Origin of the sequence: Carnobacterium sp. (genome assembly GCF_040274945.1) — a bacterium.
Lineage (GTDB): Bacteria > Bacillota > Bacilli > Lactobacillales > Carnobacteriaceae > Carnobacterium_B.
The window spans coordinates 115,343-225,186 of record NZ_JBEMAR010000005.1; the positions used below are offsets into that span (position 1 = coordinate 115,343).

Sequence of the window (109,844 nt, forward strand, 5' to 3'; positions counted from 1 at the left end):
TAAACATTATAATGTTATATTCTTTTTGTAAGAAATAAAAGCAATTAGGAGGCTATTATGAATAATTTTGTTGATTTTTTAGATTCAAAAGTTTTACCTGTAGCTACAAAGATCAGTTCACAGCGGCATATGGCAGCTATTCGTAAAGGAATCATTGCAACTTTGCCCTTAACCATTATCGGATCCTTTTTTACTATTCTTTTGAATATCCCTATCGAATCAATTGCTGCAATTATAGAACCGTATAAAGCTATACTTGATATTCCGTTTCGTTTTACTGTAGGGATATTATCATTGTATGCTACTTTTGGTATCGCTTCGTCACTCGCTGATAGTTATGATTTAGATGGTATGACATCTGGAATGCTTGCAATACTAGGGTTCTTGATTTCTACAATTGTACCGACACAAGTTATTGAGCCCGTCGAAGGAGTTATTGAATCAGGCAGATACATCAATATTGCAGCACTTAGTTCCTCTTCTCTTTTTGGAGCTATCATCGCAGCTATTTTATCTGTTGAGATCTACCGCTTTATGAAAGAGAAAAACTTTACGATTAAAATGCCCGAGGGTGTTCCTCCTGAAGTGGCTAATTCTTTTATTGCGTTGATACCAACAGCCGTTATTATTTTATTTTTTTGGATTACTAGACACGTGTTGGGTTTTGATATCAACAGTGTATTGAGTTCGTTGTTATTGCCGTTTAAAGATATCTTAGCAGGAAATAGTTTATTTGGAGGACTCCTTACAGTGTTCTTGATTACATTCTTCTGGGTTTTAGGAGTACATGGTCCAGCTATTATGGGTCCTGTCATTCGTCCTTTTTGGGATATTTCAATTGCTGAAAACATGACTGCTTTTCAAGAAGGTACAGCTGCTACGGACCTACCAAATATTTTCACAGAACAATTTTTACAATGGTTCGTTTGGATCGGTGGAGCCGGTGGAACCTTGACATTAGTTGTATTGTTCCTTTTTTCAAAATCTAAATACCTTAAAAGTTTAGGAAAATTATCTATTTTACCAGGGCTGTTTAACATCAATGAACCGATGATTTTTGGAGCTCCAATAGTAATGAATCCTATTCTAGGCATACCGTTTATTGTAGCACCACTTGTTACGACAACCTTATCTTATTTCTTGACCATAACAGATGTCGTACCAATGATGATGGCCCGTTTACCATTCACCGTCATTTCACCAATTGCAGCGTGGATCAGTACGGACTGGAGTATCATGGCAGGGTTATTGGTGGTTATCAACTTTTGTATCACTATAGCAATCTACTACCCGTTCTTTAAAGTGTTTGAAAGACAACAAATTGAAAAAGAATTGGAAGCAGAACAAGAGAGTGTAGCACAAGCAGCAACAATGACTGAAGAGTCTGTTTAAATAATATATATAAAAATTAAGAGATAAGTCCGATGAATTATCTCTTTGGAGGTCTATATGACAATACTAGTATTTTTGGTCTTTACCGTTTATTTTATACTTTGTCAGTACGTAATAGAAAAAAAGGTGCTTCCAGAAAAAATCATTGCAATGAATATGTTCTATTTGATTGTATTGGCAATTTTAATGATTGCTTTAAGTATAGTGATAGGACTGATTTTCCATATTGAATGGTTCCTAGTACCCGCAGTCACACTATTTTGTGCGAGTGTCCTTGGAGCAAAATTTCGCAAATCTTTTATCTAAACAGAAAAGAGGAATAAATGATGAAACGCAGATTAGGTATCTCAGTTTATCCGGATCATAGTGATTCAGAACAAGATCAAGCATATATTACTTTGGCATCACATTATAAATTTTCGAGGATCTTCATGAGCATGTTGGAAGTGACTGAAGGCAAAGAAAAAATTAGTGAAAAATACAGCAGCATCATAACCTTTGCTAAAAAATTAGGTTTTGAAGTCATATTGGATATTGCACCAAATATATTTGAAGAGTTGGAAATTTCGTATGATGACCTTTCTTTTTTTCATGCTTTAGGAGCAGATGGCATTCGTTTAGATGTAGGTTTCGATGGCAACAAAGAAGCTATGATCTCTTTTAATCCTTACCATCTAATTGTTGAATTGAATATGAGCAATGACGTAGCGTATTTAGATAATATCTTATCCTACCAAGCTAATCGACCTTATTTATATGGTTGCCATAATTTTTACCCACAAAAAGGGACTGCCTTGCCATTTGATTTTTTTGTGAAATGTAGCGAGCGTTTTAAAAAGCAAGGTTTAAGAACAGCGGCATTTGTCAGTTCTCAAAGTGGAACAATTGGACCGTGGGATGTCAATGACGGATTGCCTACGTTGGAAATGCATAGGGATCTTCCAATTGAGATACAAGCAAAACATCTTTTTAGTACCAATCTAATTGATGACGTCATCATCGGTAATGCTTATGCATCAGAACAAGAATTGAAGGCTTTATCTCTGATAGATCCTTATCAAGTCATGTTTTCGATTGATTATGTATCTAATGCAAATGAAGTAGAAAAAGAAATCGTTACTCGGCCTCAACATTTTAGACGGGGAGATATAACCAGTCAAGTGATTCGGTCAACAGAAGTTCGCAAAAAATATTCGAAAGAAACAAATGTCCCACATGATAATCAATTAATTTTTGAACGTGGCGATATAGTCATTGGGAATAATGAATTTGGCAAATACAAAAATGAGCTTCAAGTCGTTTTGGAGCCCCACACGGATGAGCGAAAAAATTTGGTAGGGAAAATAAAAAAAGAAGAACATGTCTTGTTAGATTTCATCTACCCATGGAGCAAATTCAGATTTGAAGATAAGTAAGGGTGGGAGAATATGTTTGATCTGTATATTAAAAATGCAAAAACAGCAACCGAAGAACCAATCGAAATCGGTATCACAAATGGAAAAATCGTTGCTATAGAAAAGAAATTACAAGTGAAAGACGCTAAAAAAACAATTGATTTAAATCATCAATCCTATCTTTCTGCTGGGTGGATCGATGGGCACACCCATTGTTACGAAGAAATGAATCTTTATTATGATTCGCCTGACACGATTGGCTATACAAAAGGAGTCACAAGTGTGATTGATGCCGGTTCAACGGGCGCGGATAATATTGCTGAATTTTATTCTTTAGCAAGTCAAGCTAAGACTAATGTGTTCGCATTAGTGAATATTTCTAAAACAGGGATTGTTCATCAAAATGAATTAGCCGACTTAACGAATATTCAAGAGAAAAAAGTTTCTGAAGTGATAAAAAACTACCCAGATTTTATAGTAGGAATCAAAGCCAGAATGAGCAAAACCGTTATCGGAGACAATGGCATACGGCCATTAGAATTGGCAAAATTGATTCAAGAAAAGAATCAAGCGATTCCATTAATGGTTCATGTTGGATCAGCTCCTCCAGATTTAAAAACCATCTTATCTATTATGGATAAGGGCGATGTGTTAACACACTGTTACAATGGAAAATTAAATGGTATTTTAAATGAAACTGGTCAGATTCATGATTTTGTATGGGATGCGTATCAAAAAGGTATTCGATTCGATATTGGACATGGAACAGATAGTTTTAATTTTGCTGTTGCAGAGCAAGCTAAAAGAGAAAAGTTGATTTGTCATATCGTTAGTACAGATATCTACCACCGAAATAGAGAAGATGGTCCAGTGTATAATTTTTCCACAGTGATAGAGAAGATGCTCTTTTTAGGTTATGCTTTAAGCGATATTATCCCAATGGTAACGACAAATCCAGCAAAAGCGTTTCAGTTAAAGTCAAAAGGTACATTAGAGATTGGTTATGATGCTGATATTACGATTTTTGATGTGGAAAATAAAGAGAAAACATTGGTTGATTCCAATGGAAATACCAGAAAAACAACACAAGTGATTACGCCTATCTATACAATAATCGGGGGTAATGATTATAGAGTAGGAGTTGAGGAAGATGGATTATTACAAGAAATATAATTTAAAAGAAGTCATTAATGCAAGCGGTAAAATGAGTATATTAGGTGTATCAAAGTATAGTGAAAACGTGATTAAAGCTCAGAAATTTGGCGGACAGCACTTTTTTGAAATGGAAGACCTAGTTCAAAAAACAGGACAGTATATTGCGAAATTGGTCAATGCAGAAGACTGTACGATTGTGTCTTCTGCATCCGCGGGTATTGCTCAATCAGTTGCAGCGATTATTGGCAAAGGGAGCCACTATCATTTGTACCATCCTTATACAGATAAAGTAACCAAGCGTGAAATCATTCTTCCAAAAGGACACAATGTGGATTATGGAACACCTATAGAAACAATGATTGAATTGGGAGGCGGAAAAGTTGTCGAGGCTGGATACGCCAATATGTGCAGCAGTCAGCATATCGCATCTATGATCACTCCGGAAACTGCGGCGATTCTTTACGTGAAGAGCCATCATACCGTTCAAAAGAGTATGCTTTCAATCAAAGAGGCACTACAAGTTGCTCATGAGCATCAGTTGCCATTGATTTTGGATGCAGCAGCAGAAGAAGATTTAGTTGCTTATGTTTCTATGGGAATCGATTTAGTCATTTATAGCGGAGCAAAAGCCTTTGAAGGAACGAGTTCGGGCATTGTTTTTGGAAAGACTGAGTTGATAGAATGGGTTCGTTTGCAAAGTAAAGGAATAGGTCGAGCAATGAAAATAGGCAAAGAAAATATTCTTGGCTTAGCTACTGCAATTGAAGATTATATTGAACAAGACAATGAGTCAGCAGAGCAGATGAAAAAAAGACTTGCGCCACTAGTTGAGGAACTGAACAGTATCAAAGGAATAACGTGTTCAGTTGCACAAGATAAAGCTGGCAGAACTATTTTTAGAGCTAAACTTATGGTTAATGATGAAGCACCATTAAATGCTAGTCAACTGGTTGAAGAGCTTAAAACTGGAAATCCAGCCATTTATACGCGAGAGTATGAAATGAATAATGGCATCATTGAATTCGATATTCGTGCTGTAACTAAAGATGAGATGTTAAAAATAGGAACAAGAGTGAAAGAAATAGTAGCCTTATATGAGAAAGAAGGAAAAATAGATGAGTAAATCACCTAATTACTTAGAAAACCGAATTTGTCTAAACGTACTGGCTAACTCAATTGAAAATGCAAAAGATTGTTATGAAGCTGCAGAAGGAAATATTCTTTTAGGTGTTCTTTCAAAAAACTACGAAACGGATCAAACAGCGATTGAAGATATGAAAAAATACCAAGATGCGATCCATAATGCTTTATCCGTTGGTCTTGGAGCTGGGGATCCAAATCAAAGTAAAATGGTTAGCCGAATTTCTGGAAAACTTCAACCTCAACATGTGAACCAAGTATTTACAGGTGTAGGAGCGTCTAGAGCTTTGTTAAAGCAAGAACAAACAATTGTTAACGGTTTGATTTCTCCTACAAACAAAGTAGGCTATGTAACGATTTCTACAGGTCCATTAAGCAGCCAGATGCCTAAAGCAGAAGTACCTATTGAAACAGCTATAGCGATGTTGAAAGATATGGGCGGAAGCTCAGTGAAGTTTTTCCCGATGAAAGGGTTGACGCACAAGGATGAATATATTGCTGTAGCACAAGCCTGCGCTAAACATAATTTCATTCTTGAACCAACTGGTGGAATCGATTTAGAAAATTTTGAAGAAATACTCCAAATCGCGATAGATGTAGGAGTGGAAAAAGTTATTCCTCATGTGTATAGTTCAATTATCGATCAAGAAACGGGTGACACTAAACCAGAAGACATTAAAGAATTGTATCGGATAATGAAAAAAGTCTTATCATAAAAGAAGTAGGGGATTGTAATGAAAATTATCGCTTTTGGAGAAGTCATGATGCGTTTGACGCCTCCTCATTATAAGTTTATCGAGCAAACTGATTCAGTTGATTTAAGTTTTAGCGGGACAGGTTTAAATATTTTAAGCAATTTATCGCGTTTTAGTTACGATACATCACTAGTAACGAGTCTGCCAGATAATCAAGTGGGAAGAGCAGCTTCAAGCTATATCCGAAAACTAGGCGTAAACGATACAAGTGTGGCTTACAAAGGAAACCATATTGGAATATATTTTTTAGAAATGGGCTTTGGGGCTCGGCCTTCTGAAGTTACTTATCTAAATCGATCTGAAAGTTCCTTTTCTCAAAGTCACTTAGATGATTTCGACATAGATGAAGCTATTAAAGAGGCTGATATTGTGCATATATGTGGTATTTCATTGATGGTCAGTGAAACGGTAAGACAAACGACAATGTACATTGCGAAAAAAGCAAAGGAATTAAAGAAAACCGTTTGTTTTGATTTTAATTACCGCTCAAGTATCAACTTAGATAAAAGTCATGAATGGGTAAAAGAACAGTATGAAGAGATTCTCCCTTACTGTGATATTGTTTTTGGAGGAATACGTGACTTAACAGAATTATTGGATTTTCCTTTAGATGAAAATTTAAAGAATATTGCGGATCGTTTAAACGTTGTCAGTAAACCTTTTGTAGAAAAATATGGGATTTCTTTATTTGCAGGAACATTGCGTGAAAATAAAGGGGAGAAACAATTTTTAAAAGGATTTCTTAGAAACAATCAACAGTTTTCGGTTAGTACAGAGTATGAATTGACTATTTTAGACAGAATAGGAACAGGAGATGCTTTTGCTGCAGGAATCATTACGGGATACATTGAAGAATGGTCAGAGGAAAAATCGATAGCATTCGCCGTTTCCAATGCTGTATTTGCGCATACGACTTATGGCGACACTCCTTTAGTGAATAAAAAAATTGTTGAAGAATATATGAATGGAAATCGAACGAATCTTTTGCGATAAACAACTCAAGACAATAGTAAAATAAAAAAAACACATCTTTTTAAGATGTGTTTTTTTGTTTCTAGTTTAGTCATTAGAATGTATGTAAGTTATTCTAATGTTGAAGAACTTATCATTTGTTGTTTGGATGTTTGAACGTAAACATCATATAATTTAGACAATACCGTAATATCACCACTTGCAATTTTTGATAATTTCAAAAATACAGGTTTCATAATCTCAGCATCATCATTTTCGTTAACAATAGCTAAGGCTTCACGATTCAGTATAAACAAATCATCTAATACTGTATGGTATTTTTTTACGAATTCTTGGAGACCTTCTTTATCTTCTAGTAAAACATTTTTTAAACTTTGATTTTTTTCATGAAGATTTTCTAAGTATTCTCCAACAGTCATATCTAGTAAAGTTGAAACCTCTTCTAATTCATTAAAAAAATTATCATCAACATCGATTAACACCAGTTCCACCTCCAACAATCACAATCACAATAACTGATTATATAATATTCTAAACCAAATGCATATAGCATACAGAAATCGAATTAAATAATAGGCGTTTTTATAGACGAAATATGTCTAGGACACTAAAAATTAGTTAAATTAGTTTTGAAAACGAATAGAGCTGATAAAGAACAATATGAGAGAAACAAAGAGAATCCTTCAAAATAGTTGGGTTCTATTTGATTCAGCGTTACAATGATCCTATAGGATAAAAAAAGAAGATATAAAAATGGAGGGTATGAACAATGAAAATCGGGATACCAAGAGAAATAAAAAATAATGAAAGTCGAGTAGCTATTTCTCCTGCTGGTGTAAATAGCCTTGTGGAAAATGGACACGAAGTCATCATAGAAGTGAACGCAGGAAAGACGGCCGGATTTACGGATGAAGACTATCAACTGTCAGGAGCCACATTGCTTGAAGATGCTGAGCAAATTTGGGATGCTGAAATGATCATTAAAGTAAAAGAACCTATTCCAAGCGAATACAAGTATTTCAAAAAAGGGATGATAGTGTTCACGTACTTGCATTTAGCGCCAGCTTTAGAATTAACTAAAGAGCTGATGAAAGCTGAAGTTACAGCTATTGGCTATGAAACAATGGTCGGAACCGACGGAACATTACCTTTATTGACGCCAATGAGCCAAATTGCCGGAAGAATGGCTGCCCAAGTCGGTGCTGAATTTCTTGAGAGTGTCAATCAAGGAAAAGGGATCTTGTTAAGCGGAGTGCCTGGCGTTCAAAAAGGAAAAGTAACCATCATAGGTGGTGGTGTTTCCGGAACAAATGCAGCCAAAATCGCAATCGGTCTAGGAGCAGAAGTGACAATTTTGGACGTTAATCCTAAGCGATTAGAAGAATTGGATGATCTATTTGAAAATAGAATCAACACACTTATGTCAAATGAATACAACATTGCAAAATCAGTTAAAGAAGCAGACTTAGTAATTGGAGCTGTATTGATCCCGGGATCTAAAGCACCAACCTTAGTAACAGAAGAAATGGTTAAACAAATGGAACCAGGTTCGGTTGTTGTTGATATAGCGGTTGACCAAGGGGGTATTTTTGAAACAGCTTCAGAAGTGACCACCCATGATGATCCTGTTTACATCAAACATGGCGTTGTCCATTACGCAGTTGCCAACATGCCCGGAGCTGTTCCAAAAACATCTACTTTAGCCTTAACCAATGTAACCATTCCTTATGCAGTTGAAATTGCAAATAAAGGGCTGATTAAAGCAGCTAAAGAAAATGCAACGATTTATACGGGCATCAATGTTATGGCTGGAAAATTGACTAAAAAAGAAGTTGGAGAGTCATTAAATCTTCCGTATCATGAAGCCTTAAGTTCTTTTATGTAATCTAATGAGTGTGTTTTGAAACAGAAGTTGCATTAAATGCATAAATAAATGAATTTCTTTCCGAAATGCAGTATACTAATGAAGAAACTAACTGCAAAAAGGAGCATTCGCATGTCAAAAGGAAATAAAAAAATTCAAGTAGAAGTAAAAGAAACCCCTAATAATAGAGAAGGTTTTGTTGAGTTAGAGCTTTATGTGAATGACGAAAAAATTGGTCAATTGCAACAAGAAGAAGGCCAAACTGTTACCGTAAAAACCAATTCAGGAACAGAGTCTAAAGTAAGAACTGTCGATGAAGGCATAAATAAATTAATTATGGATTATAATTTACACCAAATGTAAATTTGAATGAGCAATAAACTGAATCTAAAAGATCAATCCTACTTTAGGGTTGATCTTTTTTTTTACTACATTGTTATTAAGAGCATCCTAAAAGCTTTTTGAACCCATCTATGCTATGCTTTTTCTATACATAACTTAACGTAAAGGATGTGATTGTTTTGTCAACGAATGCAAAGTCAGCTTCTTTTAAAGATAGATTTAAGCATTTTTTAGAAGTACTAAAACCCAATTGGGCAAGAGCTGAAGTTTCATCAAATGCAGCTGAACTAGCTTACTTCACTCTATTATCCTTGTTTCCGATTTTATTGGTCGTAGCGAACGTTATTCCTCTCTTTCCAATAGATGCAGCAGATATATTGCCAATGGTAGAAACAGCTGTTCCACCAGATATATACAATGTTTTAGCTCCAATTCTAGAAAGTTATTTGAATAGTTCAAGCGGAGGCGCTATCTCTATTGGTTTGATTACGTCATTGTGGTCGGCCAGTAAAGCTTTTAATGCATTGCAAAATGTTTTAAATGACGTCTATGGAGTAGAAAAAAGGAATAATTTTATTATTGTTCGATTAGTTTCTTTCTTAGTACAATTAGCCATCGTGGCGATTGTAGGAGTTCTGATCTTCGTCTTTGTATTTGGTGAATTTATCTTATTATTCATCGAAGATTTTGTAGGAATCGAACTAGATTTTATTTTACAAATATTTAGTTTAAAATGGTTGGTTTTATTTATTGTCTTGATTCTAATCATTACAATGGTTTACTTCTTAGTACCAAATCACCGTATGCACATCAAGTATGCTCTTCCAGGAGCAGTATTTGCTACGATAGGTTGGATGGTTTTATCACAAGCCTTCACACTTTATGTGCAATTCGCTGGAGGGGAAGCAGCTGCTAGTGCGACGTTTGGAGTCTTCATTGTTTTGATGCTGTGGCTCTATTTATCGGCCATCATTTTACTGTTAGGTGCTCTGATCAATGCCGTTTACTTTGAAATTAAAACAGGTAAATCGGTTCAAGAAGTTAAGATTGAAAAAGATAATGAAGAGAAAGATGATAAGGAAAAAGAATATCCAGATGATTCAGAATCAATTCAACATAAAAAATTAGTGAAATTAAAAACAGTAGAAAAACATAAAGAAGACTGAGTGAAGACTCAGTTTTCTTTTTCTTTAGTCGTAGTTAATATAGAAGAGCTCTGTAAGATTTTTCTAAGAAAAGAGACAGCCCTTTTTTTTAGCTTGTTTTTCTTATATAATGGATGAAGTTTGAGGAAGACATTTTTTAATAGATAGGACACAAGGAGAATTTTAAAAAATGACAGAAAATAAAGAAACAAAAATAGATTATGGGATTATCTTATCCGTATTGTTGCTAGCAATCATTAGTATTGCGACTATCTATTCAACCACTCATTTAACTGCGAACGCTGGAATCGGTGCTACAGTGATGCAAATCATCTGGTACGTAGTTGGTGCAGTTGCCATCGTAGTGATCATGCAGTTTGATTCTGAGCAGTTATGGAAACTTGCCCCGATAGCGTATGGATTTGGGCTTTTTCTATTAGTGTTGGTATTATTCTTTTATGACCGGCCTACTGAGTTAAGTACCGGAGCAAAAAGCTGGTTTAAGATAGGTCCATTAACCTTTCAGCCCTCGGAGATCATGAAAATAGCTTTTATTCTAATGCTGGCTCGTGTCGTTACAAAACACAACGGCGATTATCCAACTCATTACCCTAAAGCCGATTTTTTATTGATAGGTAAAATCATATTAACCTCTATTCCACCACTTGTACTTGTTATGTTACAAAATGACTTAGGTTCAACATTAGTCTTTATTGCCATTATTATTGGTTTAATGTTGATTTCAGGAGTTACTTGGAAAATTATTCTGCCACTATTTTCAGGAGTTGCCGCTCTTGGTGGAACCTTACTGGTATTAGTTGTATACAATCGTGACTTTTTATTGCGATTGGGTTTTAAACCGTATCAATTTTCTCGGATAGATTCCTGGTTGAATCCTTACGGAGATTCAGGTGATACTTCTTATCAACTGATCCAAAGTATTAAAGCGATCGGGTCAGGTAAAATGTTTGGTAAAGGATTTGGGACATCAGAAGTGTATGTGCCGGTTCGAGAGTCTGATATGATTTTTTCAACAATCGGAGAAAATTTTGGTTTTCTTGGCAGTTGTATTTTAATTTTTATCTACTTCTTACTGATCTATCAAATGATCCGCATTTGTTTTGATACGAAAAACGAATTTTATGCGTATATTGCAACCGGCGTTATCATGATGATTCTGTTCCATGTTTTTGAAAATGTTGGGATGAGTATTGGATTGCTTCCGTTAACTGGAATACCATTGCCATTTATTTCTCAAGGTGGAACGGCATTGTTAGGGAATATGATGGGTGTCGGACTCATTATGTCTATGAGGTACCATTACCGCAGTTACATGTTCTCTGAAGAAGATGAAGATTTCAAATAAAATGAGTACTGTATTGGAGTGAGTTTCAATGCTTGAATTGTATCAACACCCGACGTGTTCAACCTGTAAGGCAGCAAGGAAATGGTTGGATGACCATTTAATCGAGTACCGTGCAATAAACATGATTGAGAATCCACCAACACAGGAAACCTTGATTAACTTGATGAGCCAAACAGATCTACCAGTGCTTCGCTTTTTTAACACAAGTGGGAATCGCTACCGAGAGTTAGGATTGAAAAATAGAGTGCCAAACATGAACATAACCGAATGCGCAGCCGTTTTGGCTTCAGATGGGATGCTGATCAAAAGACCTTTGTTGACTGATGGCAAGAGAACAACTCTTGGTTTTAAAGAAGATATCTATGAACAGACTTGGATAAAATAAAGAACCAGAATGGAGCGATCGAATTGGAAAAGCAAATGAAATATAGTGAAAACGGCTTATGGGTATTAAAAGAAGGCGACAATTACCGTATTGGATTATCTGAAAAAGGGCAAGATGATTTAGGCGAAGTTATGTTTGTTGAACTTCCAAATACGCTAGATGAAGTAAGAGAAAATGATGTCTTATTAGGAGTCGAAGGGGCAAAAGCTGTTACTGAACTGTTGTCTCCATTAACGGGTGTAGTGGTTCGATTCCATGCAGAACTAACAGACAATCCTGAAAAACTAAATAGCATGGACAAAAACGACAATTGGATTCTTGAATTAAAAGACGTAGAACCGGATGCTTTTGAAAAATTGTCGGCTGAAGTCTAGAAATTAAAGTTGACAGAAAAAATATGCTCTGTTAAAATATGTTAAATATCAATAACGCGATGATAAGAAGAGTACGTTCGTAATAACCATTTATAGAGAGCCTTGTTTGCTGGAAAAAGGTAATGGGAATTGAGCCGAAGATGGTCTTTGAGCAGAATAAGTGAATGCTTTGCATAAGCCTATTCCGGGTGCACCCGATAACGTGCCACAGTATAAAAAAGTTGAAAAATACTTGAGTACTGTATGAGGTTGATTTAGTGATGAATCAGCAAATTAAGGTGGTAACACGAAAAGTCAGAACTTTCGTCCTTATAGTAAGCAGTGCGCTTAGTATAAGGGCGAAAGTTTTTTTATTTGAATGAATTAGGAGGTGGATCAAAAGTGATTGAACTAACAAATATAAAAAAAGTATTTCAAACAAAACAAGGCAGTTTAACGGCTGTCAAAGATATCAATGTTTCCATCAAAGATGGTGAAATTTATGGAATCGTTGGGTATTCTGGAGCTGGAAAGAGTACATTGGTCCGAATGTTCAATGGACTAGAAACACCAACAGACGGTACAGTAGCTATTGAAGGAAACATTATTTCACAATTAAAAGGAAAAAAGCTCAGAAAAGAACGCCAGAAAATCGGGATGATCTTTCAACATTTCAACCTGTTATGGTCTAGGACAGTTGAAGAAAATATTCTTTTTCCGCTTGAATTGGCAAAAATTCCTAAAAAAGAACGTGAAGCTAAAGCCAAAGAACTTATTGGTTTAGTAGGGTTAGAAGGAAGAGAAAAAGCTTATCCGTCGCAACTTTCAGGTGGTCAAAAACAGCGGGTTGGAATTGCGCGAGCACTCGCTAACGATCCAACATTATTGCTTTGTGACGAGGCAACAAGTGCACTGGATCCACAGACTACAGATGAAGTACTCGATTTACTATTGGATATCAACAAGCGTTTAAACCTAACGATTGTCTTGATCACACATGAGATGCACGTGATTCGTAAAATTTGTGACAAGGTTGCAGTTATGGATGATGGGAAAATTGTTGAAGAAGGTTCTGTCATTGATGTATTCAAAAAACCACAACAAGACATTACTAAACGCTTTATTCGCCAAGATGCAAATCCAGACAGTGAAGATACCGATATGATTTTTGAAGAATTGTTGGCAGAATATCCTGAAGGAAAAATTGTTCACTTAACGTTCCATGGGCAACAAGCCAAGATGCCGATTATGTCAAAAATCGTTCGAGAAGATGGCGTCGATTTAAGTATCATTCAAGGAAGTATTCAACAAACACAAGATGGCACAATTGGATCGCTTTATGTTCAACTAACGGGTGAAAGTCAAAGAATCGAAGTGGCTATTGAAGAATTAAGAAAACTTGAGGTAGAAGTAGAGGTGGTAGAACATGTTGTCGAAACTTAATTTAGGAACGAGTGTTTTATCACAATACTTTGATTTTTCAGAAGTTGATTGGGAAAAAATGCAAGAGGCAACGATAGAGACGATCGGTATGACGATTGGTTCAGTAGTCATTATCTTTTTTGCAGGTTTGCTGCTAGGTTTACTATTGTATGAAACAAATGGGAAAGATACATTGGCAGCTAAAACACTTTACAGAGTCGTCGCTATTTTAGTCAATGTCTTCCGTTCTATTCCTTTTATTATTTTAATTGTGTTATTGCTTCCAGTTACCAAAACACTTGTAGGCTCAATTACTGGTCCAACAGCAGCATTACCAGCATTAATCATTGCTTCATCTCCATTTTTTGCACGATTGGTTGAAATTGGGTTTCGAGAAATCGATAAAGGTGTTGTTGAAGCCGCTGAAGCAATGGGGGCCAATAAATGGCAAATTATTTATAAAGTCTTGATTCCAGAAAGTTTGCCAGCTATTGTATCAGGAATTACAGTCACAACCATTTCTTTAGTGGGGTATACGGCAATGGCTGGTGTGATTGGAGCAGGCGGTTTAGGAAACCTCGCTTATCTTGATGGGTTCCAGCGAAATCAAAGTACAGTAGTTTTAGTCGCAACGTTAATCATTTTAGTCATCGTCTTTATTATACAAGCTATTGGAGATGTGATCGTTAAGAAAGTGGATAAACGTTAAACAGCTAAGTGAAAAACGAACAACCATCACTAGCTGATTAAAAAGCACTACCGCAGTTTAAATAGGGGATTTAAAAAGCATTAAAAAAATTAGAAAAAATAGGGGGATTTAAAGATGAAAAAGAAAACAATCTTATCAGCATTAGTAACAACAGGAGTAGTATTAACATTAGCTGCTTGTGGCAACGAAGAAAGCAGTACTGAATCAAGTGGTTCAGGAGCAGAAGAAACAACAATCAAAATTGGGGCTAGCAACGTGCCGCATGCTGAAATCTTAGAATTCGCTGCGCCAATTCTTGAAGAAGAAGGTATTACATTAGATATCACTACTTACAATGATTATGTTATACCAAACGTGGCATTAGATGAAGGCGAAATTGATGCCAACTACTTCCAACATATTCCATTTTTTGATGCAGCTGTAGAAGAAAACGGTTATGATTTTGTGAATGCTGGAAGCATTCATATCGAACCGTTAGCAATCTTTTCTCAACGTTATGAAAGTTTAGAAGATGTAGAAGATGGCGCAACTGTCTTAGTCAGCAACAACCAAGCAGACTGGGGCCGAGTGATCGGAATCTTCCAAGAAGCAGGTCTAGTAACCGTGAAAGATGGCGTAGACCTTACAACAGCTACGTTTGATGACATTGAAGAAAACCCTAAGAACTTGGAATTTGAATATGAAAATGATCCAGCATTGATGACAACATTGTACCAACAAGATGAAGCAGAACTAATTGCCATCAACTCAAACTTTGCTGTAGATCAAGATATCAGCCCGCTTGACGATTCAGTTGCTATTGAAAGTTCGTCTTCTCCTTATGCAAATATTATTGCTGTACGTTCAGAAGATGCTGAAGATCCAGCTATTTTGAAATTGATAGAAGTATTGAAATCTGAAGAAGTACAAGATTTCATCTTAGAAGAATGGGATGGAGCAGTTGTTCCCGTAGAAGAATAAGCTAAATAAAAGTAAGAAGCAGATAAAATAGCTTCTTACTTTTTTTGTGCTGGAAAATGTACTGAATTTCTGGAGGAATAGGGATTGTTTGTAGAAAGCCATGAGGACGTTGTTGCTGTTTTATTTTGTTGTTTTACGTACGATTAAAGTAAAGGCTAGTTCTTCGGGTGTTAACTTTTGTAAAGACAGATCATTGTTGATCATCTTAAACGCATTTTCGGCTTGCTTATGTATGGAGTAATCAATCGTTGTGATGTCTAACAAATGTGAGATTTCAATATTATCAAAACCAATCACTGAAAAATCTTCAGGCAACGAGTACCCTAAACGTTTTGCTTGCGAAACTAAACCAGCTGCAACAGCGTCAGAGCTTGTCATGAAGGCATCGGGCTTGATTTTTTGTTCGGCTAACCAATGAGCAATGTGCTCACCATCTTGGATGCTGTTGATATTATTGAACAATTCGGGTGAATGTGGGGTCAAGTCGTACTTTTTACAAAAATATTCATAAGCTTTGATTCGGCTTTTAGTATTCAATCGTCGAATATCGCTGTATAGATTAATAATAGTGCGGCACCCGTTAGCGTAAAGATGTTCAAGACCCAAAAGATAACCATCATATTGGTCAATAAAAACAGACGAAATACAAGGAGATTTGACTCTCTGCCAAGTAACGATAGGTCCATATTTTGTATACGATTCAATGGTTGACCAATCATTCGAGCGAATAATCAAAAAAATACCATCTAATTGTTTACTGCGCATCAGCTCTAAAGCATTTAATTCTTTTTTAGGATCATTTTCAGTTAAGTAGAGAATGACCGTATACCCTTTTTTTTGGGCAGCTAATGTAAAATTTTTGACTAAGACAGTAATGGTCTCAGTAATATTCGGTGCAATGATGCCAATGGTTTTGGTCGCTCCTTTTTTCAACGAAATCGCTTGACTGTTCGGAACGTAATCTAATTTTTCGACAGCGCTTTCGACTTTTTGGCGAGTAATATGGCTGACATAACCATTATTGTTAATGACCCTTGAAACGGTAGCAGAAGATACACCAGCAATTTTTGCAATATCTTTCATATTCGTCATTTCGAAAACCTCTTTCTGTAACCGGTTGTATAGTAATCAGTATACCAAATGATGGGTAGAAAAAATACGCAGAACACAGCGAAGAAAAATCCTGAATTTTTTTTGACAAATAAAAAGTTTGTGCTTGACATGTAATGCATTACATAAACTATAGTAAATGTAGGAAGTGAAAACGTTTTAATAAGGAGGAAGAATAAATGTCAAAAACAGCATTAAAAATCGTTACAATTGGTGGAGGATCAAGCTACACTCCGGAATTAATTGAGGGGTATATCAAGCGTAAGGACCAACTACCAATCAAAGAAATCGTTTTAGTAGATATTGAAGCTGGAAAAGAGAAACTTGAAATTGTAGGTGCAATGGCTAGGCGTCAAATTGAGGCTGCCGGATTAGATTGGACCGTTGAACTGACGTTAGATCGAAAAACCGCGTTGAAAGATGCTGATTTCGTTACGACGCAATTTCGTGTTGGGTTGTTGGATGCACGAATTAAGGATGAGAGAATTCCTTTATCCCATGGTGTATTAGGTCAAGAAACAAATGGAGCCGGTGGGATGTTAAAAGCTTTCAGAACCATTCCAATCATTTTAGATATTATTAAAGATATGAAAGAAGTTTGTCCGGATGCTTGGTTAGTCAACTTCACAAATCCAGCGGGTATGGTAACTGAAGCAGCCATAAAACATGGAGGATGGAAAAAGACAGTTGGCTTATGCAATGTTCCAATTGGACACTGTTCAACAGCTTCACAAAAATTAGGCATACCAGAAGATGAACTTTTCTTTAAATTTGCTGGAATCAATCATTTCCATTGGCACCGTGTTTGGGATAAAACTGGAAAAGAAAGAACTGCTGAATTGATCGATATGATTTATGGACCTCATAAAGAAGGCGAAAACACAGACTTTAAAAATATCCATGACGCTGAATTCCACTATGAACAAATCAAAGATTTGGGTATGCTGCCATGCGGATACCACCGTTACTATTACATTGAAGATGAAATGTTGAAGCATTCTATTGAAGAGTTTGAAAACGGTGAAACAAGAGCACAAGTTGTAAAAGCTACTGAAACACGATTATTCGAATTGTATAAAGACCCTGCACTAAATTATAAACCAGAAGAGTTGTCACAACGCGGTGGCACACATTACAGTGATGCAGCTTGTGAAATCATTGCTTCCATTCAAAATGACAAGCGGACAGATATGGTCGTTTCAACGGAAAATAATGGTACGATCGATGATTTGCCATATGATAGCATCGTTGAAGTATCGGGATCCGTTACTGCACATGGAGTAGAGCCTTACAACTGGGGAACGTTTACTCCAGCAGCACGCGGCATCATTCAAAACATGAAAGCGATGGAAGAAACGGTGATTCGAGCAGCTATTGATGGGAATTATGGAGCAGCTTTACAAGCCTTTACAATCAATCCTTTAGTACCAGGCGGCACGCTTGCAAAAACCATTCTTGATGAAATGTTGTATGCGCATAAAGATCACCTGCCACAATTTGCAGAGAAGATCAAAGAAATCGAAGCTGACCAACCTGAAACAACTAGCTATGTTGATCAGTTGATGGAAAGTAATTATAAAGAAATTCCAGCTCAAATGGTTTAATAAACTAATGTGACCAAATATCGATTAAATTGCTTACCTATGTCTGCTTCTCTTTTAGCAACATAGGTAAGGAATTTTAAAATATAAATGTAAACGTTTTTTAAACTGGAGGGAGAATGGATAATGGATAAATTTATGGAGTTTCTTCAAGATAAGATGGGACCTATTGCCTATAAATTGGATTCAAATCGCTATTTATCTGCTATAAAGACAGGTTTTTTTGGCGCTATGCCTATTTTGATTTTAGGTTCGATATTTCTTTTGTTCGCTAACTTACCTATAGCTGGTTATCCAGATTTTATGGCTTCGATATTAGGTGATAATTGGACTACTTACTTTATGGTACCGTATGACATGACCATGAACATCATGACGATTTTCGTTATATTTGGTATCGCAAAATCATTAGCTGACTATTATGATCTAGATGATTTAGCAGCAATTGTTATTTCAGTTGTAGCTTTCCTAGTTTTAACACCAACTATTTCTACAGAAGATGGGTTAATTGGAATTCCGATGAACAATTTAGGAGCCAGTGGATTATTTGTAGGAATGATCACAGCTATTATTGCTGTTGAAATCACTCGTTGGGTAGTTGCAAGAGGTTGGACCATCAAAATGCCTGAATCTGTTCCACCAAATGTAGCCAAATCTTTTACAGCGTTAATACCGGCATTATTCGTTATCTTATTCTTTAACTTTATCCGTATCGGATTTAGCTTTACCTCATATGAAACAGCTCAAACGTTTATTTTCCAATTTTTACAAACACCACTGACTGCTTTAGGCAGTTCATTGCCAGCGACATTGGTTATTGTAATTTTTGAAATTTTATTATGGTCATTTGGTATCCATGGTTCTAATATCGTTGGTGCAGTGATGCAGCCAATTTGGTTATCACTAACAGCAGAAAATGCTGCTGCTTTCAGTCTGGGAGAAACACTTCCGCATATTGTAAACTATCAATTTTATCAAAACTTCATAAAGGTAGGGGGCGCTGGTGGAACGATCGGATTAGCCTTACTTTGTTTAGTTATGGCTAAATCAGCACAGTTTAAAACATTGGGTAAATTAGCATTTGGTCCAGCCTTGTTTAATATCAATGAGCCGTTGATTTTTGGATTACCAATCGTGTTGAATCCAATCATGCTGATTCCATTTTTGATTACTCCGATTCTTATGGCTGTATCAACTTACTTTGTTATGTCGATCGGACTCGTTCCAATAACGAATGGTGCCAATATACCATGGACAACACCACCAGTCATTGCAGGTTTCTTGGTTAGTGGTTGGCGAGGCGCCGTTTTCCAAATCATTCAAATTGCTGCCAGTACAATTATCTACTATCCGTTCTTTAAACTGGTCGATAATAAGGCCTACAAAATCGAAACGGAAGGTCAAGATGCAATAAATACTGAAATGGAAGAAACGATTTCTACGACACAAACAAAAGCTGTTTAAAATAATCAGTGCAAAAAAAACGAGTGGGTCTCTCACTCGTTTTTTTTATATCTTTAAAACCAAGTTTAAGATAGTACTCTTTTCAAGATAATGATACACTCAAAGAAAGGATAATGGTTGGGAGTGATTAATATGTATAAAGAAATGCCAGCGAAAAAATTAGACAAACGTGCCATTCGCTATGAACGAACAAAAGATATTATTGAAAGTTTTTTTACCTTAGCTGTTTTTGTCCTTTTAATGTTTTTGACTATAAGATTTAATTGGCCAATCTGGTTGATGGCAATCTGGATTGTTTTGCCAATCACTGACTTTTTATTGAGTCTATTCTTATTGCCTTATTTAAAGCTAAAGGCTGTACGCTACGAAATGCATGCGCTTCATCTTGAAGTTATGAATGGTCTCTTTTTTAAAAAGAGAACGTTGATCCCAATTGAGCGAATCCAACACGTGGTCATCAAAGAAGGACCGCTGACTAGGAAATATGGGATCCAAATAGTCGAAGTCTTTACGGCAGGAACAGGCCATGAGATTCCACTGTTGTTGAAAAAAGATGCAGAAGAGTTAAGAATTCAATTGCTCGAACAGATAAAGGCGGTGAACTCAGATGTATAATGAAAAAAAATTGCATCCATTGACTCTTATTACTGAGGCCTATAAACGGTTGATTTCTTTTATCTTGCCGATTCTTTTCTTTGCTTTTACAGGCCCAGACATGGAAGGTTTTGGCTTTATTTTGCCACTGCTTTTCTTTACGATTTTTGGATTGTCGTACCTAGTGGACGTTTTAAGATACATACGGACATCTTTTTGGATCGTAGGAAATCGATTTGTGGTAAAAAGTGGATTATTTATTCAAAAAGAAAAAGATGTTCAAATTAGTCGGATTCAAAGTATTGATTACAGTGAAAACTTGATTCACCGTATTTTTAATGTCACAAAGTTGGAGATCAAGACTCCTGGAAAAGGGATAACGTTAGATGCATTGTCTAAAGAAGATGCATTGAAATTGGCAAACCAACTGCATTACCTTAAAGAGACATCACTTGAAGCTGACAGTGATAGCAATGCTGAACGTGAAGAGAAGCAGATTGACCGACACAGTGGATTCTCTTTGCAAAAAGCAGGAGTCACAAAAAAATTGTATTCCATGAGTTTAGTAGATATCCTCAAGATGAATTTTATGGGAGGGACTGTTTTAAAAGGGCTGATTATAATGGTGGGTGCAGTAAACATTTTTGGAGAGTTTATTCCTGATTCAATTTTTAATCAAGCAGGGACGATCTTCAGTCAAACAGCGATTGCCTCTTTTATTTTCATAGGTATCCTGCTATTTATCCTATTGTATGTTGTAGCTACAGTGCTTTCGATTATTAAGAATTTTGAATACAAAGTCGAATTAACAAAAAATCACGTGACTATTGAAAAAGGACTACTCGAAGTTAAAAGCCAGACGATTGCTTTAACCAATATTCAAAGCGTATGGGAGAAACAGAATTGGCTGCAAAAACTAACGGGCTATACAACCTTTTGGGTAGGGATCACAAGTGATGATGAAGTGGATAAGAAAGATTCTGTGAGTGAAATTACTGAAGAAGGAAAAATTTTGTTGCTGCCGTTGATAAAAAAAGATCAACTTGCAGCGTTAAGAGCTGAGATCATTCCGCAGTTTAACTTTCAGCCTGCTCAAACGATTATTCCAATTCGATCGTTTAGACGGTTTGTACAATTCCCATTGCTATTCTGGATCATTGCAGCCGCTTTAGCTTCTTACTTTTTATGGCCTTATGCATGGACGATCGGTTTAGTGGGTAGCTTGCTGTCACTTTTTTATGGCTACCGGAGTTACAAAAAATCGGGGTATGCTTTATCCACAGATGAAGTGACTTTTCAGTTGATAACATTCCTAGGTACCGAGATTATGTACTTACGTAAAGACCGTATTTTAAATTTAACAGTCAAACAAAATCCTTTTTTAAGAAGAAGTCGATTAGGAAAAGTAGAAATCTATAGTGCCTTAGGAGATACATCCCAAAGCAAAGAACTGTCTTTTATTGAAGAAGCCGACTGTGAGCGGTTATTTGACTGGTTCATGGCAAAAGAGAGGAGTGAAAAGCATGGAGCCTGAAAATGAGCTGGATCCTCTAGTTTTAAAATTATGGCGGATACGTGGGTTTATGAACAGCATTCCAATGGTTATTGTTGCACTGGTGTATAATTTTTTTTACCAAATCATGCCCCATACTCCATTGCCAGAAGAAGGTATCTATATTACCATTGCTTTGGCTCTGTTTGGAGGATTTATCTCTATTTATGTACTGCCAACGTGGCATTATCGGTCTTGGAAAGTAAATTATCGAATGGATGAGATTGATTTCATCTCAGGTATTTTTATTAAAAAACGAATCACGATTCCAATCATTCGCATCCAAAATATCGAATCCAATGTTGGACCGTTAGCAAAAAAAATAGGCGTCATGTCTTTAACCATCTCAACAGCTGCTACAAGTCATAAGTTGCCGGAGATGCCTGAAGAAGAGGCTTTGGAATTGAAAAAAAGGATTCAGCGATTGATCCGCAACAGTTTATAATATAAAAAAGCTCGTTCATGATCTGACCCACAAGAGTAGAAGGACTACTGCTGTGAAGGAAAGAAACTGAACGAGCTTTTTTTGCTCTCTGTCAATGAATGTGTTTGTTAAAAAAATTCTTCTGGAATGAACGGTTTTGCTTGTAAAAGCTATGGCATCGCCAGAAGCCTGTAGTCTTCTGGCTTTCAAGCCTCAAAAGGAGCGTTAACGCTTCCTTAATTCGCATTGAATGCTTTACATAGCTACAAGCATTCCTTATTCCTCCAGAAATTTTAAGATAGCTTATTTAGTAGTCGCTATTACTAAAATAGAAACCTGTTCTTAATTCATTTTTTTGATGGTGCGTTTGACGAAGTCTGTAAATAAACGCTGCATCATCAAATCGTACGGAATCATTAATTCTGGGTGCCATTGCACAGCTACGATACTTTGGTTGGGAGATTTTGCTTCGAAGGCTTCAATCAAGCCGTCTTTACTCCAAGCCACAGCTTTAAAGGGTTCAGCTAATTCTTTGATGGCTTGATGGTGATAGGTATTGACTACATATTGGTCGCCAAAAATCTTTCCGATTTTACTTTCAGGATCAATGTTGATCGTGTGAGCACCGGTTTCAAAGTGTGTCAGTTGAATGTGTTGAACGGTCAAGTCCGGGTAATCTGAAACATCTTGATACAGCGTTCCGCCATAAGCAACGTTCACGAGTTGCAAGCCACGGCAAACAGCAAAAATTGGTTTTGCTTGATGAATCGCTTCTTTTACAAGTGCAATCTCAAATGCATCACGTGCTGGATTGGTCGCACCTAATTTTAAGCTGGGTTCTTCGCCAAATAACAACGGCGACACATCTTGTCCACCAGCTAATAGCAGGCCGTCTACTTTTGACAGGTAATCTTTCGCTTCAGTCGGGTCGCTGATGGGGAAAACAACAGGGATAGCGCCAGCTTGGCGAACGCCGTTAACAAATCCTTGTGGTGTGTAAGTGATCGGTAAGCCGTTCAGGTCGGCATTGTTCAACAAAATATTTCCGGCTATTCCAATTAATGGTTTCATAAACGATCCGTCCTTTCATCAATAAAAGCAGTACAACTAAAACCCAGCACACTTAAGGAACAGGTCTGGTTCTGCCAGCTTCTTTTTTCATTATTAGTTTACCTGATTATAGCAGAAAAGTAACTTCAGAGCATTCGTTAATAAGATTGCGAAAGCAAGAGGGTTAGTCTAAAATATAAAGTAAGAAAGACAGTAACTCCAAAGAAGGATCATTTGTGAAAAAATTCTAAAGCATAGGAGCGAATCCAAGCTATGTCCGTATTAGAAGTGAAAAACTTACATGTATCGATTGAAGACAAAGAAATTTTAAAAGGTGTCAACTTAACAATGAAAACAGGGGAGATCCATGCCATCATGGGACCAAATGGAACGGGTAAATCAACTTTATCCGCTGCTATCATGGGCCATCCGAGCTATACCGTTACAGAAGGCGAGATTTTATTAGATGGCCAAGATGTTTTAGAAATGGCCGTTGATGAACGTGCTCGAGCAGGATTATTTTTAGCCGTGCAATACCCAAGCGAGATCGCGGGTATCACGAATGCTGAATTTATGCGTGCAGCAATCAATGCTAGAAGACCAGATGACGACAAAATATCCGTTATGAATTTTATCAAAAAGTTAGACGACAAAATGGCAGTATTGGATATGCCAGAAGAAATGGCTGAGCGTTATTTAAACGAAGGTTTTTCTGGTGGCGAAAAAAAACGCAATGAGATTTTACAATTGATAATGATCGAGCCAATATTTGCTATTCTGGATGAAATTGATTCAGGCCTAGACATTGATGCATTAAAAGTCGTTTCAAAAGGAGTCAATGCGATGCGCGGTGAAAACTTCGGGGCATTGATCATTACCCATTACCAACGTTTATTGAATTATGTCACACCAGATGTGGTCCACGTAATGATGAACGGCATTGTAGTTAAAACAGGCGGAGCCGAATTAGCTAAACGTTTGGAAGTGGAAGGCTACAAAGGTATTCGTGATGAACTAGGCTTAGATATTGTGTTAGAAGACGATTAAGGAGGATCAAGATGAAAGAGACCAATTATATAGATTATCTTGACTCTGTTCAGCAATTTTCATTGATGCATGAAGAACCGTTGTGGATGATGGAATTTAGAAAATCAGCGTTAACTAAAATCAACTCTTTAGAGCTGCCGTCTTTTGAAAGAGTCAAGTACCAATGCTGGCCATTGCTACAAGTCCCAGACCTCTTCAGCTATGAAGAAGGCATCATGCTGGCAGAAGATTTTTTAACCGGAGATAGCGATGCACCGCGAGTAATCCAAGTTGGCAACCAAACGGTTATGGAGCAGTTGCCGATGAAGTACATTGAACAAGGGGTGATTTTTACCGATATTTTTACAGCCTTGGAAGAGCATTCGGATCTAGTGAAAAAAGTCTACATGAAGTTGGCTGTTGAACACGATGAAGACAAACTGACCGCTTTTCATGCGGCCTTTATGACCAGCGGCTTGTTTTTATATGTTCCTAAAAATGTTGTGATCGATGAACCGCTTGAAGCGTTATTTGTCCAAAACAGTCAAGTCCAAAACAGCTGGATCAAGCACGTCTTGATTTTTGCGGATACTAATAGTGAATTTACGTATGTCGAAAAATACGAAACGATAGGAACTGAAAAAAATGCGGCCAATATTATTGTGGAAGTGATTGCCAACCCCGGAGCGAAAGTGAAATTCTCAGCAGTTGATCAAATCGGAGAAACAACTACTACGTACATCAATCGCCGTGGACATGCACTTAAAGATGCAACGATTGAGTGGGCGATTGGCGTTATGAACGCTGGGAATGTGATTGCTGACTTTGATACCGATCTGATTGGGGAAGGGGCGCACAGCGAAGTCAAAGTTGTGGCCATCAGTATGGGCAAACAGATTCAAGGCATTGATACCCGTGTCACCAATTATGGGCGCAATACGATTGGGCATATTCTACAACACGGTGTAATTTTAGAGAAATCGACCTTAACCTTTAACGGTATTGGGCACATCATCAATGGGGCTAAAGGGGCAGATGCTCAGCAAGAAAGCCGCATCTTGATGTTGTCTGAACACGCTAGAGGAGATGCAAACCCGATTTTGTTGATCGATGAAAATGATGTGACGGCTGGACACGCAGCTAGTGTAGGCAGAGTAGACCCAGAAAATCTGTATTACTTAATGAGTCGAGGCATTCCGAAACAAGAAGCCGAACGCTTAGTCATTCGAGGATTTTTAGGTTCTGTTATTGCAGCGATACCGTTAAAAGTCATGCGTGACGGATTAGTGGATACGATTGAAAGGAAGTTAAGCAAATGAGTTTTTCAGCCGAACAATTGAAAAACGATTTTCCAATTCTCACTCAAATTGTGAACGATGAACCGTTAGTGTATTTAGATAATGCGGCAACCACTCAAAAACCAACAGTCGTATTGGCTGCTCTTGAAACCTATTACCGTGAAGCCAATGCCAACGTCCATCGCGGCGTGCATATGTTGGCTGAACGAGCAACAACGCAATACGAAGCAGCGCGTGAAAAAGTAAAACACTTTATCAACGCCAATGAATCAGCTGAAGTGTTGTTTACTCGCGGCACCACAACTAGTTTGAACTGGGTAGCTAAAAGCTATGGTGAAGCGAACGTAAAGTCAGGAGATGAGATCCTAGTTTCAGTGATGGAACATCATTCCAACTTGATTCCGTGGCAGCAGTTAGCCAAGAAAACCGGAGCTGCATTAAAATATATCGAGCTGACGGAAGAAGGCTTATTGGACATGGAGAGTTTTCGCGCTCAATTAAGTGAGAAGACCAAAATCGTGGCGTTGGCGCATGTCTCCAATGTACTTGGAGTCATTAACCCTATTCAAGAGATTGCGCGACTAGCTCATGCAATAGGAGCCGTATTAGTGGTCGACGGAGCACAAGCTGTTCCACATATGCCTGTGGATGTCCAAGAGTTGGATGCTGATTTTTATGCCTTTAGTGGACATAAAATGGTCGGACCGACTGGCATTGGCGTATTGTATGGCAAACGGTACTTATTGAATCAAATGGACCCCGTTGAATTTGGCGGGGAAATGATCGCCATGGTGGACGAACAAGACAGCACATGGAAAGAATTGCCTTGGAAGTTTGAAGCAGGCACCCCTAATATTGCGGGAGCCATCGGACTAGGTGCAGCCATCGATTATTTATCGATGATTGGACTGTCAGCGATTCATGAACATGAAAAAGGATTGATGGCTTATTTGTGGCCGAAACTAATGGCAATCCCAGCATTAACAATCTATGGACCAAAAGATTTAGCGAAACGGACCGGTATCGTAACGTTCAACCTAGATGGGCTTCATCCACATGATGTAGCAACAGCCATGGATATGGAAGGGGTAGCGATTCGAGCCGGGCATCATTGTGCTCAACCCTTGATGCGCAGATTCTCAGCCGATTCAACCGCTCGAGCGAGTTTTTATCTGTACAATACGACAGCAGATGTGGATAAATTTATTGAAGCATTGCTGGCAACAAAGGAGTTTTTTGCTCATGGCTTTAACTAAACTGGATCAATTGTATCGCCAAGTCATCTTGGATCATTCTAGCCACCCGCATCACCATGGGAAATTGGAGCAGTCAACGACTCAAATCGAGTTGCTTAACCCGACTTGCGGGGACGTGATGCAGCTGCAATTGGTAGTCGAAGACCAATGGATCAAAGACATTCGTTTTGATGGAAGCGGTTGTACCATTAGCCAAGCCAGCGCCAGTATGATGACCGATGTCGTGATGGGGAAAACCGTTTCTGAAGCGTTAGCCTTAGCAGATCAATTCTCCTTGCTTGTACAAGGCAAAGACGTTCCAAAGCTGGAAGAGCTAGGGGACGCTGCTTTATTGAATAGTGTCGCGAAATTTCCTGCCCGTATTAAGTGCGCCACTTTATCGTGGAAAGCACTTGAAAAAGCATTGAGTGAAAAAAATCCTGATGAAGGAAAAGCAAGGAGTGAAGCATAATGGGAGAAGTACCAGAACGCGAGAATTACCAATTCGGCTTTCATGATGACGTGGAATCTGTTTATACAACAGGTAAAGGACTAACTGAGTCAACCGTTCGAGAAATTTCAAAACGCAAACAAGAACCAGACTGGATGTTGGATTACCGTTTGAGAGCCTACGATCATTTCAATAAACGACCGATGCCTGAATGGGGAGCGGATCTATCAGAAATTGACTTCGATAACATTACCTACTACAAGGCCGTCAGTAATCAACCCGAACGCGACTGGGAAGATGTGCCGGATAAAGTCAAAGAAACTTTTGAACGCATTGGGATCCCAGAAGCTGAACGCAAATATCTAGCTGGGGCTGGGGCGCAATACGAATCTGAAGTGGTTTACCACAATATGAAAGAAGAATTTGAAAAAATGGGCATCGTCTTTACCGATACCGATACAGCGCTAAAAGAATACCCAGAAATCTTTAAAGAACACTTTGGAACAGTCGTGCCCGCAACAGACAACAAACTAGCAGCACTCAATTCTGCTGTCTGGTCTGGTGGAACGTTTATTTATGTTCCCAAAGGCGTACGCTGTGACGTGCCACTACAAATGTACTTTCGCATCAACGATGAAGCAATGGGCCAATTCGAACGGACATTGATCGTTGTGGATGAAGGCGCTAGTGTGCATTATGTCGAAGGTTGTACTGCACCAACCTTTTCATCTAGTAGTCTGCATGCAGCCATCGTTGAGATCGTGGTCAAAAAAGACGCTTACTGCCGTTACACGACGATTCAAAACTGGTCTAACAATGTATACAACTTGGTAACCAAACGCGCTGTAGCCGAAGAAGGAGCCACTATGGAGTGGGTCGATGGCAACCTTGGAGCCAAAACAACGATGAAATACCCAAGTATCCAGTTAAATGGACGCGGAGCCAGAGGAACCATGCTATCGATCGCGATGGCAGGAGCTGGGCAAAACCAAGATACCGGAGCAAAAATGATTCATAACGCACCAAATACCTCCAGTTCAATCGTCTCAAAATCGATCGCTAAAGATGGTGGAGAAGTCAATTACCGCGGACAAGTCACTTTTGGAAAAAATTCAGGCGGATCGATCTCGCATATCGAATGCGACACGATTATCATGGATGACTTATCCAAGTCAGATACTATTCCATTCAATGAGATCCACAACGGCAATGTCTCGCTCGAACATGAAGCCAAAGTTTCTAAAATTTCAGAAGAACAACTCTATTACCTCATGAGCCGCGGCTTGACCGAACTACAAGCCACCGAAATGATCGTCATGGGCTTCGTCGAACCCTTCTCAAAAGAACTCCCAATGGAATACGCAGTGGAGTTGAACCGATTGATTGCTTATGAGATGGAAGGGTCTGTTGGTTAGTATAATGACAGCTTTTAAAATTTTGAATGTATTAATGGAACAAAATTATTCCGAATTCAGTTGGTTCTCTAATAGGTCATTAGCTTAAGGGATTTAACAATGATAAAGATCGAGGGTTCATGCAATGAATGCATGAACCCTCGATCTTTTATGATGGAAGAAGGTTTCTTTCCTTCTCTTTTTATTTCATCATCTTGACCAGTGAAGTAATAGTTTAGATGCAAGTGCAAGTCCACATAAGAGGTGGCAAAAAACGCCTTTGTCAATCGCTTACTTTACGTGTTTTTCGTTTGTACACGAGGTCTTTGTGCGGATTTTTGACCGCCTCTTCGACCTTGTTTACTTTTTGCGCGTGTTCCATTATTGCGCGTGGTAACAGCTTTTCTCGCCTGCTGTGTTGGTGCTTGAGTGCCTTCTTTCAACAGATAAGGATGGTCTTTTATGACTGGAACTTTCCTCTTACTAAGTTTTTCAATGTCGCGCAACAAGTCTGATTCTGTTTCATCACAGAAAGAGATAGCTTTTCCACTTAGCCCTGCGCGTCCTGTACGACCGATACGGTGAACGTAGGTTTCTGGAACTTCAGGCAAGTCAAATTGGATAACTTGCGAAAGCTCAGGCACATCGATACCACGGGCTGCGATATCTGTCGCTACGAGAACGCTAGTTTTCATGGTCTTAAAATTTTCTAAAGCTTGCTGACGCGCATTCTGGGACTTGTTGCCGTGAATCGCTTCAGCGGAGAAACCCGCTTGTAGAAGTTTTTTGACGATTTTGTTGGCGCCATGCTTGGTTCTGGAGAAGACTAGGGAGCGCTCAACCTGCTTATTCTTCAAAAGATAGATAAGTAGGTTAGTTTTGTCGGTCTTGGCTACGCGATAAACATTCTGTTGGATGACTTCAACAGTTGATGAAACCGGATTGACCACAACTTTTACCGGGTTTGATAAAATGGTTCCTGCAAGTTTTTCGATTTCACTCGGCATCGTTGCTGAGAAGAACATGCTTTGACGTTTCTTAGGCAATTCTCGGATAATATGGCGTACATCACGTAGCATCCCCATGTCCAACATCATATCTGCTTCGTCCAAGACGAAGAAATCAACCTGATTCAGTTTGACAAATCCTTGTCTGATAAGGTCCAACAATCTACCTGGCGTTGCGACTAGGATATCCGTTCCACGTTTCAACGCGGCTGTTTGAGGATTCTGGGAAACGCCACCAAAAATTACTTGGATATTCAATGGAAGGTATTTAGCGTATGTTTGGAAACTATCACCGATTTGTATGGCAAGCTCACGTGTAGGAGCAAGGATTAAGGCTTTGATGGCACCTTTTCCAATTGTTTTTTCTTCCATAATATTTTGAAGGATGGGTAAGGCAAAGGCAGCTGTCTTACCAGTACCGGTCTGGGCACAACCCAACAAGTCCTTGTGGTTCATCAGATGCGGAATGGCATCCTCTTGGATAGGTGTTGCTTTCGTATAGCCTGCTTCTTTTAGTGCGTGCAATAGGTGTTGGTTCAATTCTAATTCATTAAATAACAAATGGTTCTCCCTCAGCATGGTGTACATGCATTAAATTTTTGTAAATGTGTTTCGGAATAGGTTGGTTTAGCATACAAGAGTCTGACTATCTTTCAAAAACCGACATGATCCGAACAAGTATATAGTTTCTCTGAGAAATAGCATGACTGGCCTATTATATCAGAAATGGAAGGGAGAGTCACATTATTCCATTTTTGGGGTTTTAACGTTTATTTTTTATATAAAGAGGATTTCCAAAAACACTTGTTTTGGGAAAAGTAACTATTTATCTTATGATAGTTTCTACTTAATTGAATGAAAATTTAAAATTCGTTGTATCTCACAGTTATTGTTTAATAAAAAGTGTAAATAGTGTCTGCAAGTGAAAATAATAATAAGCTAACCGTGTTTGAATATAATTTAGAATACTAATTAATTTAGTTATTTTAAATGGTTTTTTGAATTAACCAATAAAAAAATATCGAAATAGTAAGTCTTATTATAATTACTTGTGAATGTTTTAACATTTATGTTTACTTTAACAAAATTCAATTATATAATTGGAAATGAAGATACTTCTTAATTACAAAGCTTAATTCATTTTATCTAGTTAGTTGATTTCAGCTAATTGATATATAAGAAATTAAAGTATAAAACTGAACGAATAGAAAAAAATATAAACTAATTGGGGACAAAAAAATGAACATACTAAAAAGAGTAAAATGCTTAGGACTTATTACAGTTGCAACTTTACTATTAGGTGCGTGTGGACAAAAAGATGCTGCAGAAGAACAGACAGCTGTGAATGAAAAATCAACTGAACAGACCGGAAAAAATACTTTCCCATTAACGTTGGATAATTACACCGCGTCATCAGAAGGCGCAGTATTTTCAAAAAAAGAAGTAACATATGAAGCTAGTCCGAAATCGATTGTTGCCAATAATCAGGGAACAGCGGAGTTGCTGATCCAACTTGGATTAGCTGAAGACATTGTTGGCGTAGCGGCCTTATACGGTGAAGGCGATGAAATGGTATCTGAGGTTTTCTCTAGCATTCCTGTTTTGTCAGAAGGATATGTTGGAAAAGAATTAGTTGTAGGTGCTGATCCGGATATTGTTGTGGGACGTGGGCAATTGTTTGCCAATGCCGAATGGGGAACGGGGACAGTGGAAGAATTGAATGACGTGGGCATTCAGACGTATATTCAAGCGACATCAACGACTGGTGCAACTTTTGAGGATATCTATACAGATATTGATCATTTAGGAAAATTATTTACAGTTGAAGAAAAATCTCAACAATTTTCAACGGATGTGCAAACACGGATGGATGCGATCGTCGCAGCCATTCCTGATAAACAGGAAACACTTGATTATGCTTATATATTTGGGGCAGAAGGCACTAACGTGGATATTTACAGTGGTGCAGCAGACACTTACTTAAATGATGCATTAAGCTATATGAGCTTAGAAAATACGTTTGCAGATGCAACGGGAGAAATCAGTATGGAAGCCTTATTGGAAGCTGATCCAGATGTATTATTATTGGTTAACTATATGGGAGGACGCGATCCAAAAGAAAGCTTAACTGATTTGAAAGCAAATGACGCACTTTCAAGTCTGACAGCAATCAAAGAAGACCGTATCTATACGATCGATTACAACCAGTTTTGGAGTTACGGATACCAAATTTTAAGCGGTATGGAACAACTCAGTGCTGAAATGCAGTCAAAAAATTAATTTATAGTAGGAAGGAGTAAACGGATGAACCATATCGATAAACAACGCAAATTATTTTATATGTGTTTACTCCTATTTACTGTATTGATTATTTTTTCGATTGGGATTGGTGTCGCGGTCGGACAGGTCGCGGTACCTTTAAAAGAATCTTTTCAGATACTGCTTAAAAATTTATCAGGGGGAAGGATAGATAACTTACCTGGAGTTTCTTCTGATTCTTTCGAAAATATCATCTGGCAGATTCGTTTTCCGAGGGTACTCTTAGCGATGCTCACAGGTATGGGCTTATCCTTAGCCGGTGCGGTCATGCAGACAACGGTCCAGAACCCACTAGCAGATCCTTATATTTTAGGTATTTCTTCTGGAGCCTCACTAGGTGCAACGTTTGCTATCATGATTGGCTTTGGTGGAACCAGTATATTGGCACAGTTTGGTTTGTCTTTTTGGGCATTTATAGGTGCTGTGACAGCGGCTCTGCTGGTCTTACTGTTGTCGAATGCTACTGGACAAATGAATTCGATCAAATTGATTTTATCCGGGATGGTATTAAATGCCCTTTTTACAGCCTTTTCCAATTTCATCATTTATATCGCTAATGATGCGGAAGGGATTCGTTCCGTCACTTTTTGGATGATGGGAAGTTTAGTCGGAGCAAGTTGGTCCAAGCTACCTTTAATAGCCACCGTTGTTCTGGTTTGTTTGCTCTTTTTCTTAACCCAAATACGGACGTTGAATCTTATGTTGTTAGGCGATGAATCAGCTATTACGCTTGGGGTAAATTTGAAATTTTACCGTAAATTGTATCTTGTTATTACGTCGGTTCTAACAGGGGTCATTGTGGCAAATACTGGAATGATTGGATTTGTAGGATTAATTATCCCTCACATTGTCCGTGGGATAGTCGGATCAAATCATCGGTACTTTTTACCATTATCGGTTTTCTCGGGATCTTTGTTTATGGTATGGTGCGATATCTTGTCTCGTATTATCCTACCAACGGTTGAACTGCCTATTGGTATTTTGACTTCTTTAATTGGTGCACCACTGTTCATTTATATTTTTGTGAAAAAAGGCTACGAGTTTGGAGGGTAAGCATGAATTTAACGATTGATAATGTATCGGTATCTATTGCCTCTCAGAAGATTATAGAAGGGATTTCCTTACACGTTAGTAAAAATCAGTTTGTAGGTGTGATTGGACCGAATGGATGTGGGAAATCAACCTTATTGAAAAGTGTTTCTAAACTACTTGAACCCAGTGAAGGAGTCATTACTCTGGGTGGTGAAATTGTTCAAGATCTTTCAAATAAACAGCTCGCAAAAAAATTAGGTGTCGTGGGACAATTTCACGAAGTCAATTTTGATTTTTCCATCCGTGATATGTTATTGCTCGGACGCTCACCATATAAAGGTTTGATGGAGAGAGACAATGCTTTAGATTATGAAATTGTTGAACAGGTTCTTCTCCAACTAGACTTGGGGAAAATCGCGGATAGGAGTTTCTTATCCCTGTCCGGTGGAGAAAAACAGCGTGTTATATTGGGCAGAACCCTGGTTCAACAACCTAAATTTTTAGTTTTAGATGAACCCACCAATCATTTGGATATCAAACATCAATTGAGTATTTTAAGAACAGTCGGTTCTTTACCTATTGGTGTATTAGCAGCTTTACATGATTTGAATCTAGCTGCATGCTTTACGGATTATTTGTATGCGATGAAAGATGGACGGATCATTAAAGAGGGAATACCTGAAGAAGTGTTAACAGAAGCGGTCATTAAAGAATTGTATGAAGTGGATTGTCACACCTATGTTAACCCTATTTCAGGTAAACAAACCATTGAATTTCTATGAAAATAAGAAAACGTCTTTATAAAAACACCTCTGTCGCATTCATATACATTGAATGCGACAGAGGTGTTTTGCGTCAATTTAGTAATTTAAGTGTTTTGAACAAACCTATTTACATTTCCATCCAACTGGGCTCCAAGGTATTTCCGTCTGGATCTTGTACTTCAAGTCCAAACATTTGATCTTCAGACATCCCCATGTCTACTTTGTAGAAATCACCGCCATTGGCTTTGGCTGTTTCAGCAAATTTTTTAACTGCATCAGCACTTTCCAGACTGAATGCAATTAGAGAGCTGCTAGTGGTTTGAGTGTTTGCAATTGTTTTATCTTTAATGAAACGGCTATAAAATTCGTGATTCAGCAGCATAATCCAAAAGTGATCATCCCAAACCATTGCCACAGCTTCATCGTTTGAGAATTCGTTATTTTTAGCAAAACCTAATTTTTCATAAAATGCAGCAGAGCGGTTGACATCAGATACAGGGAAATTTACAAAAACCATTGTTGACATAAAGATCCTCCATTCTCTTCATAGACTGATTTTATTACAAGTAAAGCATCTCACGAGGGAACTTTTTTGTCAAAAATAGTAGATTAAATTGCGCTAGTCATTATAAGGTTTATGCCAAGTCTACGCGAGTAAAAAATGAGGGCTAAAACCGACAAAATGTTGAGAGACTCTGAGCTTTATCCCGTTAAAAAAGTAGCACTTCTATTATACTTAAGTAGAGAAGGTAATAGGAGGCAACTAAGATGAAAAAAATGATTATGGGAACGAATCATGCGTCTATTGCAGTGGAAGATGTTGGAGATGGTCAGCCAATTGTTTTCTTACATGGGTGGCCGTTTGATCATCAGATGTTTGAATACCAGTACAATTATTTTTTGCCTAGAGGGTATCGAATGATTGGAATCGACTTTCGTGGGTTTGGTGAATCAGATTTAGTAATTGAAAATTACGGCTACGACACATTTGCGGACGATGTTAAGAGAGTTTTAGAAGAACTGCACATTGAAGAGGCTATTTTGGTCGGATTTTCGATGGGTGGAGCGGTAGCCACGCGTTACATGGCTCGTCATAAGGGATTTGGAATTAAAAAGCTGATCTTAATCAGTGCAGCAGTTCCGCAATTTGCTAAGAAACCTGCTTACTCCATCGGGATTAAAAAGTCAGAAATCACAGCCATGATTGAACAAATTCAAGTTGATCGTCCTAAACTGATCCAAGACTTTATTAAAAAGTTGTTTCATGAGAAAACCTTAGTCTCCTATAAAGGTTGGCTGACAAATTTGGCAGTAGGGTCTTCTTCTTATGGGATGATTCTTTCAGCTCTGGCTATGCGAGATGAGAATGTACGAGAAGACCTTGAAAAAATTACGGTATCGACCTTGATTTGTCATGGTAAAAAAGACACTGTTTGTTCGTATGAAGTGGTGGAAGAAATGACTCAATTGATTTCTAAAACTATTGTCGTGCCCTTTAGAAAGAGCGGACACGCGATTTTTCACGATGAAACAGAGAAATTGAATCGGACGATGTTGATGTTTATTCAAAATAAGAACTAACGAAAAAAGCTAGAAACAGAACCTGTTTCTAGCTTTTTTGTCTACTATATTTATTTTGCACATAATTCTAGTAGACTTATGCTGATTGGAATTGACTTTGATAAAGATCAGCATAGAAACCGTCTTTTTCCAATAACTCATGGTGGCTTCCAGTTTCAATAATATTCCCTTTGTCCATAACTAAAATGAGGTCTGCATTTTTAATTGTCGACAATCGATGGGCAATCACAAAGCTGGTTCTGTCCAACATGAGATGATCAATTGCTTGTTGGATTTTAATTTCCGTTTTAGTATCGATACTTGAAGTGGCCTCATCTAAGATCATGACTTTCGGATCGGATAAAATGGTCCGAGCAATGGTTAACAACTGTTGTTGTCCTTGAGAGATCATATTATTTTCACTCGAAATAATCGTATCATAACCTTCTGTTAACGTTTGGATAAAAGAGTCACACTGAGCTTTTTTAGCTGCGGCAATAACTTCTTCTCTAGTAGCGTCTTTCTTTCCGTAGCTAATATTTTCAGCAATGGTTCCTTCAAATAACCATGTATCTTGCAATACCATACCAAACTGTTTTCTTAGATCATGTCTGGTTAGGGTGTTCGTGTCGATCCCATCAAATAAAATAGAACCACTATTAATTTCGTAGAAACGCATCAATAAGTTTACAAGTGTTGTTTTCCCAGCACCCGTAGGACCTACGATGGCAATCGTCTTTTTAGGTTCTGCAATAAAATTAACATCTTTCATGATCAATTGGTTTTTGTTGTAGCCAAAGCTGACATGCGAAAATTCGATTTGGCCAAGAGGATTATCGATCACATTAGCCTTTTTGATATCAGGAACTTCATTTTCTGCATCTAAAACTTCATAAATCCGTTCAATGGCTGCTAAACAACCTTGAAGCATGTTCACGACGTAAGAGGCTTCTGTAATGGGATCTGAAATTTGATTGACATATTGTAGAAAAGCTTGAAGCAATCCGATTGTTATCGTTCCTTGGATGGCTAAAGTAGCGCCCATTAAGGCACTGCTGATATACGCCAATTGAGTAATGCTTCTCATGATAGGGTAGATTGCAAAGTTAACAAATTGGGCCTTTTTATGTGCTTTATATTGTTCGTCGATTAATTGATCGGCTTTTTGAATGACTTCTTCTTGTTTATTAAAAGCTTTAATAATCGTGTTTCCGGAATAATATTCCTCCGTAGCGCCACTTAATTTTCCTAAGGTATACATATTGTCGCCAAATAACGTTTGATTCTTTTTAGAAATGACTTTCGTGACGATAATATTGACCAGGATCATACAAATAATAATCAAGGATAAGCGGCCGCTAACATAAATCATTAGACTCAACCCAACAATGACAATGATGATTGAACTAATAAACTGATTAAAACTCATGATAATAAAGTTCGCTACTTTATCTGCATCGGCTGTCGTTCGACTTAATAGATCGCCTACTTGTGTTTGATCGTAAAAATTTAAAGGCAATTTATTTAGTTTAGCTGTTATTTTCTTTCGTAAGGTTAGACTGGCCTCTTCGCTGACAGAGGCGATTAAATATTCCTGGAAGTAATTACAAATAAATATGATTCCAGCAATGATTAATAAGATTAAAAGTGGTCCCGTGATTGCAGCTCGAATACTTTCCATCATTGAAGTACCCGGTAATTTTACAGCTTCAATTAGTCCATCAATAGCTTGAGCTGTAACTAAAGGAATCGAAACATAGGCTAATGTGCCAATGATGTTTGAAAGAATAGCTGGAATGGTTTTCTTTTTTTGAAGCATTAGCAGTTCGAAAAAATAATGAACGGCTTTTTTTAGATTTTTTGGTTTTTCTGAGTCTAGTTCTTCTAAAAGCACTTGTTCTTTTTTAGACATTTTCTTTCACCTCGCTTTTAGACAGCATATTTTGAGATTTAGCTAATTCTTGATAAACAGGATTTTTTTCAATTAATTCTGAATGGGTTCCTTTACCCACAATTTTCCCTTCGTTTAATACGATGATTTGATCAGCATCAATGATCGTGCTGATTCTTTGGGCAATGATTAACGTTACCGCGTCTTTCAATTCTGGTTTTAAAGCGGCTCTTAGTTTCGCATCTGTTTTATAATCCAGTGCTGAAAAACTATCGTCAAATACATAAATCTGAGATTTCTTTATCAGTGCACGTGCGATTGCCAAACGTTGTTTTTGTCCTCCAGAAAAATTGGTTCCCCCTTGAGCTACCAAGGCATTAAATTGCTGATCCTGTTCTTCTATAAACGGTAAGGCCTGAGCAACCTGAGCTGCATGTCTCATTTCGTCAACCGTAGCTTCTTTATTCCCATCTAAAATATTATCCTGGATGGTTCCACTAAATAAAAATGCTCTTTGTGGGACGTAGCTGATCAATGAACGAAGGTCCTTTTGAGAAAGTTTGCTGATATCTGTACCGTGTATCAAAATTCGACCCTTTTGAATGTCATTGAACCGTAAAAGAATTTTAGCAATCGTACTTTTACCGGATCCTGTTCCACCAACGATAGCCAATACTTCACCCGTTTTGATTGAAAAGTCTAGGTCTTCCAGGACTGATTTGTCAGCACCTTGGTACTGAAACGTTACGCTCTCAAAAGACAAAGCAGGCTGTACAGTAACATCTACTTTTTCGTTCAACAGACTGTCATCTTCCACTTCTGGCTGAAGTGTCAGTACTTCTTGAAGTCTATTTAATGATGCGATGGCTCTAGGTATATTGAACATGATCAAAGCGGTCATGATAAATGAAGACATTGTGATGACTGAGTACCCGATAACGGCAGTGATTGACCCTACTTGAATGCTATTTTCTGCAACTAAGGAACTACCCACCCAAATAATAGGAATCATCGTAAGGGCGTTCAGACTAAAAGCAACAGGTGTTAAAAAGGCAAAGTACTTATTGATTCGAATCATATTTGCTGCAAAATCACTAAAACTACTATCCACTTTATTTTTTTCATATTCAGTATTATCAAATGCACGAATAATTTTTACGCCTTTAAAAAATTGTCTAACAAGCATCGTCATTTTATCCATCTTTTTCTGGATGTTATTGATTAAACGAGTGGATTTAAACATTACGGCAGTAATCACACCGATAAAAATAAGAATGGATACAAGTGGAATGATCGTCATAATAGGAGAAATCCGATAAGCCAATACTATAGAAATGACTGCCATAAATGGACTTGGCAAAACCATTTGAAAAAGAGATAATGTCACTTCTTGAATATTGACAACATCACTAGACGTTCGTGTGACTAAAGAGGCCACACCAATTTTATTCGTGTCATTTAGTGACAAATCTTGTATTTTTCTAAATAACTTTTTACGAATTTCTTTTCCAAAACGGGAAGCAATTTCAGAAGTGTAGTAACTTCCAAGTACCCCGACAATGGCTCCTACAAGAATAGTAAGCAACATCTGGATTCCAATAGAAGAAACGACGTGGGTATTTTTTTCTAAGATGCCTTTATCAATGAGTTGAGCAATTAAATAAGGAATGAATAGAGTTGCTATGGATTGAAGTAAAATTAGGCTACTTGTAACGAAGACAAGCAGTTTGTTTTTCTTTAAAAATGTAAAAAATAAATGCATATTGTTCATGTCTCCTTTTAGTTATTCGTATAAACTTAGCACAAGTTTATAATAAAACCACTTCAATAGCATAGGAGCGGGCACTATGCTTTGAAATAAGCGAATAATAGCAGTATAATCTGTATAGCAACTATACAGTCAAGTTTTATTTTCAAAAACTGTGGATGGGAAGAGAGGAATCATATGGAAAAGGAATATCTAACCATTAGTCAGTTTTCAGCTTTATCTGGAATTAGTCGAAAGACCCTTATTTATTATGACAAAATCAAGTTATTCTCACCCAAAATGGTTACAGATAAAAGGTATCGAATGTATGAAGAAAAACAATTAGATACCATTAGTGTGATCTATATTTTAAGAGAATTAGGGAAATCAATTAAAGAAATAAAAATCTATTTACAAGAACGAACTCCAGAAAAAATGCTGTCGTTGTTCCAAGAAGAAAAAAAACAGATTGATAAAAAGATTAGTACGTTACAGCAATACAAAGATATGTTGGAAAAAAGAATAGAGTTAACAAAATTGGCAGACGTAATAACTGTAGGAAAACTTACATTTATCCAGCAAGAAAAAAAGCCAATACTAATGGGGAAAAAAATAAATCAACAATACCATGAAGCCCTCATTGATTTTTATTCACTTATTGACCAACAACAAATTGTCCAAGGTTTTCCAATAGGAGCGATTATTGGAAAAAATGAATTGACTAAGGGCGAGTTTTCAAATTTTAGTTATTTCTATATCAATAAATCAACTGAAGACAAAAATCAGGTAAGTATAAAACCTGAAGGATCATATGCAGTTATGTATGATTATTGTGATTACAATAAAACAGAAAAAATGTATCAGACAATGTTGGATGGTCTATCAGAAAATGGTTATGAGATTGATGGGGATGCCTATGAAGAATATATTATTGATGAAGTGGCAGAAAAAAATCCGGAAAAGTATTTGGTTAAGGTCATGATTAAAGTAAGAAATAATAAATAAAAAAATGAAGTGTGATTTTATAAATTAATTTATACTAATAATTACTCGTTGTAATAAGTAATCAGGAGAATGATAAATGAATACATAAGATTTAGGGGAATTAATAAGTACATAATTGGGAGGAATAGTAAATGGGAGTAGATTTAGGGAAAAATTATTATTTTGTGGATACTTTATTTGAAGATATTGATCAATTAGATAATTTTGTTGACCATAGAATATGGAAACTTGAATTAGAAGACAAAGAAGAGGAAATGCAAAAATTCAGTGAAATGAGTGTAGGGGACTATATAGTTGCTAAAACATCCTATACACGGAAAAAGGAACTCCCATTTGAAAATCCAAATAATAATACTGTTTCGGTCATGAGAATCATGGCAGTTGGGTTAATAGAAAAAATCTTGAATGATGAACATAGTCTATCTGTAAATTGGATAAAAAATTATCAGCAAGAGAACAAAGAATGGTATTTTTATACTAGCAAGGAGCTAATTTGGCAGCCGGATGTACACAAGTCAGAATTCGCAAAAAAATTGATTGAGTTTTCTATAGAGGATATAGAGCAAGATTATTACTATTTCTTAAATGATCCCTATTGGAAAGGTCAATGGTACGGAAAACTTGATGTTACTTTGAAAAAGGGAGAACCTCTTACTTTACGCTATGAAGACTTAGAAAAAAGAAAACTACTTTCATTTAAGGTAAATGGAAAAGAATTTACAAGAGAGAATCTTAAACACTTTGCTTGGAAGCGTATTGTAGAACAAGTTGCCTTACTCTTAGAAATTCCATACAAAGAGGATACTGAAATCACTTTAGGAGATGTTTTCCCTGAAGCTACAGATGCGAAAATTAAAGACTTAACGAGCAATTTTCGAAACGCAATCGGTTTTTATTCTTCTAAAGAGAAAGTGGAAGAACAAAAAACTATCCGAATTGCTAGCAAAATGACCAATATTTTGGAAATCCAACTGGGTGGAAAAAGTGTTTGGTATGCAACCTTTGCTGGAATAGACGCTCTTATGCTGGTGCAAGGATTGCTAAATAAGTTTGGTACAGGTACAGAAGAGATTCTTATTGAATATTCATCCAATAAAAAGAATGTAGCAGTTAAAGAAAGAAAAGATAAAGATGTTAACGGTATAGAAACAGAAGCAACGGAAAAAATTGAAAGTATGGGTTTAAATACAATTTTATATGGTCCACCAGGTACAGGTAAAACGTATCAAATTAATGAATATAGGGAAAAATTAATCGGAAATCAACTGACGAAAGAGCAAGAGTTTAATTTTGATGGCTATTCATGGAAAGATATTATTTATCTTGCGTATAAAGAATACGACTACAAATCACTAACGATTAAAGAGATTGAAAAATCTAAAATAGTTCAAGAGTATGCGAAGACAAAGAAAAACAAATCAATCTATGGAACGTTAAGTACTGAAGTCAATGAGAATGCTACAAATGAGAGCACGAAATCTACTTATCGCCGAGGAACAGACTTTTTTGAAAAAATCGATAACCAATGGTCATTAACTCGGGTGGGAAGAATGGATGCTGGTGAAGTTCCTACACCAGTACAAAAGCAAACAGAGGCAAACTTCTTTTTTGAATTTGTTACATTCCATCAATCATTTGGTTATGAGGACTTTATTGAAGGGATTAGAGCTGAGTCGATTGATGGAAACATCCATTATGAAGTAAAAGATGGGGTATTTCTACGTTTCTGTCGTAAGGCAAAAAAAGATTTGGAAAATGGAAATACAAATAAGTTCTTATTTGTTATTGATGAGATAAACCGAGGGAACATCAGCAAAATATTTGGTGAGTTAATCACTTTAATAGAAGATAGCAAGCGAATGCGCTATGAAGATGGGAACTGGGATGGAATGACTGCAACGTTGCCTTATTCTGGTGAAAGTTTTGGTGTTCCAAATAATGTATATATTCTAGGAACTATGAATACAGCAGATCGTTCAATTTCGATGATGGATACGGCTTTGAGAAGACGTTTTGAATTTGTAGAGAAAATGCCAGATTCAGATGTGATTCGAGAAAATGTTGGTGATAATGGAATCATAGACACTGTTGATGTAGCAGAAATATTGGATATACTCAATAAACGTATTCGAGTTCTCTATGATAGAGAACATACTTTAGGTCATGCATTTTTTATTAATAACCAATCGATGGAAGACTTACAAAAAACTTTTGAAAATAAAATTTTACCGTTACTTCAAGAATATTTTTATGATGATTTTAGAAAAATCAAAGCTATACTCAATGATTCTCACGAAATCTATATTAGGACTGAAAAAGAGAGCCTGGCTGATGTATTTGATACGAATATATTAGATGAGTGGATGGAAGAAGATAGTGGGCATTTTGAATTGATAACGTCGGTTTCATTAAAGGAGTTCGAAAAATTTATTGCTAATATTGCAAATCAATCTTCTGGTGCAGTAAATGAATAGAACGATTACTATTGCGGAATATGACCGAATTCATATAAATGATGTACTTCAAGGTATAAAAATCACTCAAAAGGATATTCTTGAATTAAGGAACTTTATTGATGAGAGTAATGGTGAAATTTCAAGTCTTTCGGAATACTTGAAACCTATTCGTAATGGAGTTCAAGCTAATAATTATGTTGGAGTTTTGCAGACTAAATCAGGACTGACTATTGAAATTCTACCAAAAATTTCGCGCACACATCAAAATCATGTAGAAGTTAAGAAGCTATTTATACGTATGCTTCGTACAGTGAAACAAATTAATGGAAAGAGTTTCGATATGTCACACTTGAGTGAACATAAAAATAACGTCTTAGAATTATTTATTTCCATGTTTATTAGCGAAGTTGATAGGATTTTAAAAAGAGGTTTAAAATCAGACTATATTACTACTAGAAGCAATGAAACATTTTTAAAGGGAAAGTTATTGTTGCAGCAACAAATACAGCATAATTCTGTAAATAAAGCTAAGTTTTATACCGAATTTGATGAATTTGAAGTAGATGGGGCAGAAAATCAAATTATAAAAACAACTTTAACTTACTTATTAAGTTTATCTCATGAAGCTAAGAATCAGCGTTTGATTCGAGAACAATTACTGTGTTTTGAGAATGTAAATGTGACATATAATCCTCCAGTAACTTTTCAACTCATATCTAAAAAACGTCAATTTTCATATTATGAACGTGCCATAAAGTGGGCTGAAATTTTTTTGAAACGGAAATCATTCACTTCATTTAAAGGAAGTTCTTTGGCGTTTGCCTTACTTTTTCCTATGGAAGCTATCTTTGAGGCGTATATTGCGGATAAAATGAAAAGAGCTTTTCCAGATTTTAAAGTGGGTACTCAAGAACAACAGTATTTTCTATTTGATGGTCATGGTGGAAGTAAAAGCAGCTATAGGTTACGACCAGATATTATCATTCGTTCTAATCACGAGAGTGGCAACGTAGTGATAGTGGATACAAAATGGAAGTTATTAAAAGCAGATGGTCCTTCGCAAAGTGATTTATATCAAATGTATGCCTATTTTACGCGGTATCGTCATCATTCAGAAACGGTAGTAAAGGTGATTTTGCTTTATCCTAAGAGTGATCATTATGGTGAACGAGTTTTTAAGAGTTTTAATTTTTCTGATAATCAATCGGATCTTGAAGCAAAGATTGAAGTGAAATATATTGATTTGTTTAGCAATAATATTGAAAGCCAACTCCAGAATATAGTAGCTGATTTTTAAAATTACAGTAAAAATGGTAATAAACGGTTCAAGGTAGATTCTGTAAGATTTTTCACCTTTAATCTTCTTCTTTCTTATAAATAAAGGTCAAATAAAATGCTAGATATACATTTCCAGTGTATGTCTAGCACTTTTCTTTGTATTCTGCAAAAAAACACTTTATTATACTTTGGTAGAGAAGGTAATCGGACAATTAATATAAAAAATATTGACATCTCTTGTATTTCAATATATTCTTACATTATAAAAGTAAATTAGTCTTCAGGGCAGGGTGTAAGTCCCTACCGGTGGTAAAGCCCACGAGCCGCAAGGCAGATTCGGTTAGATTCCGAAGCCGACAGTATAGTCTGGATAAAGCGAAGACAAGGTAATTGCAGAGAAGTTAAGATAGCTATAGTCTTTTTTTGGATAGATAGCAGTCATGAATTTGTGAAGCAATTATTAACTAGTCTTATTTAGCTATAAGTCGAAGCCCTGGATATAAAATTCTGAGGGCTTTTTTGTGTAGAAAAGTAAAAATTAAATAGTCTTCAGGGCAGGGTGCAAGTCCCTACCGGTGGTAAAGCCCACGAGCCGCAAGGCAGATTCGGTTAGATTCCGAAGCCGACAGTATAGTCTGGATAAAGCGAAGACAAAATAATTGCAGAGAAGTTAAGATAGCTATAGTCTTTTTTAGATATAGAACAATCTTGAATTTGTGAAGCAATTATAAGAAAGTCTTATTTAACTATAAGTCGAAGCCCTGGATATAAAAAATCTGGGGCTTTTTTGTGTAGAAAAGTAAAAATTGAATAGTCTTCAGGGCAGGGTGCAAGTCCCTACCGGTGGTAAAGCCCACGAGCCGTAAGGCAGATTCGGTTAGATTCCGAAGCCGACAGTTATAGTCTGGATAAAGCGAAGACAAAGTTTACAAAAATCAACAGTAACCGAGTATAGGGTATTCGGGGTTATTTGTTGAGGCTTGTAAGCAAAAAATGATGAAAGCCCTGAGAATATATTCTTGGGGCTTTTTTAAGTTGAATGGAGTGAGAGGCTTGGATGATTTGTACATGAGGATGGCACTGGAAATGGCAAGAAAGGGGAAAGGGTGGATAACTCCTAATCCTTTAGTTGGAGCTGTCATTGTAAAAGGTGGAAGAGTTATCGGGCAAGGATATCATCAAAAATATGGACAGCCCCATGCGGAAGTAAATGCAATTGCATCAGCAAAAGAAAATGTGACTGGGGCAACGTTGTATGTCACGTTAGAACCTTGTTCTCATTTTGGGAAAACACCACCTTGTTCAGACTTATTGATAGAAAAGAATATTAAACGAGTAGTAGTGGGCACACTCGATCCAAACCCACTAGTTGCTGGAAAAGGAATTGAAGAACTTCGTAGTAATGGAATTGAAGTAGTTATAGGTGTATTAGAAGAAGAGAGTCAAAAATTGAATGAGATCTTCATAAAATACATTGTTACGAAAGAACCATTTGTGATTATGAAAAATGCAATGTCTCTAGATGGAAAAATCGCTACAGTGACTGGTGAATCTCAATGGATTTCTGGTGAGTCATCTAGGAAACAAGTCCATTCTCTGCGCCATGAATTAGCTGGAATTATGGTCGGTATTGAAACGATTATTAAGGATGACCCTCAACTAACGTCTCGAACACTAAATAGTCGTAATCCTATTAGAATTGTGGTCGATAGTCAGCTTAGAATCCCAATCGCCTCAAAGGTATTAACACAACAAGATAAAGCGAAGACAATTGTGGCCACCACAAGAAGAGCCAATAAAGAAAAATTAGATATGTTAAAGCAGATGGGTATTGAAGTGATTGTGACTAAAGAAAAAGGGGGAAGAGTTGATTTACAAGAATTAATGAAGGTAGTAGGAGCTAAAGGAATCGATAGTATCTTACTGGAAGGCGGTGCTAATTTGAATTTCTCGGCTTTGGAAGAAGGGATTGTGGACAAAATACAATCCTATATTGCACCAAAAATCATCGGAGGAAAAGAGGCTAAAACAGCTGTAGAAGGGGCAGGAGTTCACTCATTAAAAAATGCGTTTCAAATTGATCGGATGACGCCTGTAATGGTCGGAGAAGATCTGTTTGTGGAAGGCTATATTATTAAATAAAGAGAAACAATTGATTGGAGGAAAAGCATGTTTACAGGAATTATTGAGGAAATGGGAACGATTCAATCAATCAAACGAGGTGAAAAGTCTTCAATACTCAAAATAAAGGGAAAAAAAGTATTGCAAGGGACTCATATCGGAGATAGCATCTCGACAAATGGCATCTGTTTGACCGTGACGAAAATAGGAAGTGATTCCTTTGATGCGGATGTCATGTCCGAATCGTTAAAAAGAACGAACATAGGGGAGTTAGCACCAGGAAGTTACGTCAACTTGGAACGAGCATTAAGTTTGAAAACGCGTCTTGGTGGCCATATGGTGAGTGGTCATATCGATGGAACAGGAAAGATAAGAGAATTGAAGCGTGAGGATAATGCCGTTTGGATCACGGTTGAAACAAGTCCTAAATTATTGCGTTACATTATCGAGAAAGGTTCTATAGCAATTGATGGTGTTAGTTTGACAGTGGTGACAGTGGATGATCAGACGTTCAAGGTTTCTGTCATTCCTCATACGGGTGAAGAGACCGTTCTATTGCGTAAGCAACTTGGAGCTGCTGTAAATCTGGAATGCGATATGATCGGAAAATATGTTGAAAAATTATTAGGATTGGATTCGAAAATGCCAGTTCAAGAGAGTCAAGTAACGACAGGATTTTTGAAAGATAACGGGTTCTTTTAGAACAGAATGGAGAGACTTATGTTTAATACAATCGAAGAATTGCTTGCTGATTTAAGAGCTGGAAAAAACATTTTATTGGTAGATGATGAAGACAGAGAAAATGAAGGAGACATTATTTGTGCGGCTGAATTTGCTACTACAGAAAATGTGAACTTTATGGCTAGTTATGCCAAAGGTCTAATTTGTATGCCTATGCCTAAAAGCTATACAAAGAAGTTCGCATTGCCACAAATGAGTTTAAACAGTACAGATAATCATGGAACAGCTTTTACCATTTCAGTGGATCATGTGGAAACGACAACGGGTATTTCAGCTGGGGAACGGTCATTGACAGCTATGAAATTGGTGAGCAATGATGCAAAAGCGGAAGACTTTAGAAGACCAGGGCATATGTTCCCATTAGAAGCTGTTGACGGGGGTGTGCTGGTTCGAAATGGACATACAGAAGCAACGGTTGACTTGATGCGTTTAGCAGGTCTGCAACCAGTGGGGCTATGTTGTGAAATCATGAATGAAGATGGATTGATGGCAAGAAGAGACGATTTATTGGCTTTAGCCAATCAACATGAATTGAAAATCGGTACAATTGCCGATTTAATTGAGTATCGTAAAACCAAAGAACAAGTTATTTTCCGCGAATCTAAAGCACTGTTACCTACCAAATATGGAGATTTTGACATCTATGCCTATGAACATGCGGTAACTGGGGAACACCATGTCGCTTTGGTTATGGGTGAAGTCAGTGATGGGGAACCAGTACTATGTCGTATCCATTCGGAATGTTTGACAGGTGATGTATTTGGTTCAAAAAAATGCGATTGTGGTCAACAATTGGATGTAGCAATGAAGCGAATTGCAGATGAAGGACGTGGGATTTTAGTTTACATGCGTCAAGAGGGGCGAGGAATTGGATTAGTCAACAAAATAAGAGCTTATGCGTTGCAAGATCAAGGACACGATACCATTGAAGCTAACTTATTGCTTGGTTTTCCAGTTGATCTACGAGAGTACTATGAATGCAAACAAATTTTTGATGATCTGGGTGTTTCGCAACTACGCCTGATGACTAATAATCCACTGAAAGTAGAGAGCATGGATAAATACGGTTTGGATATTGTAGAAAGAATTTCACTTCAAATGGAAGCTTTTGCAGAAGATAAAGACTATCTAAAGATCAAGCAAGAAAAAATGCATCATCACTTGAACTATTAAAAATGGCCAGCGCACTACAAAAAAATATCATACATGGAGGAATTAAAATGAACGTATTCGAAGGACAATTAATTGCAAAAGACTTAAAGGTTGGTATCGTGATTGCACGGTTTAATGAATTTATAGGATCAAAATTATTAAGTGGGGCTGTTGACGGTTTAAGAAGACACGGCATGCTAGAGGAAGAAATCACAGTTGCGTGGGTTCCAGGAGCTTATGAAATCCCATTAGTTGCACAAAAAATGGCAGCTTCAGGAAAGTATGATGCTATTATCACTTTAGGGGCAGTCATTAAAGGGTCTACATCGCACTACGATTACGTCTGTTCTGAAGTTTCAAAAGGCGTAGCTGCAGCTGCAATGAATACAGGTGTACCCGTAATGTTTGGGGTCTTAACGACAGATAATATCGAACAAGCCATTGAACGTGCCGGTACAAAAGCTGGAAACAAAGGGTATGAATCTGCAGTTTCAGCGATTGAAATGGCCAATTTATTGAAAGGCATGTAAGGTCGGATCATGAATGAAACAAGACTAAAGAAAATTCAAACCATTGTTTTTGATTACGATGGGACACTACATGACAGTACGGCAAACTATATTGCTGCTTTCAAAATGGCGTATAACTATTTGATTGAGAAGAAAAAAGCTGTCCCAAGAGAGTGGAAAGATGAAGAAATCACTAAATGGTTAGGGTATAGCAGTAAAGATATGTGGAAAAATTTCATGCCGAATTTAGATGTTGAACATCAAACTACAGCTTCAAAAATCATAGGAGAAACGTTGCTGGAAAAAATTCTCGCAAAAGAAGCAACCCTTTATACGGGAGCTTTGGAAACATTAGGTTACTTAAAAGATAAGGGATACCAACTTATCTTTTTAAGTAATTGTAGTGAAAAATATATGAATGCACATCGGCAAGCTTTCCAGTTAGATCAGTATTTTGAGGATATGTATTGCACAGAAACATTTGAGTATAGTGCCAAATACAAGATTTTTGAATTAATTGAAAAACAGTATAAAGAAAATTTTCTTGTTGTAGGAGATCGCATACAGGATTTTGAAATTGGTCACTACCATAATCTAATTAACATAGGGTGTAATTATGGATTTGGATCAGAAGAAGAATTGCAGCAATCAGATTTAAGAATAAATGCTATCCAAGAATTGCAAGACATGCTTTAGATAGAAAAACGGGAATAAGATAGTTGCTTTTTACGCAAGTAAGAAAAAAGATAGCCTTCAGTTTGGTTTAAACAAACTGAAGGCTATCTTTTTTAATAAGGTGAGCTTTACTAAACTTCTCCAACAAACGCCCAAGACTTGCCGTTGTCTTTAGACTGATACAAGGCTTTACTGCCGCCGTTATAATCGCCATCTTGACCTTGACCCACTTGAATAAACAGACTGTCGCTTTCTTTATAAGGCATTTCCGGAAAATCGAAAGGAGCGTACTTCTCGGTATCGGTTAAAGGGACTTCGATCGATGGCAATTCTACTTCTTCAAAAGTGGTGCCTCCATCGGTCGTCAGATAAAGATCAGCATAACTACCTCCGCTGCGGGATAATCCAACAAAGCCAAGGTTTTCATCCATAAAAGTTATCCCAGATGAAACCCCTAATTGTCCTGAAAAGGGATCAGCATTGACGACGTCCCAAGTGTTCCCACCATCTGTAGTCTTATTTAAGGTATAGAAGCGTGAGCCTAATGCAGCATCTACTACGAATAATTGATAACCAGTTTTTTCAGTCAAAAAGTACGTTTCATTGTCATTCATATTTTGATCTGTTGGAACGTCTCCAATTTGTGCAGGAGATACTGTTGGTGAATAGTCAACAAAACGTACCGGTGTGATCGTGTTGTTATTTGGGGTATAAACAGAAATCGTGTAGCCAATAATTTCATTGAAGGCTGTTTCAATTGGAAAGGTATCTCCCTTTTCATCAAAGTAAAAGACGCCTTCAGTATTGTATCCCCAACTACGGGAACCAGCATAATAGATGCCAAGGGTTTCTTCATCCCAATCTTTGACCGTTTCTTTTATTGGAAGATTTTCCATTGCATTTACTAGCGGTTGAAGTCTCATCGTTTTCTCAAAGGTTGGATTGACGTTTCCGTTCAAGGTTAAATTGAGGTCATCATTTTTTGAACTGTCATAATCAATCAAAAAACTTTCCGTCTCGCCATCTTCGTTTAAACCGTACAAAAAGCTGTATAAAGTAGTGATATCACCGTCTTTATTAAAAGTCAGTTCGACCTGATTACTGACATACAATTCTTCAGGCAAATCATATTTCGTTTCAAGGTCTTCAATCAATCCATTTAAGCCATCTTCATAGACATTATTATGAACAAAAGTAACATCACTAGATTTCAAATAGTCTTGAATCACAAAGGCTAATCGTCCTTGGGAATTTGTCCCGCTTTGATAAAGGCTTATTCCAGCCGCAACTGTGATCAAAAGGAATGAATTCATGCTGAACAGAAAAAGAAACTTACTACGTTTTATCGATCGGGGAGAAGTGGATTGCTTTTTATTGAGTTTCCATATGTACCAATAAAAGCCCCAGCCAACCCAAACAAATAGACTAAGAAAAATGATTAGGATAATGGGAGCTTTCTGAGCAACCCCGCCGTCTTGAGCAAGTGAACATAAGTAATAACATCCTATAGCGTATATGGCTACCGTTACAGGATTGAAAATAAAAGCTTTTAATTTGTAATTCTTGTTCTTCAAGTAAATTTCATCTCCAGTTGTATAATTTAATTTCTTAGGTAATGAGCTGTAGATAACCAAATAATTGCAGTAAACGATTAAAAGAACAATACCAATAGATTATTCGTCTATAGAACAGTATACAATAAAATAAATAGGACTACAGCCAGTTAGTAAATATAAGGAAAAATTTAAATGTTTTTCAACTTACATGTCTTTTTTAAAATTTAGTTGATTAAGTTTACTTCTATCTAACTTCATTAACTTAATGAGCAGATTTATTCTGATAATAAAAGTAGGAAGTTGATAACGAAATTCATTTAAGTTACAATAAGTAAGTAAATGCGAATGAAGTTAATGAATAGGAGTGTTGAAATGCAAGTAGAGTTTTTTCATGATGTCATCTGCAGTTTTTGTTTTCCAATGTCTTATCGTATGAGAGAAGTAGCTAAAAAATATCCAAAATTAGAAATTATCCATCGTTCATTTGCTTTAGGGTGGGAGAAAGAACAGTTTATCCAACAATTTGGTTCTCATGAAGCAGTAAAACCTGAAGTAATCCATCATTGGGAATCGGCTAATCAAAATGATGACGAACATCGTTTCAACATTGAAGGCATGAAAGAACAAGATTTCTTGTTTCCAACATCTAAGAATGGTTTAAAAGCCGCAAAAGCTGCGGGGATGATCGCGGGTCAAGAAGCCTATTGGGCTGTTTTTGATGGTTTACAACAAGCTTTATTTATAGAAAACAGAGATATTTCAGACATGAAGATTATCGATAGCATTGTGAAACAAACTTCTATAGATTTTGATGCTTGGAAAACTCAATTTGAAAATCCAGAAACAGAACAAGCTGTGATGGAAGATTTACAACGAGTGCAAGACTATGGTATCCAAGGAGCTCCTGCTATAGTGGTGAACCAAAAATATTTAATCAGCGGAGCACAACCGCAAGAAGTAATCGAACAAACTATTGAACAAATTGCTGAAGAAGAAGGATTTCAATTAAAAGGTTTAACCTTAATGGGGTCAGATGCTGCAGCGTGTAATATGATTGATGGCAAATGGGTCTGTGACTAAAATATTCGTTAACATCGAAAAGCGCTATATAGTATAGAAGAGAGTTTAAGTTGTTTCTAGAAATTAGTTTTATACTGATTTTAAGAATTAACGATAAAGCTCTCTTTTTTTACACAAAAACATTGTTTTAAAAGAATACATAGAGCAAATGAAAAATGATTTCTAGAAGTTATCTAGGGAAAACGTTTCCTAGTGTATCGTGATATTGTGTATACTAGAGATAGAGAGAAAACTTCGAACTTAAAACTAGTTAAAAATGAGTTGTGTAAAAAAGAAAGAGGGGATATGTGAATGAATAAATGGGTAAGAAGGTCACTGGGTATTGGGGCAGTATTTTTGTTTAGTATGACTTTTGGCGAAACAGTTTTTGCGGAAAATCAATTATCAGATATGAAAATTGAAATCGAACTGCAAGAAGACGGATCTGGGGTTGTCACAGAACATAGAAAGATGAATATGGACGATGGCACTGAATTGTATATCGTGTTAGATGATCTACAAGATTCAAAATTGCTTGATTTCTCAGTAGCCGGCTATCAAGAGTTGGAACCCTGGAATCCAGATGCTTCACTAGAGGAAAAGGCAGGTCAATACGGTACTGTAGGAACAGATGATGGGGTAGAACTTATATGGGGTATAGGTGAGTATGGAGAAAATGACTACGAAGTAACATATACCATATCAAACCTAGTTCGCGAATTGGAAGATGGACAAGGACTGCTATGGAACTTTGATACGTTTTCCGATATTCCAGCTGAAAATTTGACGGTTGAAATTACTGGATTTGAACCCTTTACAGAAGATAATATCCGTTTCTGGGGCTTTGGTTTTGAAGGGGATATGCAATTAGAGAGCAACACGATTGTTTGGGAAGCTGAGGAAGAAGTAGACGACAGCAACGATGTAACAGTGTTGCTGCAATTTCCTCAAGGAATGTTCACTACACAAGCCAGTGCAGGTATGACTTTGGAAGAACAGCGTGACATGGCCATGGATGGCTCAGCGTACAATGATGAGGCTACTTCTAACACATTACCTATCGTAATTATTTCTCTCGTAGCAGTCGCTGGTGGAGGAATCACAGCTTTTATTATCAAATATTCTAAGAAATTAAAACAAGCGAGAGAAGAAGCTGGACAAATGCGTACGGGAATACAAAGAATCAAGGAACACAAAGGAGTTGTCTTAGAAGAGATTCCTTATAAAGGAGAAGACTTTGCAGGAATTGCATATTTATTGCAAGACATGGACAAAGGTTATTTTGAAGATTATTTCTCAGCTTATTTACTGAGATGGTCATATGAAGAACGGATCCTTATTCACACCACTGAAACCAAATCATTATTTGGTGAAGGATTTGATACGGAAATAGAAATCCTACATTTTCAGGAAGAACGTGCACGTTATCCTCAGTCATTCAGTGACTTCGTTGCTCATCTAGAAACAAATGGTGAGACCTATGAAACTGGATTATGGTTGATGTTATTGGATGCTGCAAACGGTAACGGCTTTGTTAAAGACGATGATATGAAAAAATGGGCAAGAAAACATGCCAAAGAAGTAGGCAAATTTGCGGATTATTTGATTGACTACTCAAAAGAGTATTTAGAAAGAGAAGGACTTATTTCTTTTGGCAAAGTTGACGTATGGGGTGCAAAACATGAGGTATCTGTTGCCAGTCCTGAAGGCGACGAACTGTTTGATCGTTTGGTTCAATTTGATAACTATTTAGAAGAAATCGACTTAGAAGGTTTTGCGAACAACGCCAATCCATTTACATTTGAAGAATTTCTATTCTGGAATACCTTGTACTTTAGAAGTGAGGAAATCACAGATGAGTTCAAGGAAATGATTCCGAATCCGAATGATGCCTCTGGAGATAACTCCTTCATCTATTATTATTGGTATTGGAACGGCATGACTGGATTTAGACATAACTGGTCAAGTGGATTAGCAAGTGGTGGATTTAACTCAAGTGCTTCATCAGCAGCGTCCGGAACAGGTGGGTCAACTTCCTTTGGTGGAGGTGGAGGTGCCGGTGGTGGAGGCGGCGGAGGGGCTCGATAGAATAGTCTCTTAATAGTTTGTGTACGTTAATGAATTTTAGATATAAAAAGACAAAATATCGTATAAAGATATTTTGTTTTTTTATTGTGATAGATTTAGGTTAATGAATGTCTAATCAAATCCAACATAAACTCTCTCGCTTTGGATATTACAAGGTACTCCATTGCTATTAACGTATTGATAATTTGTTAATTTGATATGATCTGGGAAAAGTTGAATACCATCTATTTCTGTTAGTGGTTCGGCATATTGATAGAAATTATACCTTTTTTGCTTTCTTCCAGATTTTGTTGTGCTGTGAAGTACTTCATATCTAGGATTATCTTTAATGATTTTAAAAGCACTAACGATCATGCCGCTGCCAGGATAGACACCTAGGATATATTCTATACTGTTTGCTTTATCTAAACTCATGACCCAATCACCCAAGGTTCTTTTTTTCAAAGCTTCGGATTCAGGGTTATACATTTCTTCAGCTTTTAAATCTTTACTAGAATCAGATCTATCTTTAGTAGGCTTGATTTTCACAAACATAATTTTATGGGGACTTAACTGATTAATATTAACGGGTTTTGGACTAAGTGCATCTTGTAACAATTCGACTCTTCCAAAAGTTTGCAAGGCCTCTTTCTGTCCATCAGAACGATGTCCACTCATGATATTGGTCAATTTTTTCACGTTAAGTTTTTGGTCATCAATTAATTTACAAAAGTTAATAACCGCATTCTCTACGTGGAAGGCTTCATCTTCACTTAATCCAAAAGTCAAAATATATTTATCAACTTCCATACCATTTGAATGAATAGTCTTTATTTCATTTAATTTTTGCTTTTCCACAAGGTCATTGGAGAAGTCAGTTTTTAGATAATCTAATTCATGAGCGAATACTCTATTTTTTGTTCCTTTACCAATATAAAAAACGGTATGGTCAATAGGATTAACTAAAATATAAACGTAATAGCGAAGCTGAGTAATAACTTCTTCTGTAAATCGATTCATTGTATTCTTTCCTCCATGTCTACTGTAAGCTCTGAATAAATTACTCATTAAGAAAGAAAGGGAAGTTGAAGTGCCTCTTTCCATTCTATTCTTCGTTCTTGTGCTTTGCCATTATTTGCACCACTGGTGGATAAACATTTTATAACAGTGTGATGCTCAAAAATAGTTGATTTTAAAATTTCTTGATAAGACTTGTCTCCATTTGCAATGATAAGTTTGATAGATGCTGTTGAAAATAATGCATCAAAATCATTTAATTTTGTTTGTTTAAAGTTACTGTCTAAACTCCCAATTCTATCAAAATGACTGTAAATATCCCATAAGCCAATTTGGTTTTGTACCAATAATTCCAACCGTTTTTCATAGTCGATTGGATCAGTAGTATTTAAAGATTCAGAAATAATTTTCCAAAATTGATTGCCTTTATTTGCGTAGTATTGTTGCAATTCTAACGACTTCACACTTGGAGCACTGCCGAGTATTAAAATTTTAGTGTTTTCATTATAGATTGGTTCTAAACCACTCTTCATAAGTTAGACCCCTTAATAGTAAATTTATTTTAAACACCCACTATATATAAAAAAATGGATTAGTATCTTTCAATTGTATAGTAAAAAATTGGGAATTCCTATAGGGTTATTGCCGTTGCAATAGCTTTTGCATATTTGTTTTTTTCTAAACGCAAGTTGAGCTTATACTTAAACCTGATAAGTAAAAATATGTAGTATAATTGACACATAGGTTCAAATTGAGGTTTGAAAGGGTGAAGCTAGTGAGGGAGAATAATCCGATTCGAGTGCAAGTGAGAATCAAAGAACTGGCAATTGATTATGGTGTAATTTTGCTCTATCTTGTTTTTCTTCTTATGGCTAACTTAGTCTTTTATTTTCTAGTATTAGATGGAATACCTGAATTTACAATCGTTCAATCCCAACTGATAGCGACGTTTTAATCGGTTGTTCCGATAGTTCTAATTTTCTCGCTACTTGATTACAAGAACCCCTTTGGGACATACGGCAAGAGAAAAGCGGGGTTAAAAGTGCAGTATAAAACGCTTTCGTTTTTTAGAAATTTGGTTAGAAATAGTATTAAATTTTTACCGTGGCAACTTGCTCATATTGGTGTCATCGACGGCATATATACGGAATTCACAACTTGGAGCTCGATTATTTTTACAAATGCTGGAATTCTGTTAGCTATTATCCTATTGGTTATGGGATTTTTTAGAAAAGACAAACGTCATTTAGGTGATTTAATAGCCGGAACTCAAGTCGTTCCAATTAGGAGGGAATCATAAGTGGAACAGATTGTTGATGCTGAAGAAGCAATTAGAAGATGGGATGCTTTTGCTGATACGTATTCAAAAAATCACAACGAACAAGGAGATATTCATAAAGAAGTGTTTTTAAATCCTACTTTATTTTCTCTTATGGGCGAATTAAAAGATAAACAGGTTTTGGATGCAGGATGTGGCGAGGGATATTTAAGCAGATTGTTGTCCAAGGCTGGATCGAATGTAACAGCTGTGGATTACTCTTTGAGAATGATTGAAATTGCACAGGAGAGAACGCCAGTTGACTTACAAATTAAGTATTTAAGAGGCAATTGTGAGAAGTTGGATACGCTCGAAGACAACAGTTTTGATTTGATTGTGTCAAATATGGTGATACAAGATCTACCAAATTACGAAAATGCCTTTCGAGAAATGTTTCGTTTGTTGGTAGACGGAGGAAGTTTTATCTTTTCAATTTTGCATCCTTGTTTTGTAACTCCCGGAAGTGGGTGGGAGAAAAATAATAGTGGTGAAAAATTGCATTGGAACGTGGATCGTTATTTTTATGAAGGTGCCTACGAACAACGATTAGGAGATAAAGATAAATTACTATTTTTCCACAGGACGTTAACCAGTTATGTTGATAAGTTAACTAAAGCAGGCTTTATGATAGAAAGTATAGTCGAACCGAAGCCATCAGAAATAATGTTGGGAAAATATCCGTCATTCGAAGAAGATTTGAGATGTGCTGATTTTATGGTGTTTAAGGCCACTAAGTCAAAAAGATAAAGTGAAAAGGACTTGAATGAGTAAAATCATAGGTACTGCAAAGGCTAAAGAATCGTCTTTTAGCCATTGCAGTCTTTAATGTTATAAAGTAGAGACACGATAGTTCGCAAAATCAACGGAATGTAGACTTTTTAAATGACAAACTATTTACTTTACTTACTTTTTGTAAAGTGATAAAATTAAAAATTAAGAACGTCAACAGAAAAGGATGAGATGAATAGTGAAAAAGAAGAAATGGATGCTAGCTGGAATCGCGGCAGTAGCATTATTTGTTAGTGCATGTGGAACATCAACAAAAGAAGATGCCACTTCAATTGAAGGCGGAGATTTATTGCAGTCTGTTCAAGACGCTGGGGTATTAAAAGTTGGCGTAATGGGAACGTATCAACCGTACAACTTTATCAATGAAGATAAAGACATGGATGGGTTTGATGCAGATATTGCTAAAGAAATTGCTAAAGGATTAGATGTGGACATTGAATTTGTCTCTCAAGAATTTTCAGGAATGATAGCTGGATTGCAAACGGGTAAATTTGATATGGTTGCTAGTCAAATGACGATCACGGATGACCGTAAAAAAGAAATGCTATTCTCAGATCCATATATCACCAATCAAGTAAAAGTTATTGTAAAAGATGACAATACAGAGATTACTTCTGTTGAGGATTTTGTTGGTAAAGATATTGGAGTAGGTCTAGGAACAAATGATGAAACTTATTTGCGTAACGAATTGATGCCTGAAGTTGGTGAGTTTAATATTCGTACGTATGATGATGTGATCACTTCATTGAAAGACTTGGATTCTGGTCGAATCGACGCTACTATCAACAACATGTATGCTTTAAAACCAATCATTGAAGCAAATGGGTTGAAGATTAAAGCAGTTGGCGAACCAATCAAATCAGACCAAGCCGGAATTGCTGTTCAATTAGGTAATGAACCCTTTATTGAAGAAGTAAATACTATTTTAGCTGATATTAAAGCAGATGGTACGTATGATGAAATTTTTATGAAATGGTTCGGTGAAGCACCACCAAAAGACTAAACATGAAGCAAGAATAAGTAGAAGAGAGGTACTTCTTTTATGGAAGTTTTAATACAGAATATCCCGTTCTTGTTGCAAGGAGCGTATTATACGTTATTAATTACGTTGGTTTCGATGTTTTTTGGTTCGCTTATCGGAATCATCGTCGCAATAGCCCGTTTGAAAGGCAATAAAGCGATTCAAGCTGTTGCACGAGGGTACGTCTCGATTATCCGGGGCACACCGACATTGGTTCAAATCATCATTATTTATTATGGTTTAGTTGATTTTGGAATTAGTTTAGATCCTTTGCCAGCTGCTTTTATTGCATTGAGTGTTAATAATGGAGCGTATTTATCTGAATCGATTCGTGGAGCTTTACAGTCGATTCCAAAAGGTCAAATGGAAGCTGCTTATGCAACAGGGATGACACCTTGGCAAGCGATGCGTCGAATCATTCTTCCGCAAGCCATTCGCATTGCTATCCCGCCAGTAGGGAATACCTTTATTGGTATGTTGAAAGAAACGTCCTTAGTATCGGTCATCAGTGTAACGGAATTATTGCGTTCGGCTCAATTGTTGATCGCTCAATATTATAGTTACATGCCGTTTTACTTGGGAATCGCGGTCATTTATTGGATCATGAGCACGGTTTTTTCTTTCCTACTGAACAAGTTGGAAGCACGTATGTCAATCTATGAATAGTTGAGGGATTAACATGATTAAAATAAATGGATTAGTAAAATCGTTTGGAGCATTAGAAGTCTTAAAGGCTATTGATTTGCAAATTAGTTCAGGTGAAGTTGTGGTTATTTTGGGACCTAGTGGATCTGGAAAAAGCACCTTACTGCGTTGCATGAATGGTCTTGAAGAACTAACAGCTGGAAGCATTGAAGTAAACGGCGTTGTTATGAACGCTGAGCAGTCTAAAAAAGAGCGCACCAAAAAAGTTCGTGAAGCACGTTTGCATACAGGAATGGTTTTTCAACAATTTAACTTGTATCCCCATAAAACGGCATTGGGAAATGTAACGGAAGCGTTGATTACTGTTAAGAAAATGGATAAAACTAAAGCAAACCAACTTGGCGAAAAAATGTTGGAACAAGTAGGATTATCAGATAAAAAAGATGAATTTCCTTCTAGATTATCGGGTGGACAACAACAGCGTGTAGCCATTTCGCGTGCGTTAGCTATGGATCCAACCGTAATGTTATTCGACGAGCCAACATCTTCATTGGATCCTGAATTAGTCGATGAAGTTTTGACAGTCATCAAAGAATTAGCTAAAGAAGGTCGAACAATGGTTATCGTGACACATGAAATGCAATTTGCACGTGAAGTGGCAGATCGTGTGATTTTTATGGCAGACGGTATTATTGTTGAACAAAATGATCCAGAAGCTTTTTTTACACAACCAAAAACAGAGCGTGCTAGAAGGTTTTTAAAAATGGAAGAATTAGAACATAGAGAAGGGGTAAAACGATGATTGTAACAACAACATGGAATAAAGGTCGTAAGTTTACCGCTAAAGGCGATTCAGGTTATGAACTTAAGATGGATGCTACACCAGCTTATGGCGGAGTAGGAGAGGGCGCAACACCAACAGAAATGTTGTTGGCTTCTTTGGCAGGCTGCATCGGAATTGATGCAACCATGGTTTTGAATCCGCATTTGGATAAAATCGAGAAACTCGAAATTATTACTGATGGAACTCGCAGAGAAGAAGCTCCTAAAGACTTTACCGCTATGAGTGTTACCTTTGTAGTAGACGGCACAGTGAACAGCGACAAAATCTGGCGTGCTATTCGCTTAAGTGAAGAAAAATACTGTACGGTTTCTAATTCCTTAAAGGCTGAGATTACGTATGATGTTGTATTGAATGGCGAAAAATTAGCAAGAGAAATGTAAGAAAAAAATACTCGTTACCCTTAATGTTGCAAGGGGAGCGGGTATTTTTTTGATGACTTAGTGAATTATTTTTCTAATCTTTTTTCAGTGGTGGATAAAAAGTTTTCTAAAGATTCAGAGCTATTAATGTTCATTCTTTCAGCTAAAACAATCAACCACCACATAGTTTCACCAATTTTTAACTCTAAATCGGTTTCGTTTGTTGAGCTACTAGGCCAACGTTCTTGTTGGGCCATAGTCAAACGTCCAACTAAACCAGCATCGGTCAGAAATGCTAATGCATCTTCTTCAACAGTCCAAATGTCCTCATGGTGCTTTATCTCCAACTCATGGTAACGTGCTCGTAATTTTTTAGAGCGTTCAACTAATTCACTAAATGTTGTTTCATCCATAAAAAAACCTCCCAATTCATCTATAAGCACTTTGTGAAACTTGAAGGTTTTAGTATAGCACAATAAAAAAAGGATTTAAGGCTAGCTTCTCAAATCCTTTTTTTATTGTGTAGTTAACTGAGAACAGGATTCTATTTGTGTTGGCACAACGAGCTTTAGTTCGAGTAACTCAGAATTGTTTTTCATTTGAGTTGACGCAACGAGCTTTAGTTCGACTAACTCAAAACGGTTTTTCATTTGAGTTGACACAACAAGCTTTAGATCGAGTAACTCAAGTCGGTTTTTCGTTTGAGTTGATACAACGAGCCTTAGTTCGACCAACTCAAAACCGTTTTCCGTTTGAGTTGACACAACGAGCCTTAGTTCTATCAACTCAGAACTAGATTCTATTTGAGTGGGTGAAATGACTAGTGTTTAAACCCATCCTATCCAATTTACATAAACTTTAAAAAAAATATTCGGAATTTACGGAGCATTTACATAGAATCTACATGCCTATGCTAGAGTAGAAAAGTAAGAAACAGGAAGTTTAATAGCAACGGAGGGAATTTTGTGCAGGTTAAATTTGAAGATATTACAATGGCTTATGGAGAAAAAAATGTGCTCCAAAATATCAATTTTGTTATCCCTGAACACTCCTTGGTTTCGATACTTGGGCCAAGCGGTTGTGGAAAGTCAACGACATTGATGTTGATTTCTGGACTGACCACACCTTCAGAAGGAAAAATCTATTTTGGTGAAAAAGAAGTGACTAAAGCTGATGCTGTAAAACGAAAAGTAGGAATGGTTTTTCAGAATTATGCGTTATACCCTCATTTATCTGTATTAGAAAATATCATGTTTCCTTTAAAAATGGCAAAAATGTCTAAAAATGAACGAATAACCAGAGCGATGGATTTGGCGAAATTGGTTAAAATACAAGATCATGTGGATAAAAAACCGAAACAGCTCTCAGGAGGACAGCAGCAACGGGTAGCAATCGCACGTGCGTTAGCTAAAGAACCTTCTATACTACTGATGGATGAGCCGTTATCGAATTTGGATGCACGATTGAGAATTGAAATGCGAGAAGAGATTCGCCGCATACAACAAGAAACAAATGTGACGACTGTTTTTGTTACACATGATCAAGAAGAAGCGTTAAGTATCTCTGATCAAGTGATGGTTTTAAATGACGGAGCCATTCAGCAAATAAGTGAGCCACAGCCACTGTATGAACGTCCAGTTAATCTATTTGTAGCGAAGTTTTTGGGAACTCCAATCATCAATACCTTTTCTGTGGATGAACAACAAGTCAATTGGTCTAAATTATCTAGCTCTTTGAGTTTTAATCCAACTTTCCATTCTATTGGAGTTCGTGCAGAGAATTTTAAAGAAGCTGCAAATGAATCGCAAGGCTTTATTAGCGGTCAGATTCGACATATTGAACGAGTAGGGAAAGATACGTCTATTAAAATCAAATGTGGAGAGAAAGAAGTCATTGCTACCAATCTTTCTGGAAATTATATAGAAGGAGATATTCTTCATTTGACAGCAGATGTACAAGATATTCTGCATTTTGATAAACAAGGGAATACGATGGTGTTGGAGGAGGCTGTTATTGGATGATTGAAAAACCGACACTGAAAAGCACCTTGCGAGCGTGGGCTTACATTGCTCCAATGATAGCTATTATCGGAGTCTTTAATATCTATCCGATCCTTAAATCACTCGCTATGAGTTTTTACTCTGATTACAATTTTTATCAAGATGTGGTCTACGCTTATGGTTGGGACAATTTTATCCAGATTTTTAATGATCCAAATTTCTTTTTGGCAATCAAAAATACCTTTATTTTTGTACTGGGTGTCGTACCTTTATCGATCATGCTTTCACTGGGTATTGCATTACTCCTACATAATGTACAGTTTTTATCAGGATTTTTTAGGTCTATTTATTTCTTGCCATTTGTTACCAGTACGGTCGCTATCTCAATTGTCTGGAATTGGATTTACCATTCCAGATATGGCTTGATGAATTATTTTCTAGGACTATTCGGAGTGGACCCAATCAATTGGATAACGGATCCAAAATATTCCATGTTGGCATTGGTTATTATGGCTATCTGGAAAGGACTAGGCTTCAATATTATTCTGTTTCTCGTAGGATTGAACAATATTGACAAAGGCTATTACTCGGCAGCTAAGGTTGATGGAGCCTCTGATTTGCAACGGTTTACTAATATCACAGTTCCATTGCTAGGACCAACGACGTTTTTGGTGACAGTTATGGGAGTTATCAGTAGCTTCAAAGTATTTGACGAAGTGTATTCGCTTTTTCAAGGACGACCTGGACCAGGGAATTCAGCTTTGACAGTGGTTTATTATATTTATGAAAAGTTTTATACCGAATACCAATACGGTGTTGCCGCAGCCGCTGGAATTGTGTTGTTCCTAATTATCTTAGTGGTTACGCTCGTTCAGATGGCATACAATAAGAAATTTGTTCACTACTAAGAGAGGAGAAAAAAGATGAAGGAATTATCCAATAAAGCTATCCCAAAAGTATCGCGTTCACTTTTGGCAGATTTTTCAAAAGAACGTGAGAACACAGATGTAGGGAGTAAAGTTAAAAAAAGCATCCTTTATATTTTGTTGGTTTTAGGAGCAGCAACGATGTTGATTCCCTTTATTTGGATGGTTTCTACATCCTTGAAGACTCCAGGAGAAACGGTTGCTATGCCACCGGTTTGGATACCTGATATCTTACAGATAGGAAATTACGCAGAAGCTTTCGAGGCAGCACCATTTGGCCGTTATTTTTTGAACAGTGTGTTTGTTACCGTGCTTTCTACGGTGGGAGAACTAAGCACAACGATTTTGGCTGCTTTTGCCTTTGCTAAAATTGAATTTTATGGCAAAAATATGTTGTTCACATTACTGATTGCGACGATGATGGTCCCTGGTGAAATCTTGATCATTCCTAATTTTGTGACACTATCCAACATGGGATTGATCAATACATATGCGGCGCTGATCGTTCCCTATCTAGCAAGTGTTTTTTCGGTATTTATGCTGAAGCAAAGTTTTCAATCAGTTCCAAAAGAATTGCATTATGCAGCTAAAGTAGATGGCTGTAGTGATTTTCGCTTTTTATGGACGATAATGGTTCCGTTGGCTAAATCGTCAATTGTAGCCATTACCATTTTGAAAATTATTGGAAGTTGGAATGCATTTATGTGGCCTTTGATTGTGACCAATGATCGTGCATTACGTACATTGCCGGTTGGTCTGCAGGCTTTTACGACTGAAGCTGGAACGCAATACGAACTTTTGATGGCGGCTGCAACGATTGTGGTTATTCCAATGGTCATTGTGTATCTTTTTCTCCAAAAATACATCATTATGGGGATTTCAAAAAGTGGATTAAAAGGGTAATTTATAGAGGGTTTATGCAATTTAAAAAATAGAATTAGAGGAGAATGACAGATGAGCAAAAAAAGGAATTGGTTAACATTTGGTACAGGTTTACTGCTTTCAAGCAGTCTTTTATTGGCCGCTTGTGGAACAGGAAATGAAGAAGCAGATGCAGGGGGATCAACTAAAGCAACTGAAGGTACAGAAGAAACTGAGATTACTTTTTGGCATGCGATGAATGGCCCTCACCAAGAAGCCATTACAGCTTTGACGGAAGAATTTAATGAATCACAAGAATTGTATACCGTAGAAGAAATGAACCAAGGGGACTATGAAACGCTTGAACAGTCCATTATGGCCTCTGGTGTTTCGGGAGATCTTCCTACATTGTCTCAACTAACTCCTGGTTTAGTACCGGATTTGGCGACCAACGAATTGCTTTTACCACTGGATGATATTCTAACAGGGGAAAATGGCTTTACACAAGAAGAATTGGATGATATCTACCCAGGATTTATGAAAAGTTCTGTGTACAATGAGCAAACTTATGCTATGCCTTTTTCAAAGTCAACGCGTGTCATGTACTACAACCAAGATTTATTGGATGAATATGGGGTAGAAGTACCGACTACTTGGGAAGATGTAAAAGCCTTAGGTGAAAAAATGGTTGCTGCTGGAGATGACAGTATTGCCATGGGACTTGAAAATGCCTTTGAGATGGAATATGAAACGATGGCGCGTCAAAATGGTTCAACATTCATTGATGGTGAAACATTAGAAGTTGATATTGATTCTCCTGAAAGTGTTGAAACTCTTGAATTTTTAATGGGATTGATTGATGACGGTCATGCTCGCACAGCTGGCGAAGATGGTTTCTTCTCAGGCCCATTTGCACGTGGGGAAAGTGCTTTGTACATTGGATCTAGTGCTGGATTAGCACATGTTGGACCTGTAGCTGAAGAAAATGGAATCAACTGGAACACTGCTGAACTGCCAACATACAATGATACTCCTTTAACCATTTTTGCAGGTAATGATTTAGGTGTCTTTTCTTCTGCTACTGAAGAAGAACAAGAAGCTGCAGTTGCGTTCCTAAGCTTCTTATTAGAACCTGAAAATACAGCTTTCTGGTCTATGGAAACAGGTTATGTCCCGATTAGTAAAGCTGCTTTAGAAGTTCCAGAATACAAAACCTATTTAGAAGAAAACCCAACAGCAGAAGCAGCAACTCTTGAATTAGACTATGGAATCTCTGCACCTTCATTTGTTGGATATGGCGAATACCGTAATGAGTTATTGAACACGATGGATGATGTTTTAGTAAATGATGCAGATGAACAAGAAGCGTTAACGGAACTGAATAAGAAGACAGAAGAAATCATTTCAACTAATAAGAATTAAAGAGGAGACTTAAACATGACACAATACCGATTTTGGAGTGGTTTACACACCATTGGCGGCAATATCATGGAAGTCCAAACAGACCAAGCCAGAGTCATATGCGACTTTGGCTTGAGCGTTGGTGGAGATACTGGACAGGTAGATGAAACTTTATCTGAACTGGAATTTCTCCTTGCGACTAACCAATTGCCTTCAATACCCTACCTCTATGAGACTGAGTCGTTCAAAAAAATAAAATTGGCATCTGTCAATGAATCAACTTTTAAGACAACACTATTTATCTCTCACTTGCATTTGGACCATATGGGGGGATTGCAATATTTACCAGAAGGAACTGTAGTTTACCTTTCTGAAGAAGCATACCGCTTGTATGATGTGTTAATTAGAGTCGGTGAAGAAAATCCCAGCAAAGCAGATATACGACTGTTTGATTTTGATACAGCAGTTCAAGTTAGCGATATTACGGTTACGCCTAAATGGAGCGATCACGATTCAGTCGGTTGCAGTGCATTTTTTATTGAAACAAACGAATTGAAATTGATTCACTCTGGAGATGTTCGTTTAAATGGGGAACATCCTGAGCGAATCATTAAATGGGCAAATGAAGCAAAGGTATGGAGTCCGGATGTGCTTCTTTTGGAAGGAACCTCTTTTAGCTTTGATGGTGAAAAAAAGCAAGCATCAGAAGAACCTGTTTCTGAAAAGGAACTGCTTCAAAAGTGGGGAGAATTGTTGCAAGATGATCCTGATTCGATCATTTTATATAATCCTTATATTCGGAATGTCGAGCGCATAAAATCAATTGCTGAAGAAACAGAATTATATGGACGTAAAATGGTTTTTGAATCGGCATATGCAGAAGTACTGCATGCTTTTTATCCTGAAAAGAAATGGCGTATTCTGGAAAGTGATCAAATAGAAGTAAAAGAATATGTACAAGAAATAGTAACTTTACAAGATTTGACACAACATCCGTCACACTATGTTTTACAAAATAGCTATAAAAATAAAGAGACTGTGACTTATTTTAATAAAGGCAATTATGTCCATAGTAACGGGGAACCTCTAGGTGATTATGATAAGCGTTACGCAGAATTACTGCATTTTTTAGAAATGCATCAGTTTTCTTTTATCCAAATGGGGACGAGCGGTCATGCCACTAGAGAAGACTTGCTTACAATTGCAGAAATAGTGGGTGCGAAACAAACCATACCGTGGCATAGTTTTAAACCTGAAGTCTTTCAGCAGAGATTGATCGAAAACGGATTGGCCAGTTTTATTCCAGAAGTAAACAAGAACTACTTGGCGAAACAAAAGACTGAAATAGTTATAATAGAGTAAAGTATGTTTGAAAAGATTCGCAACGTTACCAGGTTAATCAATCTATAGAGTAGGTTGATTAACTAATTGCGTCACATTTTTTGTAGAAAAGTATATTATCATTCATAGTAAAAAAGGAGTGAGATCATGATCTCACTCCTTTTTTACTATGTTTTTTTAATACTATAACCATTGTTTATTAATGCTGATATAAATAGATTTGACTACTTGTACCATTGCAATATAGGATAGGACAATTAGTATCATCCATTTCCAGTAAGTTGCTGGCAGTGCTACAAAGTCAAAAAATGTTCCGAATGTGCTGCCTGGAATCAATACTGCGGCTGCTACAACAGCAAGTGTTGAGAGTGTTACACTCATGCTGGCTCTACTTTGGATAAATGGAACTTTTTTCGTTCTGATAACATGCACGACAACGGTTTGAGTGATCAAGCCAATCACAAACCAACCAGAATGGAATAGTGCAGCGTATTGGACGGTATTGGCTTGGAAAACAAACCACATTAAGATAAAGGTTAGAATATCAAAAATAGAACTGATTGGACCAATACTAAATGTAAATTTCAATAAATCTGACGTTCCCCATTTAGCAGGTTTCATTAGGTCTTCAGGATCCATTTTATCCCAAGGAATTGTTAATTGCGCAACATCATAAATAAGATTTTGTACTAAGAGTTGAATCGAAAGCATGGGCAAAAATGGTAGAAAGGCACTGGCTACTAAGACACTAAACACATTTCCAAAGTTTGAACTGATTGTCATCTTGATGTATTTCATCATGTTTCCAAAAACAGTCCGACCTTCTAAAACACCATCTTCTAAAACCGTCAAACTTTTTTCCAAAAGAATAATTGAACTGGCTTCTTTAGTAATATCGGCTGCAGTATCAACGGAGATGCCTACATCAGCTGTTCTCAGTGCTGGTGCATCATTGATTCCGTCGCCCATAAATCCAACAGTGTGTCCTTTTTGTTGTAACAGCTCAATGATCCGAGCTTTTTGGGTGGGGTTTAATTTAGCAAAAAGATTCACTTCTTCTGTAGCGTCCATCAATTCAGTATCTGTCATGGATTCAAGTTCCGTTCCAAGGATTGCTCGATCGACTTGGATTCCGACATCTTTGCAGATTTTTTGAGCAACGATCTCATTATCGCCAGTCAATACTTTTACATTCACACCATGTTCATGAAGCGATTTAATAGCTGTGATAGAAGATTGTTTTGGCGGATCTAAGAATCCCATAAAACCAATAAGGATCATATCAGACTCGTCTTTAATGGAATAGACAGCTGAATCATAAACGTTTTGTTTATACGCAACACCAAGGGCACGCATACCTTCTTTATTCATCTTGATGCTGATTTCTTCCATCGTTTTTTGTAGCTCAGGAGTTAATGGAATAATTTCATTGTTTAATTCTACATAGCGACAAACTTTCAACATTTCTTCTACGGCACCCTTTGTGATCATCAATTGCTGATCGCCTGCTTTAACAGCGACTGTTAGGCGTCGTCTTGAAAAATCAAAAGGGATTTCATCGATCTTCTCGATTTTTTCTAATTCATTTTCTTCACGGTTCTCATTGAAATATTCAATCACAGCATGATCCATCACATTTTTCCAACCGGTTTGGTAATTGGAATTCATATACGCTAATTCTAAAACACGATTACTTTCTTCACCAACTGGGTTAACATGTTGCACTAAAACAACTTTGTCTTCCGTTATAGTGCCTGTTTTATCAGTACATAAAACATCCATAGCACCTAAGTTTTGAATGGCATTTAATTCTTTAACAATTACTTTTTTCTTAGACATCGTAATCGCACCTTTAGCAAGGTTGCTGGTAATAATCATTGGCAACATTTCTGGTGTTAGGCCAACGGCAACGGCTATTGAGAAGAAGAAAGCTTCGCTCCAATCGCCTTTTGAGATTCCGTTGATCAAAAAGACGATAGGGACCATAACCAGCATAAATCGGATCAATAGTTTACTCACATTTTTTACTCCGCGGTCAAAACTCGTTTCGCCTCTAGACTTAGAAGATTGAGCAGCGATATCGCCAAAGAGAGTATCTTCACCAGTTTTCACAACAACAACTTTACCTTGGCCGCTTAAAACATCAGTACCCATAAATAGTAAATTGGGAAGATCTAAAGCGGTCAACTGTGAAATTTCTTTTTCTTTTTTCAGAGAAGCAAGCTTTTCGATGGGCATAGATTCACCAGTCATTGAAGATTGATTAACAAATAAATCTTTTGCCCAGATCAAACGAGAGTCTGCTGGAATCAAATCACCAGTTGAAAGAGTGACAATATCACCAGGGACCACTTCGTCGATTGGAATTTCTTTTGTTACACCATCTCTAGTCACCGCGCAAGTCGTTTCAATCAGTTCTTTCAAAGCTAAACTAGCTTTTTGAGAACGGTATTCTTGAATGAAATGAAGTCCAGCACTAAATAAAATCATCATAGCCATCACAATGCTGGCTTCAAAGTCTTTGGTGGCAGCTGAAACGACTAATAAAAGGGTCAAAACATAAATAAAAGGGTCTTTAAATGCTTGAAACACTAATTGATACCAAGAAACAGGCTTTTGGGCTGCTACTTCATTTAGCCCAAATTCTTCTAAACGTTTTTTCGCTTCTTGATTGCTTAATCCTGACGCATTTGACTTCAGCTGTTTTAAAACAGCTTCTTCTTTGAGGTAACCTAATTCCTTCAATTGGTTGTTTTTAGATTTTTTTTCTGTATAAATAGACTTATTTTTGTTTGTCATTATTATTTCCTCCTTTGTCTTACCAGAAGAAATAAGCTTTACTGCACGATTTTCCTAACCAAGAAGAGGCTCATGGCAGGCTTACTTATTCCTACTTTTATTCTCCAAAAACCATCATCTGGACTATCATTACTGGAACTTTTTTCCATACCACTCACCTCACTTTCTTAATAGATTGGTATCTTACGATGAAATGATGCACAAAAACTTCAGAACTAGAGTGTTTTTGTGGAGTATAAAACAAGAAAAAAGCATATACTCTATTCTACGATAGAGTATATGCTTGAATAGCCATTCTAAATAAACGGTACACAATTTCATATTTTAAACGAAGATTTTTCTGCATAGCAAAAAAACGTTTTCTCCATCGTTGAGTTTTAGCACTATATGGCGTAGATTGCCCATCAGCTACATTAAAAATAACCTTAATTCGATTATTCCTGTTGACCCATTGGTGTCTCTCGACGTTTTTGGGCAGCAGCGTGTGTCCATATAGGAGCCTCACCTAACAGAAGTCTTATTCATTTCATAGCCTATGCTAGCTCAAAGATTTTTATAAGTCAAGTTACTCGATTATTTTGATAAGGATATTTAGGAGAATTATTTTATTTGTTAGTATCAAAGATACTCAAAATGGACAATCAGATTAGAATCAAGGTTTTACATAGTAATAAAAAAAGTCGAAGAAATTTTCCGATTTGGAAATTTCTTCGACTTTTTCGTTTTCAACTGATTAATTTTTAACACTAGCGCGACTTAAGTCAAACTCTACACCAACTGAATTGAAGATAATGCCTTCAACAGAAGGATTGCGGAGTTGTGTTTCGGCTTCTTGGTACAAAGGAATGAAGGCAAAGTCGTCAGTTATGACTTTATGAGCTTGTTGGAGATTTTCCCAACGTTTTTCATCATCATTTGCATTTGTGGTTTTCGCTTGGTCGATCAAAGCATCATAATCGCTATTTGCGTATCCACCTTCGTTATAAGGAGAATCGCTGTATAGCAGGTCCATAAAGTTGATGGCATCTGCAAAGTCAGCACCCCATCCAGTAAGCAGGATATCAAAATCACGACTATCTGCTAGAGCAAGACGGTTCTTCTTAGGTACATTACGTAACTCAATAGAGATACCAGGCAAATTGTTTTGAATTTGACCTTGGATGTATTGACTGATTTGCTTGCTCTTTTCATCATCGTCTCCAACAAAAGATAAAGAGATACTGTCTACGCCTAATTCAGCTTTGGCTTCTTCCCATAGCTCTTGAGCACGCTCAGTGTCATAAGATAGGAAAGTTCCTGCTTCTTCAGTAAAATCTTCATCAGTAGCTGGATCAGCTACAAAATCAGCTGGCAAAAATCCGCCGATTTCAGTTGAACCATCCGCTAAAACAGTATTCACTAAATCATCTGTATTGATAACTAATCCTAAAGCTTCTCTCAATTTTTCGTTTTGCAAGTATTCATTATCCCAGTTGAATTCCAAATAAGAAGTTCTAGCTTTCTTTTGAACGACAACATTTTCATCTTCAGCAAATTGCTTAACGATTTCTCCAGTTAATTGAGCGTTATCTGCTTGTCCACCTTCAAATAAATTAACAGCAGTACTTGTTTCTTTTACAACTTGAACATTCACTGCGTCTAACGTTACTTCATCAGCTGCATAGTAGTCATCATTTTTTACTAAGTCCCAAGTTAGCCCTGTGCCATCCCAATTTTCTAATGTAAATGGACCATTAGCGAGCAAGGCTTCACTAGAAGTTCCATAATTATCTCCTTGTTCTTCAACAAAGGCTTCATTTTGAGGGAAGAAAGCTGTAAAAGCTAACAAGAATTCAAAGTAAGGCGTTGGTTGCGTTAGGTTAAAGGTAATTTCATGATCGCCATTAGCTGTAACGCCAAGTTCGCTGACATCTGCTTCACCAGCCATGATTTCAGGTGCATTTTCAATCGTTTCTGCTAGATAACTATAAGAAGCACCAGTATCAGGATCGACTAATTTTTGCATAGCGTACACGAAATCATTTGCTGTAACGGGATCGCCGTTAGACCAAACAGCATCGTCACGAAGCGTATACGTGTATGTAAGTCCATCTTCTGAAATCACTCCTTCGTCAGCTGCAATAGCAGGGACAGGATTTCCTTCTTCATCAATACGTAATAATCCTTCAATAACATGTCCTAAATAATTTGAACTATTGATATCGGTGATTAAAGCCGTATCCATGGTAGATAACTCTGTAGGGGCAGTATAATTAACGACTTGTTCTCCAGAGGTAGTGCCTGAAGAATCACCGCTCGTTGAATTTGAAGAATCTCCATTTCCACCGCATGCAGTTAATAAAAATGCGGTACTCATTGTAGCTGCTAATTTATATGAATTTCTCACTATAAACACTCCTTAATCTAATTTAGTTAACCTTATTTTAATAGGATAACACGTTTATACAAGAAAATGTATGATTTAACCTAAATATTTGCATAATTCTGAATAAAAAAAAAGAATATAATACGAATAAAGGGTGTCGCTCAATTTTTTTTGCAAAAAAAAGAGTCTTCTTACAAGTTATCGCAAATCAACGATAAGCTATAAAGAAGGCTCCATTTCTAAGATAGAGGTTGCTACTGACTAAGTTTTTTTGATGAATTGCTCTTTGCAGTGTGGACATTTGATACTGATTTTTCCTTTGTTTCTCGGTACGCGCAATTTTTTATGACAGTTGGGACAAGCGTAATACTTGTAAACTTTTCGTTGCAGAAATTTATTTCGCTTTTGGTTCCAACTCCTAGTAAATTGACGAGTGGATGCTAAAAATTTTTGGTTTTCCTGATACCGTTTTGTCCGATTGCGAGAAAATGTTCGATAGTAACCAAGAATAATAGCTGCCCAGCCGAGTAAGCCAATGATTGACCAATTGAATAAGTTAGCTAAGACAACAACAGCCAGTCCTCCATAAAGCAAATAAGTTGAAAGTTTATCTACGCCATATCTGCCAATCATAAATTTTTGAATGTAAGTTTTAAATTTTCTCATTTAATAGTGTCTCCTCTTTCTCTTTGTTCCATAAGATTAGCATTAAATAGTGTAACATGTTGAACAGCATTCAGCGACCGTCTTTAGTCTGAGTTGATAAAAAATAGAGTTGCCAAAGTATCAAAAAGGATGAAATATTTTAAGAAATTAGTAGTTTGTTTTTCTATTCATATATGGGTTCATCAGGCTTTACATTAAGTGTTAGAACGCTTACGATTTATATGTGGAATGGGTTTAGGTAGATTCAAAGAAAGAGGGATACCATGAAGAAAATTGGATGGTTAGTAACAGCATTAGTGGTAAGCGGATGTGCAAAGTCATCTGTTGAGAAACCAATTGAAGAAAATTCAGAACAGGTTTCATCAAGCGAGTCATCTATACAAGCGGAACATCAAGCTAGTGAAGAAAAAAGAGTCTCATTTATGGGAGTAGGAGATAACCTAATTCATAATGTGATATTTGAAGAAGCACAATTAGAAGAGGGGACGTTTGATTTTAAACCTATGTTTGAAAATGTAGCTGAGGATATTGAAGCAGCAGACTTAGCTTTTATTAATCAGGAAACTTTGATGGGCGGAGATGATTTTGGTTTCTCGGGTTATCCAGCCTTTAATACACCTAGCGATATGGCAGACAATTTAAATACTTTAGGGTTTGATTTAGTAAATGGAGCATCCAATCATTCATTGGACAAAGGTAAACAAGGTGTCATAAATACTTTAGAAATATGGGATAAGCAAGAAAATATGGTCTTTACTGGAGTGTTTGATTCACAAGAAGAACGGGATGCGATACCAGTTATTGAGCGTGATGGAGTAACGTTTTCCTTTTTAGCCTATACATACGGAACCAATGGAATTGAGCCTGATGTTTCGTATCGTTTAAATTACTTTGATGAAGCGTTAATTACTCAAGATATTGAACGAGCAAAGCAAATCAGCGATTTCGTTATTGTCTCTGCTCATTGGGGCGATGAACACATGCTTGAACCGAATGAGTTTCAAAAAAAATATGCTCAATTGTTTGCGGATTTAGAAGTAGATGCAGTGATTGGAACTCATCCTCATGTGATTCAACCAATTGAGTGGGTAGAAGGGAAAAATGGGAACCAGACATTAGTCGTTTATTCATTGGGCAATTTTCTCTCCGCGATGTCTACGGGAACTGAAAATAATATGTTAGGCGGTATGATCTCTTTTGATTTTGTAATGGCTGAAGAAGAGAAAACCCTTGAAAATGTGAAATGGGATGCGACAGTGATGCATTATACAGGCAATAAGAGCGAAGATACGGATTTAAGAAAGGATTTTAGAATTTATCAGCTGGATGATTATACCGAAAAAATTGCCAGTCAACATACCCTTAACAGCTCTCAAGTAAATCAAATTTCTAAAGAGTCTTTACAACAAACAACCGAAACGGTTATTGATGCTGAATTTCTAAAATAGGATGAACAAAAATGTACGGTCAGTACCATTAGTTAGAAGTTGTTTTAATTAGGAGGCGTAAAATAATGAGCTTAGTAGAAGTAAAAGGCTTAACTAAACGATTTGGGAAATTTACTGCTTTAAAAAACGTCGATCTCTCTGTAAATGAAGGTGAGATCTACGGCTTTATTGGTCCCAATGGTGCCGGAAAATCCACGACTATTCGTGTTTTACTAGGGATGTTGAAACCAAGTGAAGGACAAGTCACGATTTTTGGGCAAGACGCTTGGAAAGATGCTGTAGAAATTCATAAACGGGTAGCATATGTTTCAGGTGAGGCTAATCTATGGCCTAATTTAACCGGTGGGGAAGTAATTGATTTATTCTTAGCTATGCGCGGAAATGGAAATCAGAACCGACGTGATGAATTGATTCAATTGTTTAAACTAGACCCGTCAAAAAAATGCCGCACTTATTCGAAAGGGAATCGACAAAAAATAGCCTTGATTGCTGCATTTGCTTCTGAAGCGGACCTATATATTCTTGATGAACCAACTGCGGGTTTGGATCCATTGATGGAGCGTATTTTTCAAGAACTTATTTTAGAGATGAAACAACAAGGTAAGAGTGTATTGTTGTCGAGCCATATCCTGTCCGAAGTTGAAAAGCTGTGTGATCGGGTAGCCATTATTCGTGAAGGAGAAATCATTGAAACGGGAACATTAGCTGAGATGCGCCATTTGACCCGAACAAAATTAACTATTGAAACAAGTGAACCTTTGATGGATTTGTTCGAGCTAACAGGTGTGCATGATGTTGTCCAGACAACTACGGGATGGGTATTCCAGGTAGACAGCGAAGAACTCGCAGAAGTTATTCGTCATATCAGTCAATTTGGTGTTTTAAAACTTGAAAGTGCTCCCCCGACTTTAGAAGATTTATTTATACGCCACTACAAAGGGGACAGTCAGGAACAAAGCGGCTTACAAGGGGGTGTCTAGCGATGGTTGTTCAGCAGTTCAAAGGAACTGGTCAGATCATGCGACTGCTTTTCCAACAAAATGGAGTGAAAATCGGTTTATGGTTAAGCGGTTTGATCGGTGTTTCAATCGCTACAGTAACCGCCTATACAACCATTTATACCGGCCAAAAAGAGATCATAGAATTTGGTTTAACAATGCAAAATCCAGCTATGATAGCCATGTTAGGATCACTTTATGAAGTGGGGAATTTTAGTTTAGGAGCCGTTTTTGCAAGTGAAATGTTATTGTTTTCAGCTATTGCAGTTAGCGTTATGAATATCTTATTAGTCAGTTCTAGTACGAGGATGGATGAAGAAGAAGGGCGGCTGGAAATGATTCTAGGATTGCCTGTGGGGCGGTTAGCATATTTAGCTGCAACAATCAGTATGATGATTATCGTAAATAGTCTATTGTTTATGATTTTGTCTCTAGGTCTAGGGTTATTTAACCACGAAGCGTTTAGTGTGGAATCTGCTTTGCTATATGGTGGTATCCTTGCAAGCACAGGGCTATTTTTTGCAGGTGTGACCGCCGTTGCAGCACAGCTAGCTGCAACATCGAGAGGCGCTACAGGAATTTCTTTTGCTGTACTGATAACTGCCTACATCATAAGAGCTGTTGGAGATGTTAGCAATGAGGTGCTGTCACTCGTTTCTCCATTAGGTTGGACTGTTCGAACAGCGGTATTTGTCGACAATGACTGGTGGCCAGTTAGTGCATTAATTAGTGGGATGGCTATTTTATTAGTGAGTGCCTTCTATTTGAATCAGCAAAGGGACATCAATGCCGGGTTATTGCCTGAGCGTAAAGGAAAAGTTTACGCTTCGAATGCTTTAAAAAGCCGATTTGGGTTAACGTGGCGATTGGAAAAAGGAACAATTATTTCATGGGCTATTGGTATTTTTCTAATGAGTGTTGCTTTCGGTTCGATTTTAGGCGATTTAGAAGCTTATTTCTCAGACTTTGAAATGGTTCAAATCATTTTAGCCGATGACTTAAGTGATTCTATGACTGAACAGTTTATTACATTATTGGTGGGTATTATGTCTGTCTTTTCTGCTGTTCCAACGGTATCAGTTTTTTTAAAATTGAAAAAAGAAGAACGAATGGGTCGAACGGAAAACTTTTATAGTCGAGCGGTTTCTCGAAATAAAGTGATGGGAAGCTATTACGCCATAGCATTTTTAACGGCTGTACTGATGCAATTGCTGATTGGATTAGGGTTGTATGCTTCGGCAAGTCAAGTCATAAAGACAACCATTGGTGCAGGAACGGTTATCGCATCGGGACTGGTCTATATCCCAGCTATTTGGGTAGTTTTAGGTTTAACAACAGCACTTGTAGGAGCATTTCCTAAGAGAACAGGTTTGATTTGGACCTATGTGACTTTTGCCATTTTTGTCATTTATCTTGGCAATTTACTCGAATTTCCAGAATGGGTAAACAACATTTCTGCTTTTCATCATATCCCTCAACTGCCAAATGAAGAAATTGCTTGGTTCCCAATGATTAGTTTAAGTCTAGTAGGGATTGCTCTTTCTGTGATAGGTTTTCTAAGTTATAACAAAAGAGATATTTAACGAAGCGTTACAATAGTTAATAATTTGTATTTCAGTACTCATAAAATAATTTGAAAGATTAATAAAATTCATTTTAGTTATTGACATGTATGTAATCAGTCTGTTATTATTCAATTAGATTAAAAAACAATGAGTTTTAAATGATAAAAAAGACTTTGATAAGGAAAGTACGTCAGAAAATAATTTTTAGAAAGCCCGGATGATGGAAAAGGGTAATGATAGTTCTGATGGAAAATGGCCTTTGAGTTGAGCAGTCGAGTGAGAGTTTCTTTTAGACTGTTACGGTAAGCATCCGTTATCTAATGCATCAGTTTACGATCTTTCATTTGTGGGATTGTGTACTGAATAAGGTGAAAATAGCGATATTTTCATAAACTAAGGTGGTAACACGGAATTTAAATGTCCGTCCTTTCTAGTCGAAAGACTAAGATTGGACGGGCATTTTTTTGTTGTATAAATGAAATGGGGGAATAGTAATGAAGAAATGGACATTGGGAATAAGTATTGTATTGGCAACAGGATTATTGATTGGATGTGGTACACAAGCAGAAGGAAATAACGACTCAGATACCTCAGCAACCACAAAAATTGCACAAGAAACAGGTGTTGGTGTAAGTGCTGAAATCACGACACTGGATACCACTCAAGCTACTGATCGCAATACCTTCACTGTTATCGAGCAAATATTTGAAGGGCTGTACCGTTTCAATGCTGAAGATGAGCTTGAGTTAGCTCTTGCAGCAGAACCAGCCATTATTAGTGAGGATGGCTTAACCTATACATTTAAATTAAGAGAAGATGCGAAATGGTCCAATGGAACACCTGTAACTGCCAATGATTTTGTTTATGCTTGGGGGAAAATGGTGAATCCAGAATCATTGTCACCGAATGCTTACTTATTTGAGAACATCAAAAATGGTACTGAAGTTGTTAAGGGAGAAAAAGAACTGAGTGAGTTTGGCGTTTCAGCAGTGTCAGACTATGAATTAAAAGTCGAGTTAGAAGTTCCAAGACCTAATTTTTTGAGCCTATTAGCAATCGGTTGGTTCTTCCCACAAAATGAAGAGTTTGTTGAATCGCAAGGGGACAATTACGCGCAAGATACAGATTCTATCCTTTACAATGGGCCGTTTACGCTAGTTGATTGGAAAGATGGTGCTACTAGTTGGGCGTACGAAAAAAATGAATCCTATTATGATAAAGATGAAGTTGCTTTAGACAGAGTGAATGTAGCTGTGGTAAAAGAAGTTTCTACGGGATTGAATCTTTACGAGACGGGTGAGATAGACATCGTTACACTAACAGGAGACTATGCTAAACAATTCGAAAACGATGAAAATCTTATCCGTAAACAAGAATTGGCATTACAATATTTAACTTACAATGCCGCAGAAAATAGTCCTCTAAACAATGAACATTTGAGAAAAGCAATTGCTTTATCTATTGATAGAAAAGAACTAACTGAAAATGTACTTGAAGATGGATCAGAACCTCTGGGTGGGTTGATACCGCGCAAATTACTAACAAATCCTGAGACCAATGAAGATTTCCGTACAGATAATGGTTCTTTTAATGATTACGATTCTGAAAAGGCTAAAGCAGAATGGGCTCTGGCACAAGAAGAACTGGGTGATACACTAGAACTTGAATTATTGACAAATGATGATGCAACTTCTAAGAAAGTTGGTACCTATATCCAAAGTGAAGTTCAAGAACATCTTCCAGGGGTAACAGTCACCATCAGGAGTGTGCCAAGTAACATTGCAAAAACGGAGCGGACTTCTGGCAATTATGACTTTTCAATAGCCGGATGGATAGCCGGAGATTTGGATCCAACAGGTTTCTTTGTTTTATTGGAGACAGATAGTCCCTATAACTATGGTTCTTATCAAAATGATGAATACCAAGCTTTAATAAATGAAAGCAAAACAACATATGCTAATGATTCTACAGTAAGATACGCCAATTTTTTGGAAGCAGAAAAAATTCTGATGGATACAGCTGCTTTCCAACCTTTGTATCAACGTACAACGAATTACTTGCAACGCCCTATAGTCGAAGGACTAGAAAGTCATCTGTTGGGATCTGACTTTACCTTCAGAAATGCCACGATTACAGAGTAATTAACAGCAAACTAATCGGCTATTGCCAAAGATAGGAAGGATGAAAAAAATTGTACTTCAAACAGATTTTGGATTAGAAGATGGTGCTTTAATTCAAAACCTGCTGTTTTTTAGAAAATAAGAAGGGGAGAGCTATAGAAACATAGCTATTGAGTTAATTGGGACATGATTCTCTTTCTAACAACTAAACCCGCAGAATTGCATAGAAAATGCAATTCTGCGGGTTTAGTTGTTGGTTGTCCAAAAAAGTATATTCTTTAGGATAATGTAAAAAACAGCAAATACACTAGTAAGAGGTGCTCTTAATAGTGTATCAACTATACATAAACAAATTTGCTTGTCACTTGAATTGACTGCAATTATTTGAAGGTACTTTCTTTAGATTGTTTCTGAATCTTTCAATCTGTAGGCACCATGGAAAACTGGTCCAACAAATTCATTAAAACGAAAGCCATGCTCAATAGCAGCGGTAACAAAGTCCTTAGCCTTGAAGATAGCTTCTTTTTCGGATAGCCCAGTTGCTAGTCCAGCTGTGATTGCAGCAGCAAAAGTGCACCCAGCTCCATGGTTGTAAGCAGGCTGAATTTTTTCTGTTTCAAGGGTGTAATGTTTTTCTCCATCATAATAAATATCTATTGCTTTATCTCCTTCAAAGCTTTTTCCACCTTTAACTACTACATGTTTTGTGCCAAGATTAAAAATTTTTTCAGCAGCTTTTTTCATATCTTCAAGGGTTGTTAGTTTTCCTAGTCCTGAAAAGATACCAGCTTCAAGAAGATTTGGAGTTGCCACATCTGCAAGAGGCAATAGATATTTTTGAATGGCTGCTGCCGTTTCGGGATTTAATAGTTCGTCTTCTCCTTTACATGCTAAAACAGGGTCAATAACAACTTTAGGGAATTGATAAGCAGAGATTGTTGTGGCTACAAGTTCAACAATTTCCACTGAACCAAGCATACCTGTTTTCATAGCGGCAATTTTAGTATCTCCTGCCAGAATAGTTTTTAATTGTTCTTCCACAACGGAAATTGGCAGAGTAGTGACATTATGCTTCCAATTATTATCCGGATTCATCGTAGCAATAGTAGTCAAAGCTACCATGCCATAAGTGCTATATTCTGAGAAGGTTTTTAGGTCTGCCGCTAGTCCAGCACCGCCACTAGCATCGCTGCCTGCAAATGTTAGAACTTTTTTTATATTAGTCATTATTTTCAACTCCATAAATTTATTTTGGAACTTATAATTAAAACGGATTTGGGATATCCTTTTTAATTATAGGTATAAAAAAAGACCCTTGTCCCCTACGTAAAGGGACAAGAGTCTACACTCCTACGATTAAACCTAAATTGACATTCAAAAAACATCCACTCGATTCACATACTATCATTTGTGCCCTGTTGATAATGGATAGGGTTTCTCGTCAACTTCTACTATGATTTTTCATTTCAGACTGCCCTCACGAGTCCATTTAAGAAATTTCTGGTGTCGTAATCCCAACACCTATGATTCTCTTTCAAACAGAAGTACGTTCTCTACTACTCTTGATTATCGGTTTTTGTTATTTTTTTAATTGAATTATAATGTAATTCACAGTATAAACCTTGTCTTTTTTTATGTCAACCAATTTTTTATGTCCATGCTGGAAGTGCTTTTTAAGAGTACACAGAAACAGATTTAGAAAGATTCTCTACAGCCTTCATTGCTTCTAGAACAGTTTCTTTGGTTGCACCAGGTACAGCTAAGGTGAATGTCTCCTTATCAGAGGCAGCAAATTCAGCAACCTGTTTTACTTTTTTTGAGAAATCAGTCTTCACGTCAAAGTCAGAAAAACGATGCGGGAAATGATTTGACACGAAAAACGGTAGTAATTTCTTTACCTCTTTTTCATCTCCAGAAGCCCATAGTTGAACTAAAACACCATAAGCAACTTTTACACCATGCTCAAAAGTATGTGTTTCTTGAATAAGCGACATTCCATTATGGATAGCATGGGCACCAGCCATCCGGCCATACTCTCCTGCAAATCCGCCAACTGTACCCGCGATAGCTACAACAGCCTCGGCAACTCTTTTGAAGGCACTTGTTACTTCATGATTTTCTATATTTGTCAAAGCTTCTGTACTGTCTTTTAACAATAGCTCTTTAGTTACTTTCGCAGTTTTTAAACCTACTTGAACCATAGCAGGTAAGTCGCCCACAATATGGCGAGTAATGCCTTCTGCTTCATACCATTTTGCCAATGTATCTCCAATTCCACCCATAAAATATTTCTTAGGTGATTCCACTAATAAATCTAGATCCATCAAACAAAGTAAGGCTGCTTTTTCATAGTAATCGACTACTTTGAAAGTATGATCGGGATGATACACGGCTGAAAGGGGAGTATAAGCCGAACAAGTTCCTAATACCGTTGGAATAGTTACATATTCTACTTTTAATAGTTCAGCGATTCCTTTAGCAGTATCTAAAGCACGTCCACCACCGATGCCTACCACGCAGTCCGTTCCCTTTATTAATGAAGAAAGACGTTCCATGTCTTCATGTGAAGCTGATCCATCATAACGAAATACTGGTAAATCCAAAGAACCAGAGTAATGCTTTTTAAAAGCATTATAAGATAGTTCACCTGTAATAATAACAGGTTTAGTAAATGAGGTTAATTTTTGATCTAAATAGTTTAAAGCACCGGACTCGCATAAAAATTGACCGGGTCCTGGACGAACAACTTGACTTAAACGCATAATAATTCCTTCTTTCTTTAGTATAATAACTAAACTTTTGTTGGCACTGTAGAGGAGTGATAATTTTCTTATAAAGAGTTTTCTTTTATTGCAGCACACCCTTTAAAAAGATAAAAAAGGCCACCCATTCAATTAACGAATGGGTGGCCTAAGTCCCATTTAGCCAAACAAGCTTAAATAGGACTTAAACGACTGCAAAAAAAGTACAGTGTCTAAATCCTGGTTCTAATAATAAAGGTTGTTTGATTGAATGAATGTGTCATGGAATGACATCCTCTCGTGGGTTAGTGAAGCTAGGATAACATCGTTAAATTAGAAAGTCAACACTGTTTTATAATCTTATTATAATTTAATTCATTTTAATAGAATAAGTGTATTAGCAATAGATTTAGCTAATACACTAAAATAAAAAAAGATTAGAGTGCAAAACAAATAGTTGATACACTAAGAAGTGTATCAACTATTTGTATGTGTATCATTTTGAAGCACTGGTTTACTGGTGTTTTAAACGATACACTAAAGTTGGCACAGTAATTGCATATAATAAGTGATGGACAAATCAATAAACTTGTTGGAAAATCTAAACGCTACCATGTTTAGATAAAGTATATTGAAAGGTGGCGGTGTTGTAACTTTAAAAGTTGTGTTTTAAGTGAAATAAAACTAAAAAACATGATGAAGAAGTGATTCTGTTAGTTTCGTCTCATCAGAAAATAGAAATAAAATATTTAGGAGGTAGAAATATGGTAGGAATTATACTAGCAAGCCATGGCGAATTTGCTGAAGGCATCTTGCAATCTGGCGCAATGATTTTTGGAGAACAAGAAAATGTTAAAGCTATTACCTTAATGCCAAGCGAAGGACCAGAAGACGTTAAAGCAAAAATGAAAACTGCAATCGCTTCGTTTGACGATCAAGATGAAGTATTGTTCTTAGTTGATTTATGGGGTGGAACTCCATTTAATCAAGCAAACACTTTGTTTGAAGAACATAAAGAGAAGTGGGCAATCGTTGCTGGGTTAAATTTACCAATGGTAATTGAGGCTTACGCATCTCGTCTTTCAATGAATTCAGCTCAAGAAATTGCAGCACATATCATTGAAACAGCAAAAGAGGGTGTGAGAATCAGACCTGAAGAGTTGGAACCTGTATCAACAGCTGCAGTCGCAACTGCTGAACCAATACAAGGTTCGATCCCACCAGGAACAGTAGTTGGCGATGGTAAGATCAAACTAGTTCTAACACGTGTAGACTCTCGTTTACTACATGGTCAAGTAGCTACAGCATGGACAAAATCTGTATTACCAAACCGTATTATTATCGTTTCAGATGCTGTTGCTAAAGATGATCTTCGTAAGAGATTAATTGAACAAGCAGCACCACCAGGAGTTAAAGCTAACGTTGTTCCAATCAGTAAAATGATTGAAATTGCTAAAGATCCTCGTTTTGGAGGCACAAAAGCATTATTATTATTTGAAAACCCTAGAGATGTTGTTAGAGTTATGGATGGCGGCGTAGACATTAAAGAAGTTAACGTTGGTTCTATGGCACACTCAGTTGGTAAAGTGGTTGTAAGTAAAGTTCTTTCAATGGGACAAGATGATGTAGAAGCTTTTGAAGAAATGAAAGAAAAAGGCGTTAAATTTGATGTACGTAAAGTACCAAATGATTCAAGTGGCAATATGAACGAGATTCTTAAAAAAGCAAAAAATGAATTAGCACGCGCATAATGAACTAATAAAATAATATTAAATTAAATAGGAGGCCTATTATGTCTATAATATCAATTATTCTAGTAATTCTTGTTGCATTTCTAGCCGGTATCGAAGGAATCTTAGACGAATTCCAATTCCATCAACCATTAGTGGCATGTACATTAATCGGTTTAGTAACAGGTAATTTAACAGCTTGCATCATTCTTGGCGGAACACTTCAAATGATCGCTCTTGGTTGGGCAAACATTGGAGCAGCCGTAGCACCAGATGCTGCATTAGCATCAGTTGCATCAGCAATTATTTTAGTATTAGGTGGACAAGGAGCAGCTGGAGTTCCAGCAGCAATCGCAGTTGCGGTTCCACTTGCAGTAGCAGGACTTTTCTTAACAATGGTTGTTCGTACATTAGCTGTACCTATCGTACATTTAATGGACAGCGCAGCTGAAGATGGTAATTTCAAAAGAATCGAAATGTTGCATATGGCTGCCGTAGCTATGCAAGGGATTCGTATTGCGATTCCAGCAGCAGCTCTTTTATTCATCCCAGCACAAACAGTTCAATCATTCTTAGAATCTATGCCAGCTTGGTTAACTGACGGTATGGCAATCGGTGGTGGAATGGTCGTTGCGGTTGGTTATGCATTAGTTATCAACATGATGGCAACAAAAGAAGTATGGCCGTTCTTCATTATCGGTTTCGTAGTAGCAGCAATTTCTCAATTAACTCTTATTGCTCTTGGAGCATTAGGCGTAGCTTTAGCTCTTATTTACTTGAACCTTTCTAAAATGGGTGGTTCTTCAAATGGTGGCGGAAGTAACTCTGGTGACCCGCTTGGCGATATCTTAAACGATTATTAATCCTGAAGGAGGAGAAGAGACATGGCAGAAAAAATTCAGTTAACTAAAAAAGATCGCTTAGCCGTAGCATGGCGCTCTACGTTCATTCAAGGTTCTTGGAACTACGAACGTATGCAAAATGGTGGTTGGGCTTATGCAATGATTCCAGCAATTAAAAAATTATACACTACTAAAGAGGAACGCTCATTAGCGTTAAAACGTCACTTAGAATTCTTTAATACTCACCCATACATTGCTTCACCAATTCTTGGAGTTACTTTAGCTCTTGAAGAAGAACGTGCAAACGGAGCTCCAGTTGATGATGTAGCAATTCAAGGAGTAAAAGTTGGTATGATGGGTCCTTTGGCCGGTGTTGGTGATCCTGTGTTCTGGTTTACTGTACGTCCGATGTTAGGTGCTCTAGGAGCATCATTAGCAATGGGTGGAAGTATCCTTGGACCAATTATTTTCTTCGTAGCTTGGAACTTAATTCGTTGGGGATTCATGTGGTATACACAAGAATTCGGTTATAAAGCCGGTTCTAAAATCACAGAAGATCTTTCAGGTGGATTATTACAAGATATTACAAAAGGTGCATCAATTCTAGGTATGTTCGTATTAGCTGCTTTAGTGCAGCGGTGGGTTTCAATCAGTTTCCAACCGGTTGTTTCCAGAGTTCAACTAGATGAAGGAGCATACATCAAATGGGATGAACTTCCAATGGGTGGCGAAGGAATTCGTCAAGCCTTTGAACAAGTCAACTCAGGATTGGCGCTTTCACCTACAAAAGTAACAACTTTACAAAACAACTTGGATCAATTGATTCCAGGATTAGCTGCATTGGCTTTAACAATGTTCTGTATGTGGTTGCTTAAGAAAAAAGTTAGTCCAATCGTTATTATTCTTGGCTTATTCGTAGTCGGAATCGGTGGACATTTAATCGGACTTTTATAAGATCAACTAAAAAGTCGTTTAAAATCTCTGAATCACTACTAATTCGCAATAAAAAGTGGCTGGGATCTTCTCAGTCACTTTTTTTATTGCTCTAAGCACTTAAAACAACGTATAATGATGAAAAGATGATAAATGAAATGGAGCAGATAGAATGGTTGAATCAATTAATACAAAAGTAGATTTAGTAATAGATGCCACTGCTTTTACAGGATTAACGGATTATGGGAAAATTATGATTGGTGATAAGGGATTTGAGTTCTTTAACTCTCGAGACAAACGTAAATTTGTTCAAATTCCATGGGAAGAAGTAGAAAATGTTATTGCTTCTGTAATGTTTAAAGGGAAATGGATACCACGTTATGCTATCGAAACCAAAAGATCTGGTACATTTACCTTTTCATCTAAGGATCCTAAGAAAGTTCTTCGAGCTATCCAAGTATATGTAGATCCAAGTCATATGGTCCATTCCTTAAGCTTCTTTGAGGTTATAAAACGTGCATTTAAATCGATTGGGAAAAAGAAAACGAGGATTAAAAAAACGAAGAAAAAGAAATAATAAAATTTTAGTGTGTTTTTTTTCTTGTTCATTAATAATTCTTACCTAGAACAGATTTGTTCTAGGTTTTTTTGTGCATATGTTATACTAAGCAAAAAAATATGGAGAAATAATAAAGAAGGTAGGAATTCGGATGGTAGAAAAAGATGTATTGCTTTTATTGACCGATAAGTGGGCGGATTGGGAAGCTTCATATGCTATTGCTGAAGTGAATTCTGTTCCACACTATTCAGTAAAGACGATTGCTTTAGATAAAGAATCAAAAGCTTCTATAGGTGGTTTACGCACTGAAATCGATTTTTCGATTGAAGAGTATACTGATTTAAACAATTTGGCCTTGGTCATCTTACCAGGTGGATTTTCATGGCAAGATAATCGATATGAAGAAATTGCTCGTTTTATTGAACACGTTCTTGAACAAAACATTCCAATAGCAGCAATTTGTGGAGCGACTGTTTTTCTTGGCAGTCATGGATTATTGGATAAAGTTAAACATACTGGGGATAGTTTTGAATTTTTTGAAGCGCAAGACGAATATAATGGGGCAACAAATTTTCTGGAGGCACAGGTAATTCGAGATAAAAATATCATCACCGCTAATGAAACAGCAGCAGTCGAGTTTGCTTATGAAATATATAAATTGTTGGAAATTGATGAACCAAAAGAATTAGAAGCTTGGTACGATAATTTTAAAAATGGATTTGTAAGATAGAAAGGGTTTCGAAGAAATAGGTTTTGTTTGAAATAGTAAAAACGGATGGCAGCTTAAACGCGACCATCCGCTTTTTAAAATGTTTATTACTTCTATTGTATCATTCTAAGCTAGTCACTCAAACGAGACCAGAAGCGTTCGTTGTACCATTTTACAGTACCAACACATGCCATAATTGGGATAGCAGCTGTTAACACAGAGACAATTGTTTGCCAGATAGGAGTTAAGTTATTTAATAAGAAGCCAATAAGGAGAATAGATAATAGTCCAATAATGAGTGAACTAAAAAGACTAACAAATTGAATGAATGCTCCACCTCTGTTGAATAATTCTGTAAGATTCTGCCATTCCAAATATAATAGACGGAAATCACGGGCAAAGTAATAGTGACAGAGTACGAAAATCCCGATGATGATTCCAGCTAAAAACAGAACACCCAACAATAAAGGTAGTTTTGCAATGAAAATAAAGACTATCCCTAAAGTAAGAGGGAGAAGTGATTCTGCTATAAAAGCGAATAAAAATTTCTGCTTTAAGTAGTTTTTCATCGAAAAAGGTAAGGATTTTAGGTACATAAAGTTTTCTCTATCTAGTGAGATAATAACACCAACAATGGAAGTCGCACTCAATGTAAGAAAAGCATAGGCGAATCCAGCAAAGAGAAACAAAGCCCAATAGTGCAAAGTCATATCTCCTAAATAAATCCCATTTGTAAAAATTGGACCTAATAGTATAATGATAGGAAAAACAATACTTGAACTCAAATGTTGCATGATAAGTGTACCATCTTGAATAAGTCCAAAATTATATTTCCATAAGGTTCGATTAACAGAAACGGAAGGTTTTTCTAAACCAGTTGAGTTGTCTTTTTTTTTGTTTTTTGACTTTTTTTGTCTATCTCTTACATCCAATTCTTCTTCCCTATAAAATTCGGGCACTGCCCATTTAAATACGATCAACGCCAAAAGAGCTAGTAGCGCAATCCATAAAGAGATACCAAACCAAGCATTCAAGTTGAGTGGATTCAATAAGACCTGATGGAAGGATTGAACAAAAGGAATCACTCGATAGTCAGGTAAGACTTGGCCATAAGGAATGTCAGCTTCTTGATCCATGGAAGAGATAAAAAGGATGACAGCCGTCATTCCTAAACTAGACAAAGTATAAAGAGTCGTTGTGACAGCTTGTTTATTTTTTCTGAACACTGCTAGTTTGGTAATCAGATGAACTAAAACCACTGAAAAGAAAAAAATCACCACTATTAGTAGTAGAAACAAAAACAATGAAACGACAATCGTAATGAGGATAGACTGACCAGCATCCTGTCCTAACAGAATAAATAAAGATAAGCTTGGAATCAAGTACGGCAATATCATTAGTGCAAGGACAGCCAATTTAGCAGTGAAAACTTCACTCCCTTTGAAAGGCAGTGGAAGATAATGAATGAGATCTTTTGACTCATAAAATAAATTATAAACTAAATAGAACCCTTGTAAGACAGCCATGACTATGAACATCACAATATAAGTAGAAAACATACCAGGATACTGAGTAAAGTCTATGAAAAAAAACATAAAACTATATAGTAAAAAAAATATAAACAACATAAGACCACTTTGCAAAAGAACAGCGATATATGGTGGAGATGAAGATGCCGTCCTTTTTTTCTCGACCAGATGAGGATTAGCAGAAACCAAATTTACTTTAGCCAGCTGTTTGATATGTTGCAGCCGCATGCTCATCCTCTCCTTTCTGGAGAAGCCAAATCAATCTCGCTGTTAGGTTGTTCTTCTTCCGCTGGAGTTCTCCCTGCCATTTTCAAATAAATCGTCTCCAGTGATTGGTCTTCATTTTCTGCTTGCAGTTCCTCGACCGTTCCATCATACAAAATCTCACCATTCTTGAGTATCGCAATATGGTCGCAAAGTTGCTGTGCTACTTCTAATACATGAGTGGAGAACAACACAATATTCCCTTTTGCTGCATGTTGCCTCATTAATTCTTTTAAATCATAGGCTGCTTGCGGATCTAATCCAGTCATTGGTTCATCCAACACCCATATTTCTGGATCGGATAGTAAGGCACCTATAACAAAGGTTTTTTGACGCATCCCATGTGAAAAAGAACTAATCATACTAGCCTGATTTTCCACCATATCGAATAAATTCATTAACTTTAATAGTTGCTTGTCTTTTTCTTCTTCGGGAATTTCGTAAGCAACAGCAATCAAATCCCAATATTCCATAGCTGATAAACGTAAGAACATATCCGGAGAGTCGGGAACATAACCGATTTTCTTTTTTATAGCAAGACGGTTAGTTGCAATATTTTCTCCATCCACTAAAATAGTGCCTTTGCTTGGTTCAATGATACTAACTAACGATTTGATGGCGGTCGATTTTCCAGCACCGTTATGTCCGATTAAACCAAAAATTTCTCCTGAACGGATAGTAAAAGAGACTTCTTTTAATGCTTGTTTACTGTTATAAGATTTTGAAACAGTTTTGAATTCTATCATTTAGGCATTCTCCTTATGTTTATCATTCGTTCTGTTAATTATATAACACGTTTTTTTTATTATAACAAAAGCCTATAGTAAAATGAACTATACAAAAAAAGAAATTATTTTCTTGGAAATAAAAAGTGGTTTTTGCTTTATACTTAACAATATGGTTTATTAAAGTTAGAAACAGTTGGGAGTGGTAATGTATGCAAAAGAAGGTTTATTTTCTTTTCTTAGTCATCTTGTTAAGCATTGTAGTCATGGGTTGTGAAAACCGTGAAAACACTAAATCAATTAGTGAAAACCAAACAACTAATGAGGAACAGTCAACCAATACAAATGAAAAAATAAGTTCCAACATTGATTCTTCAGATCCATTAACGACCAATCAAACGGCAGTCCCGACGCTTTTTATCCATGGCTATGGAGGAACAGCACGCAGTTTTAAAGGAATGCTGTCTCGATTTGAAGAGAATAGTTGGGGAAAAAATGAATTAACATTAACCGTTCAGCCAGATGGTATTATTTCTGAAATCGGTGAATGGAAAAATGAATCAAATAATCCAATGATCCAAGTGTTGTTTGCAGATAATAAGAATAATGAATGGAATCAAGCAGAGTGGATCAAAGATGTTTTAACTTATTTAAAGACTGTCTATCAAATAAATGAAGTTAACTTAGTTGGGCACTCTATGGGAGGAGTAAGTAGTTTTCGCTATCTAGTCACATATGGAAATGAAAAAACGTTGCCGATAGTAACTAACTTTGTAGCGATAGGCGCTCCATTCAATGACTTTTTATCAGGTAATGAAGAGCAATCCTTGAATGATTTAACTCAAAATGGTCCTTTAGTAAGCAGCGAACGGTATAAAGATTTTACTACAAGAATCAAACAATACCCTAAAATGACTAAAATGTTAAATATTGTTGGAAATCTGCAAGATGGGTCAGAAGGAGATGGAACAGTTTCGATTAGAAGCGGATTGTCGATTGGTTATTTAATGCAAACAACTGAAATGAATTATCGTGAGGAAATCGTTACTGGATCACAGGCTTCTCATAGTCAACTACATGAAAATACGCAAGTAGATGAGTTGGTTGCTGACTTTATATGGAGTACTCCTTAAATAGTGAATCTATTTAGGGATATCAACTAAACAGATAAAGGGGTGTGGTCGTATGCAATTTATTATCTTATTACGAGGAGTCAATGTTGGAGGGAAAAATCGAGTTCCAATGAGCGATTTAAAACAGTATTTAACCAAAGCTGGATTTGCAAATGCTAGATCTCATATTAATAGTGGCAATTTAATTGTTGAAAGTGAAAAAGACAGTGAAAAGGATGTTTTAGAAAAATGCCGAAAAATTTTATCGGATAACTTTGTTTTTCCAATTGATGTTGTAATTATTTCTGATGAGAAGTACCAAACGGAATTAGCAAGTATTCCATTTTGGTGGGGAGAAGATGAAGACTACAGGCACAATGCTTTATTTTTATTGCCTTCAGTGAATAAAAAAGAAATTGCTGAACTTCTCTCGATTATAAATACTGATTATGAAAAAGTCTATATAGGAGAGCAAGTTATCTTTTGGTCATCCTCTTTTAAACAGAATTACAGTAAGACCTATTATTCAAAATTAGCCAGTCAACCTTTCTACAAAAAGGTAACGATCAGGAATCGAAATACGACCCTTAAATTGCTTAAATTTTTAGAGAATTAGTAGGTAACTGTGTGTAAGGCGAAATCTTTCTAACCGTAGTATAAATCACATGTATGAATACAGAGCTGAGTTTTTTTCTCAGCTCTGTATTCGTGAGTGGTTCACTTTTTCATAAGAAAAGGGTAGAATAAGCTAAATGGTTTAGATGGTTCGATCAACAAACTAGTGGAGTGTGAGTAAATGAAAAGAAAAATAGGGATTGGTTTAGCTGTTTTGGTGGCTGTGGTTATTATTGGATTAGGATTTGCAGGGAATTATTTTTATGATGTAGCGGTAGCCATAAATCCAAAAGATTTCATAGAAGCAGCAGATGTTGATGGAGATTACGACCTTGAAGATCCATGGTTGGAAGAAAAGAAATGGTACGATAAGGTAGAACGTGAAGAAGTGTCTATTGAGTCAGCAGATGGATTAAATCTTTCTGGGGTTTATATTGAAAGCGAATTTGCTTCTAAAAAAGTAGCTATATTGGCCCATGGGTACGCAGGCAACCTAGAACAAATGGCACCGTATGTTAAATTGTACCATGACATGGGGTTTAACGTACTTGTGCCAGATGCTCGTGGACATGGAACGAGCGAAGGAGACTATATCGGTTTTGGCTGGCATGAACGAAAAGACTACTTGCAGTGGATCCAATTGATGATTGATAAAGTAGGCATGGATGCTGAATTAGCTTTGTTTGGGATCAGTATGGGCGGAGCAACGGTTATGAACGTCAGCGGAGAAGACTTGCCGGATAATGTTAAGGTAATTGTAGAAGATTGTGGGTATAGTTCTTTAAATGGCGAACTGGCGTATCAATTGAAAGATATGTATGATCTACCAGAATTTCCATTGATTCCAGTTACCAGTTTAGTAACAAAAGTACGTTCTGATTATTGGTTTGGAGAAGCTGATACAGTAGAACAGATTAAAAAGAATAAAGTTCCAATGCTCTTTATCCATGGTGCAGAAGATAAATTTGTGCCGACAGATATGGTGTATGATGTGTATGAAGCTAACTCATCTCCTAAAGAGTTATATATTGCACCAAATGCCGATCATGCGGAATCTTACGAGCAAAATAAAGAAGGCTATAAACAAAAAGTTCAAGAGTTTGTGCTTGAGCATGTGGGTAGTTAATTTGACATAGTAAATAATATGGGACCTCAAAAGTTAAATTTAATTTTTGGGGTCTTATTTTTAATGAGTTTTTACGGATAGTTCATTATTGGGGAAATTTTGGATTTGAGTTAGACTATATGAAAAAGCTTTAAGAGGAGTGAACCTTGTATTGACTAATCGGAAAGATTGAAATTTATTCACAAGGAGGGACGCTGTGCAAGAATATTATAAAAATAAACAAATCAAGCAAGTGACTAAAGATGGAATACGGACACATTATTTTGAAAATGGAAAAATAAAAGCAAGCGGTCCTTTTGATGGAAAGATGCAAGGAGACTGGAAATTTTACCGTAAAAGTGGAGAACTGTGGCAAATTGGATGCTTAGAGAATGATCTAAAAAATGGTAAATGGATTCGTTATTATCAAAATGGACAGGTTGAAAAAGAAGCTCAATTTGATAGGGGTAAAGAAAAGAAACAATGATTTATCTCCTTAAAATACTATTTTTGTCACAAAATAAAAAAAAACTAGTTAAACAACAAATACAAGTTGAATAATTCACAAAGATGTTGTACACTATATTTGTAGTTGTTAAGGCGGGTCAATTCTTCTCAATAAGTTGGTATTGATAGCTTTGAAAACGCATAAAAAAATTGGAGGTAAGGATACATTATGGTTAAAACAAACAAAAAAAGAGCATTATTTTTAGGGGCTTGTGCATCAATTATTATTTTTGCAGCAGGTTGTGGAAATAACGAAGATACAGCAGAAAAAGAATCATCAGCTTCTTCAGCTGTTGAAAGTACAGAAGTTGTTACAACGGCTTCAATCAGCAATGATCCAGCAGACGTTTTAGCTGGACTTAGCGAAGACGGAACTTGGATTTACGCAATAACAGAAGATGTAACAGTAACTGACGACATCGTTGTAGCTGGAACTTTCTATGATAAAGGGGAAGAAAGTGGGGATGTTTACCGTAAATTAGCTTTGTATTCACAAGATGAAGATCACAAAGTTACAGATGAATTTACTTTAACAGCACCAACAATGACTGTTGAATCTCCAAACTTTAAAATTCAAAACGGAACATTTGTTGGAGATGTTGTAGTAGAAGCTGAAGGATTCGAACTTGCTGATTCAACTATTGAAGGAAATCTTACATTCGCTACTCAAGAATTAATGGATTCTGCAGTATTAGATGCAGGCACTGTAACTGGAGAAACAACTGTAGCTGAATAATAAACTGAATCTTAAAAACAAACATCTTGCCTTTAGCTACTTAAAAGGCGAGATGTTTTTTATTTGAGTCCTGAAGTCACTAAGAAAAAAGGGTCTAAACTTGACTAAATATCAATAGAATCATTATTATTGAAATTGAAGATATTCTTTTTAAGGGAGTGATTCAATGCAAATGATCACGTTAGCAAATGGAGTAGATATACCAGTAGTTGGAACAGGAACGAATACTTATGGCAAAGAAGGTAACCAATACAATGGAGCTTTGACTAACGATTTTAGCTCATTAAAGTCTGCAATTCAAGCTGGTTATCGGTTGATCGATACAGCAATTTCTTATCGAAATGAAGAAGGGGTTGGAGCCACTATTTTTGAAAGCGGCATTCCTCGTGGAGAATTTTTTATCACCACAAAAATTCCTTCAGATGAAGCGTATATTGGTTCAAAAAAATTGATTAACCAAACTATACAAAACAGTTTGAAAAATTTACAAACGGATTATATTGATTTGTACTTAATCCATCATCCGATTGAAGATGATGAAAAATTGCAGCAAACGTGGGAAGTTCTTGAATCATTTGTGGATAACGGGAAAATCAAATCAATTGGAGTATCCAATTTCACCATTGATATGTTGGAAACGGTGCGTAACTTTGCTCGGATTCAACCAGTAGTGAATCAAATTGAATCTAATCCACATACATGGAATCATGAATTGATTGACTATTTAACGAGTAATAATATTGTACCAGAAGCTTGGGGACCATTAAGCAAAGTTACTCAAGAACAAATAGAAACATTAAATAAAATTGCTGAAAATTATGGGAAAAATTGGGGACAAGTTTTATTGCGTTACCAAATCCAAAGAGGGGTTGTGGTTATCCCTAAATCCCACAACAAAGAGCATCAAGTAGCTAATTTAGAGTTATTTAATTTTGAATTAACCAAAGAAGATCAATTTTTAATTGAAACGCTGTAACTTATTAGCTTATTTAAGTTAGAAGACTTAAGTAGGATTTTTTCACTCTCAATAAAAAATTTTTAAATAAGCTAATAGGAGGGGTTAAAATGAATCGCATTAATTTAATTTGCCTAGGGGTAAGAGATATGAAAGCTGCTTTAAACTTTTATAAACGCATAGGTTTTAAAACCTATGAAAAAGTAGAAGAACCGGCTATCGTATTTTTCAATAATCAAGGTAGCAAATTAGAGTTATTTCCAATTGAAGATTTAGCAAAAGACATTAATAAAACAGTTCCACCAGTAATTCCAGAAAGGGGATTTAATGGGATCACGCTTGCCTGCAACCTAAAGTCAGAAATGGAAGTAGACGAGATGGTTACTCTTGTAAAACAAAATGGTGGAACGATCGTTAAAGAACCTGAGAAAGTTATTTGGGGCGGATATAGTGGGTATTTTCAAGATTTAGATGGCTATCATTGGGAAGTAGCCTATAGTGCGAGTTGGAAATTTGATGAGAGTGATATGCTGATAATGGAAGAAGGTTAGGTTTTTTTGAAAGAGAAAAATGGGAAAATTCGAGAATTGACTGAGTTTGATTTAGATTTGTGTGCAGAACTGTTGATAACTGTGTATAACAGCAAACCATGGGATGAAAAGTGGACAAAAAATACTGCTAAAAGCCATCTACAAGAGTTTGTACACCGAAAACGTTCATTTGGCTTTGTTTATGTGGATAAGTCTACCATTGTTGGTGCATTATTCGGAGTTGAACGAACATTATGGTCTGGAGATGAAGTTTATGTGGATGAATTCTACGTTCATCCACAGTGTCAACAAAAAGGTGTGGGAAAAGAAATGATGATGCATCTAGAACAATACTGTCAGAAAAAAGAATTAGAGGCAATCACGTTAGTAACGGATAAAAATGTACCAGCTTATCATTTTTACCAAAAAATGGATTTTAATATCTCGGAAGCTAACGTGTTTTTGTATAAAAATATTCCGCAGTAACTTTTATTGATCCTCAACTATTAATTCAATAGTGGGATGGTAACGATAAACCACTAAATCCACTTTTCCGGAATGTGTCAAGGTAATGCCTTCTGAAAGTAAACGATCTTTTTGAGTAAAAGCTCCTTCAGCATCTTTGATAGCTACTTCACCTTTAGCATTAATGATACGGTGCCAAGGTAGATCATACTTTTGGCTCATAGAATGGAGAATACGGACAACTTGTCTTGCACCTCGAGCGTTTCCAGCAAGTGCTGCAATTTGCCCGTAAGTCATAACTTTTCCGCTTGGAATAGACTGGATAATAAGGATTACACGTTCAGTAAAGGGAGTCATAGTAAGATCCTTTCTCATTTCTTTAATATCTTTTTCTATCGTAACCGAAATAAAAGGAAAAAAAAAGCTGTTCACTAAAATTAGTTTTAGTGAACAGCTTTTTTGATTAAGATAATTTTGTTTCAAAGCGTTTAGCAACTTTTGATAATGCGTAACAAATAATAAAGTAGAAGAATGCTAAGGCAATAAACATTGGAATGACATAAGTCGTATTTTGACCATAAATGATTCGAGCATTATGAGTTAATTCTGGTAAGGAAATGATGGTAGCTAATGAAGTATCTTTGATCAAAGATACAAGTTGGCTGACGATTGGAGGAACCATAGCTTTAAAAGCTTGTGGAATAATGATTATCCATAGCGTTTGAAGATACGTTAAACCGGTAGAACGTCCAGCTTCCATTTGTCCAGAAGGAACAGAGTTTAAACCTGCTCGCATAATTTCTGACAGCATAGCAGATTCAAAAATCGTCATCGCAGCTACTGCTGACCAAAAGATGTCTAAACGTATGCCGATTTGCGGTAATGCAAAATAAGTAAAAAAGATGATTAGTAATAAAGGCAAGTTACGAATTAAATCAACAATGCCCCCGACAATTTTTGAAAAAATGGGTATCTTCATGTATCGAAGCAATCCTAAGATGGCTCCAATAATAAAACTAAAGATAATTGAAAGTACGGCCACTTCTACTGTAACGAGAAGTCCATCCAGTAAGAAGCGGATGTTCATCCATGAAAAAGCTTCTATAATAGTCAAATGATTTCTCCTCCTTTTAAGATGTTACATTTAAGCGACGCTCAATGTAACTCATCAAGTATGTTAAAGGTAAGGTAATGATGAGATAGATTAAGCCGATTAAAATATACGTATCAAACGTATTAAAAGTCTCACTGGCAATTAAATCGCCTTGATACATTAAATCAAGACCAGTAACCATCGCAAGAACAGATGAGTTTTTCACTAAATTAATGAATTGATTGCCAAGAGGCGGGATGACAATTTTGAAAGCTTGCGGCAAAATAATGTACCGCATCGTTTCATTTTGAGTCAATCCAGTTGAAAGTCCAGCTTCGGTTTGACCTTTAGGTACGCCCATAATACCAGCACGGACCGTTTCTGCAATAAAAGCAGAAGTGTAAATAGTTAATCCAATTGTACCAGCTGTAAAGCCATCAATAGAGAACCAATATAAAGGTACCACTACATAAAAGAACATCACAATGATCAAAAGGGGAATATTCTTAAAGAACTCTACATAAGCATTCGCCAATCCTTTTAACCATTTCTTTTTAGATAACTGAAAGATAGCCATTAATGTACCGATGATCAAACTGAAAAATAAGGCAATAATACTGGAATACAATGTATTTAGAAACCCATCAATTAAAACATCTTGGTAGGTTGTTAAGATCGTTAGCATAGGTGCACCTCGCTTTTTTATTTCTTAGCAGTACAGATACTGCTTTTTATGAAGTTTTAAACTGATTAATCTAATTCAGGAATCCATTTAGCATAGATGGCATCGTATACGCCATTTTCTTTGATCGTTTCCAAGGCTTTGTTGACTTCTTTCAAAAAGGCATCTTGGCCTTTGTTGATTGCAATCCCATAAGGCTCTTGAGTAAAGTTTCCACCAGCTAATCGATAGCCAGGATTATCAGCGATAATGCCTAATAAAATAGCATTATCAGTTGTAACAGCATCTCCTTGGCCAGATTGCAAAGCAGTAAAGGCTTCAGAATAATTTTCTAATTCTAATACATTTGCCTCAGGAGATAACTCACGAATATTTTGTGCAGAAGTAGAGCCTTTAACAGCCAAGACGGTTGTATCAGCAGTTAGGTCGTCTAAACTTTGAATAGGGCTGTCATTTGGAACCAATAAAGCTTGGCCAGCATCGAAGTAAATATCCGTAAAGTTGACTTGCTCTTTTCGTTCTTCAGTAATGGTCATTGTCGCAATAATAGCATCAATATTTCCATTTTTTAATAAAGGAATACGTGTTTTAGAGGTAACTTCAACGAATTCTGCGTTGTCTGCATCTCCAGTCAATTCTTCTGTAATAGCTTTGGCTATGTCGATATCGAAACCTTTGATTTCGCTTGATTGAATATCATAAAGACCAAAAAGATTGGTATCTACTTTTACGCCCCATGTAATGGTAGGATTTTCTTCTATCCGTTCTGTTATATCTACATTTGCTGCACTTTCAGAACCACAAGCAGCAAGAAAAAAGACAGGTAGGAGTAAAAGAAGAAAAAGAGCTTGCTTGTTTAATTTTTTCATCTGAAAAGTCCTCCTATAAAATTAATGATTAATAATTTTGCTTAAAAACTGTTTAGCGCGTTCGTCTTTAGGATTTTCAAAGAACGAAACTGTTTCGCGGTCTTCAAGGACCTCTCCATCAGCCATAAAAATAACACGGTCAGCAACTTCACGTGCAAATCCCATTTCATGAGTCACAACGATCATTGTCATACCTTCTTTTGCTAACTTTTTCATAACATCTAATACATCTTCAATCGTTTCTGGATCTAATGCACTGGTTGGTTCGTCAAACAATAAAACTCCTGGTCCCATAGCTAATCCTCGTGCAATAGCCACACGTTGTTGCTGACCACCAGATAAATTAGATGGGTAAGCATCTTTTTTGTCTAGCATATTTACTTTTTCTAAAAATTTCTCAGCATTTTTTTGGGCTTCTTCTTTAGACTGTTTCAAAACCTTCATAGGTGCTAACATAATGTTTTCTAAAACAGTTTTATGTGGATAAAGATTGAAGTGCTGGAAAACCATTCCAACATTTTTACGAATTTCATTGATATTCGTATCCTTAGCATGAAGGTTGGTACCTTTAATCAATAATTCTCCTTCAGTAATATCTTCTAAACCGTTAATGCAACGCAACATGGTACTTTTACCAGAACCAGAAGGTCCGATAACAACTACCACTTCACCTTGATTAAAGGTAAGATTAATATTTTTCAAGGCATGGAAATCACCGTAATATTTTTCGATATTTTTAAATTCAATCATTTAGACACACTCCTTATTTTCTATTGTTAAGTAATTAAATTAAGAAGTATGTAAGGGGGATAAACCTCCTGCATACTCCTTACGGGAATAATAAAATTGGTTTTTGAACACTAAAAAAAAAGCTTAGATCAAATAAGAATTTTCTAATGCTTACAGTTAGATAGAGTATTCTATTTTTTGTAAAGCAACTATTCCTATTCGAATGAATTCAACAGTACGACTTCATATTGGGTTATATAAATCGTATTGAAAAATGGTAGAAGTCTTCATAAGTATGAAGAAGAGTTTTGTAAAAGTAAAGATAGATGACTTTGGTTTCCTAATAACGTCTACCTAATAGGAAGACAGCCAAGCTATTACATGCTAGTTTTGAAATGTTGCAGCATTGAAAATTTTATCATTAAAGGTTGATGTTTGCAAATTATTTCGCTTTTTTATATCAAATAAAAAAGTGACTTAAATGGATGTGTCTTTATTTGAATTAATCAGTATTTCTTCTATATAATAGATAAGATAAATAGATAAGATATTTTTTTTGAAGATTGGTATAATAAGAGCAGTATAAATTTCTGAAATAAAGGATGAAAAAAATGGAACGTGTCCACATTTATCATACAAACGATATTCATTCTCACTTTGAAAATTGGCCAAGAATTTCTGCTTATTTACGAGAAGAGTCTAAACGATTGGAACAAGAAAATGAAACGGTATTTTCATTTGATATTGGAGACGCCTGTGATCGAGTCCATCCTTTGACGGAAGCAACAGATGGAACAGCAAATATCTTGTTACTGAATGAAATTGGATATGATGCAGTTACGATTGGAAACAATGAAGGTATTGGAAGCTCAAAAAAACAATTGAGTCACTTATACGATGAAGCTAATTTTCCTGTTGTGATCTCAAACTTATTCGATGCAAAAACAGGGTATCCGCCAGAATGGGCAAAAATTTTCCATGTCATTCAAACAAAATCTGGTCATAAAATCGGTTTGTTTGGTTTAACGGCACCTTTTCCAACAAGTTATAAACCGATTGGCTGGGATGTGAAAAATCCGGACGAAGTGATAGGAGACATTCTAGAAATGATTACTCCTTTAGTGGATTCCATTGTTTTACTGTCTCATCTTGGCATTGGTGAAGATCAACGCATTGCTGAACTGTATCCAATGATCTCCGTTATTATCGGTTCCCACACACATCACTTGTTGCCACATGGGAAAGTTGTTAGAAATACATTGCTTGCAGCCGCCGGTAAATACGGCCAGTACGTTGGACATATTGAATTAGAGATCGAAAGAAATAAAATCATAGCGGCTAAGGCAACCGTTAAGGAAACAGCTACAATAAAAGCACCTGAAAATGAAACTGAGATGATCGAATCTTATGAACTAATGGGACATCAATTGCTAAATGAACAGGTAATGGCAGCTATACCGGCAACTTTCCCTGTAAATTGGCAAGGCAAATCTGAACTTGTTGAAATTGGATTAGAAGCTCTTAAAGAATATGCACACACAGATGCGGCTATTTTAAATGCGGGGCTATTTATGCAGCCATTGGTTGAGGGAACGGTCACGAAAGATGACTTGCACAAAATCTTACCTCATCCTATGCGTATTTTAAGGTGCACACTAGATGGAGAAAATCTTATTCGTATGATTTATGAAATGGAAAAAAATCGCTTGTTCTTGAGAAATTTCCCAATTAAAGGTATTGGATTTAGAGGAAAAGTTTTTGGCGAAATCTGTTACAATGGAGTAGCATATGATAAAATAACCGGTGAAGTCTCTTGGTTAGGAAAACCGATAGAGCGAACCAAACAATACACATTCGCTACAGTAGATCATTTCATGTTTATTCCTTTTTTTCCGACGATTGAAATCAAAGGGGAGAACGAAGTGCTGTTTCCTTATTTTATACGCAATGTTGTAGGTCAATATTTAAAAAAGCATTACCCAACAGAGAAATGAATAAGATGGATGGATTATGAAAGCAGGTGAACGCAATGACAAGTGAAAACGAAACAACTAAAGAACGAGCTCAGGAGACAAAATCACATAAAAAAGCCGTTCCAGCAAAAAAAAGACCGATTAAACCAAGACCCAAAAAGCGAGTGAAAGAATCGCAACCGGCTCCAACTGCAATAGAAGAAAATCGCAGTACTGAAGACTCAGGTGAACATACAGTTGATAAAGACGTACAAGAACTAATTAAACCAGTTGAGGAACCAGTCGTTCAAAGAATTGATGCTACTACTATTATGATAGAAGGCAAAAAGTTCGAAATCGTACAAAATTATCGAGATGCTTTTGATGCAGAGCGATTAGGTGAGCGTTACAGCGAGATTTTAAATAAATACGATTATGTTGTAGCGGACTGGGGTTTTGAACAAATGCGATTGAAAGGTTTTTACGATAACCGTAACCGGAAAGTTCCTCAAGATCAACGCATTGCTAATCTTCAGGATTATTTGTACGAGTACTGCAATTTTGGCTGTCCTTATTTTGTCTTGCAACGTGTAGATGACAAAAAAGAACGAATTAAAACGAGCAAACCTAAAAGACGCAGAACACAAAAAAGTAAAAGTCCAACAAACGAAAAAGTGATTAAACAAGCTCAACCAAAAAATACAGACTCAAAACAAAGCACAACAGTAAATCCTAAAAAGTCATCCGATAGAGTGAAAGCTAAAAAAGATTTTGTCAAAAAGGAAATTTCACCAGTTGAGAAATCAGTTGAAAAAAATAGTCCAAAAGAAACAGTTGAAACAGTAAAGGATGCTAAAGGTAAACGCCAATACAGTATCCGTCGTAAAGTTGTTCCAAAATAAATGAATAAAGATAAAGGTTGGGTTAAGTAAATGAAGTACAAAGGATATTTAATTGATTTAGATGGAACCATGTATCGTGGAAAAGAGCCAATTCCAGCGGCTGCGCGATTCATTAAAAGACTACAAGAAAGAAAGATTCCTTATTTATTTGTTACCAATAATTCTTCTAAAACACAAAAAGAAGTTGCTGATAATTTAATTCAAAACTTTGGTGTTCAAACGTCTGAAAAAGAGGTATACACTAGCTCGTTAGCGACTGCAGACTACCTCACTTCACTTGGTGGAGGAAAAAAAGTCTACATTATAGGAGAAACAGGACTTAGAAGCGCGTTGAAAGATGCGGGCTTTATTGAAGATGAAGAAAACCCGGACTACGTGGTTGTGGGAATCGATCGCCAAGTTACGTATCATGATTTTGAAGTTGCAACTTTAGCGATTCATAGAGGAGCTCGCTTTATCGCGACAAATAAAGATACCAATTTACCGAGTGATAAAGGAATGGTACCGGGTGCTGGTTCATTAGTAGCCTTACTGATAGCCTCAACAAGAGTTCAGCCTACTTTTATCGGGAAACCAGAAGCAATTATTATGGAAGAAGCCATCAAAACGATTGGGTTAACAAAGGAAGAGGTTATCATGGTTGGGGACAACTACGAAACTGATATTTTAGCCGGTATTCACAATGATGTTGACACCTTACTAGTGCTGACAGGTTTTACCTCTCTAACAGATTTAGAACTTGTGGAAGAACAACCCACCTATTTACTAAATTCATTGGATGAGTGGGTGTTCTAGTGAAAGAAAAAGCCCTTCATGTAGTAGGAATAATTAGTTTGTTTTTATTTATCGTATCATTTTCCATAGTACTAACGATTAATTTGACGCCCCTATATGCTTTTGATATTGATTACTTAAAAATCTCTCAAAATGTTGGGTTGTCAAAAGAAACATTAATGGAAAACTATCGAGTATTATTAAATTATTTAAACTTGCCTTGGATAACCGAATTGAACTTTCCGAATTTTCCAAGTTCAGAAAGCGGGTTGTTTCATTTTTATGAAGTCAAACGATTGTTTATTTTGGACTACGTTATCGCAATGATTACAGCGGTAGGATCATTCTTTTATCTTCGCTACATCAAAAAAAATCAATTGTTTTGGAAATTGGTTCGCCCATTTCAAGTTGCGATAGCTGTTCCGTTTGTCGTGCTCTTTATGATAGCTGTCAGCTTTGATCAGCTATTTGTAGCTTTTCATAAAGTTTTTTTTAATAACGATGCTTGGCTGTTCAATCCTTCTACGGATCCGATTATTTTAGCATTGCCAGAAACCTTCTTCATGCATTGCTTTATTTTAGCTTTCGCATTAATTGAACTGCAAATTATTTTTGGGTATTTTTACACTAAACGAAAAGCGTTTCATTAAAAAATAAGACCCCACTACTCAAATTTGAGTAGTGGGGTCTTATTTTTAGTTCATGATTATTGTGTAATATCACTTTTGGTGGGCTGAGCATGTGCTAGACGACTAGCAGCGGCGGCCGCAATAGCTCCAACGATATCATCTAAGAATGTATGGACTTCGTTGTCATCATGACTGTTTAATTTTTTTAGAATGCCAGGTTTGATTTTATCAATATAGCCATAGTTGGTAAAACCAATTGAACCGTAGACATTTACGATTGAAAGAGCCATGATCTCGTCAATACCATATAGTCCTTCATCATCCACAATGATATCCAGTAAAGGATTCATCAATTGTTTTTTCTCTGCTAAAATATCTAATTGAATTCCAGTTAGGACCGTATTTTGGACTTCTCTTTTTTTGAGAACGGCTTCTACGTGTTCTAAACAGACTTCATAAGATAAATCGTTGATATAAGACTGTTGTAAAAACATAACTAATTCGGCAATATCTTTTAATTTAACGCCACGTTGGTCTAATAATTCTAAAGCTTTTTTGTGTAACTCATTTGTATCTTTTACCATTCATATCCCTCCGTTTTAAGTATAAATTAATTATACTAGAAAGCTGAACAAATGACTTGCAATAACCATTTAACAAATTGTTCAAACTAGTAGACCAATACCTAATTTCCGAATCTTATTCGGTGGTTTGTAACAGAAATAAGAAAAACTGTGACTTAGGTAAACGATGAACTAACAGCTTTTTATACCGCTTCTTAAAATAGACTTGTGCTGTGCATGGGTTGTACTCGTTCGTCTGGATTGATGTAACTCATGGCATTGTTAATGGCAGTCGGAGCCTCTCCAAATCCGGTCGCAATTAATTTGATTTTACCTTCATAAGTACAGATATCACCCGCTGCATAAATACCAGGAACTGTGGTTTCCATCTTTGTATTCACGGGGATTTCATTACGTTTCACGTCAAATCCCCATTTTTTCATTGGTCCAATGGAAGAGGTAAACCCGTAATTAATCAAAAAATCATCGATTTCAAGTTCTTTTTCACTTTCGCCTCTGACTTCTTTTAATTGAACAGATTCAATCTGTGGATGATGCCCTTTAATTGCCACTGGGATATAAGGAGTGATCATCTCAACAGTTGATTGTTCGAGTAAGGACACGCTGTGTTCCAAAGCTCTAAATTTATTTCTTCTATGGATGAGATACACTTTTTTTGCAAATGGTTCAAGAGCCAGTGCCCAGTCGACCGCAGAATCGCCACCACCACAAATCGCTACCGTACGATCTTTAAACTGCTCAATATTATTCACATAATAATGAAGGGTATTGCCTTCGTACTCATCGGCTTGATCTAATTCCAATCTACGAGGTTGGAACGCTCCGTTTCCAGCAGTGATAATGATCGCCTTTGAATAGTGGACATCTTTGGCAGTTGTTAATTCGAACAGTCCGTCATCATTCTTAATGACATCAATCACTTCTTCTTCCAAACAAATCTTTGGGTCAAAACGAGAGATTTGCTCAGAAAGGTTATCAATTAATTTTTGTCCCGTCACTACGGGCAGTGCTGCGATATCATAGATATTTTTTTCAGGATATAGCATACTTAACTGTCCACCTAACTGAGGCAAACTTTCAATTATTTTAACTTTTGCATTGCGCATCCCGCCGTAAAAAGCAGCAAACATGCCAACAGGTCCACCACCAATAATCGTAATATCAAAGACTTCTTTAGTAGTATTCAAAACTAAATTCCTCCAATGGTGCAATTTTTTTCTTTCAAATTGTCTTAAAGTATAGCATATAAGACATATGTAGCTATAGTTGGAAATAAAAATGGTCCTTTAACTGCGTGTATCTTTCAAGGCAGCTAAAAGGACCAATAAAAAGGTGAAGAAAGATTATAAAATAGAAAAGTAAGTTAATATAGCTTGTGTAGCAAAAGCGACTAAAATACCGGTAAGAATCCCAAAGAAAACTTCAATCGGCTTATGGCCTAAATATTCTTTTAAGTGGCGCTCAGTTTGTTCATCAACGAGGGCTGCCGAATCGTGAGAAAGTTTAACCACTTTTTTACTCAACATATGAAAATCGACCACTAATTGATTTAATAAGATTCCTTGTTCGCCACTTTGTCGGCGCACACCCATAGAATCAAACATAACAATGACTCCAAAGGTACTTGCGATGGCTACAAAAGGTGAAGCAACACCATACTGTAAAGCTAGAGCAGTGATAAGGGCAGATACCGCTGCTGAATGTGAACTAGGCATTCCGCCAGTAGAAGTAGCTAATGCCCAAGTAGTTTTTCTTTGTAGTAGAAAAGCTACTGGAACTTTAATAATTTGTGCAAATGTAATAGCTGTAAAAGCCGCAACAAGCGGAAAGTTCGTTAAAATAAGCATAGTGTACCATCCTTTAAAAAATTCAATATTCTATTTCATATCATAACATGAAACAATCTTTTCTTTGACAAAAAAGTGTTAAAGATAGAAAAAAAGAAACAGAAGTAATCTATTTTTTGTTCGATAGCTAAAAAAAATGGCAATACAAGCAAGATTTCGGTATGATAGAGAAGTAAATATAAAAAATAGGAGGACGATAAAATGTCTGAATTTCCACAATTATCAAATGAAGTAGCAAATAATGAACAAGTTGCTACCATTAAAACAACAATGGGTGATCTTAAAATTAAATTATTTCCTGAAATTGCCCCTAAAGCGGTAGAGAATTTTGTTAAACTAGCAGAAAGTGGTTACTACAATGGAATTATTTTCCACCGTGTTATCCCTGATTTTATGATTCAAGGTGGAGACCCAACTGGAACAGGTATGGGAGGAGAAAGCGTCTGGGGAAGTTCTTTTGAAGATGAATTTTCAGATAAAGCATTTAACCTTAAAGGTGCTCTTTCAATGGCTAATGCAGGTCCTCATACAAACGGAAGCCAATTCTTTATCGTGTCAGCTTCTCAAACACCAGCAAATATGATTGGTCAACTTGAAGCAGCGGGTTACCCTGTAGAGATTGTTGAAGCATATAAAGAAAATGGTGGAACACCTTGGTTAGATAATCGTCACACTGTTTTTGGCCATGTGATTGAAGGAATGGACGTTGTGGATTCAATCCAAAATGTAAAACGCGGAGCTCAAGACAAACCAGTAAACGATATTGTTATTGAAAGCATCGAATTAAACTAAAAAAGAAAACGATCAACAGACGTCATGTCTGCTGATCGTTTATTTTTTTACTTAACCTTTTGGGTGTTCAAATGCATATTTTATACGCTTCAAACCTTCAACAACAGTTTCACGAGGAGCAGCAAAGTTTAGTCGCATGTAGTTTGTTCCCGAAGGTCCATAATCCGAACCAGCATTTAAACCGATTTTCCCGACTTGTGCAAAATGATTGGTCAATTGTTTATCAGGAATGTTTAAAGTAGAACAGTCAAACCACAGTAAGTATGTTCCTTGAGGTCTCATATAAAAAACTTCAGGTAGTTCAGTATCAAAAAACGTACAAATTGTTTCTAAGTTGTTTTTTAAATAAGCCATTAACTCTTCTAGCCAGGGTTCGCTTGCTGCAAAAGCGGCTTCAGTTGCTGCGTAACCAAATGTATTGATGCTATTCTGTTCTGTTTTGGCTTGAGCTACAATCAATTCGTTACGCAGATTCTCGTTTTGAACAAAAATCATTGAATTTTTTATCCCAGCTAAGTTAAATGTTTTAGTAGCTGCCGTTAGAGTAATGACAAAATCTTTGTATTGTTCCTTAATGGCTGCAACTGAAATGAAATCATTTGGTTGATAAATAAGATCGCCATGTATTTCATCACTGCATAAGATAACGTGGTATTTTTGACAGAGGTCTGCTAATTGAGCCAATTCTTGTTTGGTCCACACACGACCTCCAGGGTTATGTGGGTTGCTTAAAACAAATAGTTTTACATTTCTTTTTATAAACTGTTGTTCTATATCGATGAAATCCATCTTAAACAAACCATCTTCAATGATCAACGAATTTCGAATGACTTTTCGGTTATTCAATGTAATCATATTTTCAAAAGGGGTGTAAACGGGGTCATGAATCATCACAGTCTCTTGTTCGTTTGTAAAAGTTTGGATCACCAATGCAATACTTGGAACCACTCCAGGAGAGAATAAAATATCTTTGGGTTTCAACTGTAAGTTATGACGTTTTTTTTGCCAATCTATGATAGCTTGGTAGAGAGAATCGGGAGGAAACGCATAGCCTAGAATACGGTGATCCACTATTTTTTTCAAAGCATCCAAAATAAAAGGTGAGTTAGCAAAGTCCATATCTGCTACCCACATTGGTAAAACAGCTTCGTCTCCAAATAATTGTTTTGAATACCCCCATTTAACACTACTTTGCTCACTGCGATCAATTTGTTCATCAAAGTTCCAAGTCATACAACTATACCTCCAATCTAAAGTTAGTTTCTATTATATAAGTTAAGTATACTAGTAAAAAGCAAAGAGAGATATTTTTTTCTATGATGCCTCTTTTAAAACCGATACCATAAATAAAGTTTAATTTTTAAAAATATGAAAACGTATTCTAAATACGCTATGTGTTTATTTATGCTAAAATAAAAATAGAACAAAAATACTCTAGAAATGGATAAGCGAGGTGATAGGATGAAGTATAAAATTGGCATGGTTATTAAAGGCAAAATTACTGGAATTCAACCTTATGGAGCGTTTGTTTCGCTTGATGAAGAAACACAAGGGCTTATCCATATCTCAGAATGCAAACATGGTTTTGTTAAAGACTTAAATGAAGTTTTAACAGTGGGGAATGAAATTGAAGTGATGGTATTAGACATTGATGAATACACAAAAAAAATCAGTTTATCTCTAAGAACGTTAGAGGAAAATACAACATTTCAATATCATCCTAAGAAAAGAAGGCAACATCATGAAAAGATCGGTAAGTTAGGTTTTACTACAATAAAAGAGTCAATGCCAAAATGGATTGAAGAAGCTAAAGAAGATGAAAAAAACAGGGTAATGTAGTAAAAAAAATTATTGACCTATTGTAAACCAAACAAACGAGCTTAAAACTATAGGTAGAGGTGTAAACTAATGACAGAGAAAAGATGGGTAGCTGGAACTATAATGGCAAAAGGACCAGAAGGAAAGTATGTTTTTTTAGTGAAAGCAGAAGCTGAAGTACATTCATTCCCTACCACCGAGATTAGTGATGTTAAAACAGGGTTAGCTACTATATTAGAGGCGTTAAAAATTATTTTACCTATTAAAGCAACTGATTTGAATTTATATGAACTAACAAATGCAGTAGTTAATGATAACCGTATCCCTTTATTTGTTTTTGAACTTTATGATGAAGAAGCCGATTATAGACTTCTAACTGAAAGCGGCGATAACTCGCTAACCTGGTTACATTCTGATGAGCTAACAAAAACATTAGAAAATTGGGAAATTTCAGGAGTCCCGCAATTTAAATAAGATTATCTTTAACGGTACTTCTCATTCGAGAAATGCCGTTTTTTCTTGCTTTTTTTAACTAAAACAACTAAAGTTAAGTGGTATGAGAATAGAGTTTATATTCTTTAAAACAATTAATTGGAGGGGTTTACGTGGGTCATATTAAATTTGATTATTCAAATATTGAAAAATTTGTACAACCACATGAAATTACGAACTTACAACAACAGGTTACAACTGCTGATGAAATGTTGCGTAAAGGAACTGGAGCAGGTAGCGACTACCTAGGTTGGATTGATTTGCCAAAAAATTATGATAAAGAAGAATTTGCTCGTATCAAAACAGCAGCTAAAAAAATCCAAGGCGATTCAGAAATTTTGGTTGTTATTGGAATTGGAGGATCTTATTTAGGCTCAAAAGCTGCGATTGATTTCTTGAACCATTCTTTCGTTAACTTGCTTGATAAAGAAACTCGCAAGGCACCACAAGTTCTCTTTGCTGGAAACAGCATTAGTTCAAGTTATTTACATGACTTGATCCAAGTGATCGGAGACCGTGATTTCTCAGTAAACATTATCTCTAAATCAGGTACAACTACTGAACCAGCTATTGCTTTTAGAGTATTTAAAGGATTATTAGAAAAAAAATATGGCTCTGAAGAAGCTAAATCTCGTATTTACGCTACTACAGATAAAGAACGTGGTGCTTTGAAACAAGAAGCAAATGCACAAGGCTATGAATCATTTATTATTCCTGATGATGTTGGCGGACGTTTCTCTGTATTAACAGCAGTAGGTTTATTGCCAATTGCAGCTAGTGGAGCAGACATTGATCAATTGATGAAAGGTGCTGCAGATGCGTCAGTGGAATTTTCTAGTGATAAAATTGAAGAAAATGAAGCATATCAATACGCTGTATTGCGTAATGTCTTCTACCGTAAAGGAAAAGATACTGAAATTTTAGTTAACTATGAACCATCATTGCAATACTTCTCAGAATGGTGGAAACAATTGGCTGGAGAATCAGAAGGTAAAGACCAAAAAGGAATCTATCCTTCAAGCGTAAACTTCTCTACTGATCTACATTCAATGGGACAATACATCCAAGAAGGACAACGCAATATTTTTGAAACAGTTATTAAAGTAGATAAACCAAAGTTCGATATTGCTATCCCATCTACTGAAGAAGATTTAGACGGATTAGGTTACCTAGAAGGAAAAGGTATTGATTTCGTAAATACCAAAGCTTTCCAAGGAACTCTTTTAGCACATACTGACGGAGATGTGCCTAACATGATCTTAACGATTCCTCAACAAGATGCGTATACATTGGGTTACATGATGTACTTCTTTGAAATCGCAATCGGTCTATCTGGATACTTAAATGGTGTAAATCCATTTGATCAACCAGGTGTAGAAGCATACAAGAAAAATATGTTTGCTTTGTTAGGAAAACCAGGATTTGAAGAATTAGGTAAAGAATTAAATGCACGTCTGTAATTTAGATGTATCGAAATAACAACACACTTCAAAAGTCTATGCATCCTTTTTCTTATCGTAGTGATAGAAAAAAGGTGTATAGGCTTTTTTTTAAATAGTAGTTTAAAAAGTCATTGTTAGTCGACAACATTTGTAGTACTGTATTTAATAACAAAAAACAGTTAAAAACTTCTCTCTATATAGAAGAAAGGGGAATAAAATGAGCGGAACTTTTATGTTGCACCAAGCAAAAACAGAACACCTTGAAATGATTGAGGCATTACTTAAAGAAACGGCACTATGGTTAAAAGCTAAAGGATCGTTACAATGGAATGGTATATTAGAAGGCAAAGATAATCATGGTACAGCAAGTGCCATTGATAGAGGAGAAGTATTCTACGGAACTTTAGATAATGAATTAGTTGGAATGTTCATATTGTGGGATCAACAAAGTGAGTGGGATGCTGCTTTATGGGGGAAGGATCGAGGAAATGATTTTTATTACCTTCATCGTTTGAACATAAAGAGAGACAAAGCTGGAATGGGAATTCCAAAGATGATGATTAATGCAGCTAAAGACTATGCTGAAAAAAAACAAAAAAGAGCTCTCAGATTAGATTGTATTGCTGAAAATGAATTTTTAAACCAGATGTACTGTAGTGAAAGCTTTGATTTAATCGATTGTAAAGAAGATTTCAATGCTGGAGAACAAATAAATGACTTTAATTTATACCAGTATCAACTAAAGTGATTTTAGAAAAGCGAACGATGATATAAAGGACTTTTTTTAAAACAGTCCTTTTATTCGTTTCGTTCGTATGTAATACAAATCTAAATGCAAAAAAATGGTAAAATATACGCTTTTTTAAAAAAAGTAAAAAAAACGAAATCTTTTTATTGACCAGTATCAAAAAACTTGTTATAGTAATTGATGTCGCTAAGAGAGATAAGTGATAGACTGAATAGATGGAAATGTTATTGTAAAAATAATGTTGACAAAACGTAAATAAATATGTTAATCTATTTAAGTCCTCATGGAAACACTGAGCTGGCAAATGGATAAATATTCAATTTAAAAAATATTTATTAAAAAACTTGTTGACATGTTGAGAAACAACTGCTATAATTTAGAAGTTGTCAGAAACAAGGCAACACGCTTTAGACCTTTGAAAACTAAACAAAGTAAGACGAACCAAATGTGAGGGTGACT

104 protein-coding genes, 1 pseudogene, 4 riboswitches and 2 other annotated features are annotated in these 109,844 nt (G+C 36.5%); of the genes and pseudogenes, 78 read left to right on the forward strand and 27 right to left on the reverse strand.

The annotated features are described in order from the left end of the window. The first annotated feature begins 57 nt into the window (after window positions 1–57). From ABS916_RS06785 to ABS916_RS06815, 7 genes are read left to right on the forward strand one after another with little or no spacing between them, the layout of a single operon-like run. The gene (locus tag ABS916_RS06785; protein ID WP_350451163.1) at window positions 58–1,392 is read left to right on the forward strand and encodes a PTS sugar transporter subunit IIC; all 1,335 of its coding nucleotides are present in this window, start codon (window positions 58–60) and stop codon (window positions 1,390–1,392) included. 57 nt (window positions 1,393–1,449) lie between these two features. After that, on the forward strand, window positions 1,450–1,698 hold the full coding sequence (locus ABS916_RS06790; protein WP_350451164.1) for a hypothetical protein: 249 nt from the start codon (window positions 1,450–1,452) through the stop codon (window positions 1,696–1,698). Window positions 1,699–1,718: 20 nt separating this feature from the next. Further along, window positions 1,719–2,807, forward strand: a complete 1,089-nt coding sequence (locus ABS916_RS06795) for a DUF871 domain-containing protein (protein ID WP_350451165.1) — start codon at window positions 1,719–1,721, stop codon at window positions 2,805–2,807. A gap of 12 nt (window positions 2,808–2,819) precedes the next feature. Continuing rightward, window positions 2,820–3,959: an amidohydrolase/deacetylase family metallohydrolase gene (locus tag ABS916_RS06800; protein WP_350451166.1), complete on the forward strand. Its 1,140-nt coding sequence runs from the start codon at window positions 2,820–2,822 to the stop codon at window positions 3,957–3,959. Next, a complete protein-coding gene (locus ABS916_RS06805; protein ID WP_350451167.1) occupies window positions 3,937–5,064 on the forward strand; it encodes a DgaE family pyridoxal phosphate-dependent ammonia lyase in 1,128 nt (375 codons plus the stop codon). Before ABS916_RS06800 ends, ABS916_RS06805 begins: the two co-directional genes overlap by 23 nt. After that, window positions 5,057–5,797, forward strand: a complete 741-nt coding sequence (gene dagF, locus ABS916_RS06810) for a 2-dehydro-3-deoxy-phosphogluconate aldolase (RefSeq protein WP_350451168.1) — start codon at window positions 5,057–5,059, stop codon at window positions 5,795–5,797. The genes ABS916_RS06805 and dagF overlap by 8 nt, the downstream gene beginning before the upstream one ends. An 18-nt stretch (window positions 5,798–5,815) precedes the next feature. Next, a complete protein-coding gene (locus ABS916_RS06815) occupies window positions 5,816–6,829 on the forward strand; it encodes a sugar kinase (RefSeq protein ID WP_350451169.1) in 1,014 nt (337 codons plus the stop codon). Window positions 6,830–6,918: 89 nt separating this feature from the next. Here ABS916_RS06815 and ABS916_RS06820 read toward each other — a convergent pair whose 3' ends face one another. Beyond that, window positions 6,919–7,290, reverse strand: coding sequence for a hypothetical protein (locus tag ABS916_RS06820; protein ID WP_035021472.1), 372 nt, complete (start codon window positions 7,288–7,290; stop codon window positions 6,919–6,921). A 287-nt stretch (window positions 7,291–7,577) separates the two neighbouring features. On the opposite strand from ABS916_RS06820, the gene ald reads away from it, so the two are divergent. From ald to ABS916_RS06865, 9 genes are all read left to right on the forward strand, one after another. Continuing rightward, complete coding sequence (gene ald / locus ABS916_RS06825) at window positions 7,578–8,693, forward strand: alanine dehydrogenase (RefSeq protein ID WP_350451170.1); 1,116 nt, start codon at window positions 7,578–7,580, stop codon at window positions 8,691–8,693. Between the two features lie 111 nt (window positions 8,694–8,804). Further along, on the forward strand, window positions 8,805–9,035 hold the full coding sequence (locus tag ABS916_RS06830; protein ID WP_035021476.1) for a DUF2969 family protein: 231 nt from the start codon (window positions 8,805–8,807) through the stop codon (window positions 9,033–9,035). A gap of 149 nt (window positions 9,036–9,184) precedes the next feature. Then, entirely contained in the window at window positions 9,185–10,180 is a 996-nt protein-coding gene (locus ABS916_RS06835) for a YihY/virulence factor BrkB family protein (RefSeq protein WP_051923363.1), read from the forward strand. Window positions 10,181–10,349: 169 nt separating this feature from the next. Further along, the gene (locus ABS916_RS06840) at window positions 10,350–11,525 is read left to right on the forward strand and encodes an FtsW/RodA/SpoVE family cell cycle protein (RefSeq protein ID WP_350451171.1); all 1,176 of its coding nucleotides are present in this window, start codon (window positions 10,350–10,352) and stop codon (window positions 11,523–11,525) included. Window positions 11,526–11,553: 28 nt separating this feature from the next. After that, window positions 11,554–11,910, forward strand: a complete 357-nt coding sequence (locus ABS916_RS06845) for an arsenate reductase family protein (RefSeq protein ID WP_035021481.1) — start codon at window positions 11,554–11,556, stop codon at window positions 11,908–11,910. Window positions 11,911–11,933: 23 nt separating this feature from the next. Further along, a complete protein-coding gene (locus ABS916_RS06850) occupies window positions 11,934–12,284 on the forward strand; it encodes a glycine cleavage system H family protein (RefSeq protein WP_350451172.1) in 351 nt (116 codons plus the stop codon). Window positions 12,285–12,334: 50 nt separating this feature from the next. Continuing rightward, window positions 12,335–12,598: a binding site (T-box leader), on the forward strand. A gap of 67 nt (window positions 12,599–12,665) precedes the next feature. Then, entirely contained in the window at window positions 12,666–13,706 is a 1,041-nt protein-coding gene (locus tag ABS916_RS06855) for a methionine ABC transporter ATP-binding protein (protein WP_350451173.1), read from the forward strand. Then, window positions 13,690–14,394, forward strand: coding sequence for a methionine ABC transporter permease (locus tag ABS916_RS06860; RefSeq protein ID WP_035021485.1), 705 nt, complete (start codon window positions 13,690–13,692; stop codon window positions 14,392–14,394). The genes ABS916_RS06855 and ABS916_RS06860 overlap by 17 nt, the downstream gene beginning before the upstream one ends. A gap of 114 nt (window positions 14,395–14,508) precedes the next feature. Beyond that, window positions 14,509–15,354, forward strand: a complete 846-nt coding sequence (locus tag ABS916_RS06865; protein WP_350451174.1) for a MetQ/NlpA family ABC transporter substrate-binding protein — start codon at window positions 14,509–14,511, stop codon at window positions 15,352–15,354. Between the two features lie 120 nt (window positions 15,355–15,474). Here ABS916_RS06865 and ABS916_RS06870 read toward each other — a convergent pair whose 3' ends face one another. Further along, entirely contained in the window at window positions 15,475–16,446 is a 972-nt protein-coding gene (locus ABS916_RS06870; protein ID WP_350451175.1) for a LacI family DNA-binding transcriptional regulator, read from the reverse strand. Between the two features lie 197 nt (window positions 16,447–16,643). Between ABS916_RS06870 and ABS916_RS06875 the strand changes: the two genes are divergently transcribed. From ABS916_RS06875 to ABS916_RS06895, 5 genes are all read left to right on the forward strand, one after another. Beyond that, the gene (locus tag ABS916_RS06875) at window positions 16,644–18,068 is read left to right on the forward strand and encodes a 6-phospho-beta-glucosidase (protein ID WP_350451176.1); all 1,425 of its coding nucleotides are present in this window, start codon (window positions 16,644–16,646) and stop codon (window positions 18,066–18,068) included. Window positions 18,069–18,191: 123 nt separating this feature from the next. Further along, window positions 18,192–19,529 carry a PTS cellobiose transporter subunit IIC gene (gene celB, locus ABS916_RS06880; RefSeq protein ID WP_350451177.1) on the forward strand — a complete coding sequence of 446 codons (1,338 nt, stop codon included), beginning with the start codon at window positions 18,192–18,194 and terminating at the stop codon, window positions 19,527–19,529. A gap of 132 nt (window positions 19,530–19,661) precedes the next feature. Then, complete coding sequence (locus ABS916_RS06885; protein WP_350451178.1) at window positions 19,662–20,144, forward strand: PH domain-containing protein; 483 nt, start codon at window positions 19,662–19,664, stop codon at window positions 20,142–20,144. Continuing rightward, the gene (locus tag ABS916_RS06890; RefSeq protein ID WP_350451179.1) at window positions 20,137–21,657 is read left to right on the forward strand and encodes a PH domain-containing protein; all 1,521 of its coding nucleotides are present in this window, start codon (window positions 20,137–20,139) and stop codon (window positions 21,655–21,657) included. Before ABS916_RS06885 ends, ABS916_RS06890 begins: the two co-directional genes overlap by 8 nt. Then, the gene (locus ABS916_RS06895; protein ID WP_350451180.1) at window positions 21,647–22,120 is read left to right on the forward strand and encodes a PH domain-containing protein; all 474 of its coding nucleotides are present in this window, start codon (window positions 21,647–21,649) and stop codon (window positions 22,118–22,120) included. Before ABS916_RS06890 ends, ABS916_RS06895 begins: the two co-directional genes overlap by 11 nt. A gap of 321 nt (window positions 22,121–22,441) precedes the next feature. On the opposite strand, the gene ABS916_RS06900 is transcribed toward ABS916_RS06895, so the two are convergent. Further along, a complete protein-coding gene (locus ABS916_RS06900) occupies window positions 22,442–23,170 on the reverse strand; it encodes a gamma-glutamyl-gamma-aminobutyrate hydrolase family protein (protein WP_350451181.1) in 729 nt (242 codons plus the stop codon). 252 nt (window positions 23,171–23,422) lie between these two features. On the opposite strand from ABS916_RS06900, the gene sufC reads away from it, so the two are divergent. From sufC to sufB, 5 genes are read left to right on the forward strand one after another with little or no spacing between them, the layout of a single operon-like run. Further along, window positions 23,423–24,196: a Fe-S cluster assembly ATPase SufC gene (sufC, locus tag ABS916_RS06905; protein ID WP_350451182.1), complete on the forward strand. Its 774-nt coding sequence runs from the start codon at window positions 23,423–23,425 to the stop codon at window positions 24,194–24,196. 11 nt (window positions 24,197–24,207) lie between these two features. Then, on the forward strand, window positions 24,208–25,494 hold the full coding sequence (sufD, locus tag ABS916_RS06910) for a Fe-S cluster assembly protein SufD (protein ID WP_350451183.1): 1,287 nt from the start codon (window positions 24,208–24,210) through the stop codon (window positions 25,492–25,494). Further along, window positions 25,491–26,729, forward strand: coding sequence for a cysteine desulfurase (locus tag ABS916_RS06915; protein ID WP_350451184.1), 1,239 nt, complete (start codon window positions 25,491–25,493; stop codon window positions 26,727–26,729). The genes sufD and ABS916_RS06915 overlap by 4 nt, the downstream gene beginning before the upstream one ends. Then, window positions 26,716–27,180 carry a Fe-S cluster assembly sulfur transfer protein SufU gene (sufU, locus tag ABS916_RS06920; protein WP_350451257.1) on the forward strand — a complete coding sequence of 155 codons (465 nt, stop codon included), beginning with the start codon at window positions 26,716–26,718 and terminating at the stop codon, window positions 27,178–27,180. Before ABS916_RS06915 ends, sufU begins: the two co-directional genes overlap by 14 nt. Continuing rightward, the gene (sufB, locus tag ABS916_RS06925; RefSeq protein ID WP_350451185.1) at window positions 27,180–28,574 is read left to right on the forward strand and encodes a Fe-S cluster assembly protein SufB; all 1,395 of its coding nucleotides are present in this window, start codon (window positions 27,180–27,182) and stop codon (window positions 28,572–28,574) included. The genes sufU and sufB overlap by 1 nt, the downstream gene beginning before the upstream one ends. 275 nt (window positions 28,575–28,849) lie before the next feature. Here sufB and ABS916_RS06930 read toward each other — a convergent pair whose 3' ends face one another. Beyond that, window positions 28,850–30,121: a DEAD/DEAH box helicase gene (locus tag ABS916_RS06930; RefSeq protein ID WP_350451186.1), complete on the reverse strand. Its 1,272-nt coding sequence runs from the start codon at window positions 30,119–30,121 to the stop codon at window positions 28,850–28,852. A gap of 678 nt (window positions 30,122–30,799) precedes the next feature. Between ABS916_RS06930 and ABS916_RS06935 the strand changes: the two genes are divergently transcribed. From ABS916_RS06935 to ABS916_RS06945, 3 genes are read left to right on the forward strand one after another with little or no spacing between them, the layout of a single operon-like run. Continuing rightward, window positions 30,800–31,840 carry an ABC transporter substrate-binding protein gene (locus tag ABS916_RS06935; RefSeq protein ID WP_350451187.1) on the forward strand — a complete coding sequence of 347 codons (1,041 nt, stop codon included), beginning with the start codon at window positions 30,800–30,802 and terminating at the stop codon, window positions 31,838–31,840. A gap of 60 nt (window positions 31,841–31,900) precedes the next feature. Further along, window positions 31,901–32,932, forward strand: coding sequence for a FecCD family ABC transporter permease (locus tag ABS916_RS06940; protein ID WP_350451188.1), 1,032 nt, complete (start codon window positions 31,901–31,903; stop codon window positions 32,930–32,932). 2 nt (window positions 32,933–32,934) lie between these two features. Next, window positions 32,935–33,693, forward strand: coding sequence for an ABC transporter ATP-binding protein (locus ABS916_RS06945; protein ID WP_350451189.1), 759 nt, complete (start codon window positions 32,935–32,937; stop codon window positions 33,691–33,693). Between the two features lie 109 nt (window positions 33,694–33,802). Here ABS916_RS06945 and ABS916_RS06950 read toward each other — a convergent pair whose 3' ends face one another. Next, a complete protein-coding gene (locus ABS916_RS06950; RefSeq protein ID WP_251166312.1) occupies window positions 33,803–34,201 on the reverse strand; it encodes a VOC family protein in 399 nt (132 codons plus the stop codon). 242 nt (window positions 34,202–34,443) lie between these two features. On the opposite strand from ABS916_RS06950, the gene ABS916_RS06955 reads away from it, so the two are divergent. After that, window positions 34,444–35,256 (forward strand): alpha/beta fold hydrolase, encoded by an 813-nt coding sequence (locus tag ABS916_RS06955; RefSeq protein WP_350451190.1) that lies wholly within the window; start codon window positions 34,444–34,446, stop codon window positions 35,254–35,256. Window positions 35,257–35,332: 76 nt separating this feature from the next. On the opposite strand, the gene ABS916_RS06960 is transcribed toward ABS916_RS06955, so the two are convergent. Continuing rightward, the gene (locus ABS916_RS06960; RefSeq protein ID WP_350451191.1) at window positions 35,333–37,147 is read right to left on the reverse strand and encodes an ABC transporter ATP-binding protein; all 1,815 of its coding nucleotides are present in this window, start codon (window positions 37,145–37,147) and stop codon (window positions 35,333–35,335) included. Continuing rightward, window positions 37,140–38,888: an ABC transporter ATP-binding protein gene (locus ABS916_RS06965; RefSeq protein ID WP_350451192.1), complete on the reverse strand. Its 1,749-nt coding sequence runs from the start codon at window positions 38,886–38,888 to the stop codon at window positions 37,140–37,142. Before ABS916_RS06965 ends, ABS916_RS06960 begins: the two co-directional genes overlap by 8 nt. 183 nt (window positions 38,889–39,071) lie before the next feature. Here ABS916_RS06965 and ABS916_RS06970 point away from each other — a divergent pair, with 183 nt between their 5' ends. The 8 genes from ABS916_RS06970 to ABS916_RS07005 all read left to right on the forward strand — a co-directional run bounded on the left by ABS916_RS06970 (window position 39,072) and on the right by ABS916_RS07005 (window position 48,831). Further along, entirely contained in the window at window positions 39,072–39,878 is an 807-nt protein-coding gene (locus ABS916_RS06970) for a MerR family transcriptional regulator (RefSeq protein WP_350451193.1), read from the forward strand. Window positions 39,879–40,009: 131 nt separating this feature from the next. After that, a complete protein-coding gene (locus ABS916_RS06975) occupies window positions 40,010–42,352 on the forward strand; it encodes an McrB family protein (protein ID WP_251166308.1) in 2,343 nt (780 codons plus the stop codon). After that, window positions 42,345–43,631 carry an McrC family protein gene (locus ABS916_RS06980; protein WP_350451194.1) on the forward strand — a complete coding sequence of 429 codons (1,287 nt, stop codon included), beginning with the start codon at window positions 42,345–42,347 and terminating at the stop codon, window positions 43,629–43,631. Before ABS916_RS06975 ends, ABS916_RS06980 begins: the two co-directional genes overlap by 8 nt. A 253-nt stretch (window positions 43,632–43,884) precedes the next feature. After that, a riboswitch (FMN riboswitch) is annotated at window positions 43,885–43,999 on the forward strand. A gap of 154 nt (window positions 44,000–44,153) precedes the next feature. Next, a riboswitch (FMN riboswitch) is annotated at window positions 44,154–44,268 on the forward strand. Window positions 44,269–44,421: 153 nt separating this feature from the next. Next, window positions 44,422–44,537: riboswitch (FMN riboswitch) on the forward strand. Between the two features lie 143 nt (window positions 44,538–44,680). Further along, window positions 44,681–45,754, forward strand: a complete 1,074-nt coding sequence (gene ribD / locus ABS916_RS06985) for a bifunctional diaminohydroxyphosphoribosylaminopyrimidine deaminase/5-amino-6-(5-phosphoribosylamino)uracil reductase RibD (protein WP_502880589.1) — start codon at window positions 44,681–44,683, stop codon at window positions 45,752–45,754. Between the two features lie 27 nt (window positions 45,755–45,781). Continuing rightward, window positions 45,782–46,435, forward strand: a complete 654-nt coding sequence (gene ribE, locus ABS916_RS06990) for a riboflavin synthase (RefSeq protein ID WP_350451196.1) — start codon at window positions 45,782–45,784, stop codon at window positions 46,433–46,435. Between the two features lie 18 nt (window positions 46,436–46,453). After that, complete coding sequence (locus tag ABS916_RS06995) at window positions 46,454–47,647, forward strand: bifunctional 3,4-dihydroxy-2-butanone-4-phosphate synthase/GTP cyclohydrolase II (protein ID WP_350451197.1); 1,194 nt, start codon at window positions 46,454–46,456, stop codon at window positions 47,645–47,647. Between the two features lie 47 nt (window positions 47,648–47,694). Further along, a complete protein-coding gene (ribH, locus tag ABS916_RS07000) occupies window positions 47,695–48,156 on the forward strand; it encodes a 6,7-dimethyl-8-ribityllumazine synthase (protein ID WP_013710124.1) in 462 nt (153 codons plus the stop codon). A 9-nt stretch (window positions 48,157–48,165) separates the two neighbouring features. Continuing rightward, window positions 48,166–48,831 (forward strand): HAD family hydrolase, encoded by a 666-nt coding sequence (locus tag ABS916_RS07005; RefSeq protein ID WP_350451198.1) that lies wholly within the window; start codon window positions 48,166–48,168, stop codon window positions 48,829–48,831. Between the two features lie 110 nt (window positions 48,832–48,941). Here the strand turns inward: ABS916_RS07005 and ABS916_RS07010 are convergent, their stop codons facing one another. Continuing rightward, window positions 48,942–50,123 carry a WD40/YVTN/BNR-like repeat-containing protein gene (locus ABS916_RS07010; protein ID WP_350451199.1) on the reverse strand — a complete coding sequence of 394 codons (1,182 nt, stop codon included), beginning with the start codon at window positions 50,121–50,123 and terminating at the stop codon, window positions 48,942–48,944. Between the two features lie 615 nt (window positions 50,124–50,738). Between ABS916_RS07010 and ABS916_RS07015 the strand changes: the two genes are divergently transcribed. Together ABS916_RS07015 and ABS916_RS07020 are read left to right on the forward strand one after the other, a co-directional pair. Further along, window positions 50,739–51,446 (forward strand): DsbA family oxidoreductase, encoded by a 708-nt coding sequence (locus ABS916_RS07015; protein ID WP_350451200.1) that lies wholly within the window; start codon window positions 50,739–50,741, stop codon window positions 51,444–51,446. A 291-nt stretch (window positions 51,447–51,737) separates the two neighbouring features. Beyond that, window positions 51,738–53,513 carry a DUF2207 domain-containing protein gene (locus tag ABS916_RS07020; protein ID WP_350451201.1) on the forward strand — a complete coding sequence of 592 codons (1,776 nt, stop codon included), beginning with the start codon at window positions 51,738–51,740 and terminating at the stop codon, window positions 53,511–53,513. Between the two features lie 111 nt (window positions 53,514–53,624). On the opposite strand, the gene ABS916_RS07025 is transcribed toward ABS916_RS07020, so the two are convergent. Both ABS916_RS07025 and ABS916_RS07030 read right to left on the reverse strand, forming a co-directional pair. Further along, window positions 53,625–54,512, reverse strand: a complete 888-nt coding sequence (locus ABS916_RS07025; RefSeq protein ID WP_350451202.1) for an LEM-3-like GIY-YIG domain-containing protein — start codon at window positions 54,510–54,512, stop codon at window positions 53,625–53,627. A gap of 47 nt (window positions 54,513–54,559) precedes the next feature. Beyond that, the gene (locus tag ABS916_RS07030) at window positions 54,560–55,042 is read right to left on the reverse strand and encodes a DNA-deoxyinosine glycosylase (RefSeq protein ID WP_350451203.1); all 483 of its coding nucleotides are present in this window, start codon (window positions 55,040–55,042) and stop codon (window positions 54,560–54,562) included. Window positions 55,043–55,275: 233 nt separating this feature from the next. Here ABS916_RS07030 and ABS916_RS07035 point away from each other — a divergent pair. The 6 genes and pseudogenes from ABS916_RS07035 (at window position 55,276) to ABS916_RS07060 (ending at window position 59,506) form a co-directional block, all read left to right on the forward strand. Further along, window positions 55,276–55,809, forward strand: a pseudogene (locus tag ABS916_RS07035) (RDD family protein). Then, on the forward strand, window positions 55,810–56,574 hold the full coding sequence (locus ABS916_RS07040) for a class I SAM-dependent methyltransferase (RefSeq protein WP_350451204.1): 765 nt from the start codon (window positions 55,810–55,812) through the stop codon (window positions 56,572–56,574). 220 nt (window positions 56,575–56,794) lie between these two features. Further along, a complete protein-coding gene (locus tag ABS916_RS07045; RefSeq protein WP_350451205.1) occupies window positions 56,795–57,619 on the forward strand; it encodes a substrate-binding periplasmic protein in 825 nt (274 codons plus the stop codon). A gap of 39 nt (window positions 57,620–57,658) precedes the next feature. Continuing rightward, on the forward strand, window positions 57,659–58,303 hold the full coding sequence (locus ABS916_RS07050; protein ID WP_007721307.1) for an amino acid ABC transporter permease: 645 nt from the start codon (window positions 57,659–57,661) through the stop codon (window positions 58,301–58,303). A gap of 13 nt (window positions 58,304–58,316) precedes the next feature. Further along, window positions 58,317–59,084, forward strand: a complete 768-nt coding sequence (locus tag ABS916_RS07055; protein ID WP_350451206.1) for an amino acid ABC transporter ATP-binding protein — start codon at window positions 58,317–58,319, stop codon at window positions 59,082–59,084. Next, on the forward strand, window positions 59,081–59,506 hold the full coding sequence (locus ABS916_RS07060; protein WP_350451207.1) for an OsmC family protein: 426 nt from the start codon (window positions 59,081–59,083) through the stop codon (window positions 59,504–59,506). The genes ABS916_RS07055 and ABS916_RS07060 overlap by 4 nt, the downstream gene beginning before the upstream one ends. 65 nt (window positions 59,507–59,571) lie before the next feature. Here ABS916_RS07060 and ABS916_RS07065 read toward each other — a convergent pair whose 3' ends face one another. After that, a complete protein-coding gene (locus tag ABS916_RS07065; RefSeq protein WP_350451208.1) occupies window positions 59,572–59,898 on the reverse strand; it encodes a nucleoside triphosphate pyrophosphohydrolase family protein in 327 nt (108 codons plus the stop codon). 137 nt (window positions 59,899–60,035) lie between these two features. Here ABS916_RS07065 and ABS916_RS07070 point away from each other — a divergent pair, with 137 nt between their 5' ends. The 6 genes from ABS916_RS07070 (at window position 60,036) to ABS916_RS07095 (ending at window position 66,035) form a co-directional block, all read left to right on the forward strand. Continuing rightward, window positions 60,036–60,281 (forward strand): hypothetical protein, encoded by a 246-nt coding sequence (locus ABS916_RS07070; RefSeq protein ID WP_350451209.1) that lies wholly within the window; start codon window positions 60,036–60,038, stop codon window positions 60,279–60,281. 169 nt (window positions 60,282–60,450) lie between these two features. Then, window positions 60,451–61,506, forward strand: a complete 1,056-nt coding sequence (locus ABS916_RS07075) for an ABC transporter ATP-binding protein (protein WP_350451210.1) — start codon at window positions 60,451–60,453, stop codon at window positions 61,504–61,506. Continuing rightward, window positions 61,503–62,393, forward strand: coding sequence for a carbohydrate ABC transporter permease (locus tag ABS916_RS07080; protein ID WP_350451211.1), 891 nt, complete (start codon window positions 61,503–61,505; stop codon window positions 62,391–62,393). Before ABS916_RS07075 ends, ABS916_RS07080 begins: the two co-directional genes overlap by 4 nt. A 159-nt stretch (window positions 62,394–62,552) precedes the next feature. Beyond that, window positions 62,553–63,314, forward strand: a complete 762-nt coding sequence (locus tag ABS916_RS07085; RefSeq protein WP_350451258.1) for a carbohydrate ABC transporter permease — start codon at window positions 62,553–62,555, stop codon at window positions 63,312–63,314. A gap of 51 nt (window positions 63,315–63,365) precedes the next feature. Continuing rightward, a complete protein-coding gene (locus ABS916_RS07090) occupies window positions 63,366–64,694 on the forward strand; it encodes an ABC transporter substrate-binding protein (protein ID WP_350451212.1) in 1,329 nt (442 codons plus the stop codon). Between the two features lie 15 nt (window positions 64,695–64,709). Further along, on the forward strand, window positions 64,710–66,035 hold the full coding sequence (locus ABS916_RS07095) for an MBL fold metallo-hydrolase (RefSeq protein ID WP_350451213.1): 1,326 nt from the start codon (window positions 64,710–64,712) through the stop codon (window positions 66,033–66,035). A 162-nt stretch (window positions 66,036–66,197) separates the two neighbouring features. On the opposite strand, the gene mgtA is transcribed toward ABS916_RS07095, so the two are convergent. The 3 genes from mgtA to ABS916_RS07110 all read right to left on the reverse strand — a co-directional run bounded on the left by mgtA (window position 66,198) and on the right by ABS916_RS07110 (window position 71,844). Further along, complete coding sequence (gene mgtA, locus ABS916_RS07100; RefSeq protein ID WP_350451214.1) at window positions 66,198–68,813, reverse strand: magnesium-translocating P-type ATPase; 2,616 nt, start codon at window positions 68,811–68,813, stop codon at window positions 66,198–66,200. 354 nt (window positions 68,814–69,167) lie between these two features. After that, window positions 69,168–69,333, reverse strand: a riboswitch (M-box (ykoK) riboswitch). Window positions 69,334–69,546: 213 nt separating this feature from the next. Continuing rightward, window positions 69,547–71,199 carry a peptide ABC transporter substrate-binding protein gene (locus ABS916_RS07105; RefSeq protein WP_350451215.1) on the reverse strand — a complete coding sequence of 551 codons (1,653 nt, stop codon included), beginning with the start codon at window positions 71,197–71,199 and terminating at the stop codon, window positions 69,547–69,549. Between the two features lie 240 nt (window positions 71,200–71,439). After that, window positions 71,440–71,844, reverse strand: a complete 405-nt coding sequence (locus tag ABS916_RS07110) for a hypothetical protein (RefSeq protein ID WP_350451216.1) — start codon at window positions 71,842–71,844, stop codon at window positions 71,440–71,442. A 263-nt stretch (window positions 71,845–72,107) separates the two neighbouring features. On the opposite strand from ABS916_RS07110, the gene ABS916_RS07115 reads away from it, so the two are divergent. From ABS916_RS07115 to ABS916_RS07130, 4 genes are all read left to right on the forward strand, one after another. After that, window positions 72,108–73,292, forward strand: coding sequence for a CapA family protein (locus ABS916_RS07115; RefSeq protein ID WP_350451217.1), 1,185 nt, complete (start codon window positions 72,108–72,110; stop codon window positions 73,290–73,292). 62 nt (window positions 73,293–73,354) lie between these two features. Beyond that, window positions 73,355–74,272 (forward strand): ABC transporter ATP-binding protein, encoded by a 918-nt coding sequence (locus ABS916_RS07120; RefSeq protein ID WP_350451259.1) that lies wholly within the window; start codon window positions 73,355–73,357, stop codon window positions 74,270–74,272. 2 nt (window positions 74,273–74,274) lie between these two features. Next, a complete protein-coding gene (locus ABS916_RS07125) occupies window positions 74,275–75,873 on the forward strand; it encodes an ABC transporter permease (protein WP_350451218.1) in 1,599 nt (532 codons plus the stop codon). A gap of 146 nt (window positions 75,874–76,019) precedes the next feature. Beyond that, window positions 76,020–76,287: a binding site (T-box leader), on the forward strand. A 62-nt stretch (window positions 76,288–76,349) separates the two neighbouring features. Next, window positions 76,350–77,996, forward strand: a complete 1,647-nt coding sequence (locus tag ABS916_RS07130; RefSeq protein WP_350451219.1) for a peptide ABC transporter substrate-binding protein — start codon at window positions 76,350–76,352, stop codon at window positions 77,994–77,996. 378 nt (window positions 77,997–78,374) lie between these two features. On the opposite strand, the gene thiD is transcribed toward ABS916_RS07130, so the two are convergent. Continuing rightward, on the reverse strand, window positions 78,375–79,202 hold the full coding sequence (gene thiD, locus ABS916_RS07135) for a bifunctional hydroxymethylpyrimidine kinase/phosphomethylpyrimidine kinase (protein WP_350451220.1): 828 nt from the start codon (window positions 79,200–79,202) through the stop codon (window positions 78,375–78,377). A gap of 446 nt (window positions 79,203–79,648) precedes the next feature. Next, window positions 79,649–80,737, reverse strand: a complete 1,089-nt coding sequence (locus ABS916_RS07140; RefSeq protein WP_350451221.1) for an iron-containing alcohol dehydrogenase family protein — start codon at window positions 80,735–80,737, stop codon at window positions 79,649–79,651. A gap of 743 nt (window positions 80,738–81,480) precedes the next feature. Here ABS916_RS07140 and ABS916_RS07145 point away from each other — a divergent pair. From ABS916_RS07145 to ABS916_RS07165, 5 genes are all read left to right on the forward strand, one after another. Continuing rightward, complete coding sequence (locus ABS916_RS07145; RefSeq protein ID WP_350451222.1) at window positions 81,481–82,467, forward strand: mannose/fructose/sorbose PTS transporter subunit IIA; 987 nt, start codon at window positions 81,481–81,483, stop codon at window positions 82,465–82,467. A 41-nt stretch (window positions 82,468–82,508) separates the two neighbouring features. Continuing rightward, a complete protein-coding gene (locus ABS916_RS07150) occupies window positions 82,509–83,309 on the forward strand; it encodes a PTS mannose/fructose/sorbose transporter subunit IIC (RefSeq protein ID WP_350451223.1) in 801 nt (266 codons plus the stop codon). Window positions 83,310–83,330: 21 nt separating this feature from the next. Further along, window positions 83,331–84,242: a PTS system mannose/fructose/sorbose family transporter subunit IID gene (locus ABS916_RS07155; RefSeq protein WP_350451224.1), complete on the forward strand. Its 912-nt coding sequence runs from the start codon at window positions 83,331–83,333 to the stop codon at window positions 84,240–84,242. A gap of 151 nt (window positions 84,243–84,393) precedes the next feature. Continuing rightward, complete coding sequence (locus ABS916_RS07160) at window positions 84,394–84,798, forward strand: DUF956 family protein (RefSeq protein WP_350451225.1); 405 nt, start codon at window positions 84,394–84,396, stop codon at window positions 84,796–84,798. A 133-nt stretch (window positions 84,799–84,931) separates the two neighbouring features. Continuing rightward, window positions 84,932–85,510 carry a type 1 glutamine amidotransferase family protein gene (locus ABS916_RS07165; protein ID WP_350451226.1) on the forward strand — a complete coding sequence of 193 codons (579 nt, stop codon included), beginning with the start codon at window positions 84,932–84,934 and terminating at the stop codon, window positions 85,508–85,510. Window positions 85,511–85,620: 110 nt separating this feature from the next. On the opposite strand, the gene ABS916_RS07170 is transcribed toward ABS916_RS07165, so the two are convergent. Next, a complete protein-coding gene (locus ABS916_RS07170) occupies window positions 85,621–87,084 on the reverse strand; it encodes a hypothetical protein (RefSeq protein WP_350451227.1) in 1,464 nt (487 codons plus the stop codon). 164 nt (window positions 87,085–87,248) lie between these two features. After that, on the reverse strand, window positions 87,249–88,028 hold the full coding sequence (locus ABS916_RS07175) for an ABC transporter ATP-binding protein (protein ID WP_350451228.1): 780 nt from the start codon (window positions 88,026–88,028) through the stop codon (window positions 87,249–87,251). 191 nt (window positions 88,029–88,219) lie between these two features. On the opposite strand from ABS916_RS07175, the gene ABS916_RS07180 reads away from it, so the two are divergent. From ABS916_RS07180 to ABS916_RS07215, 8 genes are all read left to right on the forward strand, one after another. Continuing rightward, on the forward strand, window positions 88,220–89,140 hold the full coding sequence (locus ABS916_RS07180; RefSeq protein ID WP_350451229.1) for an alpha/beta hydrolase: 921 nt from the start codon (window positions 88,220–88,222) through the stop codon (window positions 89,138–89,140). 52 nt (window positions 89,141–89,192) lie between these two features. Beyond that, complete coding sequence (locus tag ABS916_RS07185) at window positions 89,193–89,735, forward strand: DUF1697 domain-containing protein (RefSeq protein ID WP_350451230.1); 543 nt, start codon at window positions 89,193–89,195, stop codon at window positions 89,733–89,735. 180 nt (window positions 89,736–89,915) lie between these two features. Further along, entirely contained in the window at window positions 89,916–90,860 is a 945-nt protein-coding gene (locus ABS916_RS07190) for an alpha/beta hydrolase (RefSeq protein ID WP_350451231.1), read from the forward strand. Window positions 90,861–91,056: 196 nt separating this feature from the next. Continuing rightward, the gene (locus ABS916_RS07195) at window positions 91,057–91,326 is read left to right on the forward strand and encodes a toxin-antitoxin system YwqK family antitoxin (protein WP_350451232.1); all 270 of its coding nucleotides are present in this window, start codon (window positions 91,057–91,059) and stop codon (window positions 91,324–91,326) included. A gap of 189 nt (window positions 91,327–91,515) precedes the next feature. Next, on the forward strand, window positions 91,516–92,082 hold the full coding sequence (locus ABS916_RS07200; protein ID WP_350451233.1) for a polymer-forming cytoskeletal protein: 567 nt from the start codon (window positions 91,516–91,518) through the stop codon (window positions 92,080–92,082). Between the two features lie 166 nt (window positions 92,083–92,248). Beyond that, a complete protein-coding gene (locus ABS916_RS07205; protein WP_350451234.1) occupies window positions 92,249–93,058 on the forward strand; it encodes an aldo/keto reductase family protein in 810 nt (269 codons plus the stop codon). 89 nt (window positions 93,059–93,147) lie between these two features. Beyond that, window positions 93,148–93,588 (forward strand): VOC family protein, encoded by a 441-nt coding sequence (locus ABS916_RS07210; protein WP_350451235.1) that lies wholly within the window; start codon window positions 93,148–93,150, stop codon window positions 93,586–93,588. Window positions 93,589–93,594: 6 nt separating this feature from the next. After that, a complete protein-coding gene (locus tag ABS916_RS07215; RefSeq protein ID WP_350451236.1) occupies window positions 93,595–94,053 on the forward strand; it encodes a GNAT family N-acetyltransferase in 459 nt (152 codons plus the stop codon). A 3-nt stretch (window positions 94,054–94,056) separates the two neighbouring features. Here the strand turns inward: ABS916_RS07215 and ABS916_RS07220 are convergent, their stop codons facing one another. The 5 genes from ABS916_RS07220 to ABS916_RS07240 form a co-directional block, all read right to left on the reverse strand. Continuing rightward, window positions 94,057–94,407: an MGMT family protein gene (locus ABS916_RS07220; RefSeq protein WP_350451237.1), complete on the reverse strand. Its 351-nt coding sequence runs from the start codon at window positions 94,405–94,407 to the stop codon at window positions 94,057–94,059. 88 nt (window positions 94,408–94,495) lie between these two features. Then, entirely contained in the window at window positions 94,496–95,119 is a 624-nt protein-coding gene (locus ABS916_RS07225) for an amino acid ABC transporter permease (RefSeq protein ID WP_350451260.1), read from the reverse strand. A gap of 43 nt (window positions 95,120–95,162) precedes the next feature. After that, window positions 95,163–95,810 carry an amino acid ABC transporter permease gene (locus ABS916_RS07230; protein ID WP_350451238.1) on the reverse strand — a complete coding sequence of 216 codons (648 nt, stop codon included), beginning with the start codon at window positions 95,808–95,810 and terminating at the stop codon, window positions 95,163–95,165. A 65-nt stretch (window positions 95,811–95,875) separates the two neighbouring features. After that, complete coding sequence (locus ABS916_RS07235) at window positions 95,876–96,676, reverse strand: transporter substrate-binding domain-containing protein (protein ID WP_350451239.1); 801 nt, start codon at window positions 96,674–96,676, stop codon at window positions 95,876–95,878. 21 nt (window positions 96,677–96,697) lie between these two features. Then, on the reverse strand, window positions 96,698–97,426 hold the full coding sequence (locus ABS916_RS07240; RefSeq protein ID WP_350451240.1) for an amino acid ABC transporter ATP-binding protein: 729 nt from the start codon (window positions 97,424–97,426) through the stop codon (window positions 96,698–96,700). Between the two features lie 590 nt (window positions 97,427–98,016). Between ABS916_RS07240 and ABS916_RS07245 the strand changes: the two genes are divergently transcribed. The 4 genes from ABS916_RS07245 to ABS916_RS07260 are packed head-to-tail and all read left to right on the forward strand — an operon-like array spanning window position 98,017 to window position 101,683. Then, window positions 98,017–99,399, forward strand: a complete 1,383-nt coding sequence (locus ABS916_RS07245) for a bifunctional metallophosphatase/5'-nucleotidase (protein WP_350451241.1) — start codon at window positions 98,017–98,019, stop codon at window positions 99,397–99,399. Window positions 99,400–99,434: 35 nt separating this feature from the next. Beyond that, window positions 99,435–100,259: a YutD family protein gene (locus tag ABS916_RS07250; protein ID WP_350451242.1), complete on the forward strand. Its 825-nt coding sequence runs from the start codon at window positions 99,435–99,437 to the stop codon at window positions 100,257–100,259. A gap of 30 nt (window positions 100,260–100,289) precedes the next feature. Then, on the forward strand, window positions 100,290–101,054 hold the full coding sequence (locus ABS916_RS07255) for a TIGR01457 family HAD-type hydrolase (RefSeq protein ID WP_350451243.1): 765 nt from the start codon (window positions 100,290–100,292) through the stop codon (window positions 101,052–101,054). Window positions 101,055–101,104: 50 nt separating this feature from the next. Then, window positions 101,105–101,683: a TIGR01906 family membrane protein gene (locus tag ABS916_RS07260; RefSeq protein WP_502880590.1), complete on the forward strand. Its 579-nt coding sequence runs from the start codon at window positions 101,105–101,107 to the stop codon at window positions 101,681–101,683. 56 nt (window positions 101,684–101,739) lie between these two features. Here the strand turns inward: ABS916_RS07260 and ABS916_RS07265 are convergent, their stop codons facing one another. The 3 genes from ABS916_RS07265 to ABS916_RS07275 all read right to left on the reverse strand — a co-directional run bounded on the left by ABS916_RS07265 (window position 101,740) and on the right by ABS916_RS07275 (window position 104,093). Beyond that, window positions 101,740–102,246 (reverse strand): phosphatidylglycerophosphatase A family protein, encoded by a 507-nt coding sequence (locus ABS916_RS07265; RefSeq protein ID WP_350451244.1) that lies wholly within the window; start codon window positions 102,244–102,246, stop codon window positions 101,740–101,742. Window positions 102,247–102,440: 194 nt separating this feature from the next. Further along, window positions 102,441–103,433: an NAD(P)/FAD-dependent oxidoreductase gene (locus ABS916_RS07270; protein ID WP_350451245.1), complete on the reverse strand. Its 993-nt coding sequence runs from the start codon at window positions 103,431–103,433 to the stop codon at window positions 102,441–102,443. A 156-nt stretch (window positions 103,434–103,589) separates the two neighbouring features. Beyond that, window positions 103,590–104,093, reverse strand: a complete 504-nt coding sequence (locus ABS916_RS07275; protein ID WP_035021613.1) for a divergent PAP2 family protein — start codon at window positions 104,091–104,093, stop codon at window positions 103,590–103,592. Between the two features lie 201 nt (window positions 104,094–104,294). Here ABS916_RS07275 and ABS916_RS07280 point away from each other — a divergent pair, with 201 nt between their 5' ends. After that, a complete protein-coding gene (locus ABS916_RS07280; RefSeq protein WP_350451246.1) occupies window positions 104,295–104,885 on the forward strand; it encodes a peptidylprolyl isomerase in 591 nt (196 codons plus the stop codon). A gap of 51 nt (window positions 104,886–104,936) precedes the next feature. Here ABS916_RS07280 and ABS916_RS07285 read toward each other — a convergent pair whose 3' ends face one another. Further along, entirely contained in the window at window positions 104,937–106,118 is a 1,182-nt protein-coding gene (locus tag ABS916_RS07285) for a MalY/PatB family protein (RefSeq protein WP_350451247.1), read from the reverse strand. A gap of 228 nt (window positions 106,119–106,346) precedes the next feature. Between ABS916_RS07285 and yugI the strand changes: the two genes are divergently transcribed. From yugI to ABS916_RS07305, 4 genes are all read left to right on the forward strand, one after another. Continuing rightward, the gene (gene yugI / locus ABS916_RS07290) at window positions 106,347–106,724 is read left to right on the forward strand and encodes a S1 domain-containing post-transcriptional regulator GSP13 (protein WP_350451248.1); all 378 of its coding nucleotides are present in this window, start codon (window positions 106,347–106,349) and stop codon (window positions 106,722–106,724) included. 69 nt (window positions 106,725–106,793) lie between these two features. Beyond that, the gene (locus ABS916_RS07295) at window positions 106,794–107,177 is read left to right on the forward strand and encodes a hypothetical protein (RefSeq protein WP_350451249.1); all 384 of its coding nucleotides are present in this window, start codon (window positions 106,794–106,796) and stop codon (window positions 107,175–107,177) included. A 131-nt stretch (window positions 107,178–107,308) separates the two neighbouring features. Further along, entirely contained in the window at window positions 107,309–108,655 is a 1,347-nt protein-coding gene (locus tag ABS916_RS07300) for a glucose-6-phosphate isomerase (RefSeq protein ID WP_350451250.1), read from the forward strand. A gap of 199 nt (window positions 108,656–108,854) precedes the next feature. After that, window positions 108,855–109,385: a GNAT family N-acetyltransferase gene (locus ABS916_RS07305; protein ID WP_350451251.1), complete on the forward strand. Its 531-nt coding sequence runs from the start codon at window positions 108,855–108,857 to the stop codon at window positions 109,383–109,385. Window positions 109,386–109,844: the final 459 nt, after the last annotated feature.

Bases quoted from the DNA above. Each gene is read 5' to 3' on its own strand.
- ABS916_RS07050 (WP_007721307.1), top strand. From the start codon at position 57,659: ATGGAAGTTTTAATACAGAATATCCCGTTCTTGTTGCAAGGAGCGTAT.
- ABS916_RS07150 (WP_350451223.1), top strand. From the start codon at position 82,509: ATGTCTATAATATCAATTATTCTAGTAATTCTTGTTGCATTTCTAGCC.
- ABS916_RS06950 (WP_251166312.1), bottom strand. From the start codon at position 34,201: ATGTCAACAATGGTTTTTGTAAATTTCCCTGTATCTGATGTCAACCGC.
- ABS916_RS07245 (WP_350451241.1), top strand. From the start codon at position 98,017: ATGGAACGTGTCCACATTTATCATACAAACGATATTCATTCTCACTTT.
- ABS916_RS07295 (WP_350451249.1), top strand. From the start codon at position 106,794: ATGACAGAGAAAAGATGGGTAGCTGGAACTATAATGGCAAAAGGACCA.
- ABS916_RS07090 (WP_350451212.1), top strand. From the start codon at position 63,366: ATGAGCAAAAAAAGGAATTGGTTAACATTTGGTACAGGTTTACTGCTT.
- ABS916_RS07115 (WP_350451217.1), top strand. From the start codon at position 72,108: ATGAAGAAAATTGGATGGTTAGTAACAGCATTAGTGGTAAGCGGATGT.
- ABS916_RS06795 (WP_350451165.1), top strand. From the start codon at position 1,719: ATGAAACGCAGATTAGGTATCTCAGTTTATCCGGATCATAGTGATTCA.
- ABS916_RS06980 (WP_350451194.1), top strand. From the start codon at position 42,345: ATGAATAGAACGATTACTATTGCGGAATATGACCGAATTCATATAAAT.
- ABS916_RS06790 (WP_350451164.1), top strand. From the start codon at position 1,450: ATGACAATACTAGTATTTTTGGTCTTTACCGTTTATTTTATACTTTGT.
- ABS916_RS06845 (WP_035021481.1), top strand. From the start codon at position 11,554: ATGCTTGAATTGTATCAACACCCGACGTGTTCAACCTGTAAGGCAGCA.
- ABS916_RS06965 (WP_350451192.1), bottom strand. From the start codon at position 38,888: ATGCATTTATTTTTTACATTTTTAAAGAAAAACAAACTGCTTGTCTTC.
- ABS916_RS07265 (WP_350451244.1), bottom strand. From the start codon at position 102,246: ATGGTAAAAGATACAAATGAGTTACACAAAAAAGCTTTAGAATTATTA.
- ABS916_RS06935 (WP_350451187.1), top strand. From the start codon at position 30,800: ATGAACATACTAAAAAGAGTAAAATGCTTAGGACTTATTACAGTTGCA.
- ABS916_RS07250 (WP_350451242.1), top strand. From the start codon at position 99,435: ATGACAAGTGAAAACGAAACAACTAAAGAACGAGCTCAGGAGACAAAA.
- mgtA (WP_350451214.1), bottom strand. From the start codon at position 68,813: ATGACAAACAAAAATAAGTCTATTTATACAGAAAAAAAATCTAAAAAC.
- ABS916_RS07065 (WP_350451208.1), bottom strand. From the start codon at position 59,898: ATGGATGAAACAACATTTAGTGAATTAGTTGAACGCTCTAAAAAATTA.
- ABS916_RS07130 (WP_350451219.1), top strand. From the start codon at position 76,350: ATGAAGAAATGGACATTGGGAATAAGTATTGTATTGGCAACAGGATTA.
- ABS916_RS06840 (WP_350451171.1), top strand. From the start codon at position 10,350: ATGACAGAAAATAAAGAAACAAAAATAGATTATGGGATTATCTTATCC.
- ABS916_RS06995 (WP_350451197.1), top strand. From the start codon at position 46,454: ATGTTTAATACAATCGAAGAATTGCTTGCTGATTTAAGAGCTGGAAAA.
- thiD (WP_350451220.1), bottom strand. From the start codon at position 79,202: ATGACTAATATAAAAAAAGTTCTAACATTTGCAGGCAGCGATGCTAGT.
- ABS916_RS07220 (WP_350451237.1), bottom strand. From the start codon at position 94,407: ATGAGAAAGGATCTTACTATGACTCCCTTTACTGAACGTGTAATCCTT.
- ABS916_RS07285 (WP_350451247.1), bottom strand. From the start codon at position 106,118: ATGACTTGGAACTTTGATGAACAAATTGATCGCAGTGAGCAAAGTAGT.
- ABS916_RS07140 (WP_350451221.1), bottom strand. From the start codon at position 80,737: ATGCGTTTAAGTCAAGTTGTTCGTCCAGGACCCGGTCAATTTTTATGC.
- ABS916_RS07025 (WP_350451202.1), bottom strand. From the start codon at position 54,512: ATGAATCGATTTACAGAAGAAGTTATTACTCAGCTTCGCTATTACGTT.
- ABS916_RS07180 (WP_350451229.1), top strand. From the start codon at position 88,220: ATGCAAAAGAAGGTTTATTTTCTTTTCTTAGTCATCTTGTTAAGCATT.
- ribE (WP_350451196.1), top strand. From the start codon at position 45,782: ATGTTTACAGGAATTATTGAGGAAATGGGAACGATTCAATCAATCAAA.
- ABS916_RS06815 (WP_350451169.1), top strand. From the start codon at position 5,816: ATGAAAATTATCGCTTTTGGAGAAGTCATGATGCGTTTGACGCCTCCT.
- yugI (WP_350451248.1), top strand. From the start codon at position 106,347: ATGAAGTATAAAATTGGCATGGTTATTAAAGGCAAAATTACTGGAATT.
- ABS916_RS07230 (WP_350451238.1), bottom strand. From the start codon at position 95,810: ATGCTAACGATCTTAACAACCTACCAAGATGTTTTAATTGATGGGTTT.
- ABS916_RS07095 (WP_350451213.1), top strand. From the start codon at position 64,710: ATGACACAATACCGATTTTGGAGTGGTTTACACACCATTGGCGGCAAT.
- ABS916_RS06865 (WP_350451174.1), top strand. From the start codon at position 14,509: ATGAAAAAGAAAACAATCTTATCAGCATTAGTAACAACAGGAGTAGTA.
- ABS916_RS07190 (WP_350451231.1), top strand. From the start codon at position 89,916: ATGAAAAGAAAAATAGGGATTGGTTTAGCTGTTTTGGTGGCTGTGGTT.
- ABS916_RS07200 (WP_350451233.1), top strand. From the start codon at position 91,516: ATGGTTAAAACAAACAAAAAAAGAGCATTATTTTTAGGGGCTTGTGCA.
- ABS916_RS07210 (WP_350451235.1), top strand. From the start codon at position 93,148: ATGAATCGCATTAATTTAATTTGCCTAGGGGTAAGAGATATGAAAGCT.
- ABS916_RS06800 (WP_350451166.1), top strand. From the start codon at position 2,820: ATGTTTGATCTGTATATTAAAAATGCAAAAACAGCAACCGAAGAACCA.
- ABS916_RS06955 (WP_350451190.1), top strand. From the start codon at position 34,444: ATGAAAAAAATGATTATGGGAACGAATCATGCGTCTATTGCAGTGGAA.
- ABS916_RS06785 (WP_350451163.1), top strand. From the start codon at position 58: ATGAATAATTTTGTTGATTTTTTAGATTCAAAAGTTTTACCTGTAGCT.
- sufC (WP_350451182.1), top strand. From the start codon at position 23,423: ATGTCCGTATTAGAAGTGAAAAACTTACATGTATCGATTGAAGACAAA.
- ABS916_RS06960 (WP_350451191.1), bottom strand. From the start codon at position 37,147: ATGTCTAAAAAAGAACAAGTGCTTTTAGAAGAACTAGACTCAGAAAAA.
- ABS916_RS07240 (WP_350451240.1), bottom strand. From the start codon at position 97,426: ATGATTGAATTTAAAAATATCGAAAAATATTACGGTGATTTCCATGCC.
- ABS916_RS07275 (WP_035021613.1), bottom strand. From the start codon at position 104,093: ATGCTTATTTTAACGAACTTTCCGCTTGTTGCGGCTTTTACAGCTATT.
- ABS916_RS07110 (WP_350451216.1), bottom strand. From the start codon at position 71,844: ATGAGAAAATTTAAAACTTACATTCAAAAATTTATGATTGGCAGATAT.
- ABS916_RS07255 (WP_350451243.1), top strand. From the start codon at position 100,290: ATGAAGTACAAAGGATATTTAATTGATTTAGATGGAACCATGTATCGT.
- ABS916_RS06900 (WP_350451181.1), bottom strand. From the start codon at position 23,170: ATGAAACCATTAATTGGAATAGCCGGAAATATTTTGTTGAACAATGCC.
- ABS916_RS07205 (WP_350451234.1), top strand. From the start codon at position 92,249: ATGCAAATGATCACGTTAGCAAATGGAGTAGATATACCAGTAGTTGGA.
- ABS916_RS07125 (WP_350451218.1), top strand. From the start codon at position 74,275: ATGGTTGTTCAGCAGTTCAAAGGAACTGGTCAGATCATGCGACTGCTT.
- ABS916_RS06860 (WP_035021485.1), top strand. From the start codon at position 13,690: ATGTTGTCGAAACTTAATTTAGGAACGAGTGTTTTATCACAATACTTT.
- ABS916_RS06830 (WP_035021476.1), top strand. From the start codon at position 8,805: ATGTCAAAAGGAAATAAAAAAATTCAAGTAGAAGTAAAAGAAACCCCT.
- ABS916_RS07030 (WP_350451203.1), bottom strand. From the start codon at position 55,042: ATGAAGAGTGGTTTAGAACCAATCTATAATGAAAACACTAAAATTTTA.
- ABS916_RS07005 (WP_350451198.1), top strand. From the start codon at position 48,166: ATGAATGAAACAAGACTAAAGAAAATTCAAACCATTGTTTTTGATTAC.
- ABS916_RS06915 (WP_350451184.1), top strand. From the start codon at position 25,491: ATGAGTTTTTCAGCCGAACAATTGAAAAACGATTTTCCAATTCTCACT.
- ald (WP_350451170.1), top strand. From the start codon at position 7,578: ATGAAAATCGGGATACCAAGAGAAATAAAAAATAATGAAAGTCGAGTA.
- ABS916_RS07145 (WP_350451222.1), top strand. From the start codon at position 81,481: ATGGTAGGAATTATACTAGCAAGCCATGGCGAATTTGCTGAAGGCATC.
- ABS916_RS06870 (WP_350451175.1), bottom strand. From the start codon at position 16,446: ATGACGAATATGAAAGATATTGCAAAAATTGCTGGTGTATCTTCTGCT.
- ABS916_RS07175 (WP_350451228.1), bottom strand. From the start codon at position 88,028: ATGATAGAATTCAAAACTGTTTCAAAATCTTATAACAGTAAACAAGCA.
- ABS916_RS07305 (WP_350451251.1), top strand. From the start codon at position 108,855: ATGAGCGGAACTTTTATGTTGCACCAAGCAAAAACAGAACACCTTGAA.
- ABS916_RS06945 (WP_350451189.1), top strand. From the start codon at position 32,935: ATGAATTTAACGATTGATAATGTATCGGTATCTATTGCCTCTCAGAAG.
- sufB (WP_350451185.1), top strand. From the start codon at position 27,180: ATGGGAGAAGTACCAGAACGCGAGAATTACCAATTCGGCTTTCATGAT.
- ABS916_RS06885 (WP_350451178.1), top strand. From the start codon at position 19,662: ATGTATAAAGAAATGCCAGCGAAAAAATTAGACAAACGTGCCATTCGC.
- ABS916_RS06975 (WP_251166308.1), top strand. From the start codon at position 40,010: ATGGGAGTAGATTTAGGGAAAAATTATTATTTTGTGGATACTTTATTT.
- ABS916_RS07020 (WP_350451201.1), top strand. From the start codon at position 51,738: ATGAATAAATGGGTAAGAAGGTCACTGGGTATTGGGGCAGTATTTTTG.
- ABS916_RS07185 (WP_350451230.1), top strand. From the start codon at position 89,193: ATGCAATTTATTATCTTATTACGAGGAGTCAATGTTGGAGGGAAAAAT.
- ABS916_RS07235 (WP_350451239.1), bottom strand. From the start codon at position 96,676: ATGAAAAAATTAAACAAGCAAGCTCTTTTTCTTCTTTTACTCCTACCT.
- ABS916_RS06940 (WP_350451188.1), top strand. From the start codon at position 31,901: ATGTGTTTACTCCTATTTACTGTATTGATTATTTTTTCGATTGGGATT.
- sufD (WP_350451183.1), top strand. From the start codon at position 24,208: ATGAAAGAGACCAATTATATAGATTATCTTGACTCTGTTCAGCAATTT.
- ABS916_RS07085 (WP_350451258.1), top strand. From the start codon at position 62,553: ATGTTGATTCCCTTTATTTGGATGGTTTCTACATCCTTGAAGACTCCA.
- ABS916_RS07160 (WP_350451225.1), top strand. From the start codon at position 84,394: ATGGTTGAATCAATTAATACAAAAGTAGATTTAGTAATAGATGCCACT.
- ABS916_RS07155 (WP_350451224.1), top strand. From the start codon at position 83,331: ATGGCAGAAAAAATTCAGTTAACTAAAAAAGATCGCTTAGCCGTAGCA.
- ABS916_RS07165 (WP_350451226.1), top strand. From the start codon at position 84,932: ATGGTAGAAAAAGATGTATTGCTTTTATTGACCGATAAGTGGGCGGAT.
- ABS916_RS07170 (WP_350451227.1), bottom strand. From the start codon at position 87,084: ATGTTTTTTTTCATAGACTTTACTCAGTATCCTGGTATGTTTTCTACT.
- ABS916_RS06970 (WP_350451193.1), top strand. From the start codon at position 39,072: ATGGAAAAGGAATATCTAACCATTAGTCAGTTTTCAGCTTTATCTGGA.
- ABS916_RS06805 (WP_350451167.1), top strand. From the start codon at position 3,937: ATGGATTATTACAAGAAATATAATTTAAAAGAAGTCATTAATGCAAGC.
- ABS916_RS06890 (WP_350451179.1), top strand. From the start codon at position 20,137: ATGTATAATGAAAAAAAATTGCATCCATTGACTCTTATTACTGAGGCC.
- celB (WP_350451177.1), top strand. From the start codon at position 18,192: ATGGATAAATTTATGGAGTTTCTTCAAGATAAGATGGGACCTATTGCC.
- ABS916_RS07225 (WP_350451260.1), bottom strand. From the start codon at position 95,119: ATGAACATCCGCTTCTTACTGGATGGACTTCTCGTTACAGTAGAAGTG.
- ABS916_RS07015 (WP_350451200.1), top strand. From the start codon at position 50,739: ATGCAAGTAGAGTTTTTTCATGATGTCATCTGCAGTTTTTGTTTTCCA.
- ABS916_RS07080 (WP_350451211.1), top strand. From the start codon at position 61,503: ATGATTGAAAAACCGACACTGAAAAGCACCTTGCGAGCGTGGGCTTAC.
- ABS916_RS07280 (WP_350451246.1), top strand. From the start codon at position 104,295: ATGTCTGAATTTCCACAATTATCAAATGAAGTAGCAAATAATGAACAA.
- ABS916_RS06895 (WP_350451180.1), top strand. From the start codon at position 21,647: ATGGAGCCTGAAAATGAGCTGGATCCTCTAGTTTTAAAATTATGGCGG.
- ABS916_RS07060 (WP_350451207.1), top strand. From the start codon at position 59,081: ATGATTGTAACAACAACATGGAATAAAGGTCGTAAGTTTACCGCTAAA.
- ribD (WP_502880589.1), top strand. From the start codon at position 44,681: ATGAGGATGGCACTGGAAATGGCAAGAAAGGGGAAAGGGTGGATAACT.
- sufU (WP_350451257.1), top strand. From the start codon at position 26,716: ATGGCTTTAACTAAACTGGATCAATTGTATCGCCAAGTCATCTTGGAT.
- ABS916_RS06875 (WP_350451176.1), top strand. From the start codon at position 16,644: ATGTCAAAAACAGCATTAAAAATCGTTACAATTGGTGGAGGATCAAGC.
- ABS916_RS07055 (WP_350451206.1), top strand. From the start codon at position 58,317: ATGATTAAAATAAATGGATTAGTAAAATCGTTTGGAGCATTAGAAGTC.
- ribH (WP_013710124.1), top strand. From the start codon at position 47,695: ATGAACGTATTCGAAGGACAATTAATTGCAAAAGACTTAAAGGTTGGT.
- dagF (WP_350451168.1), top strand. From the start codon at position 5,057: ATGAGTAAATCACCTAATTACTTAGAAAACCGAATTTGTCTAAACGTA.
- ABS916_RS07010 (WP_350451199.1), bottom strand. From the start codon at position 50,123: ATGAATTCATTCCTTTTGATCACAGTTGCGGCTGGAATAAGCCTTTAT.